The following is a 94631-nucleotide window of genomic DNA, read 5'->3' on the forward strand; positions in this document are numbered from 1 at the left end:
CCCCTGGCCTGTGGGCGAGACGTCCGTGACGAACGTCTTCGCCAAGCACCGGCTGCACCACAACCTCAAGACCCACCGCATCTGGACCAGCACCCAGATCCCCGACGGCGGCCTGCAGTGGACCACCCTCACCGGCCGCACCTACACCACCTACCCCAAGAACTGGCGCGAGGGCGTGCCCCCGCCACCAGGCATGCGACCGCCTGATTCGGTTGCGGCGGAAGATGATCCGTCGGAAGAGTCAGTGTGCACGACCACCTCCGACGACGACCCACCACCGTTCTGAGCCGCACCGAGACCGAACGCACGGGATTGGTGAGGTCATCGCCCTCGGTAGAACCACGGTTGCCTCGAGCGTGCCCCGGGGACAGTCCCGAGGTCTGAGGCCGGGGCGACGGTGGTCGAGCTCGGTCCTGAAGGAAACTAGGCGCCGTGCGCCGCGACGTGCCAGAGACGTCCTTCACCCCGGATGCCCGGCAGGGCGTCGCGGATCGAGCGCTCGGCGAGCTCGGGGGCCACACCCAGGTCGACGGCATACCTCAGGGCCACGGCCGGGGTGCGCTGGCTGCCCAGCCGGCAGTGCACGAGCACTCGCTTGCCCTCGGCGCGGAACTGGCGCAGCGCCGACGAGGCGTCGTCGAGGACGAAGTCGAGGTGAGGGTTGGAGTCCTCGTGCTCGCCGTCGTTGATCCAGAACTCGATGTGGTCGCGGGCGGTCATGCCCTCGGCCGGGATGTCGTCGAGCCCGAGGGGGCAGAGGGACACGATGGCCTGCACCCCGAGCTCGCGAACCCGGCCGAGGTCGGTGATCGTGCCGAGCACGATGTCGGGGTCGATCGGGTGGGGGAGGCCAAGGGAGGGGATGCCGGGGTCGGCCATCGTCTCCACCGACGGCCAGACTCCCGGACGCCGGCCGCCGAGCGACACCGACACAGCCAGCTCGACGAGGTCGTGGGCGCGCAGACCGGGCCAGCCGTGCACCATGCGGCGCCACTGGGTGGGCACCGCCGAAGCGCCGTAGCGCGCGCCGAGGAGCGAGCCCGCCATGGCGGCCACCGTGTCGGTGTCGTGGCCGGCCCGCACCGCGGCCTGCAGTCCACGCTGCAGGTGCATGGCCGAGCCGTCGCCACGGTCGGTCGTGGTGATGGCCGCCCAGGCGTCCTGCAGGGCCGTCACCGTGAAGCCGTTGTTGCCGAACTGACCGGGCTCGGCGCCGGTGGCAGCCTCGATCCAGTCGCCCCACCTGCCGACGTTGGCGGCGCTGACGAGGTCGAGGCCGGCCGTGAGGTCGAGACGTCCCTCGGTGACGGCGACCCGGATGGCCTCCGACCACAGCACCGCCGAGTCGCCGGCGAGGGGGTCGGCGTGCGTGAGGAGGGCGATCGCGCGGGCGGCACGGGCCGTGGCGTGGCGGTCGTCAAGCGCCGACAACCCGACGATCGGGGTACGCATCAGGGCGCCGTTGCCCGCGGTGAGGCCCGTGCGGGCGTGCAGCGCTTCGCTCGCGGCTGTGAGCCGCTCGTGCGGTGAGCCCTGCAGGGTCTTCGCGTCGGTCAGCACCGCCTGCGTCTGCACGCCGACGTCCGTGGCGCCACCGTCGAGCCACGCCGTGAACGCGTCCGAGATGGCGTCGAGTGCCTTGGCCGAGGTGAGGTCGAGGCCCTCCGCAGCCACGCGCGCGACGCAGAGCGTCATCTGCGTGTCGTCGCTCCACTCGCCAGGGTCGTACGGCCCGAGGCCCCCGCCCTTCATGACCGCCTCGCCGACGGGTGGGGCCGCCATCTCGTAGGGCACGCCAAGCGCGTCACCACAGGCCTCGCCGAGCAGCACTCCGGCTGCGCGGTCCATGGCGAGGGGCCGGATCGACACGGTCTCTCCTCGTGCTCGGGCCACGTGACGGTCAGTGGCGGCGGGTGTCTCGTCGAGAGAAAAATACCGGTCCGTATGCCGTCACCCCGCCGGCGGGACCGCGCGTCGGACAACCCCCGCGTACGCCGTAGGCTTCTCGCGTGCTCCAACCCCTGACCATCGTGCTGCTCGTCGCGTGCGGGGTGCTGGGCCTGCTGGCCGCCCACCACCTCCTGCGCCGCCGTCTCGTCGACGACCCGATCGTCCTCGTGGGCGCCGCCCTCGAGCTCGCGTTGCTCGTCCAGCTCGTCGTCGGGCTCACCCGGGCGTCGGCGATCGGCGACGGGGCCGAGCGCGCCACGTTCATCGCGTACCTCTTCACGGTGCTGCTCGTCGTCCCGGCGGTGGTGGTGATCGCCGTCAAGGAGAAGACGCAGTGGGCGATGGGCGTCGTCCTCGGCGGTGCCGTCGTCGTCGCGATCCTCGTGGCCCGCCTGCAGCAGGTCTGGACGCTCAATGTCTGAGGCTCACACGGAACCGACCGAACCCACCGAACCGACGGACGGCCCGGCGAGCGGGCCCGCCCCCGCCGACCGACCCCACACCGGGCACGGGTTCGGGCGCCTGCTCGTCGCCGTCTACGGGCTGCTCGCCCTGGCCGCGACCGGACGCTCGGTCCTCCAGATCACCGAGTACTTCGACCGTGCCCCGGTGCCCTTCCTCCTGTCGGCGCTCGCCGCTCTCATCTACCTCGTCGCTACCGTCGGCCTCGCCCGAGGCGACCGGGCATCCGTGCGGCTGGCCACCATCGCCCTCACCATCGAGCTGCTCGGCGTCCTCGTCGTGGGCACCTGGTCGCTGGCGCAGCCCGAGGCCTTTCCCGAGAAGACGGTCTGGTCACACTTCGGGTCGGGCTACGGCTACGTGCCGCTGCTGCTACCCGTCCTGGGCCTCTGGTGGATCCGTCGCACCGCCCGCGCGGCCGCTGCCTCCGACGCGGGGGCCGCCGCGTCCGGGCCGCGCGATGACGGCGACCAGGCCGGTACGAACCCTGCGCGGTCCGCGGACTGACGACGCGCCGATAGGGTTGCGGCCATGACCGAGCAGACCCCTGCCCCCGCGCCGACCTCCGCGCCGACGCCCGATCCCGGGTCCGTGACAGCGACCGTCGCCGGCCCGCTGACGGTCCGTGAGATCAGCGCCGACGAGGCCGTCGACACGCTCCTCGAGCTCGGCGGCAGCTTCCTGCAGACGCCCGCGTGGGGCCGGGCCAAGCAGGGCTGGCGCCGCACCCACCTCGGCTGGTTCGACGGCGACGGAGCACGGGTCGGCGCCGGCCTGGTGCTCTCCCGCACGATCCCGCGGCTCTCGCACTCGTACGCCTACCTGCCCGAGGGACCCGGTCTGCCGTGGGACGTCGTCGCCGCCGACCCGGCCCGCTGGCTCGACCCGCTCGTCGCCTGGGCCAAGGGGCGCAAGGCCTTCGCCCTGCGACTCGGCTACCCGGTCGTCTCGCGCATCTGGGACCGCGAGCCCGTGAAGAAGCAGGTGGTCGAGAACGGCCTCCTCAGCTTCAAGAGCCTGCCGACAGCGGTCGACAACCCGACGGCGCGCACGCTCGAGGCGTGGCTCGACCGCAACGGCTGGCTTCCCCTCGGCGCGGACGGCGTGGCGGTCGGTCAGCCCCGCCTGCTCTGCATCGTCGACCTGCGTGGGCGCACCGAGGCCGAGCTGCTCAAGGGCATGAACCAGCAGTGGCGCCGCAACGTCAAGAAGGCCGAGAAGGCGGGCGTGCAGGTGCGCGCCGTCGGCCCCGAGGGCCTCGACACCTTCCACGAGCTCTACGTCGAGTCGGCCGAGCGTGACAACTTCCTGCCGCGGCCCAAGGCGTACTTCGACGCGATGGTCCGTGCCTTCGACTCCGAGGGCGCCGGCACCGCGGGCGACGAGCCGCGCGTGTCAGCCCGCTTCTACGAGGCGCACGTCGACGGCGACGTGCTCGCGTCGGCCCTGATGATCCGCTTCGGCCGCACGTTCTCCTACGTCTACGGGGGCTCGACCGAGCGCAACCGTGACGCACGCGCGTCGAACGCCCTGCAGTGGCAGGCGATGCGCGACGCCGCGGCGGCCGGCTGCGAGGCGTACGACTTCCGTGGGTTCAACACCTCGCTCGGTGCCACGAGCCCCCTCACGGGGCTGCTGCTCTTCAAGCTCGGCGCGGGTGCCGACGTCGTCGAGATGGTGGGGGAGCGAGAGCTCGTCATCAGCCGCTTCTGGCACTTCGCCTTCGCGAGGGCCATGGCGGCACGGATCGCGATCAACAAGCGCCGCAAGGCCGCCCGTGCCAGCACCGACGCCGCCGACGCAGCCGACGTCTGACGCGACGCCCGAGGTGGCGGTCTAGCGACGCTGGATGTCGTAGTACGGGCTGACGTAGCAGTTCGCATAGCCGCGACCCTGCTGCGAGGTGAGCACGATGCCGTCCACGAGGATGCGGCAGGAGACGGCCCCACGGTCGCCCGACCCCGTCGGGTCGTAGATCCGCACCCGGAGGCTGTAGTAGTCGTTGCTCGACACGTTCTTGCCGATCGCCGTCTCGAACGCGAGCGGCGCCGTGCGCACGGGGTAGTCGTAGCGCGTGTGGCGGGCGTCGGAGAGCGAGACCTCGACGCGCGCCCCGCCGGCGGCGTAGGACTCGAAACGGATCGTCCTGGCGTCGGTCGGAACCGGGGTGACCGGGATGTCCGGCACCGTGACTATGGCCGGTGGGGCCGTCTGTGCTGAACGCGTCGGCAGGGCCGACGGCGGCCGAGACGCGGGTGGTGACGTCGCGCCGGGCAGGGGTGGGACGACGATCGACCGCGGGGGAGCGAGCACCGGGCGTGACGACGTGGGACGCACGCGGGTTGCCCCTGCGCTCGCCCGAGCCACGGGGTCGAGGCCGTCGCCGAGGCGCGCCAACGCCCAGAAGCCGGCCGGGACGAGCAGCCCGGCGACGATCGCCACGACGTGCCAGGTCTGCAGGCGGCCGCCGAGGACGCGAGCGGCGTGACCGCTGCCGAGCTCCACCGTGCGCGGACCCGGCCTCGTCGTCGGGCCGGTGGGCGGTGGCGTGGTTCGCGGGGGGTGCGGCCCGGCGCGCTGCGGCACCCAGCTGGGCTCGGCCGGCGTCTCGCGCCCGAAGGACGTGTCGTATGCCGGACGCCCCGCGGGAGCGTCCGCATCGTCAGGCAGGTCGGCGGGCGCCGCCGGGTCCGTGGGCGGCATCGCGTCTGCCATGCCGATGGCGCCGTCTCCCGTCGTGTCGCGCGTCGGATCCGGATGGTCGGCAGGTGGGTCCGATGGCTGGTCTGACATGTGGTCCCCTGTCTTCTCCTACGGCCCGCGCCGCTGGCGCGGGCGTTCTCCCTGTCGTTCGGGTGGCGTTGCGTCACATCGCGGGCGAGCAGGCCGCCGTCTCGGTGCCGTTGCCGATGGCCACGAGCTTCTCGCCGGCGTAGACGCGGCACTGAAGCCGGACCGTGGGCGAGGAGATGCTCGCCGTGACCTGGATGGTCGTGGGGCGCTCGTCCATGTGGATCTCGGTGGCGTAGGGCAGCACCCCGGTCGTCCGCTCGATGGGAATCCCGTTCGCATCGGCCTGGACGTCGATGGCCGTGCCCTCGTCGCCGACGATCTCCACCCGTAGCGACGTCGTGTCCGCGGGCACGGGCTCGACCTTCGGTGATCCCGTCAACGGGGCAGCCACGGAGGAGCTGTCGAGCTGGTTCTCCACCCAGACGCCCGGCACCCCACCGAGGCCCTCGTCTCCCATCGGCAGGTCTCCGCCCATGGGCATCTCGACGCCGGTGCCGCTGCCGCCCGTGGAGCCGTAGTCGAGCGAGCCGCCCGAGAAGAAACCGAGCATGGCCGGCACGAGCACGAGCCCCGCCAGCACCTTGGCGCCGAGTGACGCGTTGCCGCGGCGGGGAGCCGGCTCGTAGGGGCGGTTCGGCGGCGTGGCCAGGACCGGGCCCGGCTGCACCTGCGGCTGCCAGGAGCTGGTCGACGGTGTCGACGACGCCGAGGAGGCCGAGGTGGAGAAGGGCTCGACTGGCCGCGGCGCCCACGCCTCGGGCGGCAGTGCCGTCCCCGAGGCGGCACCCACAGCTGCACCAGCACCGGCTCCGCCGTCGTCCGGAAAGGCGACATGACGGTCGTGCTGGGGGTCCGGGAGCTCCGGGCGGTGGGAGTCGGTCAACGCTGCCTCGTTTCGGGTCGGCACCACGGTAGGTCCTGTGCCACGCGGTTCGTCGCAGATCTGACCTCCGTCATGCACCTGGAGTTCCCACCGGACCGGAAGAGTCGAGGGCGTCAGTCGGCTCCCGGACGCCAGCCACACGGCGCCCACGCGCTCGGCTCCGGCGAGGTCGCCCGCCACCCCAGGACGGATATCCGTTCGGAGGCACCGGGGCGGCGCGCCTATCCTGTCGGTCATGTCCGACGAGCCCGCGAACGCCCCCGCGCGCTCGCGGCCACCGCGACGTCGCGGATCCGGACCGCGTGTCCTGACTCCCGAGCAGCGAGAAGCACGACGTACGGCGCGCGCGGCGACGGTGCCACCGATCACCTATCCCCAGCACCTCCCCGTCGTCGACCGCCGTGACGACATCGCCGATGCCATCCGCGACAACCAGGTCGTCGTCATCGCGGGCGAGACGGGATCGGGCAAGACGACCCAGATCCCCAAGATCTGCCTCGAGCTCGGGCGTGGCCTCGACGGCGTCATCGGCCACACGCAGCCGCGGCGCATCGCCGCCCGTGCGGTGGCCGAACGACTCTCCGACGAGCTGGGCGTCGAGCTCGGCACCGCCGTCGGCTACCAGGTGCGGTTCACCGACCAGAGCAGCCGCGACACGCTCGTCAAGGTGATGACCGACGGCATCCTGCTCGCCGAGATGCAGCGAGACCGCGAGCTACGGCGCTACGACACGATCATCATCGACGAGGCCCACGAGCGCAGCCTCAACATCGACTTCATCCTCGGCTACCTCAAGCAGCTGCTGCCACGCCGACCCGACCTCAAGGTCGTCATCACCTCGGCCACGATCGACCCCGAGAAGTTCGCCCAGCACTTCGCCGACCCCGCGACGGGCGAGCCCGCACCGATCATCGAGGTCTCGGGTCGCACGTTCCCTGTCGAGCTCCGCTACCGCCCGCTGGTCGACCCCGACCGTCCCGGCGACGACGAGCGCGACATGGTCACCGGTGTCTGCGAGGCCGTCGAGGAGCTGTGGACCGAACGCCACACCGGGTCGAGCAGCGACATCCTCGTCTTCTTCTCCGGCGAGCGCGAGATCCGTGACGCCGCCGATGCGCTGAACGGCATGAAGCTGCCGGTCACCGAGGTCGTGCCGCTCTACGGCCGGCTCTCCGCGGCCGAGCAGCACCGGGTGTTCGCGCCGCACACCGGTCGGCGAATCGTCTTGGCGACCAACGTCGCCGAGACCTCGCTCACCGTCCCCGGCATTCGCTACGTCATCGACACCGGCACGGCGCGCATCAGCCGCTACAGCCAGCGCACCAAGGTCCAGCGCCTGCCCATCGAGCCGATCAGCCAGGCGTCGGCCAACCAGCGCAGCGGCCGGTGCGGGCGAGTCGCCGACGGCATCGCGATCCGGCTCTACTCCGAGGACGACTACGACAGCCGGCCCGAGTTCACCGACCCCGAGATCCTCCGCACGAACCTCGCCTCGGTCATCCTCCAGATGACGAGCCTCGGCCTCGGTGACATCGCACGCTTCCCGTTCGTCGACCCGCCCGACTCGCGCCAGATCGTCGACGGCGTCAGGCTCCTCGAGGAGCTCCAGGCGTTCGAGCCCGAGGACGACACCCAGCCCACGGGTCGAGGTCGCCGCCGCCCGGGACGCCGCCTCACGGCATACGGCCGCACCATCGCCACGCTGCCCATCGACCCGCGCCACGCGCGCATGGTGGTCGAGGCCGACAAGCGCGGGGTGCTCCGCGAGGTGCTGGTCATCGTCGCCGCACTGTCGATCCAGGACCCGCGCGAGCGGCCGCAGGACAAGCAGGAGCTCGCGAACGCGTCGCACAAGCGCTTCGCCGACGAGACCAGCGACTTCGTCGGCTGGCTCAACCTCTGGAGCTACCTCAAGGAGCAGCAGAAGGCCTTGAGCTCAAGCGCTTTCCGCCGCATGTGCAAGGCCGAGTTCCTCCACTACCTCCGCGTCCGCGAGTGGCAGGACCTCCACACCCAGGTGAAGCAGGCGGCCAAGCAGGCCGGCCTCGACGTCAGCCGCGGCAGCGCCCACGGCGAGCTCGACACGGACGCCGTGCACCAGTCCCTGCTCGCCGGGCTGCTCTCGCACGTCGGCGTGCGCGACGAGCAGAAGCGGGAGTATGCCGGCGCGCGAGGTGCGCGCTTCGGCATCAGTCCCGGGTCGGCGCTCTTCCGCAAGCAGCCCCAGTTCGTCATGGCCGAGGAGCTCGTCGAGACCACGCGCCTCTGGGCCCGGATGAACGCGCGTATCGACCCGGGGTGGGCCGAGCAGCTCGGTGAGCACCTCGTGAAGCGGCAGTACTCCGAGCCACGGTGGTCGGGCCGTCGCGGCTCGGCGGTCGCGACCGAGCGGGTCACCCTGTACGGCGTGCCGCTGGTCGTCGGTCGCCTCGTCGGGCTCGGTCGCATCGATCCCGAGCTGGCCCGTGACCTGTTCATCCGGCACGCCCTCGTCGAGGGGGACTGGCACACCGAGCACGCCTTCCTGCGCGAGAACGCCGCGCTCGTCGAGCGCCTCGGCGAGCTCGAGGCGCGCACTCGGCGGCGCGACATCGTGGTCGACGACAGCACCCTCGTTGCCTTCTACGACAAGCGGATCCCGGCAGAGGTGGTGTCGGGGCGCCACTTCGACACGTGGTGGAAGAAGGCGCGACGCGAGACCCCCGACCTGCTCACGTTCACGGAGGAGCTGCTGCTCCGCGAGACGGCCGGAAGCCTCGCCGACGACGACCACCCGACCACGTGGACCCAGGGTGAGAACGTCCTGCCGGTCACGTACCAGTTCGAGCCCGGGTCCGAGCAGGACGGCGTGACGGTCCACATCCCCGTCGACCGCCTCAACCAGGTCACGGCCGACGGCTTCGACTGGCAGGTGCCGGGCTTCCGCGAGGAGCTCGTCACAGCGCTGATCCGAAGCCTTCCCAAGGGGATTCGCCGAAACCTCGTCCCCGCCCCCGACCACGCCCGCGCCGTCCTGCCCGAGCTCGAGCCGTCGAGCGGCCCGTTGCTTCCCGTCCTCGCGGCGGTGCTGCGCCGTAGGGCCGGCGTGGCCGTGAGCCCCGACGACTTCGAGGTCGAGCGTGTTCCCGCCCACCTCAGGGTGACCTTCCAGGTCGAGGGGCCGGACGGGAGGGCCGTCGCCACGGGCAAGGACCTCGAGGCCGTCCGCGAGGTCGCCACTCCGCAGCTGCGCCGACAGGTGAGCCGGGCCGGCTCCGGAGTCGAGCGCAGGGGCCTGACCCAGTTCCCCGACGAAGGGGTCGCGCCGTCGTTCGAGAGCTCCAACGGCATCCAGGGCTTCCCGGCGCTCGTCGACACGGGTGCGGCGGTCGACCTGCGGGTGCTGCCCACACGGGCCGAGGCCGATGCCGAGCACCGCCTCGGGGTTCGGCGGCTGCTGCTCCTCGGCATCACGCCGCCGTGGAAGCAGATCCTCGCGCGGCTGACCAACACCCAGAAGCTCGCGCTGGGCCACAACCCGCACGGCAGCGTTCCCGCCCTGCTCGACGACTGTCTCGCAGCGGCGATCGACGCGATCCGCGACGACGCGGTGACCGAGCGCGCCGACCACACGGTGCGCACTCGCGAGGACTACGAGTGGGCGCTGTCGGCGGTCCGCACGCACACGACCGCCAAGGTCGTGCAGGTCGTCGGCCTCGTCGAGCCGATCCTCGCGAAGCACCTCGCCCTGACGAACCGCCTCGCCGAGCTCGACCGGTCGAGCAGTCCGGCGATCCGGCCGATGCTCGCCGACGTGCGTGCCCAGCTGCGTGAGCTGGTGCGCCCCGGGTTCGTCGCGGACACCGGGCTGCGCCGCCTGCCCGACCTCGACCGCTACCTGCGCGGCATCGCGCACCGTCTCGACAAGGCCCCTGCCAACCTCGCCCGCGACGCCCAGGCCCTCGACCAGGTCGACCTCGTCGAGGGCCGCTACGCCGACCTGCTCGACTCGCTCCGACCCACCCAGCGAGGTTCGGCCGACGTCGTCGACATCGGCTGGATGATCGAGGAGCTGCGCGTCTCGCTCTTCGCGCAGACGGTCGGCACGGCCTACAGCGTCTCGCCCCAGCGCATCCTCAAGGCGATCGCGAAGGTCGGCGCCTGACCGGCGTCTTCAACCCCGGCAAGGTGCTCTGACGGTCCCCGGAGTCCGCGACCTCGCGCCCGTGCGGCTGGCGGACGGGCGCACCCTCGCCGTACCCAGGTGGGCGACCCCGCCGTCCGGCCGCGTTTGCGCAGCGGCCTCGCCACACGGCACCCGTCCTCGGGAGACATGGGGAATCATGGGTGGGAGCGGGACGTTGGACGTGAGGACCGCGTACGACGAAAGGCCACACCGTGCAGGACCCGACCGAGCTCTTCCAGTTCGAGAGCGACACCTCGCCGAGCATGCTCCAGGAGCTGCAGGCCTCGGTGCTCGTCGTCGCCCTCGGGGGATTCATCGACGCCGGCCACACGCAACGCCTGATGGCCGACCACATCCTCGAGACCCACGAGTCGCGGGTCATCGCGTCCTTCGACGTCGACCAGCTCCTCGACTACCGGGGCCGCCGCCCCGTGATGGTCTTCGACCGCGACCACTGGACGAGCTACGACGACCCGAGCCTGCTGCTGCACCGCGTCGTCGACAAGGAGGGCGTGCCGTTCCTGCTGCTCGTGGGGCCCGAGCCCGACTACCAGTGGAACCGCATGGTCGAGGCGACGACCCAGCTCATCAAGACCTTCGGCGTCGACCTCACCGTCAGCGTGCACGGCATCCCGATGGCGGTGCCGCACACGCGCCCGCTGGGCGTGACGGCGCACGGCACCAACCCGCGCCTCATCGTCGGCAACGACCCGGCGTTCGGCCAGGTGCAGGTGCCTGCGAGCTTCTCGTCCCTCCTCGAGTTCCGGCTCGGTGAGTCCGGCCGCGACGCCATCGGGTTCGCGGTGCACGTGCCGCACTACCTCGGCCAGAGCGAGTTCGCCGACGCCGCCGTGCTCGGGCTGGAGCGCGTGCGCGCCGCCACCGGTCTCGACCTCGACCTGCGCGACCTCGCCGCAGCAGCCGGGTTGAACCGCGCCGAGATCGCCCGCCAGATGGAGGAGAGCGACGAGATCACAGCGGTGGTCCGGGCGCTCGAACAGCAGTACGACACCTTCCTCGAGGGACGCCAGCAGCGCAGCCTGCTCGCGACCGACCTCTCCGAGCTGCCGACGGCTGACGAGATCGGCGCCGAGTTCGAGGCCTTCCTCAAGGACGTCGCCGACGACGACGCCGACCACCCCGAGGACGGACCCGGCAGCACCCGGGCCTGACGCCCCTCAACCGTCGAGAGGCCACCTGTGGCCCCTGACGCACGTCGAGGCAGGCCAACGGCGGCTCAGGCCTTGGCCTCGCTCCAGCGGCGCACGACGGAGGTGTCGGCGACGAAGCGGACCTCGTCGGTGCCGGCCCACGTCCGCGCCGCGCTGACGAGGGTCTGCTCGACGGCCCGGGCGGCGGCGTCGGCGTGCTGCTCGGGCACGTGGACGAGGAGCTCGTCGTGCAGGCACAGCACGATCTGTCCACCCAGCGGGCGCACGGCGTGGCGCACCGTCGCCGCCCACGCCTTGAAGAGCTCCGCCGCTGATCCCTGGATGACCGCGTTGCGGGCGTAACGCCCACGCGCCGCGTCCGCGCCGGTGGCCGAGAACTCGCCCGCGCCCGGCGAGCCGGCGGCGACGTCCTCTCCCGGGGCGCCGGCGACGGGCACGGCACCGAAGCGGATGAGCCGACCGCCCCACGTGCGCACGGGCCGGCGCGCGACCCCGTCGGCGTACGCCCGGTCGAGCAGCCCCATCGCCACCGGGTAGGCGCGCTCGAGGTCCTTGAGCGCCTCACCGGCCGCGCCGGACCGCTGGCCGTACATCGCGGCCAGCACGGCCACCTTGGCCTTGGGACGGTCGGCCCCCAGCTTCGCGGCGACCGGTGCGTAGAGGTCGTCGGCGCGGGTCGCCTCGGCGAAGGCGCGGTCGGCGCTGACGACCGCCAGCACCCGAGGCTCGATCTGGCCCAGGTCGGCTCTGACGAACACGTGGCCCGGGGCGGCGCAGATCGCGGGCCGCAGCGGTGCCGGCAGGTTGTGCAGGCCGTTCTGCGCGGTCATCCGGCCCGCGGCGCCGTCGCACGCCGTCCAGCCGCCACGGAGCCTGTCGTCGGGGCCGACGTGCTCGTCGAGCCAGCGGTAGCCGTAGGTCGTCGCGATGCGCTCGTCCTTGCGCCAGCGCAGCAGGGCGTCGACGAGCGGGTGCGTGTGGCGGTACGGCTCGAGCACCCAGGCTCGCGTGTTGGGCACGTCGACCCCGACCGACAGCAGCAGCTCGCGCACCTGGCCCGGGTTGCGCAGGTCGGCGCCCTGACGCCCCCGTGCGTGGCGCAGCACCGCGTCGTCGCGCTCGGCCCGGATCGCTGCAGCGTGGGCGTCGTCGCGAGCCCGCGGGCCGGCCGAGGCCGCGATGAGGTCCTCGGCGGCTCCCCGGTCGACAGGCAGACCGTCACGCTCGAGCTCGAGGCAGAGCACGGCGGCGGCCGACTCGGACCAGACGGTTCGCTCGAGCCTCGCGGCGTGCGCACCCCCGATGCGCTCCAGTGCCTCGCGCTGGGCGCCCTGGCACTCGAGGGCGAGCTGCGCGAGCTCGCGGAGGCGGGTGTCGTCGGTGGCCCTGGTCAGGGCGTCGGGAACCAGGTGGCCGTCGGCCGTGAAGATGGAAGCGTCGTCGCCGGCCGCGACGTCGAACAGGTCGCCGTCGAAACCGCTCAGTCGTGGCGCCCGCGGGGCCGGCACCTGCGACTCGTCGAGGTCGCGGCACCCCGCGACCACGTGGCCGGGCGTGGCCCACCAGCCGCCGTGGATGATCCGGTGCGCCTCGGCGAGGTCCCAGGTGCGGTTGACCTCGACACCGGATGCCAGGACGTCGCGCAAGGTGGCCCCGGCCGACCAGACGACCCAGCGGGGCGCCAACCGTGCGTTGGCCTCGACGAAGCGTCGGGTCGCCTCGGCGAGCGGCCACGGCTCGTCGACACCCGGACCGACGGCATACGCCCCTGACGGACCCAGCACGAGCGCGACGAGAGGCGCCCCGGAAGCCTTGTCAGGCAAGGGAGTTCGCGATGCGCTGGATGGCCTCTCGGAGGATGTCGGGCGAGGTGCCGTAGTTGAGCCGCGCGCAGGTGCTGTTGCCGGGGCCGAAGATCGGGCCGGGGGAGAGGGCGACGCGGGAACGCCGGAGCAGCTCGAGCGCCGGGTCGGGGCCGAGACCGAGTGCGTCGAGGTCGAGCCAGGCGAGGAACGTCGCCTCCGGCAGGACGAGACGGACGCCGGGCAGGTGCTCGGCGACGAGCGCGGCGAGCAGGTGGCGGTTGTCGTCGAGCTCACCGACGAGCCGGTGCACCCACTCGCGCCCGTCGCGGTAGGCGGCGGTCTGCGCGACGACGCCGAGGTGGCTGGCGCCGTAGGTCAGGAACGGGTGCAGGCGACGAAGGTCACCGACGGCCTCGGCACCGGGCACCACGACGGCGGCCTTGAGCCCGGCGAGGTTCCAGGACTTGGAGGCGGAGGTGACGGCAAGTCCGCGCTCGGTGCCCGCGACCATGAGGTACGGAACGAAGGTGCTCGTGGGCATGACGAGCGGGCCATGGACCTCGTCGGACACGACACGCACCCCGTGGGCGTCGGCCAGCCCGGCCAGGGCCGCGAGCTCCTCGGCCGTGTGAACCGTTCCGGTCGGGTTGTGCGGGTTGGACAGCAGGTATGCCGTCGGCTCACCCGTCGCGGTCAGCTCACCGAAAACCGTTGCAAGACGGTCGAGGTCGAGCCGGTGCCCGGGGGTGAGCGGAACCTCGACGACACGGCGACCGCACGCCTCGATCACCTCGAAGAAGGCGTTGTAGGCCGGCACGCTGGTCACGACCGGGCCGCCCGGGTCGGTGAACAGACGGAGCAGGTGCGCGACACCCGAGAGCACGTCGGCGACGCCCACCGCCGAGCGCGCGTCGACGTGCCAGCCCCACTCGGCGGCCACGAACGAGGCGAAGGCCTCGATGTAGCCCTGGTTCATCGCGTAGCCGGTGTCGCCGCGACCGACGGCGACCCGGACCGCCTCGACGACGGGTGGGCACGGAGTGCAGTCCATCTCGGCGATCCACATCGGGATGACGTCGTCGTCGTAGCGGCCCCACTTGACGGAGCTGCGCTCCCGACGCAGCTGCGCCAGTGGGACGGACAGGATCGGTGCCTCGCCACCGGCCTGCTGCACCTCGTCGCGCGTCTCACCCATGGGGTGACCCTACGAGACCGACCGACATCGGTCGGGCACGGCACCGTCCTGGTGGCGACACGCCGACCGTGGGTAGGGAGGTGGCAGGACGACGGCATCCGGCGACGCCATCGCCGACGCATCCGGCATACGGTGGCGTGGGCGGGCCGGCCGGGCCGCACAGAGCGACTTCGAGCAAAGGGTGGAGCCCGTGGGCATGTTCGGTTGGGGCAGGGACGAGACCGTCGAGGCGTCGGACGCGACGGCCAAGCGGGTCCGCGACGCCAAGAACGCCGGGGCCCTCGAACGCGCTGCACAGCCGGTCGAAGGCGGGCTCTCCGGCGCCGCCACGCGGCTCGTCGAGAGGCTGCTCGACGTGGGCATCGACGGCAAGGGCCCGTTCGAGTCGGCTCACCGGGTCGCGGAGAAGGCGCTCGAGCAGGCCCACGGCGACCGGGACCAAGCGCTCCGGATCCTGATGCGCGACCACCGTCAGCTCGGCGCCGTCGGCGGCTTCGCCACGGGGCTCGGTGGGTTCTTCACCATGCCGATCTCCCTGCCCGCCAACGTTCTCGAGTTCTACCTGCTCGCCACGCGCATGACGGCCGCGACCGCGAAGGTGCGGGGCTACGACGTCGACCAGCCAGAGATCCGTTCGGCCGTGCTGCTCACCCTCACGGGCGCCGACAGCGACGACCTGCTCAAGAAAGCAGGTCTGCAGGCTGCGGGCGGCAAGCTGTCGTCCCTCGCCTTCGAGCGGCTCCCGGCACCCGCACTCATGGTCCTCAACAAGGCGGTGGGTTTCCGGCTGCTCGGACGCATCGGGCAGGGCACCTTCGCCAAGCTCGGCCGCGCCGTCCCGCTCGTCGGGGGCCTGATCGGCGCCGGCGTCGACGTCTACATGCTCGGACGCATCGGCAAGCAGGCCGCCAAGGAGTTCCCGCCGGTCGAGACCTTCGGCCGTTGAGCGGCCGCCTGAGCGTCAGGAGCGCGCACATCACCGTTTCGCAACACCGGCTCCAGCGGGGAATCGCCTCACCGACCCACTCGTTGGGCCGGGCATGAAGACCGCATCCCGCATCAAGATGGCCGCGACCGTCGCGTCGGTCGTGCGTGCCTCCACGCGTCCCGGCGCCCCCGGCATCGCCCAACGGGTGCAGGCGGTGCCACGCCTCGTGCGGGCGGCGCTCGAGGGCACGTATGCCGGCACGACCTTTCGCCGCCTCGGCCTCGTGGCGGCGGCCGTCGTCTACGTCGCCTCGCCCGTCGACCTGCTGCCGGAGGCCTTCCTCCCGGTGCTGGGTGCCGCCGACGACGCCGTCGTGATCACGTGGGCCATCAAGGCGTTCCTCGAGGAGACCGACCGCTTCATCGCGTGGGAGGCCGGGCAGGGGCTGCACCGCCCGCGTGCCGACCGCAGAGCACCCGGGCCGGTGAGTGAGACCGTCGCCGGCGAGGCGCTCCCGTCGACCGCCCAGCCCGCCGTTCGGGCCTGGGCTGGCGGGGTGAGCGACGGGCGACGGCGCGACCGCGACACGACGGGTGCCGCAGCTCCCGGCCGCTCCGACCGCGGGCGGCTGCCCGAGGGCGCGCGGCAGGCGGCGACCGACTACGTCCTCGAGTCGGTGCGCAAGCGCCTGGAGCGCTGAGCTCCCGGCCCGGCAGCGCCTTCGCGCGGCAGGTTCGCCGCAGCGATCCACACCTCTTCCGCCCCGGCGCCCTTCGTCCACAGGCGTGCTGGCCGGCCTGTCGGGCCCTGGTCGGCGCGGCCACGCTCGAGACATGCCGAAGATCTCGTTGTCCGGGCCAGCCGAGCTGCTGACCATCATCCCGTTCCACCTCGGGTTCCAGCCCGAGCGCAGCGTCGTCGTGGTCTGCTTCCACGGCAAGCGGCTCGGACTCGTGGCTCGGGTCGACGCCGTCGACCACCCCCTCGCGTCGGAGTCCGCCGCCCAGCTGCTGCCGACCGTCCTCGAGAGCTCGCCGTCGTCCGTGGCCGTCGTCGGCTTCGAGGACGAGCCCGACCAGTCGCTGCCGGTGCTCGAGGAGCTCGTCGACGGCCTCGAGCACGACAGCGTCCTCGTGCGGGAGCGACTGGTCGTGCGGGACGGGAGGTGGCGCTCGATCGGCTGCGACTGCTGTCCCGACGAGGGTTGGCTCCTGCCCGAGCAGGCGGACGTGCCGGCCGTGGCGAGCTACGTGGCACTCGGCCACGCCGTGCTGCCCGACCGAGCGGGTCTCGCCCGGCTCGTCGAGCCACTCGACGCCTCCGCCCCACGTCATGCACTCACCCTGGCCGCCGTCGACGACTGGCAGCGCCGGTACGCCGACACCGGGGGATCGGTGTCGGGCTCGGGGGGCGTCCGTTCCACCGGGTCCGCGAAGAGGCGTAGCTCCGCCGGCAGTGGTCTGAGCGTGCTCGACGGCGGCGATCTCTCGGCGCGTCAGTTCCTCGTCAACGACGCGCTCGTCGCCTGGGGAGGTCTGCTGCACGGTGAGATCGAGGGCTTCGGGCTGGAGCACTGGCTCCCGGCCGTCGTCGGACCCCTGCGCGACATCGAGTTCCGCGATGCGCTCCTGGGGTGGCTCTGCCCCGGCTCGGTCTCCCTGGGCTCGTTCCCGGAGGAGCTGGTCACCATGCTCGAGGTGTTCCTCGGGCCCGACCTTCGCATCCTCTCGTCCGCGGGGCCCTCATCATCCTCCGCATCCTTGGCGGACGACCTCGACATCGCGGCGGTCGAGCGGTCGAGGGTCGGCGCTGACTGGGAGGCGTGGGATGAGGCCGCGGCGCCGCGCCTGATGCTCTCGCGGCTCGAGGAGGTGTGCCGCATCACGCCGGCCGCGCACGCCGCTCCGGTGCTCTCGGTCCTCGCGTCACTCGCGTGGTGGTGCGGTGACGGAGCCCGAGCCGGCATCGCCGCCGACCGGGCCCTCGAGCTCGAGCCCGACCACAGACTGAGCCTGCTGGTCAGGCAGTCCCTCGACCACGGTCTCCGGCCGCCGGCCTGCGCCTGAAGAGCCGCCTCACCCCGGCCGGGCGAGCCTCCGACGAGCCCCTGACGACGGCGTCCATGTCGTGGAACGGAGCCTCTGCTGCGGCGCGGGGCTCGGTTATGGTGGGCACAGGTCATGAGTACCAGCGACAAGCCCCGGCTCGCTGGTCGGCAACCCTCCGTCGCGGTGGGGTGCCCCGGGTGAAGACCTGGCCGCACCCGAACCGGGTGTGCGCAAGCGCGAAACACCGAGGAGTGCCTTGATGACCGTCACGCACCGGAAGCAGAGCACGCGCCGTCTCGCGCGCCCGGCTGCCCCGGACACCGCGGTGGCAGGCGGGTCCCATCCGGCCGGTCACGAACGCGCCCACGAGGAGTCGTCCGGGCGACAGCTGCCGGACGGTGCGTGGCGTGACGGCGACGCGGTGGGCCGACGACAGTTCGAGACCATCGGCGACGTGCAGCTCGAGCGCGGCGGAGTGGTGCCCGACGTCCGCATCGCCTACGAGACGTGGGGGCGTCTCAACGAGGCCGAGGACAACGTCATCCTCGTCGAGCACGCCCTGACCGGCGACAGCCACGTGGTGGGCGAGGCCGGCGACGGTCATGCCTCGCCCGGCTGGTGGAACTCCCTCATCGGGCCGGGCCGCACCGTCGACCCCGACGAGTGGTTCGTCATCGCCGCCAACGTGCTCGGAGGCTGCCAGGGCAGCACCGGCCCCTCGAGCCTCGCCCCTGACGGGCAGGCCTGGGGCAGCAGGTTCCCCTACGTCACGGTGCGTGACCAGGTCGCGGCGGAGCGGGCCCTGCTCGACCGGCTCGGCATCCGCAGGCTCGCGGCTGTCGTCGGTGGCTCGATGGGTGGCATGCGCGCCATCGAGTGGGCCGTCACCCATCCTGAGGACGTCGACCGGTGCATCGTCCTCGCCTCGACGGCCTACGCGACCGCCGACCAGATCGCCTGGTGCCAGCCCCAGCTCCTCGCCATCCGCAACGACCCGGACTTCGCCGGTGGCGACTACTACGCAGGCGACCGCCGACCCGACGCAGGGCTCGGGCTCGCGCGACGCATCGCCCACATCACCTACCGCACCGAGACCGAGCTCGACGAGCGCTTCGGGCGGCAGGCCCAGCTGGGCGAGGACCCGCTGCGCGCCGGCGACCGGGGCCGCTTCGCCGTCGAGTCCTACCTCGACCACCACGCCGGCAAGCTCGCCCGCCGCTTCGACGCGAACTCCTATGTCGTCCTGACCGAGGCCATGAACTCGCACGACGTCGGCCGCGACCGCGGCGGTGTGGAGGCGGCACTGGCGCGCGTCCAGGCCGACTGCACCATCGTCTCCGTCGACACCGACCGGCTCTACCCGCCACGGCTGTCCGACGACCTGCATGCTGCACTGCCGCGGTCGCGTCGCGAGCACATCACGTCGGCGTTCGGGCACGACGGCTTCCTGATCGAGGAGGACCAGGTGGGCCGCATCGTCCGCGCGGCGTTGGAGTGCGGCCGGGTCGGCCACACCCACGATCGCGCCGACGACCACGCCTGAGCGGTCCTGCCGTCCCGGGTGTTTCGGGCCGGCGTGGCCTCCCGCGGGCAGCTCCGCGCCGGCGCGCGCCGTGCGACGTGATTTCGGGTACGGTGCGAGCACTGCTTGTTTCCGTCCCAAGGAGGTCCGGGAAAGTGGCCATCGTCGTTGGTTATGTCGCCACCAAGGAAGGTCGCGCGGCGCTCAAACGAGCCGCCGAGGAATGCGTCCTGCGAGGCACGAAGCTCGTCGTCATCAGCTCCCACAGGGGGGGCAAGGACTTCGACGCCAACGAGGCGAGCCAGTTCGAGACCGAGCTCGCGCGTGTCCAGGCGGTCCTGGAGGAGAAGGGCCTCGAGCACGAGGTGCGCCAGCTCGTCCGCGGCAACGACCCCGCCGAGGACCTCATCTCCGTCGCCGAGGAGGAGAAGGCCGACTTCATCGTCATCGGCCTGCGCCGCCGCAGCCCGGTCGGCAAGCTCATCCTCGGCTCGAACGCCCAGCGCATCCTGCTCGACGCGAGCTGCCCCGTCCTGGCTGTCAAGGGCGACTGACGCCCCCTCGGGCCGCGGCCGGCGCCGGGTTCACCCCACCGGTGCAGGGCCCGCGGCGCGCTGGTCACCCGCGCGTTCGCTCGGAGGCCATGGGGCGTTTTATAATGTCTGAGTACCGGATCGCACGAGGCGCACCGCGAGCTCGACTCAGGGACCGACTCCGACAGGCCAAGCCCTTCCGGCACCAACCCCCATTCTCGTTCGTTGTGATGATGCATGCCCGGATTCGGGGCGATCATCCGACGAGTCCGCGTGACGAAAGGCGACTGCATCCGTGCCCAAGGCAACAACCGCTGGAGCTCCGAAAACCCTGCCGAAGGTGTTCCAGCACGAGGCGATCATGCAGCTCCTGGTCAAGGGCAGCACCAACGGAACCATCACCGGCACTGAGATCGCGCGAGCGCAGGTCGACGCCGGTCTGGACCTCAAGCAGATGAAGCCCGTCCTCACGACCCTCGAGGCCCACGACATCGAGATCGTCGTCGACGCGCCGCACTCCAGCACGACGAAGAAGACCCGTTCTGGGACCAAGGGAGGCAGTGTGGCCACCGCACGCAACACGACTGCCGCCGCGACGAAGTCCGCCACGCGGACGACGACCGCGACGACGAAGACCGCCGCCAAGAAGGCTGCTGCCAAGACGGCGCCGGCCGCAGGTGCGGCGGCCGCCGAGGACGACCCGACCGCAGCCAAGAAGACGACGGCTGCCAGGGCGACGGCGAAGAAGGCCGCGACCAACGCCGGTGTCGCCAAGGCTGCCGCCAAGCCCGCGGCCAAGAAGGCTGCCACCAGGAAGACCACGGCCAAGTCGGCTGCCAAGTCGGCCGACGGCGCCCCCGGCGCTGGTGACGAGGCCGATGAGGATGCCGAGGACGCCGAGCCCGAGGACGCCCCGGAGGGTGAGCTCGAAGAGGTCGAGCTCGTCGACGAGGGCGCCGAGGACGGCGACGCCGAGGGCACACCCGCTCCGGCCGGCGCCAAGTCCGACGAGCCGGAGGAGTCCGGCTTCGTCATCCGCGACGACGACGAGGACGACGCCCCCGCGCAGCAGGTCGTCACCGCCGGCGCCACCGCCGACCCGGTCAAGGACTACCTCAAGCAGATCGGCAAGGTCGCCCTCCTCAACGCCGAGCAGGAGGTCGAGCTCGCCAAGCGCATCGAGGCCGGCCTCTTCGCCGAGGAGAAGCTCAACTCGGGCGACAAGATCGAGATGAAGCTCAAGCGCGAGCTCTGGTGGATCGCCCAGGACGGCAAGAAGGCCAAGAACCACCTGCTCGAGGCCAACCTGCGTCTCGTCGTCTCGCTGGCCAAGCGCTACACCGGTCGCGGCATGCTCTTCCTCGACCTCATCCAGGAGGGCAACCTCGGCCTCATCCGTGCGGTCGAGAAGTTCGACTACACCAAGGGCTACAAGTTCTCGACCTACGCGACGTGGTGGATCCGTCAGGCCATCACCCGCGCCATGGCCGACCAGGCACGCACCATCCGCATCCCGGTCCACATGGTCGAGGTCATCAACAAGCTCGCCCGCGTGCAGCGCCAGATGCTCCAGGACCTGGGCCGTGAGCCCACCCCGGAGGAGCTGGCCAAGGAGCTCGACATGACGCCTGAGAAGGTCGTCGAGGTCCAGAAGTACGGCCGCGAGCCGATCTCGCTGCACACCCCGCTCGGCGAGGACGGCGACAGCGAGTTCGGTGACCTCATCGAGGACTCCGAGGCCGTCGTGCCGGCCGACGCCGTGAGCTTCACGCTCCTGCAGGAGCAGCTGCACTCGGTGCTCGACACGCTCTCCGAGCGCGAGGCCGGCGTCGTGTCGATGCGCTTCGGCCTGACCGACGGCCAGCCGAAGACGCTCGACGAGATCGGCAAGGTCTACGGCGTGACGCGCGAGCGCATCCGTCAGATCGAGTCCAAGACGATGAGCAAGCTGCGCCACCCGAGCCGCAGCCAGGTGCTCCGCGACTACCTCGACTGACCCGCACAGCAGTCTAAGGAGCAGCTCGTCCTCAGGGGACGAGCTGCTCCTTCGCTGTCCGGGGCGACGGCCTGCCGCGTCGACTTGCTCAGCGGCGGCGGAGGGTGAGCAGCCGGTCGGGCAGCGCCCGCCAGAAGGAGACGGCCGCCTCGGGCCAGAGGAAGCCCTTGACCCGCGTCTGCCAGGCCCGCGTGCGTCCGACCTGCCTGCGGATCGACTGGATGTCGTGGTGCAGGCGGATGGCCTCCTGCGGCGAGGTGCGCTCCGGTCGGTCGTAGCGGGACCTCTCCAGGGTCGCGGTCACCCGGCTCATCGCCGACGCGTTCTCCTCGTCGAGGTGGCCGTCGGTGACGTAGCGACGGTGCAGCTGGCGCAGGGTGACTCCCTCGGGTGCGGTCAGCCCGAGGTCGCCGAGGTGGGAGGTGAGGTCCTGCCACTCTGCTTCGATGAGCTCCTGCTGGGTCACGGCGGCCCGCCGTCGACGCAGGCGCAGCCACCAGGCGGTGATCGGCATGATGAACGCCGCGAGCAGGCCGAGCAGCAGGGCGAGGGCGGTCACGACGTTGCGCAGCGAGAACGCGGCCCCGATGGAGTCGAGCAGCGAGACGTCCTGCGGCGCCGGGACGGCCGTCCGTGTGGCCGACGTCGTCGGGGTTTTCGTCGAGCCGGTGCCCGTCGTCGCGCTGTCGACATCGCGACCACCACCGGTGGACCCGCCGCCCGGGCCCAGCACGGCATACGGCGGCGGGGTGCCGGAGCGCGAGCCGGGGGTGGGCTCGAAGCGCAGCCAGCCGTAGCCCTGGAAGTACAGCTCGGGCCACGCGTGGGCGTCGCTCGCGCGCACCGTGTAGTGGCTGTCGCCGGAGGGCAGGCCGGGCAGGAACCCGATGGCCATGCGGGAGGGGATGCCCTGCGCGCGCGCCATCATGATCATCGCCGTCGCGAACTGGACGCAGTAGCCGCGGCGCGTCTGGTAGAACGCCTGGATCGGCTCGAGCAGCCGGCCCTGCGCGTCGCGCGGCTGCTCGCCGAGGTCGAGCGTGTAGGTGTAGCGCGAGGTGTCGCGCAGGTGGCTCTGGATCGCGATCGCCCGGTCGAGCGGGTTGTCGGTGCCGCGGGTCACCTCGTCGGACCAGCGCTGGACGAGGTCGCGCGAGCGGTCGGGGATCGAGAGGTCGTCCTCGGTGATGTCGGGGGAGTCCGGGGCGCCAGACTGGCGCAGCTGCGGCGGGGACGGGGCGAGGTCGGCGTACGTGACGCGGTAGCTGGCGACCGCCTTGCCGACACGCACGTCGCGGGTGACGGGGTCGATGGTCCACGGAGTGCCCTCCATGGCAACGGCCACCACGGGGTAGGGGGCGGCGATGCGGGGCGCGGCGAGCGTGTTGTCGGTGACCGTCATGACGTAGTCACGCCGCTGCGAGGCCGGGGGCAGCGGTGACGGGTTGTCGGGGCGGTTGCCCCCGGACCCGACCACGAGCCACTGGCCGCGCGAGTAGTACGACGTCGCGAGCACCCGCAGGGGTGCGCGGGTGAAGGCCGTCGTCGTGTAGGACAGCACCGGGGACTGGTCCTGGTTGTTGAGGCTGCGCGCGAGGTCGAGCGTGTCGTTGAAGCCGACCGACCCCTCCCCGCCGCCGTCGCCCGACCGCCCGAGGCCCTCGGTGAGGTAGCGCGGCGGGAAGTGCGGGGTGATGGCCGGCACCAGCAGGGCGACGACCACGCCGATGGCGCCGAGCTTGAGGGCTCCGGCGGTGAAGGAGCGCAGGGCGTCGCGGTCGTTGGCCGCCTCGTCGATCTCGCTCTGCTCGTTGGCGCTGGCCGTGCCCCACCGGCCGAACTGCGCGCGCGCGGTGGTGTGCAGCATGACGAGCCAGAGCGCGACGGGCACGACGAAGAAGCGCAGCGCCAGCGCTGCCTGCCCGTTGGCGGCGGTGATGAGGTATGCCGTCAGCAGTGGCAGTCCCGCTGCGGCGGGGCTGCGCCACGTGGCGGCCATCGCGTCGACGGCGATGGCCACGGCCGCGATCGCGACGATGAGGCAGAACGTCACCCCGTCGTTGAGCGGGGCCGGCGCGGTGTAGCGCTGGACCGTCTCGAGGGCTTGCAGCCCGAGGGAGTTGGCGGCCTCGAGCGTCGTCGGGGTCGGTAGACCGAACCAGAAGCTGTCGCCGGTCCACCGGGCGAGGATGACGTAGGTCGTCACGAGGACCTGCACCGCCACGACGAGCAGGCGCGAGCGGGTGAGCCCGCGGGCGACGAGTCCGAGACCGGCCACGAGGGCGACGACGAAGACGGCCTGCGGCAGCCAGCCGGCGTCGGCGAACAGGGTGGTGATGGGGAAGATCGCGGCGAGAGTCGCGAGCGCGGCGAGCAGCGTGATCCTCCAGCGGCGACGGGTCATCGGCTACCTCCGACGGTCGCGGCCGTCAGGACGGCCCAGACGTGCGCGACGTCCTCGTCGCGCTCCACGGCCACGGCGCGCCACCCCGCGAGCCGCAGCGAGTCGACGTGCGGCTCGGCCTCGTCGGCCTCGGACGAGCCGAAGGTGCGAGCGTCGAGCACGAGGGCGAGCCCGGTGGTGCCGGGCTGGCGAAGGCTCGCCACGCGCGAGGTGACGTCGCGTCCGTGCGGCCCCACGATGGCCACGAGGAAGCCGCCGGCGGCGGCGAGCGCCTGGGCCGCCCGCAGGATCTCGTCCTCACCGGTGTCGTCGCGGGGGGCCGTGACGGCCAGCACGTCGAGGATCTCGTCGGCCGTCATCGTCTCGGCGGCCCGGCTCGTCTCGACGGTCTCGGCGCAGACGAGGTGGACGGCATAGCCGAACTCGCAGAGGTGCACGGCGACGGACGCGGCCGCGGTCACCGCCCACTCGAACGAGCTGCTCGCCCCGGTGCCGCCGTGCGCCGACGGGCGGGGGTCCAGCAGCACCACGGCCCGCCGCTGCGCGGGCCGGTCCTCCTGGCGCACCATGAGGTCGCCCGTGCGCGCGGTGGCGGGCCAGTGGATGCGGCGCAGGTCGTCGCCGTCGCGGTACTCGCGGATGGTGACGTCGTCCTCGCCGTGCAGGGCGATGAGGTGGGCCTGCTCGCCCTCGGAGCCGACGCCCGCGCTGGGCTGCCGGTTCGAGGAGAGGGAGTGGACGGCGGGCAGCACGACGAGCTCGGCCGTGCCCTGGAGCACAGCGTGGCGGTTGGCGAGCCCGAAGGGGTCCTGCACCTGCACGCCGAGCGGGCCCAGGTGGTGACGTCCGCGAAGGTGGGACCGGACGGCGTAGTCGATGGCGCGCACGCGACCGGGCGGGATGCGGCCCACGACGAAGCGCGGCCGGTCACCGAGCACGTAGTCGAGGCGCTCCTCGGCCAGGAAGATCGGCGTCGTGGTCGTCGAGACGTTCTCGAAGGACAGTGTGACGTGGGCGTCCTGCCCGACGCTGATGCGCTCGGGGTGGGTGTGCCGCTCGATGCGCATGCGGGTCTTGCGGGTTCGCACGAGCACTGCCGAGATGAGCGGGAGCGCGACGAGCAGCACGCCGAAGCGCGTGATGTCACGGAAGCCGAGGATGACCCCGGCCAGGAAGAGCAGGATGCCGGAGAGGAAGAAGGCCATCCCCCTGGTGGTGAGGACGCTGCGCAGGGCGCGCACGGCGTTTCTCCTCGCTCAACGTGCTGCCGGCGGCACCGGCACCTGGCGCAGCAGGTCGGTGACCACGTCGGCGGTCGTGCGGCGGGCGAGCTGTGTCTCGCTCGAGGGCATGAGGCGGTGGGCCAGCACGGGGCCGGCCAGCACCTGGACGTCGTCGGGGATCACGTGGTCGCGACCCTCGAGGGCGGCGTACGCGCGCGATGCCCGGAGCAGGTGCAGGGCAGCGCGGGGTGACGCACCGAGGCGCAGCGCCGACGTGGAGCGCGACCGTGCGACGAGGTCGACGATGTACTGGCGTACGGCTGGGCTGGCGTGCACGTGCGCGACCGCCTGGACGACGCGGTTGATGGTGTCGGCGTCGGTGACGGCGGTCAGCCCGTCGAGGGGCGAGGACGCGCCGTGGCTCTCGAGCAGGTCGAGCTCGGCGCCGGGCGACGGGTACCCCATCGAGATGCGGGCCATGAAGCGGTCGCGCTGGGCCTCGGGGAGAGGATAGGTGCCCTCCATCTCGATGGGGTTCTGGGTCGCCATGACGATGAAGGGCGCTTGGAGCGTGTAGGTCGTGCCGTCGACGGTGACCTGGCGTTCCTCCATCGACTCGAGCAGGGCCGACTGCGTCTTCGGAGAGGCCCGGTTGATCTCGTCGCCGACGACGACGTTGGCGAAGATCGCGCCCGGGCGGAACTCGAAGCGTCGCGCGTCCTGGTTGAAGATGCTGACGCCGGTGACGTCGCTCGGCAGCAGGTCGGGGGTGAACTGGATGCGGCGAACGGTCGCGTCGATCGACTTGGCCAGCGTCTTGGCGAGCATCGTCTTGCCGACGCCCGGCACGTCCTCGATGAGCAGGTGACCGCCGGCGAAGAGCACCGTCACCGTGGTGCGGACCACGTCTGGCTTCCCCTCGATGACACTGGTCATCGCCGCCATCAGCCGGTCGGCCACGTCGTGGATGAGGCCGAGGTCGGCCGTCCCCGCCGTGGTGCCCGGGTCTGCCGTGGTCTCGAGCCCGGTGTCCGTCGTCGTCACACTGTCCTCCGCTTGTCGTCCCCGTGTCCTGCGCCCTGCGTGGCGCAGCCCTGCCCTGGCGGGCGCGCGACCCGTCAGGTGATCTTCTCCCATGGACCCCGGTCGCGGGTAGGGCTGGCCGCACTCGTGTCGTGCGACCTCCCGTGCCCGCGGCCGCCGGAGCCATGACCGAAGAAACCCTTCCACTTTCCTCCACAGGCAACGTCTCCAGGGCTCGTTCGGTTCGTTTCGCGGCTGCAGCGATGCGTGGAGGCGGGTGGTTCGAGCACGAGGGGGGAGCGGTCCGGCGTGCTCTCTCGAGCTGGGTGAGCCGGTCATGAGAGAGGTGCCCGTTGGCCCCTCCACATCGCTCCACCCTCGCTGACCTGCGTAAACGTGGGACGCGCCGGCCCGATTTGGGTCAAAGTTCGTTGACGGTGGGGCAAAGTGGAGTATCGTGGGGCATCAAGGTAGTGAATGGGGACGCCCGCGGGTCGACAAAGGGGAGGTGGCGGTCCATGTTTCTCGGGACGCACACGCCCCGGCTCGACGAGAAGGGCCGGCTGTTCCTTCCCGCGAAGTACCGCGAACGCATGGCCGGTGGCCTCGTCGTGACGCGTGGCCAGGAGCGCAGCCTGTTCATCTACCCGATGGACGAGTTCGTCAAGGTCGCCGAGCAGATGCGGCAGGCGCCGACCACGAGCAAGGCGGCCCGCGACTACATGCGCGTGTTCCTCTCCGGCGCCTCCGACGAGATCCCCGACAAGCAGGGCCGCTTCACGATCCCCGCCAACCTGCGCCAGTACGCCGGCCTCGACCGTGAGGTCACCGTCATCGGTGCCGGTTCCCGCCTCGAGGTCTGGGACAGCGCGGTCTGGAACGCCTACCTCGAGGAAACCGAGCAGAGCTTCGCCGACACCGCCGAGGAGGTGATCCCCGGTCTCTTCTGACCCACTGCTCGAGGCGCAACGCACCTGAGTGCCGGCCTCCAGCCGCTCCGCCCCCGGGACGACTTCCCCCGTCCCGGGCGAGGCAGCGGATGGGGACCAGCCCCCAGGTCCGGGGGCGCAGAACCAGATCCCCGTTCGACCCCGTTCACACCCGGCCCGACGCCCGTCCGATCCCCGCCAGCCGCTCGGCACCGACCAGCACCCTCCACCTGGTCGCGCGAGCGCCGCCGGCGCACCACACACCCAGACCCGCCCGACCGCGGAGAGCTCCAGGCTCCGTCAGGTCACACGAGTCACACCAGCCACACAGATGCACAGGCGCCCCACAGCGCACCCAGCGAGACCACCAGCAACACCAGCGTGAGAGGGACGCACCATGAGCGATCGAGGACCGGCGCACGGACGCCACGTCCCCGTCATGCGCGACCGGATCCTCGAGCTGCTCGCGCCGGCACTGGAGCGCCCCGGAGCGGTGCACGTCGACGGCACGCTCGGCATGGGCGGTCACGCCGAGGGCGTCCTCGAGCGCTTCCCGGAGTGCGTGGTCGTCGGCATCGACCGCGACCGCGAGGCGCTCTCGCTCGCCGGGGAGCGGCTCGCCCGGTTCGGTGACCGCTTCCGCCCGGTGCACGCCGTCTACGACGAGATCAAGGACGTCGTGGCCGACCTGCACGTGCCCGCGGTCGACGGCATCCTCTTCGACCTCGGTGTCAGCTCCCTCCAGCTCGACGAGGCCGACCGCGGGTTCGCCTACCGCGTCGACGCGCCGCTTGACATGCGCATGGACCAGTCCACCGGCCGGACCGCCGCCGACGTCCTCAACACCTACTCGGTCGAGGACCTGACGCGGATCCTGCGCGAGTACGGCGAGGAGCGCTTCGCGAGCAAGATCGCGAAGGTCATCGTCCACGACCGCGTCGCCGAGCCCTGGACCACGTCGGGGCGGCTCGTCGAGATGCTGCGCCGCGTCATCCCGGCGGCGTCGCAGCGCCAGAGCGGGCACCCGGCGAAGCGGACCTTCCAGGCCCTGCGCATCGAGGTCAACGACGAGCTCGAGGTCTGGCGACGCGCCATCGACGAGGCGATCGACGTGCTCGCCGTGGGGGGGCGCATCGCCGTGCTGTCCTACCACTCGCTCGAGGACCGGGCCACCAAGCGGGCCTTCGCCGAGGGTGCGACCTCCAGCACCCCGCCCGGGCTGCCGGTCGAGCTCCCCGAGCACGCGGCGTACCTCCGCCTCGTCACGCGCGGGGCCGAGGCCCCCTCCGACGACGAGGTCACCACGAACCCCCGGGCCGCCTCGGCCCGACTCCGCGTCGTCGAGCGCGTGCGCGACACCGGCACTCACCCCTCAGCCAGCAGCACCAGGAAGGGAACCCCCCGATGAGCCAGATGACCGCCACGGCCCGACCGCTCCGCGTCCCGCGGCGTGGTCCCGCCCCCACGCCGCTGCGCGTCATCCCCGCCCGCATCACGCGCACCGGGAACGGCACCTTCGTGGCGATCTGCATCGGCCTGCTCATCGGCGGCCTCATCGCGCTGCTGCTGCTCAACACCGCACTCGCCCAGGGCTCCCTGGCGCTGGGTGACCTGAACCGTGAGTCGGCGCGCCTCGGCGACACGGCAGGCAACCTCCAGGAGGAGATCGACCGTGCCTCCGCCACCGGCGCGCTCGCCCGCAGCGCGGCCGAGATCGGCATGGTCCGGATGAACGCCCGCGGCTACATCGACCTCGCCAAGGGCACGGTGACCGGTCAGGCGGAGCCTGCGACGACGAACAACGCGTTCCCCATCGTCACGAGCCCGACGCCGCCGGTCGTCACGGCGAAGGTCAAGAAGCTGCTCTCGTCTGCGACGACCGCCAGCAACGCCGCGTCCAGCGCGGACGTCGCCCGTCAGAGCGAGAACGCCAAGGCCGACAAGCAGAAGGCCGACCAGGGCAAGGCCGACAAGGTGAAGAACGACAAGGCCGGGAACGACAAGGCCAAGGCCGGCCAGGCGTCCTCGGGCCAGGACGCCACGCCGACGGTGCCCGGTGCAACGAACGAGACGTCCGGCACGCCCACACTGGGCACGACGGACTGAGCAGACCCAGCAGAGACGGCGAGGTGAGACCGTGACGCAGGACCGAGGTGCCGATCCCGGGCGGACCGGCCGCGGCAGTGCGCCCGCGCAGCGTTCGGGCGCATCGAGCCCGGCGCGTGCGACCACCTCGGGTTCCCCGTCGCGAGCCGGGCGGCCCCGTCCCTCGCGCACGACCGCCGGCGGGCAGGGGAGCGCAGCGAGCCGGGCCAAGCCCACCGGCAAGGTGGCGAGCAAGGCCACCGGCAAGCAGCCACAGCGGCAGGGCGGCGTGCGCCGCGACACGACGTCCCGCGCCTCGTCGACGGGGCGCGGGGCCCCTGCCGCGAGGGGTGGCGCGGGCAGGTCCGCACGGTCGGTCGATGCCGTCCCCACGCGTACGCGTGCTGCCCGACCTTCCGCGCGAGCGGGGGGATCCGGCCGCCCGGCGCCGGCAGGGCGCGGGCGCGGTCCGGCCCCCAAGCGCGCAGCCGCAGCACGCGCCCTCGGGACCTTCGGGCCCAAGGGTCCGCGAGGTCCCAGAGGCCCCGGTGGGCCCAAGCGCCCGCTCCGCATCTCGAAGGCCAACCCGCGCCGCAGGGCGCGGGTCATGTTCGTGGCCATCCTCTTCGTCTTTACGATCTTCGCCGGCCAGCTGCTGCGGATCCAGGCGTTCGACGCATCCGCGACGCAGGAGGCCGCGCAGTTCAAGCGGACGACCAAGACGACCACCCCGGCCATGCGCGGGCAGATCCTCGACACCAACGGCCAGGTGCTCGCCGACTCGGTCGAGCGCTTCACCATCGCCGCCGACCCCAAGATCATCCCCGAGTACACCGTCAAGGTCGACGGCAAGCGTACGAAGGTCGGTGTCACGCGCGCGGCGACCGACCTGGCCCCGCTGCTCGACATGTCGACCTCCCAGCTCACCAGGCTCTTCACCCGGTCCGGCACCCGCTACGTCGTGGTGAAGAAGGAGGTCAACCCCGCGATCTACCGCGAGATCCGCACGCTGGGCATCCCCGGCATCACCGGCACGCGGACGGCCCAGCGGATCTACCCGACCTCCATGGCCCTCGGCCAGCTCGTCGGGTTCGTGCGCCCCGACGACCAGAGCGGTGCCGGCGGCATCGAGCAGATGCTCGACAAGGAGCTCAAGGGCACGCCGGGTGTCAGCGTCTTCGAGCGGGCCCGCGACGGCTACGCCATCCCCGGCTCGCAGCGGGTCGACACTCCCGTCGTCAACGGCCGCGACGTCAAGCTGACCATCGACGCCGACCTGCAGTGGTACGCCCAGAACGCCCTCGCCAAGCAGGTCACCGGCGTCGGGGCCGAGTCGGGCACGGCGGTCGTCCTCGAGGTGGCCACCGGCAAGGTCCGGGCCGCCGCGAGCTACCCGACGTTCGACCCCAACGACCTCGCCGACGCCAAGAAGGCCTCGCTGGGCAACTACGCCTTCAACGACGCCTTCGAGCCAGGGTCGACCGGCAAGCTCATGACGATGGCGGCAGCCCTCGAGCAGAAGGTGATCACACCCGACACCGGGGTCATCGTGCCGCCACGCCTGCCACGCGCCGGCACGTCGTTCAAGGACAACGAGCCGCACGGCGTCGAGAACATGACCGCCACCGGGGTGCTCGCCAAGTCGTCCAACATGGGCACGATGCTCATCGGCGAGCGCGTCACGCCCGCGGTCATGGAGGCGTACTACCGCAAGTTCGGCATCGGCTCGAAGACCCCGGTGGGATTCCCCGGCGAGTCGGCCGGCCTGCTCGCCGGCGCCAAGGACTGGATCTCGACGCGCCGCTACACGATCCTCTTCGGCCAGGGCTACGCCGTCACCGCGATCCAGCAGGCCGGCGTGTTCCAGACCATCGCCAACAAGGGCGTACGCGTGCCGCCGTCCCTCGTCGAGGGCACGGTCAACGACAGCGGCACCTTCGTCCCGGCGACCCCGACGACGCCGTCTCGGGTCGTCACCGAGGACACCGCGGTCAAGCTGTCGCGCATGATGGAGGAGGTCACGGGCCAGAACGGCACCGCCAGCGCCGCCCGCATCAAGGGCTACCGCGTGGCGGGCAAGACCGGCACCGCCGACCGCTACGACGACAAGCTCAAGCGCTACAACGGCTTCACGGCCTCGTTCATCGGGTTCGCGCCCGCCGAGGCGCCGAAGTACGTCGTCGCGGTCTTCATCCAGAAGCCGTCCGCCGGCATGTTCGGCGGCATGCTCGCCGGGCCGGTCTTCAACCAGATCATGAGCTACCTCCTCGAGCGCACCGGCGCCCCGCCGAGCCCCAAGTCGAACCTCGACTACCGCGTCTGGGCCGACAAGCCGCTGTCGTCCGACGATCCCCAGGTGATCAGCAATGCGCGGGCCAAGCGGGATGGCCTGTAAGTTGGGATGACGTGTCACCTTCCCCCCCAAGACCCGCCACGTCGGGCGTGCACCTCCGCGACCTGACCGCCCGGATCGGGGCCTCGTGCGCCGACGACGTGCTCGTGACGGGTGTCACGCTCGACAGCCGTGCCGTCGTCCAGGGTGACCTGTATGCCGCACTCCCGGGCTTCAACGTGCACGGCGCGCGCTTCGCCGCGGACGCCGTCGCAGCCGGAGCGGTCGCGGTGCTGACCGACGCGCAGGGGAGCGACGAGCTGGCCGGATGCACCGTTCCGGTCGTCGTGACAGCCGACCCGCGCAGCGTCCTCGGTGACGTGGCCGACCTCGTCTACGCCCACCCGTCCGCCGACCTGACCATGCTGGGGATCACCGGCACCAACGGCAAGACCACGACCGCGTACCTCGTGGAGTCGGCCCTGCGGGCCCACGGCCGGCGCACCGGCCTCATCGGCACCGTCGAGACGCGCATCGGCGACGAGCGCATCGAGTCGGTGCGCACCACCCCCGAGGCCACCGACCTGCACGCGCTGATCGGCGTCATGCGCGAGAGGGGCATCGACGCCTGCGTCATGGAGGTCTCGAGCCACGCGCTCGAGCTGCACCGGGTCGACGGGGTCGTCTACGACGTCGCCCTGTTCACGAACCTCTCGCAGGACCACCTCGACTTCCACGCCTCCATGGACGACTACTTCGCGGCGAAGGCCTCCCTGTTCACGCCACGGCGTTCACGTTCCGCCGTCGTCTGCGTGGACGACGAGTGGGGGCGCCGGCTGGCGGTCGAGTCGGGCGTGCCGACCACGACGCTCTCGACGAGCGCACGGTCCACGACGGCCGAGACGCCCGAGGCGGACTGGTCCGCCGAGGAGTCGAGCGGCGGCGCGTTCACGCTCCGCGAACGCGCCACGGGTGCGTCCCTCGAGCTGGTGTCGCACCTGCCGGGCCACTTCAACGTCGCCAACACGGCTCTGGCCGCCCTGGCGCTGCTGCGGGTCGGGCTCGAGCCCGCTGCCGTCGAGGCTGCGATGGCCGTGCCGCCCGACGTGCCGGGGCGCATGGAGGTCGTCTCCGCCGGTGGCCCCGACGGACCGCGATGCATCGTCGACTTCGCGCACACGCCCGACGCCGTCGATGCGGCGCTCGCGGCGTTGCGCTCCTCGACGGAGGGCCGGCTCATCGCCGTGCTCGGTGCCGGCGGCGACCGTGACCGCGGCAAACGACCGGCCATGGGCGCCGCCGCAGCGCGGCAGGCCGACGTCGTGGTGGTCACCGACGACAACCCGCGTTCCGAGGACCCCGCCCAGATCCGCGCCGAGGTCATCGCCGGGGCGCGGGAGGTGGTGCGTGACGGCAGCGCGCGAGCCACTGAGATCATCGACGGCGGCACGCGCTCGAGCGCGATCGCCGAGGCCATCGCGCTCGCGGTGGTCAGCACGGGGGACGACCGCCCTGTCGACACCGTGGTGGTGCTCGGCAAGGGACACGAGAAGGGTCAGGAGATCCACGGAGTGAAGCATCCGTTCGACGACCGCGACGCAGTCCGCGCCGCCCTCGCAGCCGCCACCTCACCGGGGGTGACGGCGTGATCCCGTTGTCGCTCAGCGAGATCCGTGACCTGACCGGCGGTGAGGTCCATGGCACCACCACGCCCCACACCGTCACGGTCGACGGCACGGTGTCGACCGACTCGCGCGAGTGCGGGCCGGGCAGCCTCTACGTCGCCCGGGTCGGCGAGACCGCCGACGGGCATGACTTCGTGCCTGCTGCGGCCGCCGCGGGAGCCGTCGCCGCGCTGACGTCGCGAGTCGTCGACGGCCTGCCGTGCGTCGTCGTCGACGACGTGCAGACGGCATTCGGCCGCGTCGCACGCGGTGTCGTCGACCGGGCTCCAGAGCTGCGTGTCGTCGGCATCACCGGCTCGTCCGGCAAGACGAGCGTCAAGGACCTGCTCGCCTCGGTCCTCTCGTCCGTCGCCGAGACCGTCGCACCGGTCAACTCCCTCAACGGCGAGATCGGGGTTCCGCTGACCGTCTGCCGGGTCACCCCGACCACCCGGTTCCTCGTCGCCGAGATGGGCGCCCGCGGCATCGGCCACATCGACTACCTCACCCGCATCGCACCGCCTCAGGTGGCGATCGTGCTCAACGTCGGCACCGCGCACGTCGGCGAGTTCGGCTCGCGCGAGAACATCGCCGTGGCCAAGGCGGAGCTGCCCCGGGCGGTGCCCGCCGAGGGGCTGTCGATCCTCAACGCCGACGACCCCCTCGTCGCCGCGATGGCCGACGGCCTCACCTGCCGCGTGCAGCTCGTCGGCGTCGCGCCCGAGGCCGAGGTACGCGCGGTGGACGTCGTCCTCGACGAGCGCGGCAGGGCGGCATACACCCTCGTGTGCCCGCAGGGCACGGCCGCGGTCTCCTTGCGGCAGAGCGGCGCCCACCACGTCGGCAACTCGCTCGCCGTCGCGGCCGCGGCCCTCGAGCTCGGGCTCTCGCTCGACCAGGTGGTCGCCGGGCTCGGTGCCGCCGAGGCGGTGAGCCGGTGGCGCATGGAGATCACCGACCGGCCGGACGGCGTGGTCGTCGTCAACGACGCCTACAACGCCAACCCCGACTCGATGCGTGCGGCCCTCGACGCCGTCGCCGCGATGCGGGCCTCGGGTGAGCGGTGGGCCGTGCTCGGGGGCATGCTCGAGCTCGGTGCCGACAGCGACGCCGAGCACGCAGGCGTGGGGGCGTATGCCGCCGAGCGCGGTTTCGACCACGTCGTCGCCGTCGGCGAGGGTGCCCGCCCCATCGCCGACGCCTTCCCGGGCGCCGAGTGGGTCGCCGACACCGACGCCGCCCACGACCTCGTGTCGTCCCGGGTGCGTCCGGGTGACGTGGTGCTGCTCAAGTCGAGCCGTGACAGCGGTCTTCGCTGGCTCGGCGACCGGCTCGCGGCCGACGCAGGAACGCCCGCCGACCCGGGAGCCGTCCCGGCGGACGGCGAGGCGGTGGCGCGGTGAAGGGCGTCCTCCTCGCGGCATCCATCTCGCTGCTGATCTCGCTGTTCGGCACCCCGCTCTTCATCAAGTTCCTCGTCAAGCGCGGCTACGGCCAGTTCATCCGCGACGACGGACCGACCTCGCACCACACCAAGCGCGGCACCCCGACGATGGGCGGCGCGGTGATCCTCGCGGCGACGCTCGGCGCCTACTTCCTGGCGCACCTGCTCACCCTCAACCCGCCGACGGCGAGTGGCCTGCTCGTGCTGTTCCTCATGGCCGGCCTCGGGTTCGTCGGGTTCCTCGACGACTTCATCAAGATCCGCAAGCAACGCAGCCTGGGCCTCCGGTCCAAGCAGAAGCTGGTCGGCCAGGCCCTCGTCGGCATCACCTTCGCCGGGCTCGCCCTCCAGTTCCCCAACGAGCAGTACCGCACGCCCGCTTCGCTGCTCGTGTCGTTCGTGCGTGACACGAACATCAGCCTCGCTCTCGGGGGCAGCACCGTCGTCGGCGTCATCCTCTTCGTCATCTTCGCCAACGTCATGATCGCCGGGGCCTCCAACGGGGTGAACCTCACCGACGGCCTCGACGGCCTGGCGACCGGTGTCTCCACGATGGTGTTCGGCGCCTACGTCCTCATCAGCATCTGGACCTACAACCAGAACTGCCAGACCAACCCGGGCATCAAGTGCTACGAGGTGCGCGACTCGCACGACCTCGCCCTCGTCGCTGCCGCCGGCATGGGCGCCTGCTTCGGGTTCCTCTGGTGGAACGCCACCCCGGCCAAGATCTTCATGGGCGACACCGGCTCGCTCGCCCTCGGCGGCGCGCTCGCGGGCCTCGCGATCGCGACTCACACCGAGATGCTGCTCGTCATCCTCGGCGGCATGTTCGTCCTCGAGACGCTCTCGGTCGTCGCGCAGGTCGCCTCGTTCAAGACCACCGGTAAACGGGTGCTGAGGATGGCGCCGCTGCACCACCACTTCGAGATGGTCGGGTGGAACGAGGTGACCGTGGTGGTCCGCTTCTGGATCATCGCCGGGCTCTTCGTCGCCTTCGGCCTCGGCGTCTTCTACGCCGAGTGGGTGGTGGGTTCCCAGTGACCTTCGACCCCTCCTACGAGCCCCGCGAGGGACTGACCCACCGCGACGCCGACTGGTCCGGCATCAACGTCCTCGTCGTCGGCCTCGGCGTGTCCGGCTTCGCGGCCGCCGACGCCCTCGCCGAGCGCGGCGCGCGGGTCACGGTCGTCTCGCGCGACACCACCGACGTCATCAACGAGCGGGCGACGATCCTCGGCATCCTCGACGTCGACGTGCGCCTCGGCCCCGAGCACGTCGTGGAGCCGCCTCCCGGCACCGAGCTCGTCGTCACCTCACCGGGCGTGCCCCCGCACGACCCGCTCATGCTCGCGGCCGCCAGCGCCGGCACACCCGTCTGGGGCGAGGTCGAGCTGGCGTGGCGCATGCGGGCACGTGAGGGCGCGGCCCCCTGGCTGACCGTCACCGGCACCAACGGCAAGACCACGACGGTCAACATGCTCGCCTCCATCCTGCGCGCGGCAGGTCTCCGGGCGACGTCGGCGGGCAACGTCGGCACGCCGCTGCTCGAGGCCGTGCTGCACCCCGAGCCCTACGACGTGCTCGCCGTCGAGCTGTCGAGCTTCCAGCTGCACTGGCAACGGTCGATCTCGGCCGTCGCGTCGGCGGTGCTCAACGTCGCCCCCGACCACATCGACTGGCACGGCAGCTACGCCGAGTACCTCCGCGCCAAGGGCAAGATCTACGAGAACACCCACCTGGCCTGCATCTACAACGTGGCCGACATCCAGACCGAGCAGCTCGTCATGGAGGCCAACGTCGTCGAGGGCTGCCGCGCCGTCGGCTTCACCACCGGCATCCCGGCGCCCTCGATGGTCGGCATCGTCGAGGACGTCCTGGCCGACCGTGCGTTCGTCGAGCAGCGGCAGCGCTCCGCCGCCGAACTGTGCACGCTCGCCGACCTGCAGGGCGACGCGCCCTCAGTCGCACCGCACTACGTCGCCAACGCCCTCGCGGCGGCCGCGCTGGCTCGCGCGTACGGGGTGGGTCCGATCGCCGTGCGCGACGGGCTGCGCGCCTTCCGCCCCGACCGGCACCGCATCGCCGAGATCGCAACCGTCGGGGGAGTGCGTTTCGTCAACGACTCCAAGGCGACCAACCCGCACGCCGCCGCGGCCGCCATCCGCTCCTTCGACTCGGTCGTGTGGGTCGCGGGAGGCCTGCTCAAGGGTGCCGACGTCGACAGCCTGGTCGAGGAGATGGCCTCGCGGCTGCGTGGAGTCGTGCTCATCGGGGCCGACCGGGCGCAGATCGCGCTCGCCCTTTCCCGACACGCGCCCGATGTGCCGGTCGTCGACGTCTCCGAGACCGACACTGGAGTCATGGACCGTGTCGTCAGGGAGGCTGCCCGCCTCGCCCAGCCGGGCGACGTCGTGCTGCTGGCCCCCGCCGCCGCGTCGATGGACATGTTCACCAACTACGGGGCCCGCGGAGACGCCTTCGAGGAGGCGGTCCGGCGGCACCTGGAGGCACACGGGGGTCCGGAGTGAGCGCGACGACCGCTGACGACAAGGCTGGCACCGCCTCCTCGGGGCCGCGGCCGCTGCCCGTCATCGGCAAGCTCGAGTCGCCCCTGACGACGTACTACCTGATCCTCGGCGCCACCTCGACGCTGGTCGTGTTCGGGCTGATCATGGTGTTCTCGGCGTCGAGCGTCGAGGCGCTCATCGCCGACGAGGCGTCGTACTCGATCTTCGTGCGCCAGCTGCTCTTCGCCGTGATCGGGGCCGTCCTCGCCGGTTTCGCGAGCCGCCTCGACGTCGGCTGGTGGAAGCGCCTCGCGTTCCCGACGATGGTCGTGTCGGTGCTGCTGCTCGCCGCCGTCATCCCGTTCGGCAAGTCGGTCAACGGCAACCGCAACTGGCTCGCGCTCGGCCCGGTGCAGTTCCAGCCCGCCGAGTTCGCCAAGGTCGGGCTGGTGCTCGTCGGCGCCGTCATCTTCGCCAACAAGGCCTCGCGCATGGCCAGCCTGCTGCACGTCGTGCTGCCCTACCTCATCCCCATCGCGACCGTCGTGCTCGGGCTCATCCTCGCCGGGCACGACCTCGGCACGGCCATGGTCGTCCTCGTCATCGTCGCGGCGGTGCTGCTCGTGGCAGGTGCGCCGATGCGCGTCTTCGCGGCGGCCGGTTGCCTGGCTGCGGTCGGCGTGGCCGTCATGGTCACCGGCAGCAACAACCGCATGGACCGCATCGCGAGGTGGCTGGACCCTACGTGCCAGGCCGACCCCGACGGCTGGTGCGGCCAGTCCGTGCACGGCCTCTACGCGCTCGCCGACGGCGGCTGGTGGGGCGTCGGCCTGGGGGCGTCCAAGGAGAAGTGGGAATGGCTCTCCGAGGCCCACAACGACTTCATCTTCGCGATCATCGGCGAGGAGCTCGGGCTGCCCGGAACCCTGATGATCCTGCTGCTCTTCGGCATCCTAGCGTGGGCCTGCTTCCGCCTCGTGAGCCGCACCCAGGACCGCTTCGTGCGCATCGCCGGGTTCGGCATCATGGCGTGGCTGCTCGGTCAGGCCATCATCAACATCGGCGCCGTCATCGGTCTGTTCCCCGTGATCGGCGTGCCGCTGCCCCTCGTCTCCGCGGGTGGCTCGTCGCTCGTCACGACCCTCGTGGCGCTCGGCATCCTGCTGTCGTTCGCCCGCAACGAGCCCGGCTGCAAGGCGCTGCTCGACGCGCGCCCCAGCCTTGTCCGTCGGTCGCTCTCGGTGCTCCCGTCCCGCGTGCGCTCCGTTCCGCAACGTCCCAGAAACCGGTGATCCCCCTGTCCTCGCCCACCTCCGTCCTGCTCGCAGGGGGAGGCAGCGCCGGCCACGTGTCGCCCCTGCTCGCCCTCGCCGACGCGCTGCGGCGCAGGCACCCCGACATCAGGCTGACCGCACTCGGCACGCAGGAGGGGCTCGAGGCGCGCCTCGTTCCGGCCCGCGGCTACGACCTGATGGTCGTGCCCAAGGTGCCGCTGCCCCGACGCCCGAGCGCCGACCTCCTGCGCCTGCCGGCCAGGCTCAGGGCGGCGGTCGACGCCGCCGGTCGAGCCATCGACGAGACCGGTGCCGACGTCGTGGTGGGCTTCGGCGGCTACGTCAGCACGCCCGCCTACCTCGCCGCGAGACGACGCGGCGTGCCCATCGTCATCCACGAGCAGAACACCCGAGCAGGCTTGGCCAACCGGCTCGGCGCGCGGTGGGCCACCGCCGTCGCGACGACCTTCGCCAGCACGGCGCTGCCCGGCGCCCAGCGCATCGGCATGCCGCTGCGACACGAGGTCGCGACCCTCGACCGGGCCACGGCCCGCGACGAGGCGCTCGCCCTCTTCGGCCTGCAGCCGCAGTGGCCGACCGTCCTCGTCACCGGCGGGTCGCTCGGCGCCCAGCGCCTCAACGAGGCGTTCGCGGCCCGCGTCGGGGCCCTGAGCAGCGCAGGCGTGCAGGTCCTCCACGTGACCGGCCTCGGCAAGGAGTTCACCCCAGAGCCACCGGTCGACGGGGCACCGTACGTCGTCGTCCCGTACGCCGACCGCATGGAGCTCGCGTACGCCGCAGCCGACCTCGTCGTGGCCCGCTCGGGCGCCAACACGGTGTGCGAGCTGACCGCTGTCGGGCTGCCGGCCGTCTACGTGCCCCTCCCCGTCGGCAACGGGGAGCAGCGGGCCAACGCCGCCGAGGTCGTCGCCGCCGGGGGAGGGGTCCTCGTCGAGGACGCCGCCTTCACGCCCGCGTGGATCGACGCCGAGCTGCTGCCGCTGGCCACTGACGCGGAGCGGGTCTCCCGGATGGCCGCAGCGGCTCGCTCGCTCGGAGAACCCGCCGCCGACGAGAAGCTCGCCGACCTCGTCGACCGCGCAGCAGAGAGCAGGAGCTCGTGACCCAGACCCCGCGCACGCCCACCGTCGACGACCCCTTCGCGGCGGCGCGCTTCGACTTCCGGGCCCCCGTCCCGAACGCCGCCGAGCTCGGCCACGTGCACTTCCTCGCCATCGGTGGCGCCGGCATGTCGGGCGTCGCGCGGATCATGCTCGCGCGCGGCATCCGCGTCACCGGCAGCGACGCCAAGGACGTGCCTGTGCTCAAGGCTCTCGAGAGCGAGGGGGCCGGCGTGTGGGTCGGTTTCCACGAGGGCCACCAGGAGCGCGCCGACGCCATCGTGATGAGCAGCTCGATCCGCGACGACAACGTCGAGCTCGTGGCGGCGCGCGAGCGTGGTGCGCGGGTGCTGCACAGGGCGCAGGGCCTCGCGGCGCTGATGCACGACCGCCGGCCGGTCGCGGTTGCCGGTGCCAATGGCAAGACGACGACGACCTCGATGCTGACGGTCGCCCTGCAGGGGTGTGGGCTCGACCCGTCGTTCGCCGTCGGCGGCGAGCTCGCCAAGCACGGCACGAACGCCCACGACGGGTCCGACGACATCTTCGTCGTGGAGGCCGACGAGAGCGACGGGTCGTTCGTCGTCTACGGTCCCGAGGTCGCGATCGTCACGAACGTGCAGCCGGACCACCTCGACTTCTACTCGAACTTCAAGGTTGTGCAGGCCGCCTACGACGCCTTCGTGGCCACGATCCGACCGGGCGGCCTGCTGGTCACGTGCGCCGACGACCCAGGGGCGGTCGCCCTGGCCCAGCGGGCCCGAGAAGCCGGTACGCACGTGCTGACCTACGGCTTCGACCCGGAGGCCGACGTCGTGCTGGCCGATCACCAGCAGGACGGCGTGACGTCGTCGGTGACGCTGTCCGACCGGGTCGACGACGCCGTCTTCGCTGGTTCCACCGGGCGAGCAGCTGGGGGAGCGGGCCGGCGGATGACGCTCGGCGTCCCCGGTCGCCACAACGCCCTCAACGCCGCTGCCGCCTATGTCGCCGCGGTCCACGGCCTCGGCCAGGAGCCCGACCGGGTGCTCGCAGGGCTCGCCTCCTTCACCGGCACCCGGCGGCGGTTCGAGCCCAAGGGCGAGGCCGGCGGGGTGGTCGTGGTCGACGACTACGCCCACAACGCGGGCAAGGTCGCAGCCGTGGTCGAGACCGCCAAGGCCCTCGTGGGCGAGTCGGGTCGGCTCGTCGTCGTCTTCCAGCCGCACCTCTACAGCCGCACCCGTGACTTCGCGACGGAGCTCGGGGCGGGTCTCTCGCCGGCCGACGTCGTCGTCGTCATGGACGTCTACGCCGCCCGTGAGGACCCCGTGCCGGGGGTCTCGGGGCGGCTCGTGGCCGACGCCGTCAGCGCCGCGCGGGCCGAGGCGCAGGTCCACTACGTGCCCTCGTGGTCCGAGGTCGCCGGCCGTGTCGCGTCCCTCGTGCGGCCTGGAGACCTCGTGCTCACCGCCGGTGCCGGCGACGTGACGATGGTCGGCCCGGAGGTGCTGCGCATCCTCGGGGGCGAGGCGACGTGAAGCTCGATCGGAGGGTGCCCGGGCGCGTCGCGGGCACCGGGCTGGCCTCGTCGCGCACCCGCTTCGAGAGGCGGGCCGCAGCCGCGCGTCGTCGGCCTCGGCTGGTCGCGGGGCTCCTCGTCGGGGTCGTGCTCGTGGCTGGTCTCGTCGCCTGGCTCGGCTGGTTCAGCAGCGCGCTCACCGCCTCGAAGGTCGAGGTGACGGGTGTCGGCGCAGGCGCTGCGGCGCAGGTGCGCAGCGTGGCCGGCGTGCCGCTGGGGGGCCCTCTCATGAGGGTCGACACCGACGCGGTGGCGCGGCGTCTCGTGGCGGGCAAGGCGTGGAGCGGCGTCTCGGTGAGCCGGAGCCTGCCGGACACCATCCTCATCGACGTCACGCCCAGGGTCGCCGTCCTTGCCGTGCGCAACCCTCGAGGTCAGGTGGACGTCGTGGACCGTGACGGCTTCGCGTTCCGCACCGTGGCCGCGGCCCCGGCCGGTGTGCCGCTCGTCAGCTCCGGCTCCGCCCAGGTGACGAAGGCCGGAGTCACGGCAGCCCTGCAGGCCCTGGGCTCGCTGGAGGCGGCCCTGCGTGCCGACGTCTCCGGCGTGTCGGTGTCGTCCGCCGACCAGGTGTCCTTCACCGTCCAGTCGGGCGATCGGCGCAAGACCGTCGTGTGGGGCGGGGCCGGCGACGGGCAGCGCAAGGCGAAGCTCGTGAAGATCCTTATGGGACAGCCGGGTTCGACCATCGATGTGAGTGTGCCGTCCTCTCCCGTGACGCGCTGACGTCTCGACGCAGCGGCGAGGTGTGCCTGTCGACCGTGGGGCGGTGGGCGCCGGACGGGAGTCACGGAGGGCATGGCACCCTGGTCCGGAGACGTCGACGACGAGCGGGTCGCCATGTGTCCGGTGGTGCTGTTGTGACCACTGGGACGCGGTAGCGGTAAATGCGGCAATCACCCTCACGACACGCCGCGACGTGGGTTGATCGGCCCTGCGCCTCGTCATACCGTCGGGGCACTGGTTCGTGACCCAACTGTAACCTTTATCTCGACGTTTAAGGTTTGAGGGCTTACAGGCTCGGAACGAGCCCCGACACCGACAGTTCACGCACACCCCAGCCCATCGCAGCACCGGCACCACCAGTCAGGAAGGCCCACTCTCGTGGCAGCAGCACCGCAGAACTACTTGGCCGTCATCAAGGTCGTCGGCATCGGCGGCGGCGGCGTCAATGCCATCAATCGCATGATCGAGGTCGGCCTCAAGGGCGTCGAGTTCATCGCCATCAACACCGACGCGCAGGCTCTGCTGATGAGCGACGCCGACGTCAAGCTCGACGTGGGCCGCGAGCTGACCCGCGGTCTCGGCGCCGGCGCCGACCCCGAGGTGGGCAAGAAGGCGGCCGAAGACCACGCCGAGGAGATCGAGGAGGTCCTCAAGGGGGCCGACATGGTCTTCGTGACGGCGGGCGAGGGTGGCGGCACGGGCACCGGCGGCGCGCCGGTCGTCGCCCGCATCGCGCGCGGCCTCGGCGCCCTGACCATCGGTGTCGTCACGCGCCCGTTCACCTTCGAGGGTCGTCGCCGGGCGAACCAGGCCGAGTCCGGCATCGGCAGCCTCCGCGAGGAGGTCGACACGCTGATCGTCATCCCCAACGACCGTCTGCTGTCGATCAGCGACCGCAACGTCTCGATGATGGACGCCTTCCGCTCGGCCGACCAGGTGCTCCTGTCCGGTGTCCAGGGCATCACCGACCTCATCACGACGCCGGGCCTCATCAACCTCGACTTCGCCGACGTCAAGTCGGTCATGCAGGGTGCCGGCTCGGCCCTCATGGGCATCGGGTCGGCTCGCGGCGAGGACCGCGCCGTCCAGGCCGCCGAGCTGGCCATCAGCAGCCCGCTGCTCGAGGCGTCCATCGACGGAGCCCACGGCGTCCTGCTCTCGATCCAGGGTGGTTCGGACCTCGGTCTCTTCGAGATCAACGAGGCCGCGCGTCTCGTCCAGGAGGCCGCGCACCCCGAGGCCAACATCATCTTCGGTGCCGTCATCGACGACGCGCTCGGCGACGAGGTCCGGGTGACCGTCATCGCGGCCGGCTTCGACGGCGGGGGCCCGAGCCAGCGACACGACGACCGCGCTCTCGGCCAGGTCGTGGGTCGGTCCGCGCAGCCCCAGCAGCAGCAGCGCTCGGCGGCGCCCGCCCCGCAGCAGGGTGGCCAGCACGCGCCGCAGCACTCCAACGGTGTGGCGCAGCAGGGTGCCCCGCAGCAGGCGCCGCAGCACGCTGCGCCGGCTCAGCCGCAGTCCCAGCCCGCCCAGCAGCTGCCCACGCAGCAGCCCGTCGCGGCCCCGGTGCAGCACCACCAGCAGCACCAGCAGGCCCAGCCGCAGCAGCACCAGCAGGCCCAGCGCCACGCTCCGGCACAGCCGGTGCAGCAGCCGCCGCGTCAGGTCACCTTCGACGAGGGCGACGACCTCGACGTGCCCGACTTCCTGAAGTAGTCGACCCGTACCCATCACCGCGACGGGCGGGAGGCGACCACCGCCTCCCGCCCGTCGTGCGTGCCGGAGATAGGTTGTCCTCGTGTTCTACTGGCGCTCCTCGATCGACACCGATGCCGCCGGCGGCACCGTCGAGCTCGGCTTCACCGGCCGGTCCGCCGGTCGGGGGAGCGGTCCGTATGCCGGTCTGAACCTCGGCGGACACGTCGGTGACGATGCCGACGACGTCGAGGACAACCGCAGGGCGCTTGCCGCCGAGCTCGACCTGTCCCGTGAGCGGGTCGTCTTCATGAACCAGGTGCACGGCACCGACGTCGTCGAGGTCGCCGGCCCGTGGGCGGGCGACCCCCCGCCCGTCGATGCGATCGTCACGCGCGCGGCCGACCTCGCCGTCGCGGTGCTCGTGGCCGACTGCGTCCCCGTGCTGCTGCACGACGACACCGCCGGGGTGCTCGGTGCGGTGCACTCGGGGCGGCCCGGAATGCTTTCGGGCATCATCGGCCGTGCCGTCGACGCCATGCGTGACCTGGGTGCGCGGTCGGTCTCGGCGACGGTCGGTCCCTCCGTCTGCGGCCGGTGCTACGAGGTGCCGGAGGACATGGCGCGGGCGGCGGCAGCGGCCACGCCTGCTTCCGCGGCCCGGTCGTGGACCGGCACCCCGGCCATCGACGTCGCGGCAGGAGTCGTCGAACAGCTCGCGTCGGCGGGGGTCGGCATCCAGTGGGTGCCGGGCTGCACCCGTGAGAGCGACGACCTCTACTCCTACCGCCGCGACGGCCGCACCGGCCGTTTCGCCGGTGTCGCGCTGCGCCGGACGGTGCAGGCATGACGGCTCACGACGGGTCGCCGGACGCGCCGCGGCTCGGCACGCAGCTCGAGACGCCCGACGAGCAGCGCCTCGAGGAGCTGCGCACCAACCTCGCCGCCGTGAACGCGCGCATCGAGCGGGGGTGCGCCGACGCCGGTCGCGACCCGGACGAGGTCACGCTCGTCGTCGTCACCAAGTACTTCCCGGCGTCCGACGTCCTGCTCCTCCACCGGCTCGGCGTGCGCCACTTCGGCGAGAACCGCGACCAGGAGGCGGGGGAGAAGTTCCGCGCCGCTCGACACGCCCTCGCCGAGGCCGGTGAGAGCGAGCTGACCCTGCACTTCATCGGCCAACTCCAGAGCAACAAGGCCGGGCACGTCGCCGGATACTCCGACGTCGTGCAGTCCGTCGACCGCTCGAAGCTCGTGTCGGCCCTCGACCGCGGGGCGCACGCGGTGGACAGGAGGCTCCGCCTGCTGCTCCAGGTGAGCCTCGACGGCGACACGGCGCGGAGCGGGGTGCTGCCGGAGGCGGCTGCCGACCTCGCCGACGAGGTCGCCGGCCGCGAGCTGCTCTCCCTCAAGGGCGTGATGGCCGTCGCGCCTCTTGGAGCTGACCCCGACGAGGCCTTCGCCCGGCTGCGTGCGGTGGCCGACGGCATACGGGCCCGACACCCCGACGCCGACTGGCTGTCGGCGGGGATGAGTGCCGACCTCGAGGCGGGTCTCAGACATGGGGCGACACACCTGCGTGTCGGCACCGCAATCCTCGGTTCACGCCCGTCACTTCTGTAACGTCGTCAACGATCACAATCCGACGTTTTGGGAGTTGGCCATGGCAGGGGCACTGCGCAAGACGATGGTGTACCTCGGACTGAGCGAGGAGGACCAGCGTCACGACCGTTACGACGACTACGACGCCTACGACGAGTCCGACCGCTACGACGACGAGCCCGAGCACACCGCTGCCGTGACGCAGCTGCCGACGAAGCGTCCCGTGGCCGCCGTCGTGCGCGACGTCGAGGTCGGCTCGCTCAACCGCATCACGACCATCCACCCGCGCACCTACAACGAGGCCAAGAACATCGGCGAGTGGTTCCGCGACCAGGTGCCGGTCATCATGAACCTCAGCGACATGGACGACGCCGACGCCAAGCGGCTCGTCGACTTCGCTGCGGGCCTCGTGTTCGGCCTGCACGGCACCATCGAGCGGGTCACCTCCAAGGTCTTCCTGCTGTCGCCGGCGCACGTCGAGATCTCGGCCGACGAGCCCGAGGCCCCGGCCGCATCCACCCGCGGCTTCTTCAACCAGAGCTGAGTCCGCTGGTCCGTCAGGAGTCCAGTCCAGGGTCACGGTCGCGTATTGATCGGGACCCCGGTTCACACTCTTGCCCGGGCATCAGGGACACTGACCGACATGGACGCGTTCTGGACCATCTACGGGGTGGTGGTCTTCACCTTCTTCATCGCCCTCATCGGTCGCTTCGTCATCGACTGGGTGCAGGTGCTCGCCCGCTCGTGGCGGCCGTCCGGCGTGGTTCTCGTCCTGGCCGAGGCGGTCTACACCGTCACCGACCCACCCCTGCGTGCCCTGCGCAAGGTGATCCCGTCGCCGAGCCTCGGTGGCGTCCGACTCGACCTCAGCTTCCTCGTCCTGATGTTGCTGACCTCTCTCGCTCTGAACGTGCCGAGCTTCTTCTGATCCTTCGGCGCGCAGCTGATCCCGCACTGCTGGGAACGACGCGCGCGTCGATCGGTGACGATGGCTTTGGTTCGTGACCGGAACGTTAGATACCGTTGACCCGAACCATTACGTCTGTATCGAGGTGACACATGGCGCTTACGCCGGAACAGGTGCTCAACAAGCACTTCCAGACCACGCAGTTTCGCCGTGGCTACGAGGAGCGGGACGTTGACGACTTCCTGGACGAGATCGTGGCGGAGATGCGCTCGCTCATCGAGCAGCGTGACGACTACCTGAAGCAGCTCAACGACTGCCGCGCGAGCAAGAACCAGTCGGCCGTCCGTGCCGACGCCGCCACGGCCGCCATGCCGGCCGTCGGGCGCCCCGGCGACGACGCCAAGCTCGGCGGACTCACCGCCAAGATCCAGGACGCCGAGCGCGCCTTCAAGGCGGCCACCGACCGTGCGGCCAAGGCCAAGGCCGAGGCCGAGAACGCCGAGCGCGCCGCCAAGGAGCGGGTCGACCGGGCGAAGGCCGAGGCCGAGCGCGCCGAGGCCGCTGCGAAGTCCGCCGTCGACTCGCAGGCGCTCAACGATGCCCAGGCCAAGCTCAACGGCCTCAACACCCAGGTCGCCGAGGCCGAGGCCAAGCTCGCCAAGGCGCAGGAGAACGCCCGGGCTGCCGACGAGCGCGCCGCCAAGGCACAGGCCGACGCCGAGGCTGCGGCCGCCGACGCGAAGCGACTCCGAGACGAGGCTGCCGCGGACGCCCAGCGTCAGCGCAACGAGGCCGCCAAGGCTCCGGCTGCGGCAGCGGCCGCGGCTGCCCCCGACGCCAAGGCCGTCTCCGGCAACCTCGACGCAGCGGGCGTGATCGCCCTGGCCCAGCGCCTGCACGACGAGCACGTCGCCGCCGGTGAGTCGCGACGCAACGAGCTGATCTCCGAGGCCGAGAACCGCCACCGCGACATGCTCGCCGCTGCTCAGGCCCGACACGACGAGCTCATCAACACCGGTCAGGCCCGGCACGACGAGGCCACCCAGCAGGCCGAGCAGCTGGCTGCCGCCGCGGCGGCCCAGCGTGACCAGATGATCGCCGAGGCCACGTCGCAGCGCGACCAGATGATCGCCGAGGCCACCTCGCAGCGCGACCAGATGCTCAGCGAGGCGGGCTCCCAGCGCGACCAGATGCTCACCGAGGCGCGCGAGCGGGCCACGGGCATGGTCGCCGAGGCGCAGCAGAAGAAGGCAGCCCTCCTCGAGGAGCTCGACAAGCAGAAGGGTCTGCTCGATCGCAAGATCTCCGAGCTGCGGGGCTTCGAGAAGAACTACCGCACCAACCTCAAGTCCTACATCGAGGGCCAGCTCCACGACCTCGACTCGAGCGTCCAGGAGCCGGCGCACGCCGGTGCCGGTGACGGCAACCAGGGCTGAGCCCGACCTCGATCAGACGCACGCAGGCCGTCCGGGAACCCTCCCGGGCGGCCTGCGTTGTATTCGAGGGGCGGACACTTCGCCCGCTTCTGCGTTTCGCGTTTGTGCGGGGTCCCTGCGGGGCTTATTGTCAGCCCCACTTGTCAGCGTCGACGGCTCGAGCGACGGAGGATCTGATGGCGGCGAAGAAGACGACGGCTGCGGCGACCGCCGCCACGCGTTCCACCGCGACCAGCAGGCCGGGGGCCGCAACCAAGGCGACGACGAAGGCAAAAGCCTCGAAACGACCCGCTCCCGCGACGACGACCGCTGCCGCGACGAAGGCTGCTGCCGCAACCAGGACCCCGACCAAGACGGCTGCGGCGCGAAAGGTCTCGGGCACGACGCCTGCCACCAGCAGGAGCGCCACGAAGAGCGCCACGAAGAGCGCCACGAAGAGCGCCACGAAGAGCGCGGCACAGAACGGTGTCGCGAAGCGGATCCCGTCGAAGAACGCCGGGGGTGCTGCGTCCGCGAAGGGCGGAAGTGCCCGCACGGCAGTCGCGCGTACGGCGGCCAAGGCCGCAGGCGCGGTGAAGGGCGTCGTCGCACGTGCGGCCGGTCGCAAGGCCACGAGCGCCGGCGGGGCGTCGACAGCGTCCACCAAGGCCGCTGTCAAGAAGTCGTCCTCCGCGAAGAAGACGACGACGCAGGCTCCCGCGCCCCAGACGGCGAAGGCCGCGGCGAGGACGGCGAAGGCCGCGACCAAGACCCCAGCGAAGGCGACGCCGGCAAAGGAGTCCGCCGGCAAGGCAGCCGCGAAGACCACCGGCACGAAGCCGACTGCGGCCAAGTCGGCGGCCACGAAGTCGGCGGCCACGAAGACGGCGGCCAAGAAGAGTGCCGCTCCCGCGACGAAGGTCGCGACGCCCAGGAAGGTGGCGCCGGCAGCCCGGTCAGCGGACCGGCAGGCGGCGCCGACGAAGAAGACGACCGCGAAGCAGACGGCGGCGACGACGACCAAGGTGACCGCGAAGAAGGCCGCGGCGAAGAAGACGACGGCGAAGAAGGCGACACCCGCAGGGAAGGCCGCCAGCACGAGTGCGTCCGGCTCGGCCGCGCGCACGGCCTCCCGAACCGCGGCGGCCGGAAAGCCGTCTCCCACGACATCCACCCGAGCGGGTGCGACGGGCACGAAGCCCGCCGCCAAGGCCCCCGCCACGCGTACGAAGAAGGCAGCAGCAGTGACGACGAGCTCAACCGCAGGTCCCCGTTCCAGCGCGACGAAGACCGCGACCAAGACGGCAAGCAAGCCCAGCGCCCGCGCCATCGCCGAGCGCCTCCGGGTCAAGGACGACGAGAGCCCCTGGAACGAGGACGAGATCCGCGAGGTGCGCGAAGTCCTCGTCGAGGAGATCGAGCAGCACCGGGTCGAGCTCAAGCTCGCCGAGGACGAGCTCGACGACCTGCTGCGCGCATCCGGAGACGGTGCCGGTGACGACCAGGCCGACGCGGGTGCCAAGACGGCGGAGCGCGAGCACGAGATCTCCGTGGCCGCGAACGCACGGGCGAGCCTGCACCAGGCCGAGCACGCACTCGAGCAGCTCGAGGCCGGCACCTACGGCATCTGCGAGAACTGCGGCAACCCGATCGGCAAGCTTCGACTTCAGGCACGTCCTCGTGCGACCCTGTGCATGACATGCCAGCAGAAGCAGGATCGCCACTGACGCCCGACCACGCCACTTCGACGCCCCCAGCGGGCGTCGACGGCGTGTCCACCACTACGACCGACGAGACCGTGAGCTCGACCCCTTCCGGCGAGAGCCGCCCGACGCCTGCCCGGCGCAAGCGACTCTTCGTCGTGCTCGGAGCCGTCGCTGTCCTCGCCTACCTCAGCGACCAGCTGACCAAGCTGGTCGCCCTCGACGTCCTCGCCGACGGCGAGCCCCGACCCTTCATCGGCGACCTCATCCGCCTCAAGCTCATCGGCAACCCGGGGGCCGCGCTCTCGCTCGGCGCCAGCAACACGTGGGTGATGACGGGCATCGCGCTGGCGGTGCTCGTGGCCATCATCGTCGTCGCCCGGCAGCTCGGCTCGCGCGCCTGGGCGGTGGCCCTCGGCCTGCTGCTCGGGTCGGCGATCGGCAACCTCACCGACCGCTTCGTCCGGCCGCCGGGCGGTGGCCAAGGTCATGTCGTCGACTTCATCGACTACAACCGGTGGTTCATCGGCAACGTGGCCGACATCTGGATCGTGTCGGCGGCGGGGCTGATCGTGGTGCTCGCCATCCTCGGCATCGGGGTCGACGGTCGACGCGACCACGGCGGGTCCGTGGCCGACGACCCAGGGCCGCGCCGCCAGCACGACGACAGCTCGAGCCGTAGGCGTGACGATGCCTGACGTGCGCACGGTTCTCGTTCCCGACGGGCTCGAGGGTGAGCGCGTCGACGCCGGCGTCGCGCGCCTCTTCGGGGTCTCCCGCACCAAGGCTGCCGACCTCGCCGCCGACGGCCACGTCGTCGTCGACGGCAAGACCGTGGCCAAGTCCGAGCGGCTCGCGGCCGGTGCGATGCTCGAGGTGTCGCTGCCGGCGGCCGAGCAGAGCCCGAGCATCGCGGTCATCGCCCAGCCCGTGCCCGGCATGTCGATCGTCCACGACGACGACGACATCGTCGTCGTCGACAAGCCGATCGGTGTCGCGGCGCACCCCAGCCTCAACTGGACCGGACCCGACGTCGTCGGGGGACTGGCCGCCGCGGGCTACCGCATCTCGACCTCCGGCGCCCCGGAGCGTCAGGGCATCGTGAGCCGCCTCGACGTGGGCACGTCGGGCCTCATGGTCGTCGCGAAGAGCGAGTACGCCTACTCCCGCCTCAAGCAGATGTTCCGCAGCCGGCAGGTCGACAAGACGTACCACACGCTCGTGCAGGGCCTGCCCGACCCGCTCGTCGGTACCGTCGACGCGCCCATCGGCAGGCGCCCGGGGGCAGAGTTCAAGTTCGCGGTGATGAGCACCGGCAAGCCGTCGGTCACGCACTACGAGGTGCTCGAGGCGTTCCGGCACGCGAGCCTGCTCGAGATCCACCTCGAGACCGGGCGCACCCACCAGATCCGCGTCCACATGGCTGCCCTCAAGCACCCGTGCTGCGGCGACCCGCTCTACGGGGCCGACCCCCGGCTGGCGGCGCGGCTCGGTCTCGACCGCCAGTGGCTGCACGCCACCGGCCTCGGTTTCGAGCACCCGGGATCGGGGGAGTACGTCCACTTCGAGAGCGCCTACCCCGAGGACCTCCAGCGCGCGCTCGACGTCGTCGCGTCCCTCTGAGGTTCGACCTCGACCTGAGGGTCAACCCTGAACCGCCCCACTGGCGTATGCCGGTGGGGCGGTTCGGCCGGGCCACCGAACGCGAGCCCGAGCGCCGGCATCAGCGCAGCAGCGGCGGCGTACGGGAGCGAGGGCGCTGCCTCGTCGGCGTGCCCTTCTCGGTGCGGGGGCCACACCCGATCCGACACCCGATCCGACACCCGATCCGACACCGGATCCGACACCCGATCCGACACGCCGAGAGGCGTCGGTGGGCGGGCTTAGACTCGTCCACGATGTCGACCGAAGCAGCCCCGCGCAACGACCAGAACTTCGTGCACCTCCACGTGCACACGGAGTACTCCATGCTCGACGGTGCGGCCCGCATCGGTGACCTCTTCTCCGAGGCCGCGCGCATGGGCATGCCGGCGCTGGCGACGACCGACCACGGTTACGTGTTCGGCGCCTACGAGTTCTGGAAGAAGGCGCAGGGCACCGGCGTCAAGCCGATCATCGGCGTCGAGGCCTACATCACGCCGGGCACGCACCGCACCGACCGCACCAAGGTCAGCTGGGGCGACGGCGGCCGCGACGACATCTCAGGCAGTGGCGCCTACACGCACATGACGATGCTCGCCCAGAACAACGAGGGCATGCACAACCTGTTCCGCATGAGCTCGATCGCGAGCCTCGACCAGGTCTACACGAAGTGGCCGCGCATCGACCGCGAGCTGCTCTCGACCTACGGCAAGGGCCTGATCGTCACGACCGGCTGCCCGTCGAGCGAGATCCAGACCAAGCTCCGGTTCGGCATGTACGACGAGGCCCGTGAGGTCGCCGGCGAGCTGCGCGACATCTTCGGCAACGAGAACGTCTACGTCGAGCTCATGGACCACGGCCTCGAGATCGAGCGGCGCACTCAGAAGGACCTCATTCGTCTGGCGCGCGACCTCAAGCTGCCCCTCGTGGCCACGAACGACCTGCACTACACCCGCGCCGAGGACGCCAAGGCGCACGCCGCGCTGCTCTGCGTCCAGTCGGGCTCGACCCTGATGGACCCCAACCGGTTCAAGTTCGACGCCGACGACTTCTACCTCAAGTCCGCCCAGGAGATGCGCCACCTGTGGCGCGAGCTGCCCGAGGCGTGCGACAACACCCTGCTCATCGCCGAGCGCTGCGAGGTCTCGTTCACCGAGGGCGAGGGCCGCTACATGCCGCGCTTCCCCGTGCCCGAGGGCGAGGACGAGACGTCGTGGTTCATCAAGGAGGTCGAGACCGGCCTCCAGCGCCGCTTCCCCGAAGGGGTGCCCGACTACGCCCGCAAGCAGGCGGCCTTCGAGGAGGACGTCATCGTCTCCAAGGGCTACCCCGGCTACTTCCTCGTCGTCGCAGACTTCATCAACTGGGCCAAGCGCAACGGCATCCGCGTCGGCCCCGGTCGTGGCTCCGGTGCCGGCTCGATGTGCGCCTACGCGATGGGCATCACCGACCTCGACCCCGTGCCGCACGGCCTCATCTTCGAGCGGTTCCTCAACCCCGAGCGCATGTCGATGCCCGACTTCGACGTCGACTTCGACGAGCGCCGGCGCGGTGAGGTCATCCGCTACGTCACCGAGAAGTACGGCTCCGAGCGTGTCGCGCAGATCGTCACCTACGGCACCATCAAGGCCAAGCAGGCGGTCAAGGACGCCAGCCGCGTCATGGGCCACCCGTTCGCAGTAGGCGAGCAGCTGACCAAGGCGATGCCGCCCGACGTCATGGGCAAGGGCGTGCCGCTCTCCGAGATCTACAACCCCGAGCACAAGCGCTACAACGAAGGCGTCGACTTCCGTGCGCTCGTGCAGACCGAGACGCACTTCCAAGAGGTCGTCGACACCGCCAAGGGCCTCGAGGGCCTGAAGCGCCAGTGGGGCGTGCACGCGGCCGGCGTCATCATGTCGAGCGAGCCGCTCGTCGACGTCATCCCGATCATGAAGCGGCTGCAGGACGGCCAGGTCATCACGCAGTTCGACTACCCGAGCTGCGAGTCGCTCGGCCTGGTCAAGATGGACTTCCTCGGCCTGCGCAACCTGACGATCCTCGACGACGCCATCGAGAACATCAAGGTCAACCGCGACGAGGACATCGACCTCGACGCGCTGTCGAAGGACATGAGCGACAAGGCGACCTACGACCTGCTCGGCCGAGGCGACACCCTCGGCGTCTTCCAGCTCGACGGCGGCGGCATGCGCGCGCTCCTGCGCCTGATGCAGCCCGACAACTTCGAGGACATCTCGGCCGCCCTGGCGCTCTACCGGCCGGGCCCGATGGGCGTCAACGCCCACACGAACTTCGCGCTGCGCAAGAACGGCAAGCAGGAGCTCATCCCGCTCGACCCGCAGCTGAAGGGCAAGCTCCAGCAGGAGATGATCGAGGCCCTCGACCCGATCCTCGGCATGACGTACGGCCTGGTCATCTACCAGGAGCAGGTCATGGAGATCGCCCAGAAGCTGGCCGGCTACACGCTCGGCAACGCCGACCTGCTGCGCCGGGCCATGGGCAAGAAGAAGAAGGAGGTGCTCGACGCCGAGTACGTCCCCTTCTCCGAGGGCATGAAGTCCAAGGGCTTCAACGAGGCGTCCATCGCGGCGCTCTGGGGCGTGCTCGTCCCGTTCTCCGACTACGCCTTCAACAAGGCGCACACGGCGGCGTACGGCCTCGTGTCCTACTGGACCGGCTACCTCAAGGCCAACTACCCCGCCGAGTACATGGCGGCGCTGCTGACCAGCGTGCGCGACGACAAGGACAAGTCGGCGCTCTACCTCAACGAGTGCCGCCGCATGGGCATCAAGGTGCTGCCGCCCGACGTCAACGAGTCGGTCGCGAACTTCGCCGCCGTCGGCACCGACATCCGCTTCGGCCTCGCCGCCATCCGCAACGTGGGTCTCCCGGTCGTCCAGGCCATCGTCAAGGCACGCGAGGAGAAGGGTGCCTTCGCCTCCTTCAAGGACTTCCTCTCCAAGGTGCCTGCGGTCGTCTGCAACAAGCGCACCATCGAGTCGCTCATCAAGGGCGGCGCGTTCGACTCGCTCGGCGAGAGCCGCCGCGGCATGGTCGACGTCCACGAGCGCTACATCGACGCGCTCGTCGAGGTGAAGAAGCAGGAGGCCATCGGCCAGGACAGCCTCTTCGGCAGCCTGGGCGACGACGACAGTGCCGGCCAGCAGGGCCCGGGCGCCTTCGACGGGCTGCCCCCGGTGCCGACCATGGAATGGGACAAGGCGACGCTGCTCTCGTTCGAGCGCGAGATGCTCGGTCTCTACGTCAGTGACCACCCGCTCTTCGGAATCGAGCACATCCTCGCCACGCACGCCGACACCTCGATCGCCTCGCTCATGGGCGACGACCCGAAGGCCGACGGCACGCCGGTCACGGTCGCGGGCCTCATCACGAGCCTTCAGCTCAAGCGCACCAAGAAGGGTGACCTCTGGGCCATCGCCACGGTCGAGGACCTCGACGGTGCGATCGAGTGCCTCTTCTTCCCGTCGGCCTACATGACCTACTCGACCATGCTCGCCCAGGACACCGTGTGCGCGGTGAAGGGCCGCATCAGCGCCCGCGACGACTCGATCTCGATCTTCGCCCAGGAGCTGACGATTCCCGACATCAAGGAGGGCCCGCGCGGTCCGGTCGTGCTGACGCTCCCGCTCGGTCGCGCCACGCCGGCGGTGGCCGAGAGCCTCAAGCGGGTGCTCGGTGAGCACCCCGGAGCCACCGAGGTGCAGGTCAAGCTCACCCAGCCGGGCCGGTCGGTGCTCATGTCCCTCGACGACTCCCTGCGCGTCAACGCGACGTCGGCGCTCTTCGGCGACCTCAAGGCCCTCCTCGGTCCGGCGTGCCTGAGCTGAGGTGAGCGCGATGGCGGCGGCCGACCGCAAGCGCCTGCGCCGGGCGCGGATGGCCGCCCTCGGACTCGCCCCGGCACTCGGCAGCGCCTCGACCCCGGTGCCGGCACTCGACGTCGCCCGGTGCCTCGGCGCCCTGCAGGCCCAGGACTACGGCAGCGGTGTCTGGTCGCTCGGCGTGCGTTCGGGCCTCACGCTGGCCGAGGTCGAGCGGGCGGTCGCGCGTCGCGAGGTCGTGCGCACCTGGCCGATGCGCGGCACGATCCACTGGGTGCCGGCCGAGGATGCCCGGTGGATGTGCCAGCTGCTCGCGGCGCCCCGCAGCACGGCGCTCGCGACCCGCTACGCGCAGCTCGGCCTCGGCGAGACCGACATCGAGCTCGCCGGGCGCCTCTTCGAGGAGCACCTGACCGAGCCGATGAGTCGGCCCGACGTCGTCGCGCTGCTCGTCGACGCCGGCATCGACCCGACCGACCAGCGGGCCTACCACCTCGTCGGCCACCACTGCATGACGGGGGTCCTCTGCCAAGGCCCCGTCATCGGCAGGCAACCGAGTTTCGTCCTCATCGACAGCTGGGTTCCCCACTCGCGCAAGCTCTCTCGCGACGAAGGCCTCGCAACCGTGGCAGAGCGATACCTCCGGGGCCATGGCCCGGTCACCGAGAAGGACTTCGCGGGGTGGCTGAACAAGCCACTCGGCCTGGCCCGTGAGGCGCTGTCGCTCGTCGAGCAGTACGTCGTCCGCGAGGAGGTCGACGGCCAGGTGTGGCTGTCGCACGTCGACCTTGCCGACCGGGCTGGCGAGGCGAGTGCTGACGCGCCAGAAGGCTTGGGGCACAGCGGTGTCCACCTGCTGCCCCAGTGGGATGAGTTCCTCCTCGGCTACAAGTCCCGCGACGTCACGTTGCCGCCCGAGCACTTCCACCGCGTGGTCCCTGGCCGCAACATGGTGTTCAAGCCGACCCTCGTCATCGACGGTGAGGTCGCGGGCACGTGGCGGCGCCGGCAGCGCTCCCGTCAGACGGTCCTCGAGGTGGCGCCCTTCGTCCCGCTCGGCACCGGCAGGTGGCGCGACGTCGAACGGGCCGCGACGGCATACGGCCGGTTCGTCGACGCCGACGTCGAGGTCGTGCGCACCGACCCCGACGAGGTGCGCTGAGTGGCGCGCGGCGCGATCCCGCCGTCCCCGCTGCCGCCCCGGCACGGTGTCGACGCGCAACGCTTCCGTATGCCGCAGGGTGGCCCGTGGACGACCCTGCGCGACCACCTGGTCGAGCGACTGGCGCCCGGCCTGGCGCCCGACGAGGTCGGCCGCATGCTCGCGTCCGGTGAGTTCGTCGATGCCACCGGGGCGCCCGTCCCGCCCGACGCCGCGTTCGTGCCGCAGTCGGTCGTGTGGGCCCACCGTGACCTGCCCGTCGAGGGGGTGCACCCCGAGGAGCTCGACGTGCTGCACCGCGACGAGCGGATCGTCGTCGTCGACAAGCCGCACGACATGGCGACGATGCCACGAGGCCGGCACGTCGTGCAGAGCGCCCTCGCGCGCACGCGCGTCGTGACCGGTCTCGACCGCCTGGCGCCTGCCCACCGGCTCGACCGGCCGACGGCGGGCGTGCTGATGTTCACCACCGAGCAGCGGTGGCGCGGCCCCTACCAGCGGGTCTTCGCCGAGGGGCTGGCGCACAAGGAGTACCTCGCGGTGGCGCCGCTGCGTGGCGACCTCCGGCTGCCCGTCGTCCGGCGCACGCACCTCGTCAAACGGCACGGCACTCACCAGGCCCACGAGGTGCCTGACGCCGAGCCCAACGCCGAGACCCTCGTCGAGCTGCTCGACACGGCTCGACGCCCGGGCGATGGCCCGGGTCCCGGGGAGCAGGTCGGGCTCTACCGCCTGACTCCGCGCACCGGCCGCACCCACCAGCTGCGGTGCCAGCTCGACGCGCTCGGCATCCCCATCGTCGACGACCCGCTCTACCCCGTCGAGGTCGACGTGCGCCCCGACGACTTCTCCCGCCCGCTGCAGCTTCTCGCGGCCGTGCTGGCCTTCGACGACCCCGTCGACGGCCGGCCGCGGCGGTTCGTCACACGGCGCCGGCTGGCGGCGTGGCCGGGCCCCTGGCCAGCCCCCTGACCGGACCGCGGATGCCGGAAAGCGGGCGTCACCGGCCGTTCAGGAAGCCGTCGGCATCTCGACGCGCGAGACGACGAGACCCCGTCTAGGGTGACCCGCAGACCGAGCGGAGCAGCCGGTCACAGGGAGGATCTTCAATGCGTCAGTCTCGTCCTGCCCCGCGCCGGGTCGCCGCGGTCACCACTGCTGCGCTCGCCGTGGGCATCACCCCCTTCGTCGCGGCCGCACCGGCCTCTGCGGCGGCCCCGACCGAGCTGTTCTTCAGCGAGTACGTCGAGGGCTCGGGCAACAACAAGGCCTTCGAGGTGTACAACGGCACGGGTGCGAGCGTGGACCTCGCGACCGCCGGCTACAACGTCCAGGTCTTCTCGAACGGCTCCGCCACCGCGGGCACGTCCATCAACCTCACGGGCACCGTGGCCAACGGTGACGCCCACGTCGTCGCCAACAGCTCGAGCACGAACGACCCCGCGCTGCTCGCGGCGGCCGACCAGCTGAGCGGTTCGGTGACCTACAACGGCAACGACGCCCTCGTGCTGCGCAAGGGCACGACGGTCATCGACGTCATCGGCCAGGTCGGCACCGACCCCGGCGCCGCGGGCTGGGGGACCGACCCGGTGAACACCACCGACAACACGATCCGTCGCACGTCGTCGGTCACCGCCGGCGACGCCGACGGCAGCGACGGCTTCGACCCCTCGCTGCAGTGGAACGGCTTCGCCGTCAACACCTTCGACGGTCTCGGCAGCCATTCCGTCGACGGCGGCGGCGAGCGCCTTCTCCCTCGTCTGCTCGGTCACGGGCTCGAAGGCCTTCGGCCTGAGCATCACCGCGCAGACCACCTACACGCTCGACCCCACCACCGACTTCGCCGCGGGCGACTCGTGCACCCTCACGGTCGCCGGGGCGGGTGTGTCGGACGTCGACGCGGTCGACCCTCCCGACACCCTGGCGTCGGACGTCGTCCTGCACTTCTCGACCCCGGCCGGCAACCCGTGCGAGGCGCCGACGACCCCCGTCCCGGCCATCCAGGGCAGCGGTGACACGGCCGCGGTCACGGGCCGGGTCACCACCCGTGGCGTCGTGGTGGGCGACTACGAGGGCGCCTCCCCGGCCCTGCGCGGCTTCTTCATCCAGGACCCGGCCGGCGACGACGACCCGGCGACGTCCGACGGCATCTTCGTCTTCGAGGGCAGCAACGCCGACACCGTCAAGGTCGGCGACCTCGTCACGGTGAGCGGCACCGCCGGCGAGAACCAGGGCCAGACCCAGGTGAGCGCGAGCACCATTGCGGTGTGCGGCTCGGGCTCGGTGACCCCGACCGAGGTGCGCTTCCCCGTCGCCTCCCCGACGGCCCTCGAGCGCTTCGAGGGCATGCTCGTGACGCTCCCGCAGGAGATGAGCGTGACCGAGCACTTCCAGCTCGGCCGGTTCGGCCAGGTCACCCTGGCGCAGGGCGGCCGCCTCGAGCAGCCGACCAACGTCGTGGCCCCGGGCGCCGACGCCGCCGCGCTCCAGGCCGCGAACAACCTGCGCAAGGTCCTCCTCGACGACACCTCGCAGGCGCAGAACGTCGACCCGATCGTCTTCGGCCGTGGGGGCCGACCCCTCACGGCCGCGAACACGCTGCGGGGCGGCGACTCGGTCACCGACCTGACCGGTGTCCTGACGTTCACGTGGGCAGGCAACGCCGCCAGCGGCAACGCCTACCGCATCCGCCCCGTCAACCCGCAGGCCCGGGTCGACTTCAGGCCGACGAACCCGCGACCCACCAGGGCACCCGCCGTCGGTGGACGGACCCGGGTCGTGGGCATGAACCTGCTCAACTTCTTCAACACCCTCGACACGACTGGCAACAACTGCCGGGGCGGCACCACCGGTGCCGCGATGGACTGCCGCGGCGCCAACACTGCCTCCGAGTTCGACCGCCAGTGGCACAAGACCGTCGCGGCCGTCTCCGGCACGCAGGCCGACGTCGTCGCGTTCATGGAGATGGAGAACGACGGCTACGGCACCGACAGCGCCGAGCAGCTCCTGGTCGACAAGCTCAACGAGAAGGACGGTGCAGGCACCTGGTCGTTCATCGACGCCGACGCCCGCACGGGTCAGGTCGACGCGCTCGGCAGCGACGCCATCAAGGTCGGCATGCTCTACAAGCCGGCCGCCGTCACCCCGGTGGGCAGGACCGCTGCGCTCAACACCGTCGGCTTCGTCAACGGTGGCGACTCGGCGCCGCGCAACCGGCCGTCCCTGGCACAGGCCTTCCGCGACAACACCTCGGGCGGCACCTTCGTGGCCGTGGCGAACCACTTGAAGAGCAAGGGCAGCGCGTGCGACCAGCCCGACGCCGGCGACGGCCAGGGCAACTGCACCGCCGTCCGGGTGCGCTCGGCCCAGCTGCTGGCCGACTGGCTCGCCGGCGACCCGACGGAAACGGGCGACCCCGACGTGCTCGTCCTCGGCGACCTGAACTCCTACGCCGAGGAGGACCCGATCACCACGCTGGAGAGGGCCGGCTTCGCCAACCTCATCGAGCAGCGCAACGGCCGTGAGGCGTACTCCTACGCCTTCGACGGGCAGTGGGGCTACCTCGACCACGCGCTCGGCTCGCCCTCGATCGGTGACCAGGTGGCCGGCGTCGCGGACTGGCACGTCAACGCCGACGAGCCGTCGATCTTCGACTACAACACCGAGTTCAAGTCGGCGAACCAGGTCGGCACGCTCTACGCGCCCGACGAGTACCGCATCTCCGACCACGACCCGGTCGTCGTGGGTCTCGACCTGACGAACGCAGCCCCTTCGGTCGGCGCCGTCAGCGGTCCGTCGGCCGCCACCTCCGTCGGCGGGCCGCTGCAGGTCGGTGCGACCTTCACCGACGCCGACCGCCTCGACACGCACACCGCGTCGATCGCCTGGGGCGACGGCTCCACGACACCCGGCACGGTCGCCGGCTCTGCCGTGAGCGGTAGCCACGTGTACACCGCCGCAGGCGTCTACACGGTCGACGTCACCGTGACCGACGAGTGGGGCAACAACGACACGGGCACGACGACCGTCGTCGTCTACGACCGTGCGGCCGGGTTCCTCACGGGCGGTGGGTGGTTCACCTCGCCCACGGGGGCCGTCACCGGCGACCCAGCGGCCACGGGCAAGGCGCAGCTCCAGGTGTCCGCGCAGTACGCGCAGTACGCGCAGTACGCGGCGGGTGCGGGCCGTCCCAGTGGTTCGCTGACGCTCTCGACCCCCGGGCTGGCGCTCGCCTCGACGGGCCTCGACTGGCTCGTCGTCACCGGTGACACGGCCCGCCTCGCCGGCGCGGCCACCGTCGGCGGCGCGTCAGGCTACCGGTTCGAGCTGACCGCGACCGACGCGGCGAGCGGCGACAGCGTGCGCATGGTCGTGCGTGACGGCGCCGGCGCCGTGGCATACGACAGCGGCACGCAGCGGGTCCAGGGCCAGCTCAAGGTCCACTGACCACGGCAGCACCCCCTGACGGACGGCCCGGGATCCCTGCGATCCCGGGCCGTCCGGCGTGCGGGCGCACTACGGTGACGCCATGCAGCGTGCCGCCTTCGTCCGGGTCAACCGTGTCGTGAACATCGTCGTGCGCAGGCTCGGGCTGCGCCGGTTCCGGGGTGGGGACCTGCTGTTCCTGACGACGACCGGACGCCGCAGCGGACAGTCGCGCACGACTCCGCTGCTCTACCTGCGCCGCGACGCCGACTGGGTGGTGGCCGCCTCGAACGGCGGCGCCGACTGGGAGCCCGGCTGGTGGCTCAACCTGCGGGCCGGGCGTCCCGGCATCGTGGAGGTCGCCGGCCGTTCCGTGCCGGTGAGCGGCAGCGAGGTCACCGGCACGGAGCGCGAGCAGCTGTGGCGTGAGCTCAACGAGCACGTCTTCGACTACGACGGCTACCAGGCCAGGGTCAGCCGACGCATCGCCGTCGTCGTGCTCGCTCCCGTGACCGCCTGACGCCACCCGGCACCCGCCCGGTCGCGCCACTCCTGGCCGGTCGGGCGCCGTCGTCCTCCTAGACTGCTCGGATGCTGCAGCCCCCCGTCGCGCGCCGAGAACCCGTCGTCCGCGAGCACCACGGCGACCGCTTCGAGGACCCGTACGCCTGGATGGCCGACCGCGACGGCGCCGAGCTGCACGAGCTGCTCGCCGCCGAGAACGCCTGGGCGACCGCGCGCACCGAGCACCTGCGACCGCTCGCGGACCAGGTCTTCGAGGAGTTCCGTTCGCGCATCGAGGAGACCGACCTGTCGGTGCCGGTGCGTCACGACCGGTGGTGGTACTACTCGCGCACCGTCGAGGGCGAGCAGTACGCCGTGGAGGCGAGGGTGCTGGCGGCCGACCACCCGCGGCGCCCCGTGCTCGACGAGGGCCGCCCGCCGGTGGGCGAGCAGGTGCTGCTCGACCAGAACGAGGAGGGCCGCGGCCACGAGTTCTTCGCCGTGGGCGCGAGTGAGGTGTCGCCCGCGGGCGACCTTCTCGCGTATGCCGTCGACGTCGTCGGCGACGAGCGCTACGACGTGCGGGTGAGACGCATCGACGACGGGGCCCAGCTCGACGACACGGTGCGCCAGACCGGCGGCTCCCTGGCGTGGTCGCTCGACCAGCGCCATCTCTTCTACACGAAGGTCGACGACGCCTGGCGCCCGTACCAGGTCTGGCGCCACGAGGTCGGCACGGCCGCCGACGACGTGCTCGTCCACGAGGAGACCGACGAGCGGTTCTTCGTCGGGGTCGGCACCTCGCGGGACGACCGCCTCGTCATCATCGGCATCGGGTCGAAGACGACGAGCGAGTTCCGCCTCCTCGACGCCGACGACGCGCTGGGCACGCCACGCGTCGTGGCGCCGCGCCGGCAGGGCGTCGAGTACGACATCGAGCCGTTCGGCGACCAGCTGCTCGTCACCCACAACGCGAACCGCGTCAACTTCGAGCTCGCCGTGGCCCCCGCCACGTGCACCTCGGCCGACGAGTGGGTCCCCCTCGATGTCACCTCACACGACGAGTACGTCACGGGCGCAGAGGGGTTCGACGACTTCATCGCCGTCTCGCTGCGGCGCGAAGGTGGCACCGCCATCCGCATCGTGCTGCGCGACCCCGCAGCTGCGAACGGGCTCGGCGAGGCGCACGACGTCGCCGTCGGCGAGCCGATCGGCACGCTGCTCGTCGGCGTCAACCCCGAGTCGAGCACGCGCACGCTCCAGGTCGTCCACGAGTCGCTCGTCACGCCTCGCACGGTCGAGGACTACGACGTGCGCGCACGCACGTTCACACTGCTCAAGCAGCAGCACGTCCGCGGTGGCGTCGACCTGGGGCGCTACCGCCAGCGGCGCGAGTGGGCCACGGCGCAGGACGGCACGCGCATCCCGATCTCCGTCGTCCACCGCGACGACGTCGTGGCCGACGGCACCGCGCCCGGGCTGCTCAACGCGTACGGCGCCTACGGCATCCCCAGCGACCCGTGGTTCTCGGTGCTGCGCCTCTCGCTGCTCGACCGCGGCTGGGTCTTCGCGATCGCGCACGTGCGTGGCGGTTCCGAGATGGGCAGGACGTGGTACGACGACGGCAAGCTCGAGGCCAAGCCCAACACGTTCACCGACTTCGTGGCGTGTGCCGACCACCTCGTGCAGGCCGGCATCGTCGCGCCGGACAGGCTTGCGGCAGAGGGGGGTTCGGCCGGTGGTCTGCTCATCGGGGCCGTGGTCAACCAGGCCCCCGACCGGTTCCGGTTCGTCCACGCGCAGGTGCCCTTCGTCGATGCCCTGAACTCCGTGCTCGACCCGGGCCTGCCGCTCACCGTCGTCGAGTGGGAGGAGTGGGGCAACCCCCTGGACGACCCCACGGCATACGGCCTCATCCGGTCCTACACCCCGTACGAGAACGTGCGCCCGGGCCCGCGCCCGAGCATCCTCGTGACTGCCGGGCTCGACGACACGCGTGTGTTCGTCACAGAGCCGGCCAAGTGGGTGGCGGCTCTCCGGCACGCCGACCTGGCAGCGCCCGAGGGCTCAGCCACGCCCCAGCTGCTTTTCCGCACCGAGATGGCTGCGGGCCACGGCGGCCGGTCGGGCCGCTACGACCTGTGGCGTCAGTGGGCCTGGGAGACGGCCGTGCTCATCGACCAGACGTCGTGAGCCCGGCCGTCCCGTCTACCCCGGGCGCGGTGGTGGTCAGGAGCCCCAGATCGAGGTGACCCACTCGGGGTGGTCGATGAACGGGTTGCGGTTGTGCTGCCACGCGTCGTAGATGACCTGGTTGCGGCGCTTCTCGAACGCGTCGGGCGGGTCCTGCAGGTTCCACTGCTTGAGCACCGAGAGCTTGCCGATGTACGGGGCGGTCCCGTTGTTCACCGACTCGTTCGGCTCGAGGTTCGGCCAGCCGTCCTCACCCTCGTAGCGCACGGCCATGTAGAAGATCATCCGTGCGACGTCGCCCTTGACCGACGTACGCGGCTGGAAGGAGTCGGCGTCGCGGAGGCATCCGGTGCACTGCGCCACCGTCGAGCCACCCTCGTCGAAGTCGAGGTTGCCCCGGTCGCTGTTGACGGTGACGTCCTCCGGACGCAGGTGGTGCACGTCGGTGCCCGGGCCGTCGACCGTGCCGAAGTCGCCGTGGCTCTTGGCCCACACGTGCTCGCGGTTCCACTGGTCGACACCGCCGCCGTTGTCCGACTTGGCGATCGAGCGGCCCGAGTAGATCTCGATGACGTTGTTCGTGTTGTTCGGGTCCTGGTCGGTGTCCTTGAGCGCCGTCCACACCTGGTCGTAGGTCAGCACCGTCTGGGTCCTGATGATGGCGTGCAGCGAGGTCCGCAGGGCCGAGCCGGTCTTGCCCACGGCAGAGGCGTAGTACGTCGAGTCGTAGGGGCCAGGGGTGCCGGTCGAGGTGGTCGGCGGCGTCGTCGTGGGTGGCGGCGTCGTCGCACCGCTGCTGAAGGCGAAGGCCGTCGTGCCCGTCATGCCCGGGTGCGAGAAGTACGCGGCGAGCGCGCCCGTGACGTCGACCTGGCGTCCCATGAGGGAGGGGTTGGTCCTGAGCCCCCACGAGGCCCGTAACGCCGACGGGATCTGGACGTAGAGCATCCTGCTCGTCGAGCTCTCGGTGGCCGAGTCGGCCACGGCGAGCGCATAGTCGTTCGGGAAGCCGGACTTCACGACGGTGTTCGTCGCGGTGGGCTGGCCGACGACGTAGCCGCGCACCGTGGCGCCCTGGCCGGTCTGTGCCGCGATGGCCTGCGAGACGGTGAGCGGGGTCGCCGCGACGGCCGCGGGGGCGGCGGCGGGCACGGGTAGGGCCGCTGCGGGCGAGCCGGCCGCGGTGGTCAGTGCGACGCTGGCCGGAACGACGGCGACGACGACGCCCGCGAGCGCGGCGGCGACACGACGCCTGGGGATGACGACGGGCACGGGTTCTCCTGTCGGGTGGGGGAGTCGGAGTGCGGCCGCCCGGTCGGGAGGCAGCCCCACGAGCGTGGCGGACGAGCCGTGGCTGGCGGGTCTGACGTTGGTCAGCCCTTGGCCTGACGCGGGTCAGGATTCCGCAGGCACCGTCGGGGACCGGGCCAGGTCCACCGCTGTTCACGCGCCGTTGGCACACCGGCAGCAGGGCCGGGGCCGGGTCGTCACGTGGCGGCCCTACCGTCCGCTCATGGGTGACACCGCGCTCGAGCTCGTCCGGAGCGTCATGACGTCGCCCTGGCTGTACGCCCTGCTGGTCGTGCTGGCCGTGCTGGACGCGTTCCTGCCCCTCGTGCCGAGCGAGACGGCCGTGCTGCTGGCCGGCACCTTCGCTGCCGGACAGGGGCCCGACCTCGCACTCGTCGTGCTCGCGGGCGCTGCGGGCGCCGTCGCCGGAGACCACGTGGCGTATGCCGTCGGTCGCGGTCTCGGGTCACGCGCCCTCGCCCGGGTGCCTGCAGGTACGCGTACGGCGAGGGCCCACGCGTGGGCGGCCGAGGCGACGGCGCGAGGCGGCGGGCCGGTGCTCGTCGGAGCGCGTTTCGTGCCCGGTGGCCGAACCGCCACGACGCTCACGATGGGCGCGACCGGTTTCCCGCTGCGGCGCTTCACCTCCTACGACACGGTCGCCTGCTTCCTTTGGGCGGGCTGGTGCTCAGGTGTCGGCTACGCCGGAGGTCGGGTCTTCGCCGAGCACCCCTTCGTCGGTGCTGTGGCCGGCACGGTGCTCGCCCTGCTCGTCGGTCTCGTCGCGACGCTCCTGCACCGCCGCTCCGCCGTGCGCTGAGACGTGGCGTCGAGCACCATCGGGCCCCTTTTAGACTTGGGGCCATGATGTCCTCCCTCGACCTGCGCGGACGCACCCTCGACGTGCGCTTCCTGCGCCGGGCCCTGCCCCGAGCCGAGTTCGACGTCACGGCCGCCCTCGAGCAGGTGCGGCCGATCTGCGAGGACGTCGAGCATCGCGGAGCCGCGGCGCTGCGCGACCTCGGCGAGCGCTTCGACGGAGTGCGTCCCGGGCACCTGCGCGTGCCCCGCGCGGTGTTGCAGTCGGCCCTCGACCGCCTCGAGCCGGACCTCCGGGCGGCGCTCGAGGAGTCCGTCCGGCGCGCCCGCCTCGTGCATGCCGACCAGCGCCGCACCGACACCACGACCCACGTCGTGCCCGGCGGCACGGTGACCGAACGCTGGGTCCCCGTCGACCGGGTCGGGCTCTACGTGCCCGGCGGCCTCGCCGTCTACCCGAGCAGCGTCATCATGAATGTCGTCCCCGCGCAGCTCGCCGAGGTCGGATCGCTCGCTGTGGCGTCACCACCCCAGCGCGAGAACACCGGTGAGTTCGCCGGCTACCCGAACCCCACGATCCTCGCGGCGTGCGCGCTGCTCGGTGTCGACGAGGTGTACGCCGTCGGTGGCGCCCAGGCGGTCGCGATGTTCGCGCACGGCTTCGTCGACGACGACCCCGACTGGGGCACCGTCGACGGCGAGCAGGTCTCGTGCGACCCCGTGTCGCTCGTGACCGGACCCGGCAACATCTGGGTCGTCGCCGCTAAGCGGCTGCTCAAGGGACTCATCGGCATCGACGCCGAGGCCGGGCCGACCGAGATCGCCATCCTCGCCGACGACTCCGCCGACGCCGACCACGTGGCCGCCGACCTCGTCAGCCAGGCCGAGCACGACCCCTTGGCGGCCTCGGTCCTCGTCACCGACAGCGAGTCGCTCGCGGAGGAGACCGAGCGTGCGCTTGCACGGCGGGTGCCCGCGACGAAGCACTCGGAGCGGGTCACCGAGGCTCTCGAGGGCACGCAGTCGCGCATCGTGCTCGTCGACGACCTCGACGCCGGTCTCGACGTCGTCAACGCGTACGCCGCCGAGCACCTCGAGATCCAGACCCGCGACGCCGGCGCCGTCGCCGCCCGCGTCCGCAACGCCGGTGCCGTCTTCGTCGGGCCCCACAGCCCGGTGAGCCTGGGCGACTACGCCGCCGGCTCCAACCACGTGCTGCCCACCGCCGGGTGCGCCTGCCACAGCAGCGGCCTGTCCGTGCAGTCGTTCCTGCGCGGCATCCACGTCGTCGACTACGACGAGGCCGCCCTTCGCGGTGTTGCGCGTCACGTCGTCACGCTCGCCCACGCCGAGGACCTCCCGGCCCACGGCGAGGCCGTCACCGCCCGCTTCGGCGACGAGGTCCCGCAGTGACCGACGACTCCGCCGCGGTGGGAGCCGCCCCGAGCGCAGCGCACGAGGTGCAGCGGCTGCTGCGCCCCGACCTGCGTGGCCGCACGCCGTACGGCGCCCCGCAGCTCGACGTCCCCGTGCGGCTCAACACCAACGAGAACTCCTACCCGGTGCCGCAGGTCGTCGTCGACGCGGTGCTCCGGGCGCTCTCCGGAGACATGGCGACCCTCAACCGCTACCCCGACCGCGAGTTCACCGAGCTGCGCAAGGCGCTGACGGCATACCTCGAGAAGCAGTCGGGTGTGGCGGTGACGCCCGAGCAGGTCTGGGCCGGCAACGGGTCGAACGAGGTGCTGTCGCACGTCGTGCAGGCCTTCGGGGGTCACGGCCGCGTCGCGCTCGGCTTCACCCCCAGCTACTCGATGCACCCCATCATCAGCGAGACCCTCGGCACCACGTGGGTCGACGGGCTGCGTTCTGCTGCAACCGGTCCCGACGCGTTCGACCTCACGCCGGAGTCGGCTGCGCGGCAGGCTCGCGAGCACGACCCATCGATCGTGTTCCTCTGCTCGCCGAACAACCCGACGGGCACGGCGCTTCCGTTCGAGGTGATCGGTGCGGTGCTCGACGCCGCGCCGAACGCCCTCGTCGTCGTCGACGAGGCCTACGCCGAGTTCGCCCGGCCCGGAACCCGATCCGCGCTGACACTCCTCGCCGACCACCCGCGTCTCGTCGTCACCCGCACCATGAGCAAGGCCTTCGCCTTCGCAGGTGGCCGGCTCGGCTACCTCGTCGCAGCGCCCGAGCTCGTCGACGCGCTTCGCCTCGTACGCCTGCCCTACCACCTGAGCAGCCCGACGCAGACGATCGCCCGGGTCGCGCTCGAGCACGCCGACGTCATGCTCGGCACCGTCGAGGTGATCAAGCACCAGCGCGACCGCATCGTCGAGCGGCTCGCCGAGCTCGGCGCCCGGCCGGTGGCCAGCGACAGCAACTTCGTGCTCTTCGGCGGCCTGCGCGACGAGAAGGCCGCGTGGCAGGCACTGCTCGACGAGGGCGTGCTCGTGCGCGACATGGGGATCGCCGGCCACCTGCGCGTCACGGCGGGCGACCCGCACGAGACCACCGCGTTCCTCGAGGCCATGACCCGCCTCGCCCCCACCCACGTCGACCGCCAGGAGCCCACGGCATGAGCACCTCGAGCCCCGTCAGCCGCACCAGCCGCACCAGCCGCACCGCGAAGATCACGCGCGCGACCTCCGAGTCGTCCGTCGAGCTCTGGCTCGACCTCGACGGAACCGGACAGTCCGACGTCTCCACCGGCGTGCCGTTCTACGACCACATGCTCGCGTCGCTGAGCAAGCACTCGCTCATCGACCTCACGGTCAAGGCCACCGGCGACATCGACGTCGACGTGCACCACACCGTCGAGGACACCGCCATCGTCCTCGGGCAGGCGCTGCGCGAGGCCCTCGGCGACAAGGCCGGCATCTCCCGCTTCGGCGACGCCACGGTCCCGCTCGACGAGGCGCTGTGCCACGCGGTGGTCGACGTCGCCGGCCGCCCCTACGTCGTCCACGAGGGCGAGCCAGAGGGCCAGCAGTACGCCCTCATCGGAGGCCACTTCACCGGGTCGATGACGCGCCACGTCCTCGAGTCGTTCGCCTACAACGCCGGCCTGTGCTTGCACGTGCGCGTGCTCGCCGGTCGCGACCCGCACCACATCGTCGAGGCCCAGTTCAAGGCGGTCGCGCGGGCGTTGCGCGCCGCGGTGGCTCCCGACGCTCGTGTCGTAGGCATCCCCAGCGCCAAGGGAGCGCTCTGACGATGGCAGGCTCCCGATGACCTCCGACGTCGTCGTCCTCGACTACGGAAGCGGGAACGTCCGCTCGGCCGTGCGGGCGCTCGAGCGGGTCGGTGCCACGGTCACGCTGACGGCCGACCCCGTGCGAGCCCTCGAGTGCGACGGGTTGTTCGTGCCCGGTGTCGGCAACTTCCACGCGTGCATGGCAGGTCTTGCCGCAGCGCACGGTCCACGCATCATCGGTCGGCGCATCAGCGGCGGCCGGGCCGTGCTCGGTGTCTGCGTTGGCATGCAGGTCCTCTTCGAGGGGTCCACCGAGCCCTCCGCCAACCCCCTCGAGGGCCTGGGCGAGTGGCCGGGCACCGTCGAGCGTCTGCCGGCCGACGTCGTGCCGCACATGGGCTGGTCCGAGGTCGAGGCCGCCGAGGGGTCGAGACTGTTCGCCGGTGTCGAGCAGGAACGCTTCTACTTCGTGCACTCGTACGCCGTTCAGCAGTGGACCCTCGAGGCCACCGGCGCCTTCGTGCGGGTCGCACCCCGGGTCACGTGGGCGCGCCACGGTGCGAAATTCGTCGCCGCGGTCGAGAATGGCCCCCTGAGCGCGACGCAGTTCCATCCCGAGAAGTCCGGCGACGCCGGGCTCCACCTGCTGGAGAACTGGGTCAGCGGCCTGTGATCGGTTCCCGGATCCCCTTGTGACGCAAGGGGGCCGGTTCGACGAGGAGGAGCCATGGCGACGAGGAGGTCGACGAGCTCGTCGGCGCGCACGAAGCGGTCCACCACCGGAAGGACGACGAGCCGGCGCTCGGCCAGGCGCACACCGAGCTCCTCGACGCGCCGCCGCACGTCGTCGGGGTCGCTCTACCCCCGCAGGCGGGCCAGTCGCCCCGGCCTGCCGACGACGGTCGGGACGGCGATCGGCACCCTCGTCGTCACGACCCTGCTCGACCTGTCCTGGCCGATGCGACTGCTGCTCATCGGCGTCGTGCTCGTGCTGGGGCTGGCCTACGTGCTGTGGCGCCACCGCGCCGAGATCACGGCAGCTGCCGACGAGACGGAGTCACCAGGACCTGCGGCGGAGGCCCACCCGGCCCCGGGACCGGCGGCGCTCACCCCCGACGACCCGCCAGCCCCCACCCCGCCCGCCTGATCGGGAGAACGCTCCGCCACCACGAGAACCCGACGGGGTGCTCTCCCGATCGGCGGAAGGGGTCGGCGCAGCGGCGCCCGCCTGACGGTCCGGTCGGCCGCCCTTCCGGGCCCCACGGCATACTCGGAGGTCGACGATCGACCCGAGGAGTGCGTGACCGAATGACCACACCCACCGACCAGCCGCGGCTCGAGCTGCTGCCCGCCGTCGACATCGCGGACGGGCAGGCGGTGCAGCTCGTGCAGGGCGTCGCCGGCAGCGGCGGCCAGTTCGGCGACCCCTGGGAGGCCGCCCAGGCCTGGCAGGACGCCGGCGCCGAGTGGATCCACCTCGTCGACCTCGACGCGGCGTTCGGGCGCGGCACCAACCGCGAGCTGATCGCCTCGATCGTCGGCCGGCTCGACCTGCAGGTGGAGCTCTCCGGTGGCATCCGCGACACCGACTCGCTCGAGGCGGCGCTCGCGACCGGCTGCCGACGGGTCAACATCGGCACGGCCGCGCTCGAGGACCCCGAGTGGACGGCCCGCATCATCGCCGACCACGGCGACCGCGTGGCGATCGGTCTCGACGTGCGCGGCACGACGCTCGCTGCCCGGGGCTGGACCCGAGAGGGTGGCGACCTGTGGGAGACCCTCGAGCGGCTCGACCGCGAAGGCTGCGCCCGGTACGTCGTCACTGACGTCAACAAGGACGGCATGCTCCAGGGCCCCAACGTGGAGCTGCTCCGAGACGTGTGCGCCCGCACCGACCGTCCGGTCGTCGCCAGCGGCGGGGTCTCGACGCTCGACGACATCGCCGCCATCCGGACCCTCGTGGGCGAGGGCGTCGAGGGCGCCATCGTCGGGTCCGCGCTCTACCGGGGCGCGTTCACATTGCCCGAGGCGCTCGACGTCGCCGGGCGCCCGTCGGCATGAGCGGCTTCGCCGACGTCCCGTCCGGCTCGGGCCACGTCGACGGCCAGGGCCGGCCTGCCGACTCGGCCGGTCAGGCATGGGAGGGCAAGTCCATCCCGTCGCACGGGTTCTCGGGCGACGACGGCTCGGGTGACGCGGGGCTGCTCGCAGCACTGCAGGCCGCCATGACGACACCGGGTGACGACGCCGAGTCCCGCCTGATGGCGAGTGTCGCGGGCAGCAGGTGGCTGGTGCCCGTGGTCACGGTGGCAACGGAGGTCGACGAGTCCGGCGAGCACGCCGTCGACACCCGCAGCGACATGGCTGCGGTGACGCTGACGTCTCCTGACGGCTCGCGTGCCCTGCCGATGTTCACCTCGCTCGAGAGCCTGGCGGCGTGGGACCCGAGCGCCCGGCCCGTGCCCGTCCGGGCCGCTGCGGCCGCGCAGGCCGCCATCAGCGAGGAGTGCCACGTGCTCCTGGTCGACGTCGCCTCACCGCACGCCACGGTGCTGCGTCCCAGCATGCTGTGGGCGCTCGCGCAGGGACGCCCGTGGCAGCCCAGCCACCTCGACGGCCACGTGGCCGCGGCCGTGAGCCGTGCGGTGGCAGACGAGCCCCACGTGACGAGCCACCGCCTCGAGGGCGGCGAGCCTGCCGGTGCGGGAGTGCTGCGCGTCGTGCTGGTGCTGCGCCCCGGGCTCGAGGCCGACGACGTGAGCGCGATCGCCACCCGGATCGGCGAGCGCATAGCGACCGATGGCGAGACGCGTGCGAGGATCGATGCTCTGACCTTCGCGCTCGAGACGGCGCGCTGAGCACACCACCAGTGGAGGTGCCGGACGTGGACACCACACCCCAGGCGACGCGAGAACGCGACCCCGACGGTACGCCGACGCCTCCAGCACGCATCGCGACAGCTGAGGGCCTCGACGGTTCCCGGGCGACCGCAGCTGAGCCGGGTCCACCCGAGACCGGCTCTGCCGCGGACGGTTCCTCGGGTCGCCCGGCCGGTCGGCGGCGGGGGAGCGGCGCCGGCGGCCCGCTCGGCTTCATCGTCGACCCCGCGCTCGAGGCCCAGCGACGGCGTGACCTGCGCCGGATGCGGCTCGTGGCCACCAGCCTGCTCGTGGTCGCGGCGATCGTCTACGTCCTCACGCGCGGCCACGACGACGGACTGCTCGGCTTCGTCAATGCCGGGGCCGAGGCGTCGATGGTGGGCGCCTGCGCCGACTGGTTCGCCGTCACCGCGATCTTCCGACACCCTCTCGGCCTGCCGATCCCGCACACGGCGCTGATCCCGCGCAAGAAGGAGATGATCGGTCGCAGCCTCGAGGAGTTCGTCAGCGAGAACTTCATGCGCGAGGACATCATCCGCGAGCGGGTGCTCGACGCCGAGCCGACCCGGCGGGCGGCCGAGTGGGCGCTGACACCGGGGCACGCGAAGCGTCTCGTCGACGAGATCGCCACCGTCACCGTGCACGCGCTGCACCGCATCCCCGACGAGGACGTCCGGGCGGTCATCGAGCAGGCGGTCCTGCCCCGCCTGATCCAGGAGCCGGTGAGCTCGCTCGCGGGTGGCCTGCTCGACCAGGTCGTTCGCGACGAGGCCCACGTCGGTCTCGTCGACCTTGCGCTCGACGAGATCCGCGTGTGGCTCGTCGACAACGAGGACCTCTTCGAGTCGCTCATCACGCAGCGGGCCCCGGCCTGGGTCCCGGACGCCATCAACGACATCGTCGCCCGCAAGGTCCACGTCGAGGCCCTCAAGTGGCTGGCCGACATCCGCAACGACCCACGCCACGACGTGCGCCAGGCGCTCGACAAGCTGCTCATCGATCTCGCCGACGACCTCCAGCACGACCCCGTCACGCAGGCCAAGGCGGAGCGGCTCAAGGAGCGGGTGCTCTCTCACCCGCAGGTGGCCGACACGGCGATGTCGCTGTGGGGCTCGTTGCGTGCGGTGGTCGTGGCCGCGCTCGAGGACGAAGGCGGCCCGGTCCGCGTGCGCGCCGTCCGCGAGGTCACCGCGCTGGCCGAGCGCCTGCTCGTCGACGAGGCCCTGCGTGACCGCATCGACGCCCGCATCTGCGACGCCACGATCTACGCGGTCGACCGTTACGGCACCGAGCTGACCCGCATCATCAGCGACACCGTCGAGCGTTGGGACGGCAAGGAGACCGCCGAGCGGGTCGAGCTGCAGGTCGGCCGCGACCTGCAGTTCATCCGGATCAACGGCACGCTCGTCGGTGGGCTCATCGGCATGGTCATCCACGCCATCTCGATCCTGCTGCCCTCCTGACCCGCCGTGCCGGGCCGGCGTCCGCGGGTTCCGCCCTGTGTCAGCCGCTCCGGCGGTCCAGGTGCTCGGTCACCGTGCGCAGCGTCTCGTGCAGCGCGAGCATCTGCTCACGTGACAGACCGCTTCGCGCTGCGATCTGCTGGGGCATGTCCTGAAGCGCAGCGAGTCGTGCCCGGCCGGCCGCGGTGACGGAGACGAGGACGCGTCGCTCGTCCTCGGGGTCCCGGGATCGGGCGACGAGGCCGGCGACCTCCATCCGCTTGAGCAGGGGGGAGAGGGTGCCCGAGTCGAGCCGCATGTGCTCGCCCAGGCTGCTCACGGTCATCGGTCCGTGCTCGCCGATGCCCATGAGGGCGATGTACTGCGGGTAGGAGAGTCCGTGCTCGGCGAGCAGCTCGCGGTAGACGGCGTCGAACGCTCGCACCGTCGTGTGCATGGCGTAGCAGATCTGCTGCTCGAGGCTGAGGGTGCCGGACACGGGGACCGGATTGGACGGGCTCATACCCCAAGCGTACTATCAAATTGCGCACAACTTAATTGATGGCAATCATTCAACCCGAGGAGCTCCATGTCCACCGCCACCCAGACCGCCCAGTACGTCGCGTCGGCCACCGCCTCCGGGCGCGAGGGCCGCGCCGTCACCACCGACGGTCGTCTCGACGTCACCCTCGCGGCGCCGCGCGAGCTCGGCGGAAGCGGCGAGGGCACCAACCCCGAGCAGCTCTTCGCGGCCGGGTATGCCGCGTGCTTCGCGAGCGCCCTGGGTCTCGTCGCGCGCAAGCGACGCGTCGAGGACTTCGACGTCGCGGTCACCGCCGACGTGAGCCTCAGCGGCTCCTCCAGCACCGGATACGGCCTCGGCGTCGTCCTGCACGTCGAGCTCCCCGAGGACATCGACGCCCAGCTCGGTCGCGAGCTCGTCGACGTCGCGCACCAGGTGTGCCCCTACTCGAACGCGACGCGCGGCAACATCCCCGTCGAGATCATCGTCGACTGAGCGCCCTCAACCCCAGAACCCCAGACAACCAGAGTTACTGCCGTACAAGGAGATCCGATGACCACCCCCCGTGAGGTCCAGCTCGTCAGCCGCCCCGTCGGCTGGCCGATACCGGACGACTTCGCCCTCGTCGAGAGTGCGGGCGCAGAGCTCGCCGACGGCCAGGTCCGCGTCCGCAACGAGGTCATGTCGGTCGACCCGTACATGCGTGGCCGAATGAGCGACGCCAAGTCCTACGCCGAGCCGTACGCGCTCGGCGAGGCGATGCACGGCGGTGCCGTTGGCGTCGTCACCGAGTCGCGCGCCGACGGTGTCGCCGTCGGCGACCACGTGCTCCACGGGCTCGGCTGGCGCGAGGAGGCCGTCCTGGACGGCACCTCCGTCCGCGTCGTCGACACGTCGGTGGCACCGGCGTCGGCGTACCTCGGCGTGCTCGGCATGACCGGCCTGACGGCATACGCGGGGCTCACGCGCATCGCCAGGATCAAGGAGGGCGACGTCGTCTTCGTCTCCGGAGCGGCCGGAGCCGTCGGCTCCGTCGTCGGCCAGGTCGCCAAGGCGCTCGGCGCCGGCCGGGTCATCGGCAGCGCGGGCTCGCAGGAGAAGGTCGACCACCTGCTGGACGACCTCGGCTTCGACGCCGCGTTCAACTACAAGGACGGCAAGGTCTCCACCCTCCTGCGCGAGGCCGCCCCCGACGGCATCGACGTCTACTTCGACAACGTCGGCGGCGAGCACCTCGAGGCCGCCATCGGATCGCTGCGCCTCGGCGGCCGCATCGCGATCTGCGGCGCGATCTCCGTCTACAACGACACCGCGCCGGCGCCGGGCCCTCGCAACCTCGCCCGGCTCATCCAGACGCGCGGCACGATCACCGGCTTCCTCGTGGGCGACCACTGGGACCTCGGCGGCGAGTACGCGAAGCGTGCGGCCGGCTGGATCGCCGACGGCACGCTGACCTCCCGCGAGACCTTCGCCGACGGCATCGACCACGCCGTCGACGCGTTCCTCGGGGTCCTGCGCGGCGAGAACACTGGCAAGATGGTCGTCCGCCTCTGAGCCTCCGGCGCACCCCCGCGCTCCACACGCACCACCACACTCACCATCGTCGAAGCGATCCGTCCGCCCGGACGGATCGCTTCGCCGACGAGAGGCGCTCGACCTCGTTCAGGCCTTGAGGAGGTCGCGCACCTTGTCGGCCGGGAGCAGGTCGTGGCGCACCGGCTCGCGCACGAAGGAGCCCGTGCCGTGCGACACCGAGCGCAGGTCGATCGGGTAGCGCGACAGCTCCGACTGCGGCACCTCCGCGTGCACGACCGTCCAGCCGCCCTCGGGGCCCATCTCGTCGGCCGGCTCGGTGCCGAGGACCTGGCCGCGGCGGCCGCGCAGGTCGGACATCACCGCGCCGAGGTACTCGTCGGCGATCGTGATGTCGACCCGGTCGATCGGTTCGAGCAGCGCCATCGTCGACTCGTTGGCCGCCTCCTTGAGCGCGAGGGCCGCTGCGGTCTGGAACGCGACGTCCGAGGAGTCGACGGAGTGGGCCTTGCCGTCGGTCAGCGTGACCCGCACGTCGACGACGGGATGGCCGGTGAGCAGGCCCTTCTCGAGCTGCAGCCGGGCGCCCTTCTCCACCGACGGGATGAACTGACGCGGCACGGCGCCGCCGACCACCTTGTCCACGAACTCGAAGCCGGCCCCTCGGGGGAGCGGCTCGATCTCGATCGAGCACACGGCGTACTGCCCGTGCCCGCCCGACTGCTTCACGTGCCGCCCCTGCACGCTGCACTTGCGCACGAAGGTCTCGCGCAGCGCCGTTCGGTAGGGCTCCGCGGTCACGGTGACGCCGTAGCGGTCGGAGAGCTGCGCGATGAGGTCGTCGACGTGCGCCTGGCCCATCGTCCAGAGCACGACCTGCTCCGTCTCGGCCGAGTGGTCAAGGCGCACGGTGACGTCCTCGGCGACGATGCGCTGGAGGGCACCGGCCAGCTTGTCCTCGTCGGACTTCGTCGCCGCGCGGATCGCCACGGGCAGCTGCGGCTCGGGCAGGAGCCAGGGCGCCACGACGGCGGGACGCTCGGGGGACGAGAGCGTGTCCGACGTCTCGGCCCGGGTCAGCTTGGACACGAGCGCCAGGTCGCCCGCGATGGCGGTGCCCCTGGGCCGGTGGCCGTCGACGAAGGGTGACGCGAGGGGCCCGACGCGCTCGTCGTCGTCGTGCGCGGGGTGGCCCGCGACGTCGTGGCCGACGAAGTCGCCGAGGTGGCCGGAGACGTGCACCGTCTCGTCGACCCGGAGGGTGCCGGAGAAGACGCGCACCAGCGAGAGACGCCCGACGTACGGGTCGGTGGTCGTGCGCACCACCTCGGCCACGAGCGGCTGGTCCGGGTCGCAGGCGACCCCGCTGATGGTGCCGCCCGCGGGGCTGGTCACCGTCGGGAGGGGGTGGACGGTCGGGTCGGGGAAGGCACGCTCGACCATGCCGAGCAGCTCCTCGATGCCCGCCCCGGTCAGCGGCGCCACCGGGACGATGGGGAAGAAGGTGCCCTGGGCGATGGCGGCGCGCAGGTCGGTGAGCAGCGACTCGGTGTCGATGGTCTCGCCCTCGAGGTAGCGGTCGAGCAGGGTCGCGTCCTCGGACTCCTCGATGACCGACTCGATGAGGGCCGACCGGGCGTCCTCGTGCTCCTCGGACGTCTCGCCCGTGAGCAGGCCCACGACGCCGGTGACCTCGCCGTCCGAGAGGGTGGGCCAGTGCGTGGCGCGCGCGTCGCCGAAGGTGCGCCGGCACATCTCCACGGTCGCCGCGAAGTCGGCGCGGGGCTGGTCGAGGTGGGTGACGACGACCGCCCTGGGCATGCCGACGGCCGCGCACTCGCGCCAGAGCAGCGAGACGGGCCGGTCGACGTCGTCGGCGCCCGAGATGACGAACACGGCAGCGTCCGCGGCGCGCAGCCCTGCCCGCAGGTCGCCGACGAAGTCCGGGTAGCCGGGGGTGTCGAACAGGTTGAGGGTCACCGCACCCGACTCGAACGAGGCCGCGGTGAGGGTGGTGGTGCGCACGTGTTCGGTGGTGCCGGTGCGCTGGCCCGGTACTCGTGTCGCCACGAGGGCCTCGAAGAGTGCGGTCTTGCCGGCCCCGCCGGGTCCGACCAGCACGACGTTGCGGATGTCCTGCGGCGAGGCGGGGTTGGGGGCCGCAGGAAGGTCTGATCTGCCGGGCGTCTTTGCCATGACCCCACCTTTCCGCTGTCGCCCACCCGTTACAAGACGTCGGGCGTATGCCGTGTGGCTCGCTTCCGCGCGGTGGCCGCGAGCGCGAAACCCGCGTGCGTCCTGTCGGCGCGAGGTGACAGGCTGGCGCCATGGATCTCGGGGCGTACCGGCCGGTGCTGGCCAACCGCGACACGCGCGGTGCGCTGCTGCTGGGCTTCTTCATCCGGGTCCCGATGTGGGCCGGCGCGGTCATCCTGACGCTCCACGTGGTGTCCTCGCTCGGTCGCAGCTACGGCGAGGCCGGGCTCGTCACCGCTGCCTCGACCGTCGCCGTCGCGATCTCGGGGCCTTGGCGTGGACGGCTGCTCGACCGCATCGGGCTGCGGCGCACGGTCGGTCCCTCGTTGCTGGTCCAGGTGGTCTGCTGGTCCATCGCGCCCTGGGTCGACTACGCGTCCCTCATCGGCTTCGCGGCGCTCGCGGGCCTCTTCGTCGTGCCGACGTTCTCGATCCTGCGGCAGGTCATCATCCGGTCGGTCCCCGCCGAGCAGCGGCGCACCGCCCTCTCGCTCGACTCGTCGGCGACCGAGCTGTCGTTCATGGCCGGGCCCGCCATCGGCGTCTGGCTCGCCACCGCCTACGACACCGGCTGGGCGCTGCTCGTGTGCGAGCTCACCTCGGTCGCAGCCGGGTTCGTGCTCTGGGTCGTCAACCCGCCACTCACGTCCGAGACCTCGACGCCGGCCACCGACGAGCAGGGGGAGGCCGCCCGCGCCGACGCGATCGCGACCGCCGAGACGGGCACCGGCGCATCCGAGGGCACCGCGTCCTCGGGCGCGCCGCGCGCTGTCCGCGGCTTCATCACCGTGCCCGTGGCCGCCGTCTACCTGGCCGCCGCCTGCTCGACCCTCGTGCTCAGCGGCACCGACGTCTCGATCGTCGCGGCCCTGCGCACGTTCGACGCCACGCAGTCGATCGGCTGGGTTCTCGCCCTCTGGGGCGCCGGCTCGCTGGTCGGCGGCCTCGTCTACGGCGCGTGGCACCGGTCCTTCTCCGTGTTCTGGCTGCTCGGCGGGCTGGCGGCGCTGACTCTCCCCGTGGCGCTCGCCGTCGGGGTGCCGACCTTCGCCGTGCTCGTCACACTCTCGGGCCTGCTCTGCGCGCCGACCATCACTGCCACGGTCGAGCAGCTGAGCCGACTCGTCCCCGAGCGCTTCCGGGGCGAGATGATGGGCTGGCACGGCTCCGCGATGACGGCCGGGTCGGCGTTCGGTGCTCCGCTCGCCGGCTTCGCCATCGACCACGGTGGGTGGCAGTGGGGCTTCGTCGTCGTCTCGGTGCTCGGCGTGCTCGTCGCGGCCGCCGGGCTGGTGGCAGCTCGCCGGTTCCGCGGCGAGCCCACCGCCGCGGACGAAGCAAAGGGCCCCGGCGCCGATTCGGAGCGTGGCGTCCCGGCTGCTAGCATGGAGCACTGACCAGCCGTCACCCTCCTTCCGCTCCGGCGGACCGGGGTGACGACGTGCAAGAGAAGCTCGCTTCCACCCGCGTCGACCTCACGGTTGCCGGGTCAAGGTCTGCTCGACATCCGGGCCGCTGCTGCGGTGCGTATGCCGAGCCGTGTGACGCGACGGCGACCGTCCGGCATACGCGACCCTTGGGCTCCTCGTGCACACACGGGGAGCCCTTTTCTCGTTGTGGTCGCAGCAGGACAGCAGTACCCGTCTGGTCACCCCATTTCTCGAACTTAGGAGCACCACATCAGCGAGCCTCGCATCAACGAGCGCATCCGGGTCCCGGAAGTGCGCTTGGTTGGCCCCAACGGCGAGCAGGTCGGCATCGTCCGCGTCGAGGACGCGCTGCGTCTGGCCGAGGAGGCGAACCTCGACCTCGTCGAGGTGGCCCCCATGGCCAAGCCGCCGGTCGCCAAGCTCATGGACTTCGGCAAGTTCAAGTACGAAGCCGCCATGAAGGCACGGGAAGCGCGCAAGAACCAGGTCAACACCGTCATCAAGGAGATCAAGCTCCGACCGAAGATCGACCCGCACGACTACGGCACCAAGAAGGGCCACGTCGAGCGGTTCCTCAAGGCCGGCGACAAGGTCAAGGTGACGATCATGTTCCGCGGTCGCGAGCAGTCGCGACCCGAGCTCGGCCGCCGCCTGCTCGAGCGTCTCGCCGAGGACATCGCCGAGCTCGGCTTCGTCGAGTCGGCGCCGAAGCAGGACGGCCGCAACATGATCATGGTGATCGGCCCGACCAGGAAGAAGGCGGAGGCCAAGGCCGAGCAGCGTCGCTCGCGCGAGGCTCGCCCGGTGGCGGGCGAGCAGCCCGAGGGCGTGCAGCCCGAGGGCGTGCAGCCCGAAGGCGCCCAGGCCGACGCCCCGCAGACCGACGCCCCGCAGACCGACGAGGCCACCGCCGCCGCCGAGTGATCGGCGGTCGGTGATCCGCCGGAGGCGTGAGCCGCCGGCACGACAGACCACGTACGTCCACTGACGCACGCAACACGAAGGAGATCGGCCCCCATGCCGAAGATGAAGACGCACAGCGGTGCGAAGAAGCGTTTCCGCCTCACCGGCACCGGCAAGGTCATGCGCGAGCAGGCCGGCGGTCGCCACCTGCTCGAGCACAAGTCGAGCAAGAAGATGCGTTCCATCGCGAACGACGTCGAGCTCGCCAAGCCGGACGCCAAGAAGGCCAAGAAGCTCCTCGGCAAGTGAGCCGGGACCCCCACCCATCAGCATCTCGCTGAGCGCCGGGCCCCCGGTGAGCCAGCAGCACGAAGCACTGCACCAAGCAGAGAAGGAGTATTCACGTGGCACGCGTGAAGCGGGCGGTCAACGCCCAGAAGAAGCGTCGCGTCGTTCTCGAGCGCGCCAGCGGTTACCGCGGCCAGCGGTCGCGTCTCTACCGCAAGGCCAAGGAGCAGGTCACCCACTCGCTGGGCTACGCCTACCGTGACCGCCGCGCCAAGAAGGGCGACTTCCGTCGCCTCTGGATCCAGCGCATCAACGCTGCGGCCCGCGCCAACGGCATGACCTACAACCGGTTCATGCAGGGCCTCAAGGCCGCCGGCGTCGAGGTCGACCGCAAGATCCTCGCCGACCTCGCCGTCAACGACGCGCCCGCCTTCACCGCGCTCGTCGAGCTCTCCCGCGCGAACGTCCCGGCCCAGGCCGACGCCAAGGCCGGCGACGCCGCCTGAGCGACGTCCACCCGGACCGCCGAGACACCGCACACCACCGAACGCCGGGACACCCCGTGCTGACCAACACCCGATCCGATCGGGTCAAGGCCGTACGGGCACTGTCCCGGCGTTCGGTGCGTTCGCGCACGGGGGAGTTCCTCGCCGAGGGGCCGCAGGCGGTGCGTGAGGCGGTGGCCTTCCGTCCCGCGCACGTCCGCGACGTCTACGTCACGCCCGAGGCGGCCGAGCGGCACGCGGCCATCGTCGAGGCGGCCCGGGCAGCCGAGCTCTGGGTGCACGAGGTGAGCCCCGAGGTGCTCGCCGCCATGTGCGACACCGAGTCCCCGCAAGGCATCGCGGCCGTATGCCGTGTGGTCGACGTCCCGCTCGAGGAGGCTCTCGCGGGCCTGCCCGCCGACGCGCTCGTGTGCGTCCTCACCCACGTGCGTGACCCCGGCAACGCCGGCACGGTCATCCGGGGAGCCGACGCCGCCGGAGCCGATGCCGTCATCGTCAGTGACGCGAGCGTCGACATCTACAACAGCAAGGTCGTCCGCTCCACCGTCGGCTCCCTCTGGCACCTCCCGGTGAGCACGGGTTCGACGGTGCCCGAGATCCTCGACGCCCTACGGGCGCGCGGCATCACGCTGCTCGCCGCCGACGGGGCCGGCACCACGCTGCTGCACGACGCCGACCTCGGTGGCCCGCACGCCTGGGTGATGGGCAACGAGGCATGGGGTCTGCCCCAGGAGGTCCGCGACGCCTGCGACGACGTCGTCCGCGTCCCGATCCACGGGCACGCCGAGTCCCTCAACCTCGCGATGGCCGCCACGGTCTGCCTCTACGCGTCGGCCGAGGCACGCCGGACCCGCCGCTGACCCCAACGCCAGTGCAGCCGTGGCTATCCTCGGAGCCATGACCTCCGCCGACGGGACCGGTTCCTACCTTCCCGAGTCGGCGAGCTCCGTCGCACCGGTCGCGCAGATGGGAGAGATGCTCCCTGACGGCCTCGTCGTCGTCGGCGGTGACCGCCGCATCCGCTTCGCGAACTCCGAGGCGCTGCGCATCCTCGAGTGCGAGCGGGCCGACCTCGAAGGACGGCCACTCGACGAGGGCCTGCCGCTCACCGACAAGTACGGCCGCGACTGGTGGGCGCACACCGACCCGTGGAACGGCCTCTCCAGCCGGCCCGGCCACCGCGAGAAGCTCCTCGTCGCCCCCAAGGGCCACGACGTCCTCGTCACCGCCCGCTACATCCGCACCGATCCGGACGGCGTCGTGGCACGGGTCATGCTCGGCCTGCGCGACGCCGAGGCGCGCCAGCGCGCCGAGCGAGACCAGGCCACCGTGCTGTCGACCGTCGCGCACGAGCTGCGGGCGCCGCTGACCTCGGTCACCGGGTTCACGAGCAGCCTGCTGCGGCGCTGGGAGCGCTTCACCGACGAGCAGAAGCGACTCATGATCGAGACCATCGAGGCAGACGCGACGCGCCTCACCCGGCTGATCACCGAGCTGCTCGACATCTCGCGCCTCGACTCCGACAACCTCAACCTCCGCCGTGGCCCCGTCGACCTGCACGCGCTGCTGTCGAAGCACGTCGTGCGCTATGAGCTCGGTCGCTCGACAGGCACGGTGCGGCTGCAGCTGGGCACGCAGGCCACCGCCGAGGGCCTGCCCGAGATGTGGGCCGACACCGACCGGCTCGAGCAGATCTTCTTCAACCTCATCGAGAACGGCCTGCTCCATGGCGACGGGCGCGTCACGGTGACCCTCGACCGTGGTGCCGAGCTGGGCGACTCGCCCGAGTCCGTCGTGGTCGAGGTCGACGACGAGGGTGACGGCATACCACCGGCCGACCGCGAGAAGATCTTCGGCCGCTTCTGGCACGGGCCGTCCAACGCGAGCACCGGCCTCGGGCTCTACGTCGTCCGGGGTCTCGTCGAGGCCCACGGCGGCACGGTGCACGTCTGCGACAGCGATGCCGGAGGCGCCCGCTTCGTGGTGCGCCTGCCCGCCGGGCTTCCCGAGGCCTTCGGCAGCTGACCGCGGGCCGGGCGGCCGGCAGGGCCGTTCGCCACCGCCCCTAGACTGGCAGCCCAGCACCGACCGCACCCGACCGAGAGCAGCGAACGCACGCCGATGTCCGGACCCAACACGAACTACGACCCGGTCGAGGTCTCAGCGCTCGACCCGGCCAACGTCGACTCAGCCGTGCAGGAGGCCCTCTCCGCGATCGCGGCCGCCGCTTCGCTCGACGAGCTCAAGGCCGTGCGCATCGCGCACCAGGGCGAGAAGAGCCCGCTGGCCCTGGCCAACCGCGAGATCGGCGCGCTGCCGCCGAGTGCCAAGGCCGAGGCCGGCAAGCGGGTCGGGCAGGCCCGCGGACGGGTCGCCCAGGCCCTCGCGGCGCGTCAGGCCGAGCTCGAGGCCGAGCGCGACGAGCGGATCCTCGTCGAGGAGCGCGTCGACGTCACCCTCCCGGCGCTGCGGCGCCCGACCGGTGCGCGGCACCCGATCGAGCTCGTGGCGCAGCGTCTCGTCGATGCCTTCGTGGGCATGGGATGGGAGGTCGCCGAGGGGCCTGAGCTCGAGAGCGAGTGGCTCAACTTCGACGCGCTCAACCTCGGCCCCGACCACCCGGCGCGGCAGATGCAGGACACCTTCTTCCTCGACCCGGTCGACTCGGGCCTCGTGCTGCGCACCCAGACCTCGCCGGTGCAGATCCGCACCATGCTCGAGCAGGAGCCACCGATCTACATCGTCGCGCCGGGCAAGGTGTTCCGCACCGACGACCTCGACGCCACGCACACGCCCGTCTTCCACCAGATCGAGTGCCTCGCCATCGACAAGGGCCTGACGATGGCCCACCTGCGCGGCGCGCTCGACGCGTTCGTGCGCATCATGTTCGGCGAGGGCACCCGCACCAGGGTGCGCGCCAACTACTTCCCCTTCACCGAGCCCAGCATGGAGACCGACTTCCTGTGCTTCGCCTGCCACGGCGAGGAGACCTGGGGCAGTGCCGAGCCGTGCCGCACCTGCGGCGGCTCCGGCTGGATCGAGCTGGGAGGCTCCGGCATGGTCAACCGCAAGGTGCTGCGTACGTGCGGCATCGACCCCGACGTCTACTCCGGCTTCGCGTTCGGGCTCGGCATCGAGCGCGCGCTCCAGCTGCGCCACGGTGTCCAGGGCATGCACGAGATCGTCGAGGGCGACGTCCGCTTCTCGCAGCAGTTCGGGAGGGGGGCCTGAGATGCGTACGCCGCTGAGCTGGCTCGCCGAGTACACCGACCTCGCGCCCGGGGCGCGCGGCGCCGACGTGGCCGCGAGCCTCGTCCGTGTCGGCCTCGAGGAGGAGGACCTCCACGGCGGCGACATCACCGGTCCGCTCGTCGTCGGTCGTGTCCTCGAGCTCGAGGAGCAGGTGCAGAAGAACGGGAAGCCGATCCGCTACTGCGTCGTCGACGTCGGGCGCAACGGCCAGATGCTCATCGAGGGCAAGCACCAGGAGATCGTCTGCGGAGCCACGAACTTCGAGGTCGGCGACCTCGTCGTCGTCGCGCTGCCGGGCGCCGTGCTGCCCGGTGGCTTCGAGATCTCGGCACGCAAGACGTACGGCCGCATGTCCAACGGCATGATCTGCGCCGAGGACGAGATCGGCCTCGGTCACGACCACGAGGGCATCATCGTGCTGAGCCGCCTGCTCGGTGAGGAGCGCGCGGCCACCCTGAGCCCCGGCGACGACGCGATCGCCCTCCTCGGTCTGGCCGACGAGACCATCGAGACCAACGTGACCCCCGACCGGGGCTACTGCTTCTCCCTGCGCGGACTCGCCCGCGAGTACTGGCACTCCCAGGGCAGCCCGGAGGGCGGCTTCCGCGAACCCGCCGCCGTCGCGACGCCCGAGGCCAACGGCGACGGCTACACCGTCGAGCTCAAGGACGACTCGCCGATCGAGGGCAACGAGGGCTGCGACCGCTACGTCGCGCGCATCGTGCGCGGCATCGACCCTACGCGGCAGACGCCGTCCTGGATGGCTCGCCGCCTGACCCAGGCCGGGATGCGACCCATCTCGCTGGCCGTCGACGTCACGAACTACGTCATGCTCGCCGTCGGCCAGCCCTTGCACGCCTTCGACGTCGACCAGCTCTCCGGCTCGGTCGTCGTGCGTCGGGCGCGCGCGGGCGAGACGCTCACGACCCTCGACGACGTCGAGCGTTCGCTGCACGTCGACGACCTGCTCATCACCGACGGCGGCGAGCAGCCGCTGGCCATCGCGGGCGTCATGGGCGGCGCCTCGTCGGAGGTGTCCGAGTCGACCACCGACGTGCTCGTCGAGGCCGCGCACTTCGACCCGACGACGGTCGCGCGCTCCTCGCGCCGCCACCGCCTCATCACCGAGGCGTCGAAGCGCTTCGAGCGGGGCGTCGACCCGAAGGTGACGGCCGCCGCTGCCCAGCTCGCGGTCGACCTCCTCGTCGAGCACGGGGGCGGCACCGTCGACGCCGGAGTCACCGACGTCGACCGCACGACCGACCGGGCGGCCTACCGCCTCGACGTCACCGAGCCCGCTCGGATCGTCGGTGTCGACTACTCCCGTGAGCGCGTGGTCGCCATCCTGCGCGACCTCGGCTGCGCCGTCGACGACCGCGGGGCGGCCACCGACGACGTGCACGTGCGCGTGACGCCGCCGTCCTGGCGACCCGACCTCGTCGACGCGCCCGACTACGCCGAGGAGGTCGCGCGCATCGACGGCTACAACAACATCCCGTCGATCACCCCGACCCCGACGGGGGGCCGTGGGCTGACGCACGCGCAGCGGACGCGCCGTCTCGTGGCCGACGCCCTCGCCGGCGCCGGCCTCACCGAGGTGCTCAGCTACCCGTTCGTGGCCGAGGGCCTGGCCGACCAGCTCATGCTCCCGGCCGACGACGACCGTCGCCAGGCGGTCCGCCTCGCCAACCCGCTCTCCGAGGAGCGGCCGCTGCTGCGCACCTCGATCCTGGCGACCCTCGTCGACGCGCTGCGCCGCAACGTCGCCCGGGGCCAGAGGGACGTCGCGGTCTACGAGCTGGGCCTCGTCTTCCGTCCCGGTGGCCCGCTCGGCACGGCGCCGGTCCCGAGCGTGGCATCGCGTCCCGACGCCGCGACCCTCGAGCGCCTGTATGCCGCAGTGCCGGCGCAGCCGCGCCGGGCGGGGATCCTCGCATCGGGCCACGCGGAGCCCTCCGGCTGGTGGGGTCCGGGCCGCGCCGTCGACTGGAGCGACATGGTGGCCGCGGTGCAGACCGTCGCGGCGGCCCTGGCCGTGCCGGTCGCCGTCACCGGCGACCCTGGCCACGCCCCGTGGCACCCGGGCCGCTGCGCCCGCATCACCCTGGAGGACGGCACCCTGGTCGGCCACGCAGGTGAGCTGCACCCGAAGGTGGTCGCCGCGCTCGAGCTGCCCGAGCGCACCGTGGCGGCCGAGTTCGACGTCGACGTGCTCGTCGCGGCCAGCGCCGAACCCGTGCAGGCGCGGCCGTTCTCGACGTTCCCGCCCGCGCTCACCGACGTGGCCCTGCTCGTGGCCTCCGACGTCGCGGCGGCAGACGTCGAGGCGGCCCTGCGCTCGGGCGCCGGCGAGGCGCTCGAGTCGGTCGCGCTCTTCGACGTCTACGAGGGCGAGCACGTCGCGGCGGGTCGCAAGTCGCTGGCCTACCGGCTGACGTTCCGGGCGCCCGACCGCACGCTGACGACGGAGGAGGTCAACGGCTTCCGCGACGCAGCGGTCGCGGCCGCTGCCTCGGCGACGGGGGCGGTCCAGCGCTGACGCCCCTCATGCACGAATATGCATGATCGTGTATAGTCATGCATTGTGATCAGGGCAGCAGTAGCGGGGGCGAGTGGCTACGCGGGAGGAGAGATCCTCCGGCTGCTGCTCGCCCACCCGCAGTTCGAGGTCGGCGCCATCACCGCGGCCAGCAGCGCGGGGGAGCGGCTCGGCGTCGTCCACCCGCACCTGGTCCCGCTCGCAGACCGTGTCCTGGAGGCGACGGGCGTCGAGACACTGTCGGGGCACGACGTCGTCTTCCTCGCGCTGCCGCACGGCCACTCGGCAGCCCTCGCGGCCCAGCTTCCCGAGGCCGTCGTCGTCATCGACTGCGGTGCCGACTTCCGGCTCGAGTCCGAGTCGGCATGGACCAGCTTCTACGACACGGCGTATGCCGGCTCGTGGCCGTACGGCCTGCCCGAGCTGCCCGGGCCCGCCGGCTCGGTCCAGCGTGAACGGCTCGAGGGTGCACGGCGGATCGCCGTCCCCGGCTGCTACCCCACGGGCATCTCGCTCGCCCTAGCGCCCGGCTTCGCGGCCGGCCTGCTCGAGCCCGACGACGTCGTCGTCGTCGCCGCCTCCGGCACCTCCGGAGCCGGCAAGTCCCTCAAGCCGCACCTGCTGGGCAGCGAGGTGATGGGCTCGATGTCGCCCTACGGGGTCGGCGGGGGTCACCGTCACACGCCCGAGATCGAGCAGAACCTCGGCCGGGCGGCGGGCGAGCCGGTCAGCGTGTCGTTCACGCCGACGCTCGCGCCCATGCCGCGGGGCATCCTCGCGACGTGCACGGCCCGCCTGCGGCCAGAGGTCGACCCGGCGGCCGTCCGCGAGGCCTGGGAGAAGGCGTACGCCGCGGAGCCCTTCGTCCACGTGCTGCCCGAGGGCTCCTGGCCCACCACCGCCTCGGTCATCGGCAGCAACCACGTCCAGCTCCAGGTCGTCGTCGACGAGCGGCTGCGCCGGGTGGTGGTCGTCTCGGCCGTCGACAACCTCACGAAGGGCACGGCCGGCGCCGCCGTCCAGTGCGCCAACATCGCCCTGGGCCTCGACGAGACCCTCGGTCTTCCCGTCGCGGGGGTGGCGCCGTGAGCTCGTCGGAGGTGCGGCTGCCCGCCGGATTCCGTGCCGCAGGGGTCACCGCGGGGCTCAAGGCCAGCGGAAGCCCCGACCTCGCCCTCGTCGTCAACGACGGCCCCGACCACCACGCCGCAGCCGTCTTCACGAGCAACCGGGTGGAGGCGGCCCCGGTGACGTGGTCGCGACAGGTGGTCGCCGACGGCCGCGCCGACGCGGTGGTGCTCAACTCCGGTGGTGCCAACGCGTGCACCGGGGCCCAGGGCTTCCTCGACACGCACCGCACCGCGGAGCACGTCGCCGAGGTGCTCGGCGTCTCCGCGGGCGACGTCGTCGTCTGCTCCACTGGTCTCATCGGCGAGCTACTGCCCATGGACAAGATCATCGCGGGCACCGACGCCGCGGCTGCGGCGCTGTCGCCCGACGGGCACGAGGACGCCGCGGTCGCCATCAAGACCACCGACACCGTGCACAAGGTCGCCACCCACGCGGGCGACGGGTGGTCGGTCTCCGGCATGGCCAAGGGGGCGGGCATGCTCGCGCCCGCTCTCGCGACGATGCTCGTCGTCCTCACGACCGACGCCGTCGTCGACCCCACCGACCTCGACGCCGCACTGCGTTCGGCCACTGCCGTCTCGTTCGACCGCATCGACTCCGACGCCTGCATGTCGACCAACGACACCGTGGTCGTGCTCGCCTCGGGCGCCTCTGGGGTGACGGTCGCACGTGAGGCGCTCACGGAGGCGCTCACTGCAGTCTCCTCCGACCTCGCCCGGCAGCTCATCGGCGATGCGGAGGGCGCCGCCCACGACATCGCCATCGAGGTGACCGGCGCCGCCACCGTCGACGACGCCCTCGAGGTCGCCCGCGCCGTGGCGCGCAACAACCTGTTCAAGTGCGCCGTCTTCGGCAACGACCCCAACTGGGGCCGGGTGCTCGCCGCCGTGGGCACGACGCAGGCGTCCTTCGACCCGACCACCCTCGACGTGTCGATGAACGGAGTCCAGGTCTGCCGGTCCGGCGGCGTCGGCGAAGACCGTGCCCTCGTGGACCTCACGCCCCGCGAGGTCCACGTCCTCGTCGACCTCCACGCCGGCCCTGAGACCGCCACCGTCTGGACCAACGACCTCACCCACGACTACGTCCACGAGAACTCGGCCTACAGCACATGAGCCCCGACGCCACCCGTCACACGTCCATGCAGGGCAACCTGCGCGGCCTCATCGACGCCGCCGCCATCCGCGTCGCGGCCGGCAAGGCCGCCACTCTCGTCGAGGCGCTGCCCTGGCTCGAGCGCTTCCGGGGTGCGCTCGTGGTCGTGAAGTACGGCGGCAACGCGATGGTCGACGACGACCTCAAGGCCGCCTTCGCCGAGGACATCGCCTTCCTGCGGTATGCCGGCCTGCGTCCCGTCGTCGTCCACGGCGGCGGCCCCCAGATCAAGGCGATGCTCGAGCGCGTCGGCCTCGAGAGCGAGTTCAAGGGCGGCCTCCGGGTCACCACGCCCGAGGTGATGGACGTCGTGCGGATGGTCCTGACCGGTCAGGTGGGCCGCGAGCTCGTCGGCCTGCTCAACCAGCACGGACCGATCGCGGTCGGTCTCTCCGGCGAGGACGCCGGCCTGCTCGGCGCCCGGCGCCGCGGAACCGTCGTCGACGGTGAGGAGGTCGACCTCGGACTCGTCGGCGACGTCGAGAGCGTCAACCCGTCGGCGGTCCTCGACATCCTCGACGCCGGGCGCGTCCCGGTCGTCTCCACCGTCGCCCCCGACCTCGACGTCGACGGCCAGGTGCTCAACGTCAACGCCGACACCGCCGCAGCCGCGATCGCGGTCGCGCTCGGCGCAGAGAAGCTCGTGGTGCTGACCGACGTCGAGGGCATCTACGCGAGCTGGCCCGACCGCAGCTCGCTGCTCTCGACGATCACGGTCAGCGCGGCCCGCGAGCTGCTCTCGCGCGTCGACCACGGCATGGTGCCCAAGCTCGAGGCCTGCATCCGGGCCGTCGAGGGGGGCGTCCCGCAGACGCACGTCGTCGACGGACGCAAGCCGCACTCGATCCTGCTCGAGATCTTCACCGACGAGGGGATCGGCACCATGGTGCTGCCCGAGATCACCGGCTCGCTGGGCGCGCAGGACCAGCCCGGCCAGCCCGGCCAGCCCGGCCAGGAGGGCGCATGACGACGGGAAGCGACCTGCTGGGGCGTTACGCCGGCGCGATGGTGCAGGTGTTCGGGGCACCGCAGCTGGTCCTCGCCGAGGGCCACGGCTGCTGGGTCACCGACGTCGACGGCAAGCGCTACCTCGACCTGCTGTCGGGCATCGCCGTCAACGCGCTCGGCCACGGTCACCCGGCGCTGGTGCAGGCGGTCGCCAAGCAGGCCGAGTCGGCCATCCACATCTCGAACTTCTTCACGTCCGAGCCCGCGATCGCGCTCGCCGAGCGGATCCTGTCCGTCAGCGGCGCCCCGACCGGCTCCGGGGTGTTCTTCGCCAACTCCGGCACCGAGGCCACCGAGGCGGCCATCAAGCTGTCGCGCCGCACGGGCCGCAGCCGCATCGTCGCGCTCGAGGGCTCGTTCCACGGGCGTTCGACGGGAGCCCTCGCCCTGACCCACAAGGCGGCCTACCGCGAACCCTTCGAGCCGCTCATCCCCGGCGTGGTCTTCGTGCCGCCGAACGACGTCGAGGCCCTGACGGCTGCGGTCGACGAGTCGACGGCAGCAGTGTTCCTCGAGCCGATCCAGGGCGAGGCCGGCGTGCGCGAGCTGGCGGCCGACTACCTCAGGGCGGCGCGTGAGGCCACGTCACGCCACGGCGCGCTGCTCGTGCTCGACGAGATCCAGACCGGCATCGGGCGCACGGGCGACTGGTTCGCCCACCAGCCCTCCGGCATCCTCCCCGATGCGATGACCTTGGCCAAGGGCCTGGGCGGGGGCATTCCCATCGGGGCCCTCGTGACCTTCGGTCCTCAGGTCACCGGGATGCTCGCCGCCGGGCAGCACGGCACGACCTTCGGCGGCAACCCGCTGGCGTGCGCCGCCGGCCTCGCCGTCCTCGACACCATCGAGCGCGACGGGCTCCTCGAGCACGTCCGCGACGTCGGTGCGCTGCTCGACGACGTCCGCCTGGAGGGCGTCGCCGGCACCCGCGGTCGTGGTCTGCTGCGCGCTGTCGAGCTCGACGGCATACCTTCGTCGGCCGTCATGGCCGCCGCCCGCGAGGCCGGCTTCATCGTCAACGCCGTCACGCCCACGGCGATCCGGCTGGCCCCGCCGCTCGTCATCTCCGAGAGCGAGCTGCGCTGTTTCCTCGACGCGCTGCCGGCGATCCTCGCCGCGGCTCGGGCGTCGGGGGAGGCCGCGCCGTGAGCCGCACCCAGCGCCAACGACGCATCGTCGAGCTGCTCGGTGCCCACGCCGTGCACAGCCAGGGGGAGCTCTCCGACCTGCTCGTGGCCGAGGGCACCGAGGTCACCCAGGCGACGCTGTCGCGCGACCTCGTCGAGCTCGGCGCCGTCAAGGTACGCCGTGGCCGTGCCCTCGTGTATGCCGTCCCGGGCGAGGGCGGCGAGGTGCCCGCCGTCGGCTCGATCGGCGACGCCGCCTCGGCGCGGCTGCGCCGCACCTGCGAGGAGCTGCTCGTCTCGGCGACGCCGGCACAGAGCCTCGTCGTCCTCCGGACCCCACCCGGTGCCGCCAACTACCTCGCCTCGGCCATCGACCAGGCGCGTGACCCCGAGGTGGTCGGCACGATCGCCGGCGATGACACGATCATGATCGTCACGGCCGGCCCGAAGCAGGCCGTCGCCGTCGCCGAGCGGCTCCAGGCCCTCGTCGGCGCGCGCGACTGACGCAGGCACAGCCGGCCGCACGCGAACGAGACGCACGACTCCACAACCGTCCACTCCAGGAGGCACCACCATGACCACCGACGTCCCCACCGGCACCGGCGAGCCGAGCGCCGCCCGCGTCAGCCTCTGGGGCGGCCGCTTCGCCGGTGGTCCGGACCAGGCGCTCGCCGCCCTGTCGAAGAGCACCCACTTCGACTGGCGCCTTGCCCCGCACGACATCGCGGGCTCCCGGGCGCACGCACGGGTGCTGCACGCCGCAGGGCTTCTCACGCAGGAGCACCTGGCAGCGATGCTCGACGGCCTCGACCGGCTGGAGGCCGATGTCGTCTCGGGTGCCTTCCTGCCGGCGCAGGACGACGAGGACGTCCACACGGCCCTCGAGCGTGGCCTCATCGACCGGGTCGGCGCCGAGCTCGGCGGCCGCCTCCGGGCGGGGCGCTCGCGCAACGACCAGGTGGCGACCCTCTTCCGCATGTACCTGCGGGAGCACGCCCGCGTCGTCGGCGGGCTCGTGCTCGACGTCGTCGACGCCCTCGTGGCGCAGGCGAAGCAGCACCTCGGGGTCTCGATGCCGGGTCGGACCCACCTGCAGCACGCGCAGCCGGTGCTGCTCAGCCACCACCTCCTCGCGCACGCGTGGGCGCTGCTGCGCGACGTCGACCGGCTGCGCGACTGGGACGCCCGCACCGATGCCTCGCCCTACGGCTCCGGCGCCCTCGCCGGCTCGTCGCTCGGCCTCGACCCCGAGCTGGTCGCGAAGGACCTCGGGTTCGCCCGTGCCGTCGAGAACTCCATCGACGGCACGGCCTCCCGCGACTTCGTGGCGGAGTTCGCGTTCGTCGCGGCCATGACGGCCGTCGACATCTCGCGGATCGCGGAAGAGGTCGTCATCTGGGCCACCAAGGAGTTCTCGTTCGTCACCCTCGACGACGCGTACTCCACGGGGTCGAGCATCATGCCGCAGAAGAAGAACCCCGACGTGGCCGAGCTCGCCCGCGGCAAGGCCGGCCGCCTCGTCGGTGACCTGGCGGGTCTGCTCACGACGCTCAAGGCGCTGCCGCTGGCCTACAACCGCGACCTCCAGGAGGACAAGGAGCCCGTCTTCGACGCGGTCGACACCCTCGAGGTGCTCCTCCCGGCCTTCTCCGGCATGGTCGCGACGCTGACGTTCCACACCGACCGGCTCGAGTCCCTGGCGCCTCAAGGTTTCGCGCTGGCCACCGACATCGCTGAGTGGCTGGTTCGCGAGGGTGTGCCGTTCCGCATCGCCCACGAGGTGGCCGGCGCCTGCGTCCGCGACTGCGAGGAGCGCGGCATCGAGCTGTGGGACCTCACCGACGACGACTTCGCCCGCATCAGCGAGCACCTGACCCCCGAGGTGCGCAGCGTCCTGTCGGTGGAGGGTTCGCTCGCCTCGCGTGACGCCGTGGGTGGCACCGCGCCCGTCCGGGTGGGCGAGCAGCTCGTGGCCGCCGGGGAGCGGGCGTCGCTCGCCCGGGCCTGGGTCGGCGCGGGGCTCTGAGCCTCGGGCCGTTCGGCCTCGCGGCGCAACGGTTACGGTGACGACGTGTCCGCCGACGAACGCCTGCCCCGGGACTTCTTCGCCCGTCCGTCGGTGGAGGTCGCGCCCGACCTCCTCGGTCGCCATCTCTCCTACGGCGGCGTCACGCTGCGCCTGACCGAGCTCGAGGCGTATGCCGGCGAGCTCGACCCGGGATCCCACGCCTACCGCGGTGTGACGCCCCGCACCCGACCGATGTTCGGGCCGGCCGGTTTCACGTACGTCTACTTCACCTACGGGCACCACTGGTGCGTCAACCTCGTGGTGGGTGAGGTCGGCACCGCGTCGGCGGTGCTCGTGCGTGCGGGCGAGGTGCTCGAGGGCCACGACCTCGTCCGGGCACGTAGGGGACCCGTGCGTGAGCGCGACTGGGCCCGAGGCCCGGGCAGGCTCGGCCAGGCCCTCGCGATGGGGCGTGAGGAGTCGGGGCTCGACTTCTGCCGACCACCGATCGGTGACCCCATCGAGCTCGTCGTGAGCGCGGGGGAGCCGGTGGCCCCCGCCGACGTACGCGCGGGGCCGCGCGTCGGCGTCAGCGGACCCGGGGGTGACGGTGACGCGTACCCCTGGCGCTTCTGGGTCGACGGTGAGGCCAGCGTGTCTGCCTACCGGCCGGGGGTCGTGCGCAGCCGACGCTGACGGGCGATGCCGCTCGGGCACCGAGGGCGCCGAGGTGCCAACGGGCGGTACTCGGTGGCTCGGGCTGGGCGGCATACGGCAGGCTTGGCCGCGGCGGGCAGGGAGCCGGCCGGACAGAGAGGACACCGATACCCGTGACGGACATCTTCGACGAGCTGCAGTGGCGCGGCCTGGTGGCACAGTCCACCGACGAGGCGGCGCTGCGCGAAGCACTCGCGGAGGGACCCGTCACGCTGTATTGCGGGTTCGACCCGACCGCTCCGTCGCTCCACTTCGGCAACCTCGTGCAGCTCGTCGTGCTGCGGCTGTTCCAACGGGCCGGCCACAGGGTCATCTGCCTCGTCGGGGGGTCCACCGGTCTCATCGGTGACCCGCGCCCGACGTCCGAGCGCGTGCTCAAGACCAAGGAGCAGACGGCCGACTGGGTCGCGCGCATCGAGCAGCAGGTGCGGCCGTTCCTCGCCTTCGAGGGCGAGAACCCGGCGCTGCTCGTCAACAACCTCGACTGGACGGCGCCGATCAGCGCGCTCGACTTCCTGCGTGACATCGGCAAGCACTTCCGGGTCAACCAGATGGTGCGCAAGGACGCCGTGGCGGCGCGGCTCGAGAGCGAGCAGGGCATCTCGTACACCGAGTTCAGCTACCAGATCCTCCAGGCGCTCGACTTCCTCGAGCTCTACCGCAGCCACGGCTGCACCCTGCAGACCGGCGGGGCCGACCAGTGGGGCAACCTCACGGCCGGCGTCGACCTGGTCCATCGGGTCGAGGGGGAGTCGGTGCACTGCTTCACGACCCCGTTGCTCACCGACGCCTCCGGCACCAAGTTCGGCAAGTCGGAGGGCAACGCCGTGTGGCTGAGCGCCGACATGACCAGCCCGTACGCCTTCTACCAGTACTGGGTCAACGTCGAGGACGCCTCGGTCGTCAAGCTGCTGAAGGTGTTCACCGACCGCACCCCCGACGAGATCGCCGACCTCGAGAAGCAGGTGGCGGAGGAGCCGTTCCGACGCACGGCGCAGCGCACCCTCGCCGCCGACGTGACGACGCTCGTCCACGGGGCCGAGGCGACGGCGGCGGTGCAGGCGGCGTCCGAGGCGTTGTTCGGCAAGGGCGACCTCGCCGGCCTCGACCCTCGCACCCTGGCTGACGCCACGGCCGAGCTCCCGGGCGCCGAGGTCGCCGTCGGCACCTCGCTCGTCGACGCGCTCGTGGCGGTGGGTCTCGTCGACTCCCGCAACGGGGCTCGTCGCGCGATCGGTGAAGGGGGAGCGTCCCTCAACAACGTCAAGGTCACCGACCCCGACCGGGTGCTGGGTGAGGACGACTTCCTGCACGGTGCCGTCGCGGTGATCAAGCGGGGACGGCGCAACCTCGCTGCGGCCAGGCGCGCCTGAGCACGCCTGACGGCCCCGAGCAGCGGGCTGGGCGTGCGCAAAAGGGCGGATCTCGTTGGGACAGAACGGGATCCGCCCTTTCGCGCGTCCCCGGGTGTACGGATTTGTGTTTTCCGCAGAGGCCCGGTTAATGTTCTCTTCGTCAGCCCGACAGGGAGGAACGGACACCACCGCCGAGCGAGTGATCGCGACGCGAAGCAGGCCGGTCCCGGGGTTGAACGAAGGTCCGAAGCACTCCGGTTGATCCGGTAGGGTTTCGGTCGGCCCCGGGTGGCGAGTCCGAGTGATCGGTTCGTGGATCTGGGTGCTCTGAGGCTTGTCCCGAGTGATCGGGTTGGTCTGGAGCGGTCCGAGGCACTCTGGTTGATCCGGTAGGCTTCGGGGAGCAGGAACCGCTGATACCAAGCGGGTTGAAT

General features: G+C 71.7%; 78 protein-coding genes, 1 pseudogene and 1 riboswitch. Of the genes and pseudogenes, 67 read left to right on the forward strand and 12 right to left on the reverse strand.

The features are described 5' to 3' along the window. Positions 1-286: pseudogene (locus tag ACFQ2V_RS16575) on the forward strand (HNH endonuclease signature motif containing protein); the annotation flags it as partial. A 137-nt stretch (positions 287-423) separates the two neighbouring features. Here the strand turns inward: ACFQ2V_RS16575 and ACFQ2V_RS16580 are convergent. Then, positions 424-1869: an ADP-ribosylglycohydrolase family protein gene (locus ACFQ2V_RS16580; protein WP_386053961.1), complete on the reverse strand. Its 1446-nt coding sequence runs from the start codon at positions 1867-1869 to the stop codon at positions 424-426. A 140-nt stretch (positions 1870-2009) separates the two neighbouring features. Here ACFQ2V_RS16580 and ACFQ2V_RS16585 point away from each other — a divergent pair, with 140 nt between their 5' ends. From ACFQ2V_RS16585 to ACFQ2V_RS16595, 3 genes are read left to right on the forward strand one after another with little or no spacing between them, the layout of a single operon-like run. Beyond that, positions 2010-2372, forward strand: a complete 363-nt coding sequence (locus ACFQ2V_RS16585; RefSeq protein ID WP_386053962.1) for a hypothetical protein — start codon at positions 2010-2012, stop codon at positions 2370-2372. After that, on the forward strand, positions 2365-2919 hold the full coding sequence (locus ACFQ2V_RS16590) for a hypothetical protein (protein WP_386053963.1): 555 nt from the start codon (positions 2365-2367) through the stop codon (positions 2917-2919). The genes ACFQ2V_RS16585 and ACFQ2V_RS16590 overlap by 8 nt, the downstream gene beginning before the upstream one ends. A gap of 24 nt (positions 2920-2943) precedes the next feature. After that, a complete protein-coding gene (locus tag ACFQ2V_RS16595; RefSeq protein ID WP_386053964.1) occupies positions 2944-4227 on the forward strand; it encodes a lipid II:glycine glycyltransferase FemX in 1284 nt (427 codons plus the stop codon). Between the two features lie 21 nt (positions 4228-4248). Here the strand turns inward: ACFQ2V_RS16595 and ACFQ2V_RS16600 are convergent, their stop codons facing one another. Then, positions 4249-5205: a hypothetical protein gene (locus ACFQ2V_RS16600; protein ID WP_386053965.1), complete on the reverse strand. Its 957-nt coding sequence runs from the start codon at positions 5203-5205 to the stop codon at positions 4249-4251. 73 nt (positions 5206-5278) lie between these two features. Next, positions 5279-6088 (reverse strand): hypothetical protein, encoded by an 810-nt coding sequence (locus ACFQ2V_RS16605; RefSeq protein ID WP_386053966.1) that lies wholly within the window; start codon positions 6086-6088, stop codon positions 5279-5281. Positions 6089-6323: 235 nt separating this feature from the next. On the opposite strand from ACFQ2V_RS16605, the gene hrpA reads away from it, so the two are divergent. Together hrpA and ACFQ2V_RS16615 are read left to right on the forward strand one after the other, a co-directional pair. Further along, complete coding sequence (hrpA, locus tag ACFQ2V_RS16610; RefSeq protein WP_386053967.1) at positions 6324-10232, forward strand: ATP-dependent RNA helicase HrpA; 3909 nt, start codon at positions 6324-6326, stop codon at positions 10230-10232. A gap of 233 nt (positions 10233-10465) precedes the next feature. Further along, positions 10466-11425: a PAC2 family protein gene (locus ACFQ2V_RS16615; protein ID WP_386053968.1), complete on the forward strand. Its 960-nt coding sequence runs from the start codon at positions 10466-10468 to the stop codon at positions 11423-11425. Positions 11426-11490: 65 nt separating this feature from the next. On the opposite strand, the gene ACFQ2V_RS16620 is transcribed toward ACFQ2V_RS16615, so the two are convergent. Both ACFQ2V_RS16620 and ACFQ2V_RS16625 read right to left on the reverse strand, forming a co-directional pair. Beyond that, positions 11491-13248, reverse strand: a complete 1758-nt coding sequence (locus ACFQ2V_RS16620; RefSeq protein ID WP_386053969.1) for a DNA polymerase — start codon at positions 13246-13248, stop codon at positions 11491-11493. Further along, positions 13241-14425 carry a MalY/PatB family protein gene (locus ACFQ2V_RS16625; RefSeq protein WP_386053970.1) on the reverse strand — a complete coding sequence of 395 codons (1185 nt, stop codon included), beginning with the start codon at positions 14423-14425 and terminating at the stop codon, positions 13241-13243. The genes ACFQ2V_RS16620 and ACFQ2V_RS16625 overlap by 8 nt, the downstream gene beginning before the upstream one ends. A 190-nt stretch (positions 14426-14615) precedes the next feature. Between ACFQ2V_RS16625 and ACFQ2V_RS16630 the strand changes: the two genes are divergently transcribed. The 6 genes from ACFQ2V_RS16630 (at position 14616) to ACFQ2V_RS16655 (ending at position 21452) form a co-directional block, all read left to right on the forward strand. Then, positions 14616-15371 (forward strand): EcsC family protein, encoded by a 756-nt coding sequence (locus ACFQ2V_RS16630; protein WP_386053971.1) that lies wholly within the window; start codon positions 14616-14618, stop codon positions 15369-15371. Positions 15372-15465: 94 nt separating this feature from the next. After that, positions 15466-16053, forward strand: a complete 588-nt coding sequence (locus ACFQ2V_RS16635) for a YkvA family protein (protein ID WP_386053972.1) — start codon at positions 15466-15468, stop codon at positions 16051-16053. Between the two features lie 133 nt (positions 16054-16186). After that, the gene (locus tag ACFQ2V_RS16640; protein WP_386053973.1) at positions 16187-17419 is read left to right on the forward strand and encodes a DUF4192 domain-containing protein; all 1233 of its coding nucleotides are present in this window, start codon (positions 16187-16189) and stop codon (positions 17417-17419) included. A 110-nt stretch (positions 17420-17529) separates the two neighbouring features. Next, a riboswitch (SAM riboswitch) is annotated at positions 17530-17644 on the forward strand. A gap of 16 nt (positions 17645-17660) precedes the next feature. Further along, positions 17661-18944 carry a homoserine O-acetyltransferase MetX gene (gene metX / locus ACFQ2V_RS16645; protein ID WP_386053974.1) on the forward strand — a complete coding sequence of 428 codons (1284 nt, stop codon included), beginning with the start codon at positions 17661-17663 and terminating at the stop codon, positions 18942-18944. A 134-nt stretch (positions 18945-19078) separates the two neighbouring features. Then, entirely contained in the window at positions 19079-19477 is a 399-nt protein-coding gene (locus ACFQ2V_RS16650) for a universal stress protein (protein ID WP_386053975.1), read from the forward strand. A gap of 319 nt (positions 19478-19796) precedes the next feature. Further along, a complete protein-coding gene (locus ACFQ2V_RS16655) occupies positions 19797-21452 on the forward strand; it encodes an RNA polymerase sigma factor (protein ID WP_449343048.1) in 1656 nt (551 codons plus the stop codon). An 88-nt stretch (positions 21453-21540) separates the two neighbouring features. Here ACFQ2V_RS16655 and ACFQ2V_RS16660 read toward each other — a convergent pair whose 3' ends face one another. The 3 genes from ACFQ2V_RS16660 to ACFQ2V_RS16670 are packed head-to-tail and all read right to left on the reverse strand — an operon-like array spanning position 21541 to position 26024. Then, entirely contained in the window at positions 21541-23856 is a 2316-nt protein-coding gene (locus tag ACFQ2V_RS16660) for a transglutaminase family protein (RefSeq protein WP_386053976.1), read from the reverse strand. Continuing rightward, positions 23853-25097: a DUF58 domain-containing protein gene (locus ACFQ2V_RS16665; protein ID WP_386053977.1), complete on the reverse strand. Its 1245-nt coding sequence runs from the start codon at positions 25095-25097 to the stop codon at positions 23853-23855. Before ACFQ2V_RS16665 ends, ACFQ2V_RS16660 begins: the two co-directional genes overlap by 4 nt. A 15-nt stretch (positions 25098-25112) precedes the next feature. After that, a complete protein-coding gene (locus ACFQ2V_RS16670) occupies positions 25113-26024 on the reverse strand; it encodes an AAA family ATPase (protein ID WP_386054036.1) in 912 nt (303 codons plus the stop codon). 596 nt (positions 26025-26620) lie between these two features. Here ACFQ2V_RS16670 and mraZ point away from each other — a divergent pair. The 18 genes from mraZ to ACFQ2V_RS16760 all read left to right on the forward strand — a co-directional run bounded on the left by mraZ (position 26621) and on the right by ACFQ2V_RS16760 (position 47388). Next, positions 26621-27052, forward strand: a complete 432-nt coding sequence (gene mraZ, locus ACFQ2V_RS16675; RefSeq protein WP_386053978.1) for a division/cell wall cluster transcriptional repressor MraZ — start codon at positions 26621-26623, stop codon at positions 27050-27052. Between the two features lie 376 nt (positions 27053-27428). Continuing rightward, on the forward strand, positions 27429-28439 hold the full coding sequence (rsmH, locus tag ACFQ2V_RS16680; protein ID WP_386053979.1) for a 16S rRNA (cytosine(1402)-N(4))-methyltransferase RsmH: 1011 nt from the start codon (positions 27429-27431) through the stop codon (positions 28437-28439). Next, positions 28436-29137 (forward strand): hypothetical protein, encoded by a 702-nt coding sequence (locus ACFQ2V_RS16685; RefSeq protein WP_386053980.1) that lies wholly within the window; start codon positions 28436-28438, stop codon positions 29135-29137. Before rsmH ends, ACFQ2V_RS16685 begins: the two co-directional genes overlap by 4 nt. Before the next feature lie 586 nt (positions 29138-29723). Then, on the forward strand, positions 29724-31511 hold the full coding sequence (locus ACFQ2V_RS16690; RefSeq protein WP_386053981.1) for a peptidoglycan D,D-transpeptidase FtsI family protein: 1788 nt from the start codon (positions 29724-29726) through the stop codon (positions 31509-31511). 11 nt (positions 31512-31522) lie between these two features. Then, the gene (locus ACFQ2V_RS16695) at positions 31523-33097 is read left to right on the forward strand and encodes a UDP-N-acetylmuramoyl-L-alanyl-D-glutamate--2,6-diaminopimelate ligase (protein WP_386053982.1); all 1575 of its coding nucleotides are present in this window, start codon (positions 31523-31525) and stop codon (positions 33095-33097) included. Further along, positions 33094-34515, forward strand: a complete 1422-nt coding sequence (locus ACFQ2V_RS16700; protein ID WP_386053983.1) for a UDP-N-acetylmuramoyl-tripeptide--D-alanyl-D-alanine ligase — start codon at positions 33094-33096, stop codon at positions 34513-34515. Before ACFQ2V_RS16695 ends, ACFQ2V_RS16700 begins: the two co-directional genes overlap by 4 nt. Beyond that, a complete protein-coding gene (gene mraY / locus ACFQ2V_RS16705) occupies positions 34512-35597 on the forward strand; it encodes a phospho-N-acetylmuramoyl-pentapeptide-transferase (RefSeq protein ID WP_386053984.1) in 1086 nt (361 codons plus the stop codon). The genes ACFQ2V_RS16700 and mraY overlap by 4 nt, the downstream gene beginning before the upstream one ends. Further along, positions 35594-37084: a UDP-N-acetylmuramoyl-L-alanine--D-glutamate ligase gene (gene murD, locus ACFQ2V_RS16710; protein WP_386053985.1), complete on the forward strand. Its 1491-nt coding sequence runs from the start codon at positions 35594-35596 to the stop codon at positions 37082-37084. Before mraY ends, murD begins: the two co-directional genes overlap by 4 nt. Continuing rightward, entirely contained in the window at positions 37081-38355 is a 1275-nt protein-coding gene (ftsW, locus tag ACFQ2V_RS16715) for a putative lipid II flippase FtsW (RefSeq protein WP_386053986.1), read from the forward strand. The genes murD and ftsW overlap by 4 nt, the downstream gene beginning before the upstream one ends. After that, the gene (murG, locus tag ACFQ2V_RS16720; RefSeq protein ID WP_386053987.1) at positions 38352-39461 is read left to right on the forward strand and encodes an undecaprenyldiphospho-muramoylpentapeptide beta-N-acetylglucosaminyltransferase; all 1110 of its coding nucleotides are present in this window, start codon (positions 38352-38354) and stop codon (positions 39459-39461) included. The genes ftsW and murG overlap by 4 nt, the downstream gene beginning before the upstream one ends. Further along, positions 39458-40978: a UDP-N-acetylmuramate--L-alanine ligase gene (gene murC / locus ACFQ2V_RS16725; RefSeq protein WP_386053988.1), complete on the forward strand. Its 1521-nt coding sequence runs from the start codon at positions 39458-39460 to the stop codon at positions 40976-40978. Before murG ends, murC begins: the two co-directional genes overlap by 4 nt. Continuing rightward, positions 40975-41745, forward strand: a complete 771-nt coding sequence (locus ACFQ2V_RS16730; protein ID WP_386053989.1) for a cell division protein FtsQ/DivIB — start codon at positions 40975-40977, stop codon at positions 41743-41745. The genes murC and ACFQ2V_RS16730 overlap by 4 nt, the downstream gene beginning before the upstream one ends. Before the next feature lie 378 nt (positions 41746-42123). Then, positions 42124-43464, forward strand: coding sequence for a cell division protein FtsZ (ftsZ, locus tag ACFQ2V_RS16735; RefSeq protein WP_386053990.1), 1341 nt, complete (start codon positions 42124-42126; stop codon positions 43462-43464). 82 nt (positions 43465-43546) lie between these two features. Continuing rightward, positions 43547-44293: a peptidoglycan editing factor PgeF gene (gene pgeF, locus ACFQ2V_RS16740; protein ID WP_386053991.1), complete on the forward strand. Its 747-nt coding sequence runs from the start codon at positions 43547-43549 to the stop codon at positions 44291-44293. Beyond that, positions 44290-45066 carry a YggS family pyridoxal phosphate-dependent enzyme gene (locus ACFQ2V_RS16745; protein ID WP_386053992.1) on the forward strand — a complete coding sequence of 259 codons (777 nt, stop codon included), beginning with the start codon at positions 44290-44292 and terminating at the stop codon, positions 45064-45066. The genes pgeF and ACFQ2V_RS16745 overlap by 4 nt, the downstream gene beginning before the upstream one ends. Before the next feature lie 40 nt (positions 45067-45106). Next, positions 45107-45589, forward strand: a complete 483-nt coding sequence (locus ACFQ2V_RS16750) for a cell division protein SepF (protein WP_386053993.1) — start codon at positions 45107-45109, stop codon at positions 45587-45589. 99 nt (positions 45590-45688) lie between these two features. Beyond that, on the forward strand, positions 45689-45973 hold the full coding sequence (locus ACFQ2V_RS16755; RefSeq protein WP_150988137.1) for a YggT family protein: 285 nt from the start codon (positions 45689-45691) through the stop codon (positions 45971-45973). A 131-nt stretch (positions 45974-46104) separates the two neighbouring features. Then, the gene (locus ACFQ2V_RS16760; RefSeq protein WP_386053994.1) at positions 46105-47388 is read left to right on the forward strand and encodes a DivIVA domain-containing protein; all 1284 of its coding nucleotides are present in this window, start codon (positions 46105-46107) and stop codon (positions 47386-47388) included. A 130-nt stretch (positions 47389-47518) separates the two neighbouring features. Here ACFQ2V_RS16760 and ACFQ2V_RS16765 read toward each other — a convergent pair whose 3' ends face one another. Further along, positions 47519-48532: a hypothetical protein gene (locus ACFQ2V_RS16765; RefSeq protein WP_386053995.1), complete on the reverse strand. Its 1014-nt coding sequence runs from the start codon at positions 48530-48532 to the stop codon at positions 47519-47521. 79 nt (positions 48533-48611) lie between these two features. On the opposite strand from ACFQ2V_RS16765, the gene ACFQ2V_RS16770 reads away from it, so the two are divergent. The 10 genes from ACFQ2V_RS16770 (at position 48612) to ACFQ2V_RS16815 (ending at position 62837) form a co-directional block, all read left to right on the forward strand. Further along, positions 48612-49094 carry a TraR/DksA family transcriptional regulator gene (locus ACFQ2V_RS16770; protein WP_386053996.1) on the forward strand — a complete coding sequence of 161 codons (483 nt, stop codon included), beginning with the start codon at positions 48612-48614 and terminating at the stop codon, positions 49092-49094. Between the two features lie 44 nt (positions 49095-49138). Then, positions 49139-49768 (forward strand): signal peptidase II, encoded by a 630-nt coding sequence (locus ACFQ2V_RS16775; RefSeq protein ID WP_386053997.1) that lies wholly within the window; start codon positions 49139-49141, stop codon positions 49766-49768. Further along, on the forward strand, positions 49761-50693 hold the full coding sequence (locus ACFQ2V_RS16780) for an RluA family pseudouridine synthase (protein WP_386053998.1): 933 nt from the start codon (positions 49761-49763) through the stop codon (positions 50691-50693). Before ACFQ2V_RS16775 ends, ACFQ2V_RS16780 begins: the two co-directional genes overlap by 8 nt. A 275-nt stretch (positions 50694-50968) precedes the next feature. Then, positions 50969-54559, forward strand: coding sequence for a DNA polymerase III subunit alpha (gene dnaE / locus ACFQ2V_RS16785; protein WP_386053999.1), 3591 nt, complete (start codon positions 50969-50971; stop codon positions 54557-54559). A 10-nt stretch (positions 54560-54569) separates the two neighbouring features. Then, positions 54570-55715 carry a winged helix DNA-binding domain-containing protein gene (locus tag ACFQ2V_RS16790; protein WP_386054000.1) on the forward strand — a complete coding sequence of 382 codons (1146 nt, stop codon included), beginning with the start codon at positions 54570-54572 and terminating at the stop codon, positions 55713-55715. Beyond that, on the forward strand, positions 55716-56687 hold the full coding sequence (locus ACFQ2V_RS16795; protein WP_386054001.1) for a pseudouridine synthase: 972 nt from the start codon (positions 55716-55718) through the stop codon (positions 56685-56687). It abuts the gene before it with no gap. Positions 56688-56824: 137 nt separating this feature from the next. Further along, on the forward strand, positions 56825-57730 hold the full coding sequence (locus ACFQ2V_RS16800; RefSeq protein WP_386054002.1) for a lamin tail domain-containing protein: 906 nt from the start codon (positions 56825-56827) through the stop codon (positions 57728-57730). Positions 57731-57773: 43 nt separating this feature from the next. Next, positions 57774-60161: an ExeM/NucH family extracellular endonuclease gene (locus tag ACFQ2V_RS16805; RefSeq protein ID WP_386054037.1), complete on the forward strand. Its 2388-nt coding sequence runs from the start codon at positions 57774-57776 to the stop codon at positions 60159-60161. Between the two features lie 82 nt (positions 60162-60243). Next, positions 60244-60660 carry a nitroreductase/quinone reductase family protein gene (locus ACFQ2V_RS16810; protein ID WP_386054003.1) on the forward strand — a complete coding sequence of 139 codons (417 nt, stop codon included), beginning with the start codon at positions 60244-60246 and terminating at the stop codon, positions 60658-60660. Between the two features lie 71 nt (positions 60661-60731). After that, positions 60732-62837, forward strand: a complete 2106-nt coding sequence (locus tag ACFQ2V_RS16815; RefSeq protein ID WP_386054004.1) for a S9 family peptidase — start codon at positions 60732-60734, stop codon at positions 62835-62837. A gap of 36 nt (positions 62838-62873) precedes the next feature. On the opposite strand, the gene ACFQ2V_RS16820 is transcribed toward ACFQ2V_RS16815, so the two are convergent. Then, positions 62874-64109: an endonuclease gene (locus tag ACFQ2V_RS16820; RefSeq protein WP_386054005.1), complete on the reverse strand. Its 1236-nt coding sequence runs from the start codon at positions 64107-64109 to the stop codon at positions 62874-62876. Positions 64110-64350: 241 nt separating this feature from the next. Here ACFQ2V_RS16820 and ACFQ2V_RS16825 point away from each other — a divergent pair, with 241 nt between their 5' ends. From ACFQ2V_RS16825 to ACFQ2V_RS16865, 9 genes are all read left to right on the forward strand, one after another. Beyond that, a complete protein-coding gene (locus ACFQ2V_RS16825) occupies positions 64351-64947 on the forward strand; it encodes a DedA family protein (protein ID WP_386054006.1) in 597 nt (198 codons plus the stop codon). A gap of 44 nt (positions 64948-64991) precedes the next feature. After that, the gene (gene hisD / locus ACFQ2V_RS16830) at positions 64992-66359 is read left to right on the forward strand and encodes a histidinol dehydrogenase (RefSeq protein WP_386054007.1); all 1368 of its coding nucleotides are present in this window, start codon (positions 64992-64994) and stop codon (positions 66357-66359) included. Beyond that, entirely contained in the window at positions 66356-67531 is a 1176-nt protein-coding gene (locus ACFQ2V_RS16835; protein ID WP_386054008.1) for a histidinol-phosphate transaminase, read from the forward strand. Before hisD ends, ACFQ2V_RS16835 begins: the two co-directional genes overlap by 4 nt. After that, positions 67528-68163 (forward strand): imidazoleglycerol-phosphate dehydratase HisB, encoded by a 636-nt coding sequence (hisB, locus tag ACFQ2V_RS16840; protein ID WP_386054009.1) that lies wholly within the window; start codon positions 67528-67530, stop codon positions 68161-68163. Before ACFQ2V_RS16835 ends, hisB begins: the two co-directional genes overlap by 4 nt. Before the next feature lie 16 nt (positions 68164-68179). Then, positions 68180-68818: an imidazole glycerol phosphate synthase subunit HisH gene (gene hisH / locus ACFQ2V_RS16845; RefSeq protein WP_386054010.1), complete on the forward strand. Its 639-nt coding sequence runs from the start codon at positions 68180-68182 to the stop codon at positions 68816-68818. A 54-nt stretch (positions 68819-68872) separates the two neighbouring features. Beyond that, positions 68873-69292 (forward strand): hypothetical protein, encoded by a 420-nt coding sequence (locus tag ACFQ2V_RS16850; protein WP_386054011.1) that lies wholly within the window; start codon positions 68873-68875, stop codon positions 69290-69292. Between the two features lie 161 nt (positions 69293-69453). After that, complete coding sequence (priA, locus tag ACFQ2V_RS16855; RefSeq protein ID WP_386054012.1) at positions 69454-70206, forward strand: bifunctional 1-(5-phosphoribosyl)-5-((5-phosphoribosylamino)methylideneamino)imidazole-4-carboxamide isomerase/phosphoribosylanthranilate isomerase PriA; 753 nt, start codon at positions 69454-69456, stop codon at positions 70204-70206. Next, positions 70203-71003 carry an SseB family protein gene (locus ACFQ2V_RS16860; RefSeq protein WP_386054013.1) on the forward strand — a complete coding sequence of 267 codons (801 nt, stop codon included), beginning with the start codon at positions 70203-70205 and terminating at the stop codon, positions 71001-71003. Before priA ends, ACFQ2V_RS16860 begins: the two co-directional genes overlap by 4 nt. 26 nt (positions 71004-71029) lie before the next feature. Further along, positions 71030-72487: a DUF445 domain-containing protein gene (locus ACFQ2V_RS16865; protein ID WP_386054014.1), complete on the forward strand. Its 1458-nt coding sequence runs from the start codon at positions 71030-71032 to the stop codon at positions 72485-72487. A gap of 40 nt (positions 72488-72527) precedes the next feature. Here ACFQ2V_RS16865 and ACFQ2V_RS16870 read toward each other — a convergent pair whose 3' ends face one another. Beyond that, entirely contained in the window at positions 72528-72989 is a 462-nt protein-coding gene (locus tag ACFQ2V_RS16870) for a MarR family winged helix-turn-helix transcriptional regulator (protein ID WP_386054015.1), read from the reverse strand. 66 nt (positions 72990-73055) lie between these two features. Here ACFQ2V_RS16870 and ACFQ2V_RS16875 point away from each other — a divergent pair, with 66 nt between their 5' ends. Beyond that, positions 73056-73484: an organic hydroperoxide resistance protein gene (locus ACFQ2V_RS16875; protein ID WP_386054016.1), complete on the forward strand. Its 429-nt coding sequence runs from the start codon at positions 73056-73058 to the stop codon at positions 73482-73484. Between the two features lie 57 nt (positions 73485-73541). Next, positions 73542-74543 (forward strand): NADP-dependent oxidoreductase, encoded by a 1002-nt coding sequence (locus ACFQ2V_RS16880; protein ID WP_386054017.1) that lies wholly within the window; start codon positions 73542-73544, stop codon positions 74541-74543. A gap of 108 nt (positions 74544-74651) precedes the next feature. On the opposite strand, the gene ACFQ2V_RS16885 is transcribed toward ACFQ2V_RS16880, so the two are convergent. Beyond that, positions 74652-76718, reverse strand: a complete 2067-nt coding sequence (locus ACFQ2V_RS16885) for an elongation factor G-like protein EF-G2 (protein ID WP_386054018.1) — start codon at positions 76716-76718, stop codon at positions 74652-74654. Positions 76719-76849: 131 nt separating this feature from the next. Here ACFQ2V_RS16885 and ACFQ2V_RS16890 point away from each other — a divergent pair, with 131 nt between their 5' ends. The 16 genes from ACFQ2V_RS16890 to tyrS all read left to right on the forward strand — a co-directional run bounded on the left by ACFQ2V_RS16890 (position 76850) and on the right by tyrS (position 94215). After that, on the forward strand, positions 76850-78175 hold the full coding sequence (locus ACFQ2V_RS16890; protein WP_386054020.1) for an MFS transporter: 1326 nt from the start codon (positions 76850-76852) through the stop codon (positions 78173-78175). 330 nt (positions 78176-78505) lie between these two features. Beyond that, complete coding sequence (gene infC / locus ACFQ2V_RS16895; RefSeq protein WP_386054021.1) at positions 78506-79132, forward strand: translation initiation factor IF-3; 627 nt, start codon at positions 78506-78508, stop codon at positions 79130-79132. 93 nt (positions 79133-79225) lie between these two features. After that, complete coding sequence (rpmI, locus tag ACFQ2V_RS16900; protein ID WP_020144695.1) at positions 79226-79420, forward strand: 50S ribosomal protein L35; 195 nt, start codon at positions 79226-79228, stop codon at positions 79418-79420. A 95-nt stretch (positions 79421-79515) separates the two neighbouring features. Further along, positions 79516-79905, forward strand: coding sequence for a 50S ribosomal protein L20 (gene rplT, locus ACFQ2V_RS16905; protein WP_188031732.1), 390 nt, complete (start codon positions 79516-79518; stop codon positions 79903-79905). 56 nt (positions 79906-79961) lie between these two features. Continuing rightward, positions 79962-80765 carry a TrmH family RNA methyltransferase gene (locus ACFQ2V_RS16910; RefSeq protein ID WP_386054022.1) on the forward strand — a complete coding sequence of 268 codons (804 nt, stop codon included), beginning with the start codon at positions 79962-79964 and terminating at the stop codon, positions 80763-80765. 37 nt (positions 80766-80802) lie between these two features. Beyond that, positions 80803-81930, forward strand: coding sequence for a sensor histidine kinase (locus ACFQ2V_RS16915; protein ID WP_386054023.1), 1128 nt, complete (start codon positions 80803-80805; stop codon positions 81928-81930). Between the two features lie 96 nt (positions 81931-82026). Next, entirely contained in the window at positions 82027-83136 is a 1110-nt protein-coding gene (gene pheS / locus ACFQ2V_RS16920) for a phenylalanine--tRNA ligase subunit alpha (RefSeq protein WP_386054024.1), read from the forward strand. 1 nt (position 83137) lies between these two features. Further along, positions 83138-85696: a phenylalanine--tRNA ligase subunit beta gene (gene pheT / locus ACFQ2V_RS16925; protein ID WP_386054025.1), complete on the forward strand. Its 2559-nt coding sequence runs from the start codon at positions 83138-83140 to the stop codon at positions 85694-85696. A gap of 45 nt (positions 85697-85741) precedes the next feature. Beyond that, positions 85742-86785, forward strand: a complete 1044-nt coding sequence (argC, locus tag ACFQ2V_RS16930) for an N-acetyl-gamma-glutamyl-phosphate reductase (RefSeq protein ID WP_386054026.1) — start codon at positions 85742-85744, stop codon at positions 86783-86785. Continuing rightward, positions 86782-87942 (forward strand): bifunctional glutamate N-acetyltransferase/amino-acid acetyltransferase ArgJ, encoded by a 1161-nt coding sequence (gene argJ / locus ACFQ2V_RS16935; RefSeq protein ID WP_386054028.1) that lies wholly within the window; start codon positions 86782-86784, stop codon positions 87940-87942. The genes argC and argJ overlap by 4 nt, the downstream gene beginning before the upstream one ends. Next, positions 87939-88949, forward strand: coding sequence for an acetylglutamate kinase (argB, locus tag ACFQ2V_RS16940; protein WP_386054029.1), 1011 nt, complete (start codon positions 87939-87941; stop codon positions 88947-88949). Before argJ ends, argB begins: the two co-directional genes overlap by 4 nt. Continuing rightward, positions 88946-90139 (forward strand): acetylornithine transaminase, encoded by a 1194-nt coding sequence (locus ACFQ2V_RS16945; protein WP_386054030.1) that lies wholly within the window; start codon positions 88946-88948, stop codon positions 90137-90139. Before argB ends, ACFQ2V_RS16945 begins: the two co-directional genes overlap by 4 nt. Next, the gene (gene argR / locus ACFQ2V_RS16950; protein ID WP_386054031.1) at positions 90136-90621 is read left to right on the forward strand and encodes an arginine repressor; all 486 of its coding nucleotides are present in this window, start codon (positions 90136-90138) and stop codon (positions 90619-90621) included. The genes ACFQ2V_RS16945 and argR overlap by 4 nt, the downstream gene beginning before the upstream one ends. A 70-nt stretch (positions 90622-90691) precedes the next feature. Further along, positions 90692-92143, forward strand: coding sequence for an argininosuccinate lyase (gene argH, locus ACFQ2V_RS16955; RefSeq protein ID WP_386054032.1), 1452 nt, complete (start codon positions 90692-90694; stop codon positions 92141-92143). Between the two features lie 45 nt (positions 92144-92188). Then, complete coding sequence (locus ACFQ2V_RS16960) at positions 92189-92821, forward strand: DNA-3-methyladenine glycosylase (protein WP_386054033.1); 633 nt, start codon at positions 92189-92191, stop codon at positions 92819-92821. 134 nt (positions 92822-92955) lie between these two features. After that, a complete protein-coding gene (gene tyrS, locus ACFQ2V_RS16965) occupies positions 92956-94215 on the forward strand; it encodes a tyrosine--tRNA ligase (RefSeq protein ID WP_386054034.1) in 1260 nt (419 codons plus the stop codon). The last annotated feature ends 416 nt before the right edge of the window (positions 94216-94631 follow it).

Source organism: Terrabacter terrigena (assembly GCF_042676085.1).
In the GTDB taxonomy this organism is placed as follows: Bacteria; Actinomycetota; Actinomycetes; order Actinomycetales; family Dermatophilaceae; genus Terrabacter; species Terrabacter terrigena.

What these genes read in the sequence shown, in the direction of transcription:
- ACFQ2V_RS16590 (WP_386053963.1), top strand. Translation starts at nt 2,365, where the DNA reads ATGTCTGAGGCTCACACGGAACCGACCGAACCCACCGAACCGACGGAC.
- ACFQ2V_RS16595 (WP_386053964.1), top strand. Translation starts at nt 2,944, where the DNA reads ATGACCGAGCAGACCCCTGCCCCCGCGCCGACCTCCGCGCCGACGCCC.
- ACFQ2V_RS16600 (WP_386053965.1), bottom strand. Translation starts at nt 5,205, where the DNA reads ATGTCAGACCAGCCATCGGACCCACCTGCCGACCATCCGGATCCGACG.
- hrpA (WP_386053967.1), top strand. Translation starts at nt 6,324, where the DNA reads ATGTCCGACGAGCCCGCGAACGCCCCCGCGCGCTCGCGGCCACCGCGA.
- ACFQ2V_RS16625 (WP_386053970.1), bottom strand. Translation starts at nt 14,425, where the DNA reads ATGGGTGAGACGCGCGACGAGGTGCAGCAGGCCGGTGGCGAGGCACCG.
- ACFQ2V_RS16635 (WP_386053972.1), top strand. Translation starts at nt 15,466, where the DNA reads ATGAAGACCGCATCCCGCATCAAGATGGCCGCGACCGTCGCGTCGGTC.
- ACFQ2V_RS16640 (WP_386053973.1), top strand. Translation starts at nt 16,187, where the DNA reads ATGCCGAAGATCTCGTTGTCCGGGCCAGCCGAGCTGCTGACCATCATC.
- metX (WP_386053974.1), top strand. Translation starts at nt 17,661, where the DNA reads ATGACCGTCACGCACCGGAAGCAGAGCACGCGCCGTCTCGCGCGCCCG.
- ACFQ2V_RS16660 (WP_386053976.1), bottom strand. Translation starts at nt 23,856, where the DNA reads ATGACCCGTCGCCGCTGGAGGATCACGCTGCTCGCCGCGCTCGCGACT.
- ACFQ2V_RS16670 (WP_386054036.1), bottom strand. Translation starts at nt 26,024, where the DNA reads ATGGCGGCGATGACCAGTGTCATCGAGGGGAAGCCAGACGTGGTCCGC.
- mraZ (WP_386053978.1), top strand. Translation starts at nt 26,621, where the DNA reads ATGTTTCTCGGGACGCACACGCCCCGGCTCGACGAGAAGGGCCGGCTG.
- rsmH (WP_386053979.1), top strand. Translation starts at nt 27,429, where the DNA reads ATGAGCGATCGAGGACCGGCGCACGGACGCCACGTCCCCGTCATGCGC.
- ACFQ2V_RS16685 (WP_386053980.1), top strand. Translation starts at nt 28,436, where the DNA reads ATGAGCCAGATGACCGCCACGGCCCGACCGCTCCGCGTCCCGCGGCGT.
- ACFQ2V_RS16690 (WP_386053981.1), top strand. Translation starts at nt 29,724, where the DNA reads ATGTTCGTGGCCATCCTCTTCGTCTTTACGATCTTCGCCGGCCAGCTG.
- ACFQ2V_RS16745 (WP_386053992.1), top strand. Translation starts at nt 44,290, where the DNA reads ATGACGGCTCACGACGGGTCGCCGGACGCGCCGCGGCTCGGCACGCAG.
- ACFQ2V_RS16750 (WP_386053993.1), top strand. Translation starts at nt 45,107, where the DNA reads ATGGCAGGGGCACTGCGCAAGACGATGGTGTACCTCGGACTGAGCGAG.
- ACFQ2V_RS16755 (WP_150988137.1), top strand. Translation starts at nt 45,689, where the DNA reads ATGGACGCGTTCTGGACCATCTACGGGGTGGTGGTCTTCACCTTCTTC.
- ACFQ2V_RS16760 (WP_386053994.1), top strand. Translation starts at nt 46,105, where the DNA reads ATGGCGCTTACGCCGGAACAGGTGCTCAACAAGCACTTCCAGACCACG.
- ACFQ2V_RS16780 (WP_386053998.1), top strand. Translation starts at nt 49,761, where the DNA reads ATGCCTGACGTGCGCACGGTTCTCGTTCCCGACGGGCTCGAGGGTGAG.
- dnaE (WP_386053999.1), top strand. Translation starts at nt 50,969, where the DNA reads ATGTCGACCGAAGCAGCCCCGCGCAACGACCAGAACTTCGTGCACCTC.
- ACFQ2V_RS16790 (WP_386054000.1), top strand. Translation starts at nt 54,570, where the DNA reads ATGGCGGCGGCCGACCGCAAGCGCCTGCGCCGGGCGCGGATGGCCGCC.
- ACFQ2V_RS16800 (WP_386054002.1), top strand. Translation starts at nt 56,825, where the DNA reads ATGCGTCAGTCTCGTCCTGCCCCGCGCCGGGTCGCCGCGGTCACCACT.
- ACFQ2V_RS16810 (WP_386054003.1), top strand. Translation starts at nt 60,244, where the DNA reads ATGCAGCGTGCCGCCTTCGTCCGGGTCAACCGTGTCGTGAACATCGTC.
- ACFQ2V_RS16815 (WP_386054004.1), top strand. Translation starts at nt 60,732, where the DNA reads ATGCTGCAGCCCCCCGTCGCGCGCCGAGAACCCGTCGTCCGCGAGCAC.
- ACFQ2V_RS16825 (WP_386054006.1), top strand. Translation starts at nt 64,351, where the DNA reads ATGGGTGACACCGCGCTCGAGCTCGTCCGGAGCGTCATGACGTCGCCC.
- hisD (WP_386054007.1), top strand. Translation starts at nt 64,992, where the DNA reads ATGATGTCCTCCCTCGACCTGCGCGGACGCACCCTCGACGTGCGCTTC.
- hisB (WP_386054009.1), top strand. Translation starts at nt 67,528, where the DNA reads ATGAGCACCTCGAGCCCCGTCAGCCGCACCAGCCGCACCAGCCGCACC.
- hisH (WP_386054010.1), top strand. Translation starts at nt 68,180, where the DNA reads ATGACCTCCGACGTCGTCGTCCTCGACTACGGAAGCGGGAACGTCCGC.
- ACFQ2V_RS16850 (WP_386054011.1), top strand. Translation starts at nt 68,873, where the DNA reads ATGGCGACGAGGAGGTCGACGAGCTCGTCGGCGCGCACGAAGCGGTCC.
- priA (WP_386054012.1), top strand. Translation starts at nt 69,454, where the DNA reads ATGACCACACCCACCGACCAGCCGCGGCTCGAGCTGCTGCCCGCCGTC.
- ACFQ2V_RS16860 (WP_386054013.1), top strand. Translation starts at nt 70,203, where the DNA reads ATGAGCGGCTTCGCCGACGTCCCGTCCGGCTCGGGCCACGTCGACGGC.
- ACFQ2V_RS16870 (WP_386054015.1), bottom strand. Translation starts at nt 72,989, where the DNA reads ATGAGCCCGTCCAATCCGGTCCCCGTGTCCGGCACCCTCAGCCTCGAG.
- ACFQ2V_RS16875 (WP_386054016.1), top strand. Translation starts at nt 73,056, where the DNA reads ATGTCCACCGCCACCCAGACCGCCCAGTACGTCGCGTCGGCCACCGCC.
- ACFQ2V_RS16880 (WP_386054017.1), top strand. Translation starts at nt 73,542, where the DNA reads ATGACCACCCCCCGTGAGGTCCAGCTCGTCAGCCGCCCCGTCGGCTGG.
- ACFQ2V_RS16885 (WP_386054018.1), bottom strand. Translation starts at nt 76,718, where the DNA reads ATGGCAAAGACGCCCGGCAGATCAGACCTTCCTGCGGCCCCCAACCCC.
- ACFQ2V_RS16890 (WP_386054020.1), top strand. Translation starts at nt 76,850, where the DNA reads ATGGATCTCGGGGCGTACCGGCCGGTGCTGGCCAACCGCGACACGCGC.
- rpmI (WP_020144695.1), top strand. Translation starts at nt 79,226, where the DNA reads ATGCCGAAGATGAAGACGCACAGCGGTGCGAAGAAGCGTTTCCGCCTC.
- ACFQ2V_RS16915 (WP_386054023.1), top strand. Translation starts at nt 80,803, where the DNA reads ATGACCTCCGCCGACGGGACCGGTTCCTACCTTCCCGAGTCGGCGAGC.
- pheS (WP_386054024.1), top strand. Translation starts at nt 82,027, where the DNA reads ATGTCCGGACCCAACACGAACTACGACCCGGTCGAGGTCTCAGCGCTC.
- pheT (WP_386054025.1), top strand. Translation starts at nt 83,138, where the DNA reads ATGCGTACGCCGCTGAGCTGGCTCGCCGAGTACACCGACCTCGCGCCC.
- argB (WP_386054029.1), top strand. Translation starts at nt 87,939, where the DNA reads ATGAGCCCCGACGCCACCCGTCACACGTCCATGCAGGGCAACCTGCGC.
- ACFQ2V_RS16945 (WP_386054030.1), top strand. Translation starts at nt 88,946, where the DNA reads ATGACGACGGGAAGCGACCTGCTGGGGCGTTACGCCGGCGCGATGGTG.
- argH (WP_386054032.1), top strand. Translation starts at nt 90,692, where the DNA reads ATGACCACCGACGTCCCCACCGGCACCGGCGAGCCGAGCGCCGCCCGC.